The 83678-nt window shown below is 49.0% G+C and carries 74 protein-coding genes, 1 other RNA gene and 1 riboswitch; of the genes, 43 read left to right on the top strand and 32 right to left on the bottom strand.

The window, feature by feature from the left end:
• Window positions 1-632 precede the first annotated feature (632 nt).
• Entirely contained in the window at window positions 633-1085 is a 453-nt protein-coding gene (locus tag ACO6UY_RS10820; protein ID WP_422489907.1) for a pilin, read from the top strand.
• A gap of 344 nt (window positions 1086-1429) precedes the next feature.
• On the opposite strand, the gene ACO6UY_RS10815 is transcribed toward ACO6UY_RS10820, so the two are convergent.
• Entirely contained in the window at window positions 1430-1702 is a 273-nt protein-coding gene (locus tag ACO6UY_RS10815; protein WP_422460306.1) for a hypothetical protein, read from the bottom strand.
• A gap of 458 nt (window positions 1703-2160) precedes the next feature.
• Here ACO6UY_RS10815 and ACO6UY_RS10810 point away from each other — a divergent pair, with 458 nt between their 5' ends.
• Window positions 2161-2901: a DsbA family protein gene (locus tag ACO6UY_RS10810; protein WP_422489904.1), complete on the top strand. Its 741-nt coding sequence runs from the start codon at window positions 2161-2163 to the stop codon at window positions 2899-2901.
• A gap of 350 nt (window positions 2902-3251) precedes the next feature.
• Here ACO6UY_RS10810 and ACO6UY_RS10805 read toward each other — a convergent pair whose 3' ends face one another.
• Together ACO6UY_RS10805 and ACO6UY_RS10800 are read right to left on the bottom strand one after the other, a co-directional pair.
• Window positions 3252-3683: a hypothetical protein gene (locus tag ACO6UY_RS10805; RefSeq protein ID WP_422489902.1), complete on the bottom strand. Its 432-nt coding sequence runs from the start codon at window positions 3681-3683 to the stop codon at window positions 3252-3254.
• Between the two features lie 589 nt (window positions 3684-4272).
• A complete protein-coding gene (locus tag ACO6UY_RS10800; protein ID WP_422489900.1) occupies window positions 4273-5988 on the bottom strand; it encodes an AMP-binding protein in 1716 nt (571 codons plus the stop codon).
• A gap of 223 nt (window positions 5989-6211) precedes the next feature.
• Here ACO6UY_RS10800 and ACO6UY_RS10795 point away from each other — a divergent pair, with 223 nt between their 5' ends.
• Window positions 6212-6385 (top strand): hypothetical protein, encoded by a 174-nt coding sequence (locus tag ACO6UY_RS10795; protein ID WP_422489898.1) that lies wholly within the window; start codon window positions 6212-6214, stop codon window positions 6383-6385.
• Between the two features lie 11 nt (window positions 6386-6396).
• Here ACO6UY_RS10795 and ACO6UY_RS10790 read toward each other — a convergent pair whose 3' ends face one another.
• The 3 genes from ACO6UY_RS10790 to ACO6UY_RS10780 all read right to left on the bottom strand — a co-directional run bounded on the left by ACO6UY_RS10790 (window position 6397) and on the right by ACO6UY_RS10780 (window position 8585).
• Window positions 6397-6702: a GIY-YIG nuclease family protein gene (locus ACO6UY_RS10790; protein ID WP_422489896.1), complete on the bottom strand. Its 306-nt coding sequence runs from the start codon at window positions 6700-6702 to the stop codon at window positions 6397-6399.
• Window positions 6703-6806: 104 nt separating this feature from the next.
• Window positions 6807-8015: an aromatic amino acid transport family protein gene (locus ACO6UY_RS10785; protein ID WP_422489894.1), complete on the bottom strand. Its 1209-nt coding sequence runs from the start codon at window positions 8013-8015 to the stop codon at window positions 6807-6809.
• 237 nt (window positions 8016-8252) lie between these two features.
• On the bottom strand, window positions 8253-8585 hold the full coding sequence (locus ACO6UY_RS10780; protein WP_101745038.1) for a PBPRA1643 family SWIM/SEC-C metal-binding motif protein: 333 nt from the start codon (window positions 8583-8585) through the stop codon (window positions 8253-8255).
• A gap of 198 nt (window positions 8586-8783) precedes the next feature.
• Here ACO6UY_RS10780 and ACO6UY_RS10775 point away from each other — a divergent pair, with 198 nt between their 5' ends.
• On the top strand, window positions 8784-9176 hold the full coding sequence (locus tag ACO6UY_RS10775; protein ID WP_422489892.1) for an acyl-CoA thioesterase: 393 nt from the start codon (window positions 8784-8786) through the stop codon (window positions 9174-9176).
• 48 nt (window positions 9177-9224) lie between these two features.
• Here ACO6UY_RS10775 and ACO6UY_RS10770 read toward each other — a convergent pair whose 3' ends face one another.
• Window positions 9225-9956 carry an META domain-containing protein gene (locus ACO6UY_RS10770; protein ID WP_422489890.1) on the bottom strand — a complete coding sequence of 244 codons (732 nt, stop codon included), beginning with the start codon at window positions 9954-9956 and terminating at the stop codon, window positions 9225-9227.
• A gap of 302 nt (window positions 9957-10258) precedes the next feature.
• Between ACO6UY_RS10770 and trhA the strand changes: the two genes are divergently transcribed.
• Both trhA and ACO6UY_RS10760 read left to right on the top strand, forming a co-directional pair.
• On the top strand, window positions 10259-10969 hold the full coding sequence (trhA, locus tag ACO6UY_RS10765) for a PAQR family membrane homeostasis protein TrhA (protein WP_422489888.1): 711 nt from the start codon (window positions 10259-10261) through the stop codon (window positions 10967-10969).
• Window positions 10970-11332: 363 nt separating this feature from the next.
• On the top strand, window positions 11333-12421 hold the full coding sequence (locus ACO6UY_RS10760) for a cysteine peptidase family C39 domain-containing protein (protein ID WP_422489886.1): 1089 nt from the start codon (window positions 11333-11335) through the stop codon (window positions 12419-12421).
• A gap of 58 nt (window positions 12422-12479) precedes the next feature.
• Here ACO6UY_RS10760 and ACO6UY_RS10755 read toward each other — a convergent pair whose 3' ends face one another.
• The 5 genes from ACO6UY_RS10755 to moaA form a co-directional block, all read right to left on the bottom strand.
• Window positions 12480-14279, bottom strand: a complete 1800-nt coding sequence (locus ACO6UY_RS10755) for a DEAD/DEAH box helicase (protein WP_422489885.1) — start codon at window positions 14277-14279, stop codon at window positions 12480-12482.
• Window positions 14280-14873: 594 nt separating this feature from the next.
• Window positions 14874-15845, bottom strand: coding sequence for an aldo/keto reductase (locus ACO6UY_RS10750; protein WP_422489883.1), 972 nt, complete (start codon window positions 15843-15845; stop codon window positions 14874-14876).
• 60 nt (window positions 15846-15905) lie between these two features.
• Window positions 15906-17075, bottom strand: a complete 1170-nt coding sequence (locus tag ACO6UY_RS10745; RefSeq protein WP_422489881.1) for a hypothetical protein — start codon at window positions 17073-17075, stop codon at window positions 15906-15908.
• 159 nt (window positions 17076-17234) lie between these two features.
• Window positions 17235-18161, bottom strand: coding sequence for a hypothetical protein (locus tag ACO6UY_RS10740; protein ID WP_422460326.1), 927 nt, complete (start codon window positions 18159-18161; stop codon window positions 17235-17237).
• 360 nt (window positions 18162-18521) lie between these two features.
• The gene (gene moaA / locus ACO6UY_RS10735; RefSeq protein ID WP_422489879.1) at window positions 18522-19514 is read right to left on the bottom strand and encodes a GTP 3',8-cyclase MoaA; all 993 of its coding nucleotides are present in this window, start codon (window positions 19512-19514) and stop codon (window positions 18522-18524) included.
• Window positions 19503-19650, bottom strand: a riboswitch (molybdenum cofactor riboswitch). It overlaps the preceding gene by 12 nt.
• A 228-nt stretch (window positions 19651-19878) precedes the next feature.
• Here moaA and mobB point away from each other — a divergent pair.
• From mobB to ACO6UY_RS10670, 13 genes are all read left to right on the top strand, one after another.
• The gene (mobB, locus tag ACO6UY_RS10730; protein ID WP_422489877.1) at window positions 19879-20421 is read left to right on the top strand and encodes a molybdopterin-guanine dinucleotide biosynthesis protein B; all 543 of its coding nucleotides are present in this window, start codon (window positions 19879-19881) and stop codon (window positions 20419-20421) included.
• Between the two features lie 71 nt (window positions 20422-20492).
• Window positions 20493-21731 carry a molybdopterin molybdotransferase MoeA gene (gene moeA / locus ACO6UY_RS10725; protein ID WP_422489875.1) on the top strand — a complete coding sequence of 413 codons (1239 nt, stop codon included), beginning with the start codon at window positions 20493-20495 and terminating at the stop codon, window positions 21729-21731.
• Window positions 21732-22098: 367 nt separating this feature from the next.
• Complete coding sequence (locus tag ACO6UY_RS10720; protein ID WP_422460334.1) at window positions 22099-23853, top strand: hypothetical protein; 1755 nt, start codon at window positions 22099-22101, stop codon at window positions 23851-23853.
• A 271-nt stretch (window positions 23854-24124) separates the two neighbouring features.
• On the top strand, window positions 24125-25297 hold the full coding sequence (locus ACO6UY_RS10715) for a Na/Pi symporter (protein ID WP_422489873.1): 1173 nt from the start codon (window positions 24125-24127) through the stop codon (window positions 25295-25297).
• A 414-nt stretch (window positions 25298-25711) separates the two neighbouring features.
• On the top strand, window positions 25712-27208 hold the full coding sequence (locus tag ACO6UY_RS10710) for a hypothetical protein (RefSeq protein WP_422489872.1): 1497 nt from the start codon (window positions 25712-25714) through the stop codon (window positions 27206-27208).
• Between the two features lie 148 nt (window positions 27209-27356).
• Window positions 27357-28820: a hypothetical protein gene (locus tag ACO6UY_RS10705; protein ID WP_422489870.1), complete on the top strand. Its 1464-nt coding sequence runs from the start codon at window positions 27357-27359 to the stop codon at window positions 28818-28820.
• A gap of 149 nt (window positions 28821-28969) precedes the next feature.
• Window positions 28970-30436, top strand: a complete 1467-nt coding sequence (locus tag ACO6UY_RS10700) for a hypothetical protein (RefSeq protein WP_422489869.1) — start codon at window positions 28970-28972, stop codon at window positions 30434-30436.
• Between the two features lie 206 nt (window positions 30437-30642).
• Window positions 30643-32154 carry a hypothetical protein gene (locus ACO6UY_RS10695; protein ID WP_422450055.1) on the top strand — a complete coding sequence of 504 codons (1512 nt, stop codon included), beginning with the start codon at window positions 30643-30645 and terminating at the stop codon, window positions 32152-32154.
• A 67-nt stretch (window positions 32155-32221) separates the two neighbouring features.
• The gene (locus ACO6UY_RS10690; protein WP_422450054.1) at window positions 32222-33532 is read left to right on the top strand and encodes an ATP-binding protein; all 1311 of its coding nucleotides are present in this window, start codon (window positions 32222-32224) and stop codon (window positions 33530-33532) included.
• Window positions 33486-34097 (top strand): response regulator transcription factor, encoded by a 612-nt coding sequence (locus ACO6UY_RS10685; RefSeq protein ID WP_269675553.1) that lies wholly within the window; start codon window positions 33486-33488, stop codon window positions 34095-34097. The genes ACO6UY_RS10690 and ACO6UY_RS10685 overlap by 47 nt, the downstream gene beginning before the upstream one ends.
• Before the next feature lie 155 nt (window positions 34098-34252).
• Window positions 34253-34936, top strand: a complete 684-nt coding sequence (locus ACO6UY_RS10680) for a TVP38/TMEM64 family protein (protein WP_422450053.1) — start codon at window positions 34253-34255, stop codon at window positions 34934-34936.
• A complete protein-coding gene (locus ACO6UY_RS10675; RefSeq protein ID WP_422450052.1) occupies window positions 34929-35456 on the top strand; it encodes an NYN domain-containing protein in 528 nt (175 codons plus the stop codon). Before ACO6UY_RS10680 ends, ACO6UY_RS10675 begins: the two co-directional genes overlap by 8 nt.
• A 320-nt stretch (window positions 35457-35776) precedes the next feature.
• Window positions 35777-35986, top strand: a complete 210-nt coding sequence (locus ACO6UY_RS10670) for a cold-shock protein (RefSeq protein WP_101745061.1) — start codon at window positions 35777-35779, stop codon at window positions 35984-35986.
• A gap of 231 nt (window positions 35987-36217) precedes the next feature.
• Here the strand turns inward: ACO6UY_RS10670 and modC are convergent, their stop codons facing one another.
• The 8 genes from modC to ACO6UY_RS10630 all read right to left on the bottom strand — a co-directional run bounded on the left by modC (window position 36218) and on the right by ACO6UY_RS10630 (window position 41289).
• The gene (gene modC, locus ACO6UY_RS10665) at window positions 36218-37291 is read right to left on the bottom strand and encodes a molybdenum ABC transporter ATP-binding protein (RefSeq protein WP_422450051.1); all 1074 of its coding nucleotides are present in this window, start codon (window positions 37289-37291) and stop codon (window positions 36218-36220) included.
• Window positions 37291-37983, bottom strand: coding sequence for a molybdate ABC transporter permease subunit (gene modB / locus ACO6UY_RS10660; RefSeq protein ID WP_422450050.1), 693 nt, complete (start codon window positions 37981-37983; stop codon window positions 37291-37293). The genes modC and modB overlap by 1 nt, the downstream gene beginning before the upstream one ends.
• Window positions 37984-38778 (bottom strand): molybdate ABC transporter substrate-binding protein, encoded by a 795-nt coding sequence (modA, locus tag ACO6UY_RS10655; protein ID WP_422450049.1) that lies wholly within the window; start codon window positions 38776-38778, stop codon window positions 37984-37986.
• A 29-nt stretch (window positions 38779-38807) separates the two neighbouring features.
• Window positions 38808-39251, bottom strand: coding sequence for a molybdopterin synthase catalytic subunit MoaE (moaE, locus tag ACO6UY_RS10650; RefSeq protein ID WP_422450048.1), 444 nt, complete (start codon window positions 39249-39251; stop codon window positions 38808-38810).
• A gap of 48 nt (window positions 39252-39299) precedes the next feature.
• The gene (locus ACO6UY_RS10645) at window positions 39300-39551 is read right to left on the bottom strand and encodes a MoaD/ThiS family protein (protein WP_269676508.1); all 252 of its coding nucleotides are present in this window, start codon (window positions 39549-39551) and stop codon (window positions 39300-39302) included.
• The gene (gene moaC, locus ACO6UY_RS10640) at window positions 39548-40072 is read right to left on the bottom strand and encodes a cyclic pyranopterin monophosphate synthase MoaC (protein ID WP_422450047.1); all 525 of its coding nucleotides are present in this window, start codon (window positions 40070-40072) and stop codon (window positions 39548-39550) included. The genes ACO6UY_RS10645 and moaC overlap by 4 nt, the downstream gene beginning before the upstream one ends.
• 2 nt (window positions 40073-40074) lie before the next feature.
• Window positions 40075-40611: a molybdenum cofactor biosynthesis protein B gene (gene moaB, locus ACO6UY_RS10635; protein WP_269675561.1), complete on the bottom strand. Its 537-nt coding sequence runs from the start codon at window positions 40609-40611 to the stop codon at window positions 40075-40077.
• A gap of 75 nt (window positions 40612-40686) precedes the next feature.
• Window positions 40687-41289 (bottom strand): molybdenum cofactor guanylyltransferase, encoded by a 603-nt coding sequence (locus ACO6UY_RS10630; protein ID WP_422489867.1) that lies wholly within the window; start codon window positions 41287-41289, stop codon window positions 40687-40689.
• Window positions 41290-41491: 202 nt separating this feature from the next.
• Here ACO6UY_RS10630 and ACO6UY_RS10625 point away from each other — a divergent pair, with 202 nt between their 5' ends.
• Window positions 41492-42250, top strand: a complete 759-nt coding sequence (locus ACO6UY_RS10625) for an HpcH/HpaI aldolase family protein (RefSeq protein ID WP_422450045.1) — start codon at window positions 41492-41494, stop codon at window positions 42248-42250.
• 24 nt (window positions 42251-42274) lie between these two features.
• Here ACO6UY_RS10625 and ACO6UY_RS10620 read toward each other — a convergent pair whose 3' ends face one another.
• Entirely contained in the window at window positions 42275-42730 is a 456-nt protein-coding gene (locus ACO6UY_RS10620; RefSeq protein ID WP_422489865.1) for a YcgN family cysteine cluster protein, read from the bottom strand.
• Window positions 42731-43091: 361 nt separating this feature from the next.
• Here ACO6UY_RS10620 and ACO6UY_RS10615 point away from each other — a divergent pair, with 361 nt between their 5' ends.
• Window positions 43092-45227 (top strand): hypothetical protein, encoded by a 2136-nt coding sequence (locus ACO6UY_RS10615; RefSeq protein WP_422489863.1) that lies wholly within the window; start codon window positions 43092-43094, stop codon window positions 45225-45227.
• A 287-nt stretch (window positions 45228-45514) separates the two neighbouring features.
• On the opposite strand, the gene ACO6UY_RS10610 is transcribed toward ACO6UY_RS10615, so the two are convergent.
• Window positions 45515-46474: a transposase gene (locus ACO6UY_RS10610; protein ID WP_422450042.1), complete on the bottom strand. Its 960-nt coding sequence runs from the start codon at window positions 46472-46474 to the stop codon at window positions 45515-45517.
• Window positions 46475-46637: 163 nt separating this feature from the next.
• Entirely contained in the window at window positions 46638-46892 is a 255-nt protein-coding gene (locus ACO6UY_RS10605; RefSeq protein ID WP_101745073.1) for a hypothetical protein, read from the bottom strand.
• Window positions 46893-47341: 449 nt separating this feature from the next.
• Here ACO6UY_RS10605 and ACO6UY_RS10600 point away from each other — a divergent pair, with 449 nt between their 5' ends.
• Window positions 47342-48202, top strand: a complete 861-nt coding sequence (locus ACO6UY_RS10600) for a BsuBI/PstI family type II restriction endonuclease (RefSeq protein WP_422489861.1) — start codon at window positions 47342-47344, stop codon at window positions 48200-48202.
• An 8-nt stretch (window positions 48203-48210) separates the two neighbouring features.
• Here ACO6UY_RS10600 and ACO6UY_RS10595 read toward each other — a convergent pair whose 3' ends face one another.
• Window positions 48211-49851: an Eco57I restriction-modification methylase domain-containing protein gene (locus tag ACO6UY_RS10595; RefSeq protein WP_422489859.1), complete on the bottom strand. Its 1641-nt coding sequence runs from the start codon at window positions 49849-49851 to the stop codon at window positions 48211-48213.
• A gap of 267 nt (window positions 49852-50118) precedes the next feature.
• Here ACO6UY_RS10595 and ACO6UY_RS10590 point away from each other — a divergent pair, with 267 nt between their 5' ends.
• The 4 genes from ACO6UY_RS10590 to ACO6UY_RS10575 all read left to right on the top strand — a co-directional run bounded on the left by ACO6UY_RS10590 (window position 50119) and on the right by ACO6UY_RS10575 (window position 54618).
• The gene (locus tag ACO6UY_RS10590) at window positions 50119-52401 is read left to right on the top strand and encodes a hypothetical protein (RefSeq protein ID WP_422450039.1); all 2283 of its coding nucleotides are present in this window, start codon (window positions 50119-50121) and stop codon (window positions 52399-52401) included.
• A 167-nt stretch (window positions 52402-52568) separates the two neighbouring features.
• Complete coding sequence (locus ACO6UY_RS10585) at window positions 52569-53264, top strand: hypothetical protein (protein ID WP_422450038.1); 696 nt, start codon at window positions 52569-52571, stop codon at window positions 53262-53264.
• A gap of 623 nt (window positions 53265-53887) precedes the next feature.
• A complete protein-coding gene (locus ACO6UY_RS10580; RefSeq protein WP_422450037.1) occupies window positions 53888-54184 on the top strand; it encodes a hypothetical protein in 297 nt (98 codons plus the stop codon).
• Between the two features lie 50 nt (window positions 54185-54234).
• The gene (locus tag ACO6UY_RS10575; RefSeq protein WP_422450036.1) at window positions 54235-54618 is read left to right on the top strand and encodes a hypothetical protein; all 384 of its coding nucleotides are present in this window, start codon (window positions 54235-54237) and stop codon (window positions 54616-54618) included.
• A gap of 270 nt (window positions 54619-54888) precedes the next feature.
• Here ACO6UY_RS10575 and ssrA read toward each other — a convergent pair.
• Window positions 54889-55273: a transfer-messenger RNA gene (gene ssrA / locus ACO6UY_RS10570) on the bottom strand.
• A 417-nt stretch (window positions 55274-55690) separates the two neighbouring features.
• Between ssrA and ACO6UY_RS10565 the strand changes: the two genes are divergently transcribed.
• The 4 genes from ACO6UY_RS10565 (at window position 55691) to ACO6UY_RS10550 (ending at window position 58839) form a co-directional block, all read left to right on the top strand.
• Window positions 55691-56749, top strand: coding sequence for an aldose epimerase family protein (locus ACO6UY_RS10565; RefSeq protein WP_422450035.1), 1059 nt, complete (start codon window positions 55691-55693; stop codon window positions 56747-56749).
• A gap of 140 nt (window positions 56750-56889) precedes the next feature.
• Window positions 56890-57240, top strand: a complete 351-nt coding sequence (locus ACO6UY_RS10560; RefSeq protein ID WP_422450034.1) for a hypothetical protein — start codon at window positions 56890-56892, stop codon at window positions 57238-57240.
• Complete coding sequence (locus ACO6UY_RS10555; RefSeq protein WP_422450033.1) at window positions 57240-58091, top strand: DUF692 domain-containing protein; 852 nt, start codon at window positions 57240-57242, stop codon at window positions 58089-58091. Before ACO6UY_RS10560 ends, ACO6UY_RS10555 begins: the two co-directional genes overlap by 1 nt.
• Entirely contained in the window at window positions 58084-58839 is a 756-nt protein-coding gene (locus ACO6UY_RS10550) for a DNA-binding domain-containing protein (protein ID WP_422489857.1), read from the top strand. Before ACO6UY_RS10555 ends, ACO6UY_RS10550 begins: the two co-directional genes overlap by 8 nt.
• Before the next feature lie 247 nt (window positions 58840-59086).
• On the opposite strand, the gene ACO6UY_RS10545 is transcribed toward ACO6UY_RS10550, so the two are convergent.
• Window positions 59087-59332: a zf-HC2 domain-containing protein gene (locus ACO6UY_RS10545; RefSeq protein WP_422450031.1), complete on the bottom strand. Its 246-nt coding sequence runs from the start codon at window positions 59330-59332 to the stop codon at window positions 59087-59089.
• Window positions 59326-59922: an RNA polymerase sigma factor gene (locus ACO6UY_RS10540; protein WP_422450030.1), complete on the bottom strand. Its 597-nt coding sequence runs from the start codon at window positions 59920-59922 to the stop codon at window positions 59326-59328. Before ACO6UY_RS10540 ends, ACO6UY_RS10545 begins: the two co-directional genes overlap by 7 nt.
• 102 nt (window positions 59923-60024) lie before the next feature.
• Between ACO6UY_RS10540 and ACO6UY_RS10535 the strand changes: the two genes are divergently transcribed.
• Entirely contained in the window at window positions 60025-60618 is a 594-nt protein-coding gene (locus ACO6UY_RS10535; RefSeq protein WP_422450029.1) for a DoxX family protein, read from the top strand.
• A gap of 42 nt (window positions 60619-60660) precedes the next feature.
• Here ACO6UY_RS10535 and ACO6UY_RS10530 read toward each other — a convergent pair whose 3' ends face one another.
• Window positions 60661-61056 carry an acyl-CoA thioesterase gene (locus tag ACO6UY_RS10530; RefSeq protein ID WP_422450028.1) on the bottom strand — a complete coding sequence of 132 codons (396 nt, stop codon included), beginning with the start codon at window positions 61054-61056 and terminating at the stop codon, window positions 60661-60663.
• A gap of 228 nt (window positions 61057-61284) precedes the next feature.
• Here ACO6UY_RS10530 and ACO6UY_RS10525 point away from each other — a divergent pair, with 228 nt between their 5' ends.
• The gene (locus ACO6UY_RS10525) at window positions 61285-63429 is read left to right on the top strand and encodes a MutS-related protein (protein ID WP_422489855.1); all 2145 of its coding nucleotides are present in this window, start codon (window positions 61285-61287) and stop codon (window positions 63427-63429) included.
• Here ACO6UY_RS10525 and ACO6UY_RS10520 read toward each other — a convergent pair.
• Together ACO6UY_RS10520 and ACO6UY_RS10515 are read right to left on the bottom strand one after the other, a co-directional pair.
• Window positions 63319-64905, bottom strand: a complete 1587-nt coding sequence (locus tag ACO6UY_RS10520; protein ID WP_422450026.1) for an ATP-binding protein — start codon at window positions 64903-64905, stop codon at window positions 63319-63321. The genes ACO6UY_RS10525 and ACO6UY_RS10520 overlap by 111 nt on opposite strands.
• Before the next feature lie 28 nt (window positions 64906-64933).
• Entirely contained in the window at window positions 64934-65650 is a 717-nt protein-coding gene (locus ACO6UY_RS10515; protein WP_422450025.1) for a winged helix-turn-helix domain-containing protein, read from the bottom strand.
• An 817-nt stretch (window positions 65651-66467) separates the two neighbouring features.
• Here ACO6UY_RS10515 and nrdA point away from each other — a divergent pair.
• The 11 genes from nrdA to ACO6UY_RS10460 all read left to right on the top strand — a co-directional run bounded on the left by nrdA (window position 66468) and on the right by ACO6UY_RS10460 (window position 81234).
• Window positions 66468-68738 (top strand): class 1a ribonucleoside-diphosphate reductase subunit alpha, encoded by a 2271-nt coding sequence (gene nrdA / locus ACO6UY_RS10510; protein WP_422450024.1) that lies wholly within the window; start codon window positions 66468-66470, stop codon window positions 68736-68738.
• 309 nt (window positions 68739-69047) lie between these two features.
• Window positions 69048-70178, top strand: a complete 1131-nt coding sequence (gene nrdB, locus ACO6UY_RS10505; protein ID WP_422450023.1) for a class Ia ribonucleoside-diphosphate reductase subunit beta — start codon at window positions 69048-69050, stop codon at window positions 70176-70178.
• A gap of 91 nt (window positions 70179-70269) precedes the next feature.
• Complete coding sequence (gene yfaE, locus ACO6UY_RS10500; RefSeq protein ID WP_422489853.1) at window positions 70270-70554, top strand: class I ribonucleotide reductase maintenance protein YfaE; 285 nt, start codon at window positions 70270-70272, stop codon at window positions 70552-70554.
• 131 nt (window positions 70555-70685) lie between these two features.
• A complete protein-coding gene (locus tag ACO6UY_RS10495; protein ID WP_422489851.1) occupies window positions 70686-71843 on the top strand; it encodes a hypothetical protein in 1158 nt (385 codons plus the stop codon).
• A gap of 362 nt (window positions 71844-72205) precedes the next feature.
• Window positions 72206-73138, top strand: coding sequence for an aspartate carbamoyltransferase (pyrB, locus tag ACO6UY_RS10490; RefSeq protein ID WP_422460383.1), 933 nt, complete (start codon window positions 72206-72208; stop codon window positions 73136-73138).
• 10 nt (window positions 73139-73148) lie between these two features.
• Window positions 73149-73607, top strand: a complete 459-nt coding sequence (pyrI, locus tag ACO6UY_RS10485) for an aspartate carbamoyltransferase regulatory subunit (RefSeq protein WP_101747838.1) — start codon at window positions 73149-73151, stop codon at window positions 73605-73607.
• A gap of 159 nt (window positions 73608-73766) precedes the next feature.
• Complete coding sequence (locus ACO6UY_RS10480; protein WP_422450020.1) at window positions 73767-74078, top strand: hypothetical protein; 312 nt, start codon at window positions 73767-73769, stop codon at window positions 74076-74078.
• A gap of 345 nt (window positions 74079-74423) precedes the next feature.
• Window positions 74424-75830: an ATP-dependent RNA helicase RhlB gene (rhlB, locus tag ACO6UY_RS10475; protein WP_422450019.1), complete on the top strand. Its 1407-nt coding sequence runs from the start codon at window positions 74424-74426 to the stop codon at window positions 75828-75830.
• Window positions 75831-76100: 270 nt separating this feature from the next.
• Window positions 76101-77504, top strand: a complete 1404-nt coding sequence (locus tag ACO6UY_RS10470) for a PhoH family protein (protein WP_422460387.1) — start codon at window positions 76101-76103, stop codon at window positions 77502-77504.
• Window positions 77505-77706: 202 nt separating this feature from the next.
• Entirely contained in the window at window positions 77707-78495 is a 789-nt protein-coding gene (yaaA, locus tag ACO6UY_RS10465) for a peroxide stress protein YaaA (protein ID WP_422450017.1), read from the top strand.
• Between the two features lie 90 nt (window positions 78496-78585).
• Window positions 78586-81234 (top strand): hypothetical protein, encoded by a 2649-nt coding sequence (locus tag ACO6UY_RS10460; protein WP_422489849.1) that lies wholly within the window; start codon window positions 78586-78588, stop codon window positions 81232-81234.
• 601 nt (window positions 81235-81835) lie between these two features.
• On the opposite strand, the gene ACO6UY_RS10455 is transcribed toward ACO6UY_RS10460, so the two are convergent.
• Both ACO6UY_RS10455 and ACO6UY_RS10450 read right to left on the bottom strand, forming a co-directional pair.
• A complete protein-coding gene (locus tag ACO6UY_RS10455; protein WP_422489847.1) occupies window positions 81836-82924 on the bottom strand; it encodes a PQQ-binding-like beta-propeller repeat protein in 1089 nt (362 codons plus the stop codon).
• An 11-nt stretch (window positions 82925-82935) separates the two neighbouring features.
• The coding region (locus tag ACO6UY_RS10450; RefSeq protein ID WP_422489845.1) for a hypothetical protein at window positions 82936-83678 on the bottom strand (743 nt) is incomplete at its 5' end.

Here is an 83678-nt window from a genome sequence, read left to right as displayed (position 1 = left end):
GGGTGATTGGCACAGTCTTTATTCAGGGCATGGAGCTTACGCCCTTCGACTCCGCTCAGGACGAACGGAGTTTGGGCGTCATTGATCGAGAGAACCCATCAAATGCATTGGAACCGTGTAACCGTGCATTATTTCAATGTGTTTGATGTGTCCAATCTCCGTTCACCCTGAGCGGAGTCGAAGGGTGATTGGCACAGTATTTATTCAGGGCATGGAGCTTACGCCCTTCGACTCCGCTCAGGACGAACGGAGTTTGGGCGTCATTGATCGAGAGAACCCATCAAATACATTGGAACCGTGTAACCGTGCATTATTTCAATGCGTTTGATGTGTACAATCTCCGTTCACCCTGAGCGGAGTTAGGGGGGATTGGTGCAAGTGTCGGCTCGCAAGGAGAGAGAACCACAAAAGCCGCGTTTAGCAAATCTCTGGTTTTAGTGTTGTGACACATTTCAAACCATGTTACTTTTTTCGTGTTCTGCGGGGCTATATAAATGATAACCATAAGCTCTTAGTGGAATACACACTTAGAAAGGACGATGTACCCAGGGTAGGGTGGTTAAAAGACGCATGTCTTGTAAGAAGATGCATGCTAAAAAAACTATAAATGATGTTCCCGGGGGACAGAAAAAATGAAAAAACAACAGGGTTTTACGCTGATTGAATTGATGATCGTTGTTGCGATCATTGGTATTTTGGCGGCTGTGGCTATTCCGCAGTATCAAAATTACACAAGAGGTGCGACTGCCACTTCTGCTATTGCGGAAGCTGCTGCCTATCGAACAGCTATTGCAATTTGTTCTCAGACAAATAGCGGTCGACTGGATAACTGTGATGCAGGAAGCGCAGGGATCCCTGTTGTTGCTGGCCAGGTAACTGGCGTAGCAGATGGTGTTATCACTGTAAATGCTGGTGATTTCACTGGTGATGGAAATAATGACAACGTTACTTTAACACCGAACACAGTCGGTGGTGTTATGCAGTGGGCAATTGAGGGCGTTAATGGTTCAAATTGTGGTAACTTTATTGATGGCTGCCAAGATGCGGCTGCTCAACAGCAGGGTGGTCAACAGCAGGGTGGTTAAGGCAAAAATGGTCAATTCATGATCTCTTTCCCACGCTCCGGTGTGGGAATGCATACCCGCTAAATGACCTTACCAAGAAGCTCCCACCGATGAAAAACTCCTCAACAAAATCAGAATCAACTACGAAACAACACACTTAAGTGTCTGCTTCAATCGTTCCCATGCTCTGCATGGAAATGCATACGAAAGCTAGCAGATATTCTTGTAGAAGACAGTTGGCAGGGAGCTTGGACAGGCATTCCCACGGAGCCCCGTGGGAACAAGGTCATAACCTAAACGCTGGCCTAAAACACCAAGAAATCATTTTCACTCAGCACCTCAAGCCTTTGCGATTCAACAAAAACTCAAGCATTCGGATCAACAATCACATGAGCGCCCTTTTCCGCCGCCATCTTACGGCAGGCTTTATAGTCACGGTCACTGGTGATATAAAAAGTCGGAGCAATATTGACAGTAAGGTCCGGAGCCATGCCACGTCCACCAGATTGTCTTTCGGCATTGACCTGGCCCATTGAGTAACAGACCATACCTTCTTTCTGAAGATCTTCCGCTTTATCAGCAGCCTGAACAGCACCGGCCAATAACATTCCCGCTACAGCAACAGCAATTACTTTCATTGTTTCAGTCCTTTACGTGTTTTTTTAAGGAACTGTTGTTATCGGCCCCGGCAGCGATCATTTAGCCGCTTAATGGGTTTTTCTGGCAAATGCCTGAAAAGCCAATACAACACCTGAAATGAAGTATATTTGGCTTCTCCAATCTCACTGGCTGATACCGATAATCTGTTCTTTCGGGTACTCCAGCGGTCTTGACGCTACGCTCTCAAGCGGTCTCTTTAAGCTATCCCTATAAAAACCATACGCAGGTTGGACCCAATGTACTTTGATCTTGATCAAGTTTTTCCGGAGTCCCGGCTTTTTTGATCAGCAAAGGCAGTGCTTAATAAATAAGCAGAATAAAAATAGCAATATTTACAAGATTATTGCCTTAACCAATGGTGACTGCATTCCATTACCGCCCGTCAAACCGGTAAGATGGTGAAACACACTCCTGATCATTACATTGGACGTTAACCATGAAAAAGCTGCTGGCCATTGCCGCTACCGCACTAATCCTGCCAATCAGCAGTCAGGCCGCACCGCTGGACCGGGAACAGCAACAACAGGTCAAAGAGCTGGTGCGTGAAGCCCTGATGGAAAACCCTGAAATTTTTCTCGATGTTGTCAATGAGTTGAAAAAACGGGAAGAGTTAGCCAAATCACAGGCGCAAAACTCGGTGCTTACCAGCAATATGGCCGAGCTTTTTCACAGTGATGATCCCTTTGCCGGTTCCTCAACCCCCAAACTGACCATTGCCTACTTTGGTGATGTGAACTGTGGATTTTGCAAACGGCAGGACCCGGTTCTGGAAGTGCTGGTCAACAGTTACCCTGACCTGAAAATTATCTATAAAGACATGCCCATCCTCGGGCCAAGTTCAAGAGAGGCGGCGGCGCTCTTATTAGCAGCCAGGGCTGAAGGTAATGACGCCTATCTGGCGCTGCATAAAGCATTGATGTCTCATCGTGCCCGGCATGACTCGGCTTCCATTGCCAGCATTGTCAGAAAACAGGGGCTGGATGTGGAGGCACTGAAAACCGCCGTAGTAGATGATAAAGAGATTAACAAACAACTGGACCGTAATATCATGCTGGCCCAGAGACTGGGCATTACCGGTACTCCGGCTCTGGTGTTTCCCGATGAGGTGGTCAGGGGGTTTAACCAGGAAAATGTTCTGAAGGAGATGATTGATAAAAGGCTCAGTCAAATCAAATAGGCAGGCGTGAAAGCAACAAAGGCGTGAACTCCGGCTCACTAAGTAGTTGGCCAAATGGAATCGTATATTTCTGGCTAAGTGGGCAGTTACTATGCAAGGCGCAACGTAGGGAGCATAGCCGTAGCTATGTGACCGGAGTTGCAACGCCGCAGAGTGACTGTCCAATTAGTCAGAAATATATGATTTCATTTGGTTAACTACTTATTGTGCCAGGCACCCTTCGACTCCGCTCAGGATGAACGGAGATCAGGGTGAATGGCAATCAGGATGAACGGAGATCGTATTCCAAACCGGCAGGTTAATTAAAGACTGTTCCTGCCAAGCTCTTTAATAAGCAAGGGTTTAAACCATCAGATTTCAGAAACGATACAGGCCTTGCGATCTTTACCGGTACGCTCAAGATAGTCTGAGAAATCCGCAGGAATACGCCCGGTTGTTGCCCCTTCCCAATCCACTGATGAACCATCAACGGCTTCGTAGCGAAACAAATAACGCTGGCGTGTTTTTCCTTTACGACCACCGCTGCTTTTCTCTTCTGACAGGTCTTTGATATCACCCAGGGAGAGACCAAGCTCTTTTATCTGTTTAACCACCGCATCCAGTGCCTCTTTTTTGCGGGCCTGCTCCTCTTCCACCTCCATTTGAGCCATCACTTTTTCTTCGTAAATGGCTTCAATGCGACCGATGACGCGCTGAAGGTCTTCAGCGTGCATATCGTGAAAGAGCTTGCGCACCTGAACTTTAGACTTCAGAACACCGAGAGCTTCATCAAAAATATTCATGGTTTGAACCAATCTGGTAAATCAAAGGATCCATTAAACGCAGGGTTTAAAATTGGTAAAAAACTTAACATTGACAATTCTGCCTGTAAATAGACAAAAACCCGTGCATAGCTGGTAAAAAAGTTGATAAAAAAATGAGCATATTTTCCCATTACCTCGCAAAAATGTGTTTTCAGACATCGTTATGCGTAAGTAGTTAACCAACTACTTAACAGCCAATTACATTACGACGGAGCCATAAGTCATAAGGGATAATACGAAGAATCAGGTTCCTCATCACATGGTTTGGAGAGTCAGTAAAGGTTAACAGTTAAGGTAGAAATCAGCAGCATGAAACAGGAAAGATTAATTAAAGCCAGAATACTGATCAATCATTTACTCACATTTCAGGAAAAAATAAAAAGTGGCCGCTTGCTTATTTCATGAAAGCCTAGTTACTGAGTTTAATTCATATTCAAAAATACGCCAAAAAACCGGAACCCTGGCTGAAACTGAATCAATGGATTGAAGCAATAAGTTTCAAGCATATTAAAAGTCAGTTTAATTACAAAGCCCCGGAACGTAACGGGGCTTTGCTGATGCGATAAAATCAGGAAGCCGCTTCGTGCTTCTTCATTTCTTCGGCGCGAAGATCTTTCCGCAGAATTTTACCCACTGGCGTCATTGGCAGAACATCCCTGAATTCAACCTGCTTTGGCACTTTATACGCGGTCAGGTTCAGTCGGCAGTACTCCTTGACCTCTTCCGCCGTTAAGCTTTTGTCCTGTGGAATAATAAAGAGTTTGACAGCCTCGCCGGTTTTCTTATCGGGTACACCAATAACGGCACAGTTTTGCACTTTATCGTGCTTGGAAACCACATCTTCCACTTCGTTGGGGTACACGTTAAAGCCTGAGACCAGCACCATGTCCTTAACCCGGTCGACGATTTGCACATAACCCTGTTCATCGATAATGGCCACATCTCCGGTTTTAAACCAGCCTTCGCTGTCAATCACTTCTGCCGTGGCTTCCGGGCGCCGCCAATAACCTTTCATCACCTGCGGGCCTTTGACACAGAGTTCCCCACGCTCTCCCAATGGCAGCTCATTGCCCTGATCGTCAATGGTCTTCAGCGCCGTGCCGGACATTGGCAAGCCGACAGTGCCCAGTTTGGAGTAACTGCCTGCGGGGTTCAGGGATACCACGGGTGAGGTTTCAGAGAGGCCATAACCCTCGGAAATCGAACATCCCGTGATAGTTTGCCAGCGGTTGGCAACCGCCGCCTGCAAGGCAGTACCACCGGACATGGTTAACTTCAGTTCACAAAAGTCCAGGTCTTTAAACTCCGGGTGATTCATCAAGCCAACAAACAGTGTGTTCAGGCCGATGAAGATATTCACCCTGTGGGGCTTCAGGGACTTGACGAACGTATCCATATCCCGTGGGTTGGCGATCAAGATGCTGTGTCCACCCTGATGGAAGAACGCCATCAGATGCACGGTGAACGCGTAGATATGATAAAGAGGCAGGGGCGCAACTGCGGTATTACCATCAGGCCTTGCCACTGGGACACCATTATCATCGGTCTGGGACAACACATTGACCGTCTGCATTACATTACTGACCAGGCTACGTTGAGTCAGCATAGCGCCTTTGGCCACGCCGGTGGTGCCACCGGTATACTGTAACACCGCCACATCATCAGGGTTGGCCGGTAGCGGCTTACTGTACCGGGATTTTTCCCCAAGCTTCATGGCCTGATTGAAACTCAGCGCCTGTGGCAGCTGGTAAGAGGGAACCATCTTCTTAACATGTTTTACGGCAAGATTAATCAGTGATCGCTTGGGCCAGGGCAGCAGGTCGGCCAGCTCAGTGACAATCAGGTGCTTGATGGGCGTATCCTGAATGATTTCCTCCACCAGGTGGCCAACCACATTGAGGCAGACCAGCGCCTTGGCTCCTGAGTCGGTAAACTGATGCTTCATCTCCCGGGCGGTGTAGAGCGGGTTGGTATTGACAATAACCAGGCCAGCCTTGATTGCGCCATAAACGACAACGGGGTACTGAATAAGGTTCGGCAACTGAATAGCGATACTGTCACCGGGCTTCAGTGTCGTATGGTTCTGGAGATAAGCAGCAAACCGGGTGCTTAGCTGATCGATTTCGTTGTAGGTAACCGTTTTGCCCATGCTGGTATAGGCTGGCCGGTCGCCGTATTGATGGACTGCATGTTCAATGACTTCGCCCAGGTTTTTGAACTTTTCAAGATCAATTTGGTCTGCAATACCGGGGGCGCGCTTGCCATCCCAAAAACTGGCTTCCATGAACACCTCATACTTATTTTTTGTTGTTATCGGAAGGCGATGAAACAGTTATTTCCCTGGCCTGCTTTTTATGAGGCAGGTGTCTTACAAAAATCCTTTTTGCTTCATCTATTTCTGAGGATCATACTATCTAAACGTTCAACCTTGAACCCAAAATGATAATTTATGCTTCTTTTTGCGCTAAAAAGCTTTCGGGGCAGTTCATCATTTCGATGCGTTTGAGGTGTACAATCTTGCTCACCCTGAGCGCCCTTCGGCTCAGCTCAGGATGAACGGACAAAGGGTGATTGGCACAGTCTTTATTCAGGGTATGGTGTTTACGCCCTTCGACTCCGCTCAGGACGAACGGAGTCTGGGCGTCATTGATAGAGGGAACCCTGCAAACTCATCGAAATGATGTACCAGGGGTCAGCGATGGGTATTAAGCAATTTCCCGGCCCAGAGAGCACAGCAATTTTCCGGTGAGGCGAGCAAACTCAGCTTTTGTGGGCGAGTCAGCTTTTTGATGGCCGCTTCCCGTCGGCTGGCCGAAGAACGGTCATGATTACCTTCCAGGTAGACCAACTGCTGTGGCTTTCGCCCCCTGAAATACCTGGCTCCCCCGGCCGTACCGCAATGTTGACGCCAGCGCCGTTCAATATCCGTGGTGATGCCGGTATAAAGGCTGCTATCACTGGCAAGAATTATGTAAACCGACCAACATCCATCCGACATTCTTTGCTCTTCCTGAACGATTCCAAGTTGCTTTTTGATCCAATTGACCACGGCAGGAATTGTTCGGGGCCACTGAAATAGTGAGTCTATTCTCAGAAAGCCTTTTAGCCAATAGAAGGTAACACACCACTGATCACCCCAAACTGGGCAACAATCACCAAAAGTCCAACAATGATGGCAATGGCCAGCGCCGGAATACCGCCAGCCACTTGATAGGGTTCTTCCATATGGAGCTTACGAACCTTCCAGACCAGGGCCACGGGAATAAATACCGCCAGAATCACCAGGGCCACAGCGGCGTAACCCAGGGCAGTGACAAAACTCCCCGGCATAAAAATAGCCGCCAGCAGCGGAATCAATAGCGTGAGCGTGATGGTTTCGATACGCCCCAAAATACCATGGGAACGACCAAACACTTCGGCCAGATAGTCAAATAACCCAAGAGCCACCCCCAGGAAGGACGTGCCCAGGGCAAAGGCAGCAAAGGCACTGATCATATAATCAAAACCGGACGCACCGGAATGGCGGCCTATGGCATCCATCAGCGATGTTACACCATCCGGACGGTGTGCCATGGTCACCACCACCGTAGCAGAAACCACACCAATCACCACCGCCATCCAGATCACATAAATGCTGAACGGAAGGGCGCTGCCACCGATCAGGGCATAGCGAAACCGCCGGGGTTTTCCCTGCACATACTGAACCACGGTGGGTACCGCACAGTGATAGCCAAATGAGGTGTACAACACCGGCAGCGCCGCGAATAAAATGCCAGGGGTGCTGTTCTCCAGCCCAAGATTACTCAAACTGACCTCGGGCAACAGTGACACCACGATATACAGCAGCAGGGCCAGCATCAGTGCGAACATCACCCGGTTGACCACATCAACCACCCGGGTACCGGTCACCACCAGAATGGCAACCAGCACCACCACCACCGTTGCCGTGATGCGAAAAGGCAGATGAATCCCCTCTTTGGCCAGCAGGCTGCCCAGCACGTTGGCACCACCGGAAATGTAAGCTGCACACAGGGAATAATAGAGAAACAGCATGGCGACCACGGCAATACCCTGGCCAACCGGCCCCATCAAACGCCCCATAACGCCATGCAGATTCTCTGCTTCCGGGCAGGCCCGGCAGGCCTCGGCAATCAACAGACCGCCGTAGGTTGATAACCCCCACATCAAAAACATCAGGAATACGCCCCAGCCCAGACCGGTCAGTGCGGACACCAGCGGTAATGCCAGCATGCCTGCACCAATGGAAGTACCGGCGACCAGAAGGCTGCTACCCAACGTCTGACTTTTCATATTCGGTCCACCTGTTTGATAAAACAAAAGCCACTAAAAGTGGCTTTTGAAAGTGGGAAACTTATATAAAATAGATCGACAACATGGCTCTATAAATAACCTGTCAGTACTAATAATGGACTGAATTAGAATTTTTTCTACTTATCAGGTGTTTTGCCAGCAATCTGAAGGGAGTTTGACCCTGGGCCTATAGAGTTTTTTGCCTGCTCGCAGTAAACCCTTAATAGACCCTGGCTATCAGGCGCAGCACTTTTTATATTTTTTCCCGCTACCACAAGGGCAAGGATCATTCCGGCCCGGCACTTTTTCCAGTACCGTGGTTTTGGGCGTATCCTTCAACAATTGCAGGGCAGAGGTATCCTCTGCGGCTTCTTCATCCACGTGAATCTGGCAAAACCAGCCATTCTCCAGAAACTCTTGTTCCAGCTCAGCCCGGCGCTCTTCGGTCTGCACAGTAAGAACGGCAGGGTTCTTTTCTGTTCCGAGACGGGCTTGTTTTTTACCGTCGAAAACCCGGTAGGCCTGTTTATCGTCAATTTGAAGATTGGTCTGGGTATAAAATTTGCCCATTTGATCACCTGTTAAGCTGGAAAATGTTGACCTCTCGGAACGAGAGCAAAAGGGAAATGCAAAACCGGAGCAGTTTACTGGAAGTGCCCGTCATTAGCCACCGACCAATTCTTTCCGGCATGAGAATTGCCTTATTAATGTCATATAAATTATTCACAATAAATCTGTTGTCATAATAATCAGGCAAGGAGCATCAGAATGAAGTATTTTTCACGCCGCGCGGTAAAACCCGGCGACCTCAACCCTGCATACCGACTGTTTGGTGGCACACTGCTGGCCTGGATTGATGAGGAAGCCGCTATTTATGCTGCCTGCAAAATGGGGCCTGGCAAGTTGCTGGTGACCAAATATATGTCAGAAATCGACTTTGTCAGCTCCGCCGCCTGCGGTGATATTCTGGAGTTCGGTATTGAAGTGGTCAGTACCGGTAAGACCTCACTGACCATCTGTTGTGTGGTACGCAATAAGGTCACCCGACAGGTGATTATCGTCGTTGATCGTATTGTGTTTGTCTGTGTTGATGAAATGGGCAATCCGACTCCGCACCGTATCAGGGCAGAGAAGGAGTCAGAAGTGCCGGAAATGGCTTGATGCCGTGAAGTGCGCACCTTAACAGGGCGCACTTTACCCACAAACAATTCAGTGATTTGCCGGAGCAGTCTTAAGCTGAACAGAGGGCTTCACCGCAGTGGCAAACATCACCTGACCATTCTGGATCACTTCTGCCAACAGCTCATAGTTGCTGCCCGGTTTCACCAGTTCAGGTGCATAGTGGACCACATAATCCACTACATCCACCGCCCTGCCTACCCGGATTCGCTCAATGCCAATGATGCCAGCCGGGTCATCGGGCATGGCGCTATCTTGCAGAACCACAATAATTTCAGAGCCCGGTGCAAAAGTGCCTTCACTGGCAGTAATCTGACCGCTGACATTGGCTGATTCGGTCACGTAGGTCAGTTCCTGGTCACCGCTTGCGCTGTTCAATACCAGTCCATGTTCTTTTATGGTGATATTGTCCAGTTTTGGGAACATTGCCAGATACTCTGCTTCACTGGTCATCAATGGTGGCGGGCAGGCCATTCGGTTGCTCCCCATTGAGGTAAAGTGAATTTTATGGCTGGCAACCTGGTAGTTGCCAAAGTAGCGGTTACAGGGTGCCTGGCCACCAATGCGTCCATCCAGGGCAGTGGCAGGGCGAAGCTCCATGGTGACTCTCGGGCCCGATGCCGGCTGACCGTTCATTGTCGTCAATACCCAGGTTTTGTTCTCAACCAACCGGGGCTCAACACTGGTCAGCTTGTGGGAGCTGCACCCGAACAGGGCAGCACCTGCAACCAAAACAATACAAGAGTGGATCAACCTTTTCATGTCATACTCCAGCAACGGGAATAAAGATAAACTTGCAGGCTGTCGGACTTAAGCGTGGGTGGTAAGTCTGAGTTCAAGAGACTCCTGCGGGACAGCCATCAGCGATAACCTGTAGAGGGTGACTGCCTGGGGCAGATGACCTTGGCAAAAATACCCTTTGATCAGCCAGCAAAGCAGAAACTGATAGTGTTAAAGTAGTCGATCATCGGGTATTGCCGCCATTCTAATTTTCCACCCGAACCTGGCTGGACTACATTCAGGATGGCCTGATAATTCCCATGCATCAGGGCATAAGATTCAGTATGATCAGCACACTGGCACCCATTAAAAACCGCTTTATGGCTCCGAAATCTACCGCAGGAAACCAATTGATCAACCGTGGCTACAGCCTGGCTGAAGAGATTGCCAACAGTATTACTCACGGTCTGGGGGCTCTGCTCAGTGTCGCCGGTCTGACGCTACTGGTCACCTATGCCGCCCATCAGGCTGATGTCTGGCGGGTGGTCAGTTTCAGCATCTACGGCAGCACCCTGATTCTGCTGTTTCTGGCCTCTACGCTTTACCACAGTTTTCAACATCCAAAAACCAAGCGCGTCTTCAAGATACTGGATCACTGCTCCATCTATCTGCTGATTGCCGGAACCTATACGCCTTTTCTTCTGGTTAGCATGAGAAGTGTGACTGGCTGGATTCTTTTTGCTGTCATCTGGACCCTGGCCGCATTGGGCATTATCTTCAAGGCGGTGTTTGGGTCCAGGTACAAAAAACTGTCGTTAACCACGTACATTCTGATGGGCTGGCTGGTTCTGGCGGCCTCCAATGAGCTGGCAGAGAACTTATCAACCAATGGCATATACTGGCTGGTTGCCGGTGGCTTGCTTTATACCGTTGGCGTGATCTTTTATTTATGGAAAAAGCTGCCTTTCAATCACGCAATCTGGCATCTCTTTGTATTAGGTGGGTCGGCCTGTCACTTCTTTTCGGTTTTATTCCATGTATTACCGCCAGCCTGAAGAAAAATAATTTTTTTTTCAGCTTCTCTGGAAACTATTTGGCGATTACTCAATCAAAACCATCACATCATTTCGATGAGTTAGATGTGTACAATCTCCGTTCACCCTGAGCGTCCTTAAACTCCACTCAGGGTGAACGGAGTCTGGAGGTCAACTGGAGGTCAAGCAGGAGACTGTCAATTGCATCGAAACCGTGTACTGGTAATAAAGCACTTTTGAAGATACTGGTTTATGATCCCCTTGAATGAGCCCTCATCCGGCTATGCTGCTCCGAAAACAGACATCGCTCTAAAAGACGAAGTTATTTCTCCATGTGAGCAAACAGCAGATTCCAGTGGTCATCTGGTCAAACAGGTTCCACCAATGTCTTCTACCTTGAAACAAGGTACGTCATTGCCCGCCATTGGCCGAAAACCATTTCATGAAAAAGCAAGGCTACACAATGTCAGGCTTCCCATTATTCAAATTAACGCCAGTGAGCTGTCAGGCAAGCCAGCCTCACAAATGCCGGAACTGACATCACCTGGTCGGCGTACGCCGCTTAATTCACCCTATGGCAAGGTGAGTAACCCCTTTTATGATCCAACGCCGGAACTTATGGCCACACTGCTGAAACTGGCTGGCATTCCCTCTTCTGCTTACCAGAGACAATACCCAACAGTATCCACTTTTGACACCGTTTGTGAGGGCGACGATACCGCGCATGAACAAATCAAAAAGACGGTTGAAGATATTATTGCCTCCTATAAGTTACTTGAGGACAGAGGCTTTAAAAAATATCTGGCAGCGGCAAGCCTGAAGGAGGAAATGTTTAATAAAAATCATTTTATGTGGAATAGACCGGGCTCTCTTCTGGAAATTGTTGTCCAGTATACTTTCCGGTTTAACCCTGTTCTCAAAAATATATCGTTTTCCGGAGCGCATGGTTATGTGCTCACATATCTTGACCACGAAATCCTAACAGTGCATCAACCGATAAGAACAGAACATATTCAGGAGTCTGAGAAGTTCAAACCGATTGAAGTCAAATACACCTGCAATGGCCGCCCCATCATTCAACAACAGGCAACCAGAGGCTGTACTTACGCTGCCGCAGCAATGCTGTTACATCAACATCACCGCACCTTTTCGATCAGTGCCTTAAAGACAACCAACCTTGGCGATGACAGGCTGATACGTCGAGCATTATCTACAGCCGGTCTGACCCCGATTAAAACCCGGTGTTCAAATCTTGAAAAACTGGCCAATGCGGTTAGCAAGCGTGGGTCTGCAATAGTCTCCGTAGGCAGATGCAAATCGGGAGGGCACGTCATTATTGTTGATGCGGTTACAGACACATCTGTTCTTATTCGAGACCCATACCACGGTTGGGAAATCGAGATCAGCCGGGGAGCTTTTGAGAATTCCTGGGTAAGGGACGCCATTCAGGTGAAACAGCTGATAGAGAACTGATAAATTCCCGGTTTCAAGAGGTCCGGGCTATTGGAAAAACCAATAGCCCGAAATGCTATCAACGATTGCCGTTATTATCGCGACGTGGACGACGATCGCCACCACGGCCACCGTCACGACGGGCACCGCCTTCACGACGACCACCTTCGTGGCGACCACGGCCACCATCGCGTCGGCCACGGCGTTCTGTTTGAGGCTCGTCACCGGTCCACAGTTTCAACGCCATTGGCCGGTTTCGAATCCTGGCACCTTTCAGGGCTTCAATAACGCTCTTGTCCATCCCTTCTGGCAGATAGACTGACGAGCAGCTATCAAACAGTCGGATATGGCCAATACTCTGTCCGGAAATTTTGCCTTCATTGGCAATGGCACCCACCAGGTCCCCCGGGTTGATGCCCTGGTCACGACCCAGTTCGACACGGTAACGGACCATGCCATCATTGTTGCGTTCACGGCCACGCTCACCACGTCTTTCGCCATCACGACGTCTTTCGCCACGATCACGGCCTTCACGACGGGGCTGCTCCGGTTCTTTGGCATCCGGGAACGGGCGTTCTTTCTGGGCCATAAAGCAGAGCGCTGCCGCCATATCTTCATAGCTCAGGGCATTTTCCTGCTCAAGCTCGGCAACAATCTCACGGAATACATCCAGCTCTTCGCCCATGTCCATCGCTTTGACGACATCTTCCTTGAACTGACGGATACGAATATCACGCACGTCACTCATGGAAGGCAAACGCATGGTATCAATAAGCTGTCGTGTAGCACTTTCGATGGCACGAAGCATCCTGCGCTCACGATGGGTAGCAAACAGGATCGCAGTGCCCTGACGGCCAGCACGTCCGGTACGACCAATACGGTGAACGTAGGCTTCTGTATCGTACGGGATATCGTAGTTCACTACGTGGCTCATACGCTCAACATCCAGGCCCCTGGCCGCTACGTCGGTAGCAATCAGAATATCCAGGGATTTTTTCTTGAGACGATCCACCACTTTCTCACGCAGTGCCTGACTCATATCGCCATTCAGCGCCGCCGCAGCGAAACCACGGGCTTCCAGTTTTTCCGCCAGTTCAACCGTGGCGGTTTTGGTGCGCACGAAAATGATCATGGCATCAAATGATTCCACTTCCAGAATCCGTGTCAGGGCATCCAGCTTGTGGAAACCGCTGACCATGCAGACCTTCTGGGTAATGGTGTCAACCGTCGCCGTTTTGGCTTTGATCTCCACCGTAGCAGGCTCTTTTAAGTGAGTATCTGCAATTTTGCGAATCTGGTAAGGCATGGTGGCAGAGAACAGGGCCACCTGACGGTCAGCGGGCGTCTGCTCCATGATCCATTCGATGTCATCCACGAAGCCCATGCGCAGCATTTCATCCGCTTCATCCAGAACCACGGTTTTCAGGCTATCCAGCTTCAGGCTTTCACGACGCAGGTGGTCCATGACCCGGCCCGGCGTGCCCACAATCACATGGGCTCCACGCTGAAGGCTGCGCAACTGGCCGCGCATATCCTGGCCACCGTAAACGGGCAGCACATGGAATCCTTTCATGTGACGGGCGTAGCGTTGAAAGGCTTCTGCCACCTGTATTGCCAGCTCACGGGTCGGCGTTAAGACCAGAACCTGCGGATCGCGCTGCTTCAAATCAATGGCTGACAGCAATGGCAATGCAAATGCGGCTGTTTTACCGGTACCGGTCTGCGCCAGACCCAGAAGGTCACGACCTTCCAGCAGGTGAGGGATACTTTGTGCCTGGATGGGTGACGGGCTCTCATAGCCGACATCCTGAACAGCCTTGATTACCGCTTCCGACAGGGGCAGGTCCGCAAAAGTCATTGCGTTGTTGGTATCAGTCATTTGATACTCCGTAAATTCATTCTTTGCCATAAAAATGCCGCCATTTTGCTGTCAAAAGCTGTCAGGGTCAGACGGCATTTGATCGTCCGGTAAACCGGCTCCCTGGTGCTGGCGACGTTTGGAGCAAACAGAAATAGGATGGCAGTACACTTTTCCGACGCTGTTCCAGTAGCATTCGGAAAATTTGCAGCCATGGACTTCCTGGTGCCGCTATCCGGAACGCCCCTCTGATCGAATACAGAAAGACGTTACCGAATCGCCTGTGAGGTCCACGACTGCGTTTGGAGAGGCTTGATGAACAAGCTTGGCCTGCATTGGCAGAGGATAATAAGATCTATTGATCTTCCAGTGGCTGAGCTCTTGATTGCCATAGACTTTCAAAAGAGCAGACAGTTTACTTGTCAGCCGGATTAAATGCAGGAAACGAAGTGCCAGGACTTCCCAACAAACCCCTGTGTCCATAAGAAGGACTGCACATGGGGATAGAAAAAGGTCTGCTAGTCTAGCGTGTTTTTTAGACAGTGAATACTGTTTTTATCCCTGAATGAACTAGGGGATTATCACATCCAGGGATATTACCCCAATCGTTTCAGGCTACGGCAGCGCCCGGCCCCGGGCACTCACATACAATTGATACCACTGCTCACGACTTAACTGGACATTCTCAGCCTCGCTACAGGCCCTGATACGCTGGGCATTTGTTGTACCAATCACCGGCTGGATACCTGCGGGGTGGCGCATCAGCCAGGCCAGCACAATAGCCTCTCTGGAAACACCCAGCTGCTCTGCAAACGTTTTGACCAGCCCAGCCGTTTTCTGAATAGACTCAGGCTCACCATGAGTATCTTTCCCGGTGAACACACCGTTGCTCAGGCAGCCCCAGGCCTGCAGCTGAATATTGTGGCCGCGACAATATTCAACAGTGCCCGGGGTAAAGCTGACCGCCTGCCCTTCCGGGTGATTGAACAGCACACCTTCATCCAGCCAGTCCAGATGGGCCAGGCTCATCTGCAACTGGTTGACCACAATAGGTTGATCAAGGAATGACTGAAGGTATTTGATCTGGTGGCCATTCATATTGGACACGCCAAAATGCTTGACCTTGCCATCTTTGTGCAGCTGATGAAATGCCCCGGCAACCTCCTCTGGCTGCATCAGCGGATCCGGTCTGTGCAGCAGCAGAAGGTCCAGATAGTCGGTGTTTAAACGGGCAAGACTCTTTTCCACACTGTGCAGAATCCAATCCCGGGAGAAGTCGTAGCGATTGGGAATGCTCCCTTCGGCGAAGCGAATGCCGCACTTGCCTTGCAGGAATACCTTCTCCCTCAGCTCCGGCCGATCACCCAGCACGCCACCAAATACCTGCTCAGCCTTACCAAAGGTATAGATATCGGCGTGGTCAAAGCAGTTGATGCCGCTCTCCAGGGCACTATCGAGAAACTGGTGCGCCTGCATCATATGATCTTTTGAAACCGGGTTATTATCCCAGCCTCCACCCAACCCCATACAGCCGGCGGCGATTCTGCTGGCTTCAGGTAGGAAAATAGTCAGGGGAATTTGATTCATAAGACTCCAACCCAATCTGGTTACTTATTATATGGTGCAGACATATTAACATTGATTCACTCAAAGGTACTTTACCATTTCATAAGTCAGTACTGCGTGGCTATTGCCGGAAAATTCCTTGGCAAATACCCGCCCGGGATCCAGCTCACCATGATGAAGCGACTTAATAAATTCTGACATACGAGCCCCTTTCGGGATAACCGGATCATCACGATGGTTCAGTGATACGATGTAAACCTTACGATCGATCAGTTTACGCATAGGGGCTTCAGCATCCAGATTCCCACCTACCAGCCACCCCAGAAAATTGGCAAGTCGGGGCCGGTCTGGCATGACAACTCTTGGCGCTGTGGTAAACGAGTCATGGGACAGTAACTCGACCCTTGAATCATCCTGCCCTCCCCTGGCTTCAAGGTGTCTGGCAAGCGAGACGGTTGCCACACCTCCGCCCAGAGAAGTCCCAGCGACGTAGACATACTCAAAATTTTCCAACGCATAGCCCAGGGCAGCAGCACCATCCTGAACAACGGTTTCATAGGTTGAGAAAGGCAGATAACCCGACAACCCATCGCTCTGGTTTAACCCCGTCCCCCTATAGTCATAAAGAATGACCGGGCATTTTTTTTCTGACTGTATTCGTCCGGGTGCTGACCCCGGATGAAGACAACCTCTACCCAGCAGCTGTGAAAGAACCATACCATTTGGATTGTGATAAAGAATGCATTGACTATTATTCGGGTCCCAGTCGGGAGGATAACAAATCACACCCTGCAATATGCCCGAATCATGTTTAATCGGGAGCGGCTCAAACCAAAAGCCATGGGTATTGTTTGCCTCACAGGCTTCCTTAACAATCTCACGACTTTCCTGTAAGCCCGGAAATTTCGCCAGACACGGGAACCTGTCAGGAAAAGTCTTGCCAAGCCATGGAAACACTTGTGATCGCACCAGGGCAATACCAACAACCTTGGCAACCCCCAGCCGGTTTTCAATCATCCAATGAAAAGGCGTCAGGACAACCGCAGATCTTGATAAAATTGAATAGCAGGTTCCGGGGACAGAACAAATAAGATCCTTAGCCCGGGATAAATAACTATCAGGCTCGACGGATTCAGCAGAACGAGCCCCCATGCACGACTTTTGGTCATTATCAGGGCATGCTTCCTTCGTCCGACTCCTTAACCAGGGTGATTCATAAGCGTATCGATCAGCAATAGTTCCGTAAGTCATTACAGCCTCTTTATTCTAATTCTGAGTATCGATTCAGAAAAATCATTGTTGCAGTTAGAAGACAGAAAAGCGGCCATGCCCTGCCAGGCCAACTTAAAACGTTGAATATCCCGTCACTCCCGGAAGATGAAAAAAAGATAATTCAAGGTCGAAAAGCCGTTACCTTAGTAGCACTTCAAAAGCAACATCAACTGAACTTTTCTTTTCCAGACGAAACTGTTTCAGTTCTTCTAACGTGTAGCCGAAATCACTACAGCCAACGGGCAGTCTGTCCGTTTGTTGACCATGATCAATAAAGGCAGCAATATGTCTAAAAGAAGAGCGTTCAAGTATTTTCGGATCACCTTCAGCAACGTATTTCCTGAGCACTATCAACTGTGCTGGGGGCATTGCTTCCTTGGTTCTCATTCCTTTTGCAAGAAATTTCTGAAATGATTTCGATGATAGGGGAACCAGAACTCTTGCGGAAAAGGCATCAATTCGGGCTGATATAGCATCAGCCGAACCCAATCCAATACTTTTTTTACTTAACTTTCTATCTGCAGTTAACTGAACTATCGTGCAGTCAGCGCCCTCGGAATCCACCTTGCCCACTACTTTTACAATATCGTTCTTTATCAGAAAATCCAGGCATCCTTTGTTTCCTTCAAGGTCCTTGATCAGCACCAATTTTTTTATATGTTGATCTTCATTAAAATCAGGATCGGTATAGCTGCGTACCAGCTGAGAATAACTGGAAAATCGTATTGAGCACTGCATAAACCTTTCGCCATTTTCCAGCTTTAATCTAAGGCCGCAAGAACCATCACGATGGGTAAATTGCTTAGGTAGCACCTTGTAAGTTTTACCATCAGTAGCGCACACATAGTCGTAGGTAGTCGGCCTGGCAGGAATACTGGCCGATCTGTCAGTGATGTTAACCGGGTTTGGTGTGCTGCCTGCTCCTGGCGGATCATCAGGAATACTCATGCGGCTGAGTGAGGCTTGCAGATCCGCTACTCTGCTGTCATCACTTGACCCGGGATTGAGAGGAGTTGTCTGTGGATGTACCGGAAGCTGATCGGAAGAACTCGTTATTGGATTCATGTTAAAGCACCCATCACTAAGTTGCTGCGTGGAGCAAGTTAGTCGGGTTTCATTAAAATAAGTTCCCTCTACACGTTATGTTCGACCTTAATTCAATAAATTGATTTGGTAGTGTACTGGTCATCGTTTCGATGAGTTTGATGTGTACAATCTCCGCTCAGGGCGAACGGAGTCAGGGTGCCATTGATAGAGAGAATCCATCAAATGCATTGAAACCGTGTACCATCTCCGTTCATCCTGAGCGGAGTCGAAGGGTGTTTGGCACGATCTATCATAGGCCGGAGTTTGCGCCCTTCGACAGGCTCAGGACGAACGGAGTGCGGAGGCACGACACCCCATCAGACTCATTGAAACCGTGTACTAGCCTCCCATCTGAGAAAGGTTATCCGTGCCGCCGGTCCAGCCCTGCTCAAGGAAATGACTGTCGTCTTTAAGCTGCAGGGAATCACGAATTCGAGCCACCAGCACTTCCTGCTGATCATCGCTGTGCAGAAGGTCTCTCAGATCAATGCCGGACTCAGCAAACAGACAAAGCTGGAGCTGCCCCAGACTGGTCACCCTCAGTCGATTACAGTCGTTACAGAAGTCCTTGCTGTAAGGCATAATCAAGCCAACCGTACCTTCATAATCACTGTGGCAATACTCCTGGGCAGGCCCGGCGTCGGCCAGACGCATTTTTCTTACCCAGCCGCGCGCCAGGAGCAGTTCCTGAATCTGTTTTCCGGGGAAGTGGTGCTTCTGGAAAAAATCCTGATTGTTCCCGGTTTGCATCAACTCGATAAAACGAAAAGAGACGGGATAATCCCGGATCCAGCCAAGAAAGGCATCAAGTTCATCATCATTAATGCCTTTCATCGCCACCGCATTCACCTTGATAGATGGCAGACCATGGTCAAATGCGTGTCGAATACCGGCCAGAATTTCCCGCAGCCGGTTGTGGCCGGTAATCAGCTCAAAGGCCCGGGGGTCAAGACTGTCGACACTGACATTGATGGCATCAATACCCGCATCCAGCCAGTCCATAACCCGCTGATCCATTTTGTAGCCGTTGGTGGTCATGGCCAGCTTTTTTATGCCGGGGACCTGCTTGATGGTTCTGACAATGTCGGAAAAGTCCTGACGTAAGGTAGGCTCCCCCCCGGTCAGACGAATTTTTTCCACACCGACCGCAGCAAAAGCCGTTACCAGACGACGTATTTCGTCAATGGTCAGTGCTTCACTGTGATGATGGTCAAGGCAGCCGTCAGGCAAACAGTAATTGCAACGAAAATTGCACAGGTCTGTGACTGACAGTCGCAAGTAAGGGAATTTCCGTCCCTGACGGTCCTGCAGCTCTGGTAAATTAGAATGCATAGAACACCTTTCCAATCGCGGGAGGCTGCAAAGTTTCTTTTACAGCCCTGGCAGCCAGTGATACGCACTCTGGCTGCGGCTTCCAGTCCATAGGATCATACCCATTAGGTACCGAAGCTCGGCGCTCGCTTGTTAATTCAGTTTAATCACTACGTTAAACAACCTCATTTGACTGTTAAAAAAAAATTCCCGGGAGATCGTTTTATCAACAGCCCAGTGAATCCTACCTGCTTATTTCTCGAAAAACCATGCTATCAGGTACTATTGTTTTATTGGATTACCCGGTAAACCTACCGCCCATGGGCCCCTTTTGATTGATGAAATATCCGGACGAGCAGGTTGCAAAAAACGAAAGATGTCTTCTATGATGATACCCCCAAAGATCAGTGCCTCCATCCCGGTTATTGGTATCGCCGCCTTTAGCGGTACCGGTAAAACCACGCTTATCGAGAAACTACTGCTACTGTTAGCAGGCCAGGGACTTCGAACCGGTGTGGTCAAAGCCACGCATCACAGGATAGAACCCGACCCACCGGGAAAAGACAGTTACCGTTTACGCCATGCCGGTGCCAGTCAACTGGTGTTGAGCATGCCTGGTCGATCCCTTTGCTATACCGAGTACCCGAATGGATATGAACGACAGCTGCAGGAGCAACTGCAACTTCTCAATCAGGATCAGCTGGATTTAATCCTGGTGGAAGGTTTTCGTGAGGCTCCCATCGCTAAAATCGAGCTTCATCGCAGTGATTATGACAAGCCCTTCCTGTTTACTGAGGACCCCCATATCATAGCCATCGCCTGGGATGGCAATCCCGGCATCAACCTTCCTGGTCATCTGGAAGAACTGGATATCAACAGCCCAGAACATATTGCCAGCTTTATTGAAAAATATTGTCATGAAAAATAGCTTGCATCACCACCTGGCATAACAGAGAGTTAATTTTTTCCACCCGCTTTGGTCAATGAACGAGGGCAATCATGAGCGACTGCTGTGCCACTGATGGATTAATAAGGCTGGAAGCAGCACTGGCAACACTGATCAGCAGTGTAAAGCCAGTATCCGTAACCGAGACCGTTGCCCTGGAAGACAGCCTTGGCAGGGTACTCGCAGAGCCTATCGTATCGCCTATCAATGTGCCTTCCCATGACAACTCGGCCATGGATGGTTATGCCCTGGCGCTAAAGGATTTGCACAACCGTGATACTTTACCCCTGGCAGGCCAGTCCCTGGCCGGTCACCCTTTTTCCGGGGAGATTCCCGCCGGACATTGTATCCGGATTATGACCGGGGCCAGCCTTCCAGCAGGTGCCGATGTGGTGGTCATGCAGGAGCAGACTGAAACCACAGAACAAGGTATTCGATTTCTGCGGAAACCGAACCAGCCCGGTAACAATATCCGAACAGCGGGGGAAGATATTCCGGAAGGCACCCGGGTATTTACACCGGGCCGGAGAGTTCGCCCTCAGGATATCGGGCTGCTGGCCTCGCTGGGTATTGCCAATGTCACGGTCTACCGGAAAGTCAAAGTTGCGGTATTTTCCACAGGTGATGAATTAAAGCTGCCCGGTGAGCCACTGAAACAGGGTAATATTTACGACAGTAATCGTTTTGTTATCAAGGCCATGCTGAAAAAAATGGCCGTCGACATCATCGACCTTGGCAGAATTCCTGATGATAAAGCGGCGTTAAGAGAAGCCTTTCTGCAAGCCGATCAGGAAGCTGACGCAGTAATCAGCTCCGGTGGCGTCTCTGTCGGCGATGCGGATTACACCAAAGACATTCTTGATGAGCTGGGAGAAACCGGCTTCTGGAAACTGGCCATCAAACCGGGCAAGCCGTTTGCCTTTGGACAGCTCCCGAACAGTGTCTTCTTTGGCCTGCCCGGTAACCCGGTATCGGCTACCGTCACCTTCCAGCAGCTGGCCGCGCCAGCATTACGCCATATGATGCACCAGCAACCGGAACCAAAAGTGGAGCTTACACTGGCGACGGAAACCCCGCTCAGAAAGCGCCCGGGACGCCGGGATTTCCAGAGGGCAAAGCTGGTTTACCGGGAATCCGGTGAACTGCAGGTTATGTCAACCGGTCATCAGGGGTCTGGAGTTCTCAGTACCATGAGTCATTCTGACTGCTATATCGTACTGGCGGAAGAAGACGGTGATAAACCAGCGGGTGAGCTGGTGAATGTGCAGCTGTTTGATGACCTGCTGAAATAAACCAGTACATGGTTTCAACGAGTTTGACGTGTACAGTCTCCGTTCACCCTGAGCGTCCTTCGGCTCCGCTCAGGATGCACGGACGAAGGGTGCTTGGCACGATCTATCAGAGTCCGGAGTTTCCGCCCTTCGACAGGCTCAGGACGAACGGAGTGCGGGGGCACGACAACCCGTCAAACTCATTGAAACCATGTCCTAGCTGCACTAGCCACTATAAGAATAGCCTGCTCGTTTATTCGCGAGGCTATTCCCATTTCCCTTCTAATTTAAACTAACGTTTATCCTTCACTTGATGACCACCGATGTGGAACTTAATCTCGAATATCGGGTCAATTTTATATGCTTCCGTAAAAGAACTGGTGGAAACGTGGATAACGCCCATTTCAAGGCCCCTCTCTCCAGAGAGTACTACAGACAGGCCGCCAAGGGCTGTATTCATCAACATAACAGCAGTGGCCATCTTCAGCAGCACACCGGAGAGGTTAACACAAGTCCCGGCAGGGGGGCTGACAATATCGGGAGCCATGTACCAGCCAACCGGATGTCCGGATACCTTGGGTTTAGCTTACAGCCAAGCCACGCTTCTGACTGTTACGTCAGGCAAACGCCGCCGGGCCAGAGATTACCTGCCCCCGTCGTAAATACTTCACGCACATTGACCACCCATCCCGCCCATCCAAAACTACCTCCTCCGCCTGCCAGCAAAACGGATCTGCCAGCACCGCCACCAACCGAAACTCTCCATAATCACCCGGAGGCGGAGGTTCGACAGAGTGCATTTACCGTCAGGTCAATTTATCAGCGGGTCATACCTTACAGTGACCGGTATATCCCTGACCAGCGCCTCAGAGCAGAGATTCACAGTGATTTTCTGGCCCTGGAGGACTGGATTCTTAACCCATGGGTCGACGATCAGTTATTGTTTGATGTCAGCCGGACCGGTCAACAATGGAAGCATGATGAAACTCTGGTCAATTGGGCAATGAAAGAAACACTCTGGGCTGAACTTGATGATGGTCCAGTGCATCCGGTCGTCACCGCGAAAATAAACCTTAAATCCAGGGAAGTCGGCAGGCTCAGGGAAACCAGCGATCTGCCGGATGCCGCGTTTGCACAGCTTGAAAAGTGTCGTGAATTACAGCAACTCCAACAGCGTAAAGCCGAGAATTCAGGGCGGTTCGGGAAGGATCTGGAGCTGACACCGCTGGTGGGTAAAGAACTCAGGAAACTGACAGAATCCGAAAGACTGGATAAGCTGTTGCCCCACGCTATTTTGCAGGGGTATACCAGAACTGCACAATGGTGCCTGGAAAACGGGGCAAATATCAAAACAGCGATGACAACGTTGCGCCAGCTGAAATCCCGGTCAGATCCCAATCAGCCCGGCAACATAACAGAACACCTGACCACCACAGCAACCGCCCCATCAATCAACAGGAGATCCCAGGGCATCGGCTCGTTCAGCAACGATATCAATACAACATTGCTGGAGGTTATTGCTGAGACTCATATCGATATGGCCATTCAGGCAGACTGGCTGCTGGCCAATGGGGCAAGCCTGACACCCGAAGCCTCCGCTGCGCTGCTCAACCAGGCTCTGAATACCTCCCTTTACTGCGGGTATCTTGCCAACGCCCGATGGCTGATTGATCAGGGAGCCAATCTGCAAGCCCAGCATCAATTTGAGCAGGCCATGAGCCATTATAATACCCGGGTAGCCCAATGGCTGATGGATAATCACCAGGCCAAACAGAACCCCGGTAAAGCCACCTCGGCATTGCTCAGTTATTTTGATGGCTATCTTTCCCGGGAAGAAGTGGTGGAGCCCATCTACACCCACCAGCCAATAGACTGGTTATTAGAGGTGGGAGGCGCATCCCTTGAGGAATTGCGACCATTTGCGCCACGTATCCTGGAGAGAGCATTGGAGTTCAGTGATCCCTATATCGCAGGATGGCTGTTAAAACACCAGCTCACCACCTTCAAGTCCCAACCGGAAAAACCGCAAGAACTGTTGGATAAAGAGATCGTCAGAGCCAGGGAAAAACCGAAAGAAGACAGAAAATATATGATCGACTTTTTGCAAAAACAGGTCGATCAAGAGAGCGCTTCAGACTGTTAAGTAGTTGGCCAAATGGAATCGTATATTTCTGGCTAAGTGGGCAGTTACTATGCAAGGCACAATGAAGGGAGCATAGCCGTAGCTATGTGACCGGAGTTGTAACGCAGCAGAGTGACTGACCACTTAGTCAGAAAATAGGATTTCATTTGGTTAACTACTTAGCCCCCGAAAAAGAAAATCTGCTGATTGTTTGTGAAGAAGTTGTCATAAAACTGTAATAAAGACTCGATACTTTTAGCATCAACTTTATATGCACCGGGGTGCACTCTCTATGTCTGAAATGACATCTGCTTCTTCACAGGGCGCTGATTTCGAAACCATGACCACGCGACATTACGGTCGTATCTGGCTGCGCGTTGTTCTATGGATTTACGCTCTGCTGGTAGCTGTTAGTGTCATCGGCTCCGGCTTTAAAATGGCGGTGGGTGGTAGTGAAGCCGCAGCACAGCTGTTCAGCTTTGCCAACAATGCCGTTATGGGTCTGCTGGCGGGCACACTGGCGACAGCGCTCGTACAATCTTCCAGTACAGTCACCTCTGTTATTGTCGGCCTGGTCGCTGGCGGCCTGCCGGTTCACCTGGCCATCCCGATGATTATGGGTGCCAACATCGGCACAACCATCACCAACACCATCGTAAGTCTTGGTCATATTCGCTGCCATAAAGAGTTCAAGCAGGCGTTTGCCGCCTCTACCGTTCATGACTTCTTTAACTGGCTGGCGGTTCTCATTCTTCTGCCTCTGGAGCTGTTCACAGGCGTTTTGAGCAAGCTTTCTGTATCGGTAGCCAGCATGCTGGTTGGCGGTCAGAATATGTCAATGAAAGGCCTGAATTTTATTGACCCGTTAACCTCTCCGGCTGAAGACATTGTCAAAGGTTTTGTATCGGTACTGCCGGACAGCACACTGGCAGGTATCGCCATGATTGGTATCGGTATTGTCCTGATCTTTTTCTCGGTGGTTCGTCTGGGCAAGCTGCTCAAAAAGGTCATGGTGGGTAAAGCCAAAGATGCCCTGCACAAGTCCATTGGCCGGGGTCCGATCAGCGGCATTCTGTCCGGTATGACCATGACCGTGATGGTTCAGTCGTCCTCAACCACCACCAGCCTGATGGTTCCAATGGTGGCCAATGGTCTGTTTACTGTACGACAGATGTACCCTTTCACCCTGGGTGCCAATATCGGTACAACCATTACCGCCCTGCTGGCTGCCACGGCAATTACCGGTCCTGCGGCCCTGCCGGCACTAACCATCGCCATGGTGCATTTCTTCTTTAACCTCTGTGCGGTTGTGGTTATTTACGGCATCAAGTGGCTGAGAGAGATCCCGCTGTATATGGCTGACAAACTGTCTGATCTGGCAGCCAGAAACAGAATGTATGCGTTTGCCTATCTGTTCATCGCCTTCTTCATTCTGCCAGGTGTCCTTATTTTCCTGACAGCGTGATCGGCAAGATTCCTCCTGCAAAAAAACCTGCTGTGCCTTGGCTGCACAGCAGGTTTTTTTTTTGCAGGCTTAACCCCATGAAACAGAACGTAGTGTACGGGTATTAACGCTTTTATGCACCAGCCCGGATATTTCATAAACTGCCCCGAATATCGCGAAGGACTTTGTCGCTCTAAGGGATTTTGTGAAGGAGCGCCGTACCGGGGAGTACGGTCGACTGAGCAAAACTCCCTTAGAGTGGCAAAGGACAAGCGAGATCGGGAGCACGTTTATGAAATATCCGGGCTAGACTACGGGTCGCCTTTTTGGACAAGAACTATTTGACGATGGCCGTCCAGGAAGACGGATAACAGGACAGCCTCCCGGGGAAACTCCTGTCAAGTTTCAACAAAATAGCAACAGATGGGGATGAAAATGAATATCAACCTGTTTGCCAATGGCACCACTTTTGGCGTGCCCTACAGTGTCCCTCCTGAGAGGTTTACGGAGGGTCAAGGGTGTAGGGAGAAACTGCATGACAGAAGTCGTCTTATTAAATCGATTCCGGTGCCAGACAAAACAGCCTACTTTGCCAATCCGTTTATGCCCATGCCTTGTGGCGAAACAAGGAATTCAATTGGAGATTTTGATTTTGAGCGTATGCTCAAAATGGTCGACACAGAAATGATCCACCTCAATCCGGATCTCCGATTTATGCCCGCTGAGATTTTTAGCCGCTGTGAAGCAATCCCCCTGAAAATACTGGCGGACAGGAAGGTTGCTGTCGTGGTTAGTGACAATAAATACCAAACGCTCGGAGAGGTTGGTGAGCAGAACAGGCGTCAATCGTTTTATTATTATTCCAATACGCCCAGGCATCCTGAATTATGTGATGAACGTATAGCTGAATTGGCAAAACCTGGATTTTTCCTTATGCCCTGGGAGGGGGAAAGAATGAGTACATTTAAATTATTGAGGAAAGAAAGCCAGCCTGTTTTCAATATCAATTTTAGCGGCACTTTCGGTGAATCACTTCATTGCTTCGACCTGTTAATCTCAGACGAGCAGCTCCCTGAATACAAACATTTAGTCGGCCATGATTTATTGCAGTACCCCATCATCGAAACTGGTCAGATTTCCCAGGCAGCTTATGTCTCTTCCGTTTATTCACCGACGAACAAAAATCACCTGTTTCTCATCAGGCCTGCTGATACCAAACTACCCATGCTGCAAGGGACTGAGCTTATCGAAACGAAGTATCAGGCAATGATTGATCGGGCCGTTAACGCTGGCCAACCAACAAGTATTAAAAATGAGGGGGTGGTCAAATCGTTACGGGAAGCGGAGTTTTTTATGGCTCCTTACCAAGAGTCTATAAGGTTTTGTCAATCGGCCATCGAGACGTTGAATGCCTACCCGCAAGAGCACCCCAATCTCTCTGTTGCCATTAATAAAGCAATCTGTCGATTGGCATTCTCCGAACAATACATGACTGATTGTGCGGGCCTGGTCAGGCAAGCCATTGTGTATGATGAACTGATGCAGCTTGAAAATACCAGTACGATGGAAGAACTGAAAATTAAACAGGAAGAAATCAGTAAGCAGTTTATCCATAAGGAGGTGGAATGGCATAAGAAAGCGGTGCAGGAAGAAATCCTTTCGGGAAAAGACTCGTATTTCCCAATGATCAACATGCATTCGCTCATCATGACGTCACTCGGTGACCTGTTAATGGAAATGGGTTATCGCAACTCACCGGGCGAAAACGCATTGAGAGACAAAATCGTTGCTCGGAAAGCAGAGGCAGAAACTCTTTGTGCCCAGACAGATGAGCTGCTTTCTGATCGGAAGACCCTTCATTCATTAAAGCTAAAGAGTATTTGGGTTTCCATTGAGAGCGCAGATGCAGAGGATGACGTTGAAAATCCCTGACCCTACAGACTCTGGATAAAGGAGCGGATTGCGTTTTTGGACAAGAACTATTTAACGATAGCCAGTGTCCAAGGCGACGGAAAACAGAACAGCCTCCCGGGAAAACTCCTGTCAAGTCTCAACATAAATAGCAGAGATGGGGATGAAAATGAATATCAACCTGTTTGCCAATGGCACCACTTTTGGCGTGCCCTATACCTGTAGCAGACCTCATCACAATTTTACGGAGGGTGAAGGGCATAGGAAGATACGGTTTGACCGAAGTCGTCTTATTAAATCGATTCCGGTGCCAGTCAAAACAGCCTACTTTGCCTATTTATCTGGATATTATGATTTTGTGAGTAGGCCCAATGTGGTAGTCACAGAAATGATCCGCCTCAATCCGGATCTCCGATTTATGCCCGCTGAGATTTTTAGCCGCTGTGAAGCAATCCCCCTGGAAATACTGGCGAACAGGAAGGTTGCTGTCGTGGTTAGTGACAATAAATACCAAACGCTCGGAGAGGTTGGTGAGCAGAACAGGCGTCAATCATTTTATCATTCCAATACGCCCAGGCATCCTGAATTATCTGATGAACGTATAGCTGAATTAGCAAAACTTGGATTTTTCCTTGTGCCCGGGGATTATGTGAATGGAGAATTTAGTAGAGAAAGACATCCCGTTTTCAATATCAATGGTATTGACGATTTCAGTGTAAGTTCTCATTGCTTCGACCTGTTAATCTCAGACGAGCAGCTCCCTGAATACAAATATCCTGAATACAAACATTTAGTCGGCGATTTATTGCAGTACCCCATCATCGAAACTGGCCAGGTTTCCCAGGCAGCTTATGTCTCTTCCGTTTATTCACCGACGAACGATAATCACCTGTTTCTCATCAGGCCTGCTGATACCAAACTACCCATGCTGCAAGGGAGTGAGCTTATCGAAACGAAGTATCAGGCAATGATTGATCGGGCCGTTAACGCTGGCCAACCAACAAGTATTAAAAATGAGGGGGTGGTCAAATCGTTACGGGAAGCGGAGTTTTTTATGGCTCCTTACCAAAAGTCTATAAGGTTTTGTCAATCGGCCATCGAGACGTTGAATGCCTACCCGCAAGAGCACCCCAATCTCTCTGTTGCCATTAATAAAGCAATCTGTCGATTGGCATTCTCCGAACAATACATGACTGATTGTGCGGGCCTGGTCAGGCAAGCCATTGTGTATGATGAACTGATGCAGCTTGAAAATACCAGTACCATGGAAGAACTGAAAATTAAACAGGAAGAAATCAGTCAGCAGTTTATCCATAAGGAGGTGGAATGGCATAAGACAGCGGTGCAGGAAGAAATCCTTTCGGGAAAAGACTCGTATTTCCCAATGATCAACATGCATTCGCTCATCATGACGTCACTCGGTGACCTGTTAATGGAAATGGGTTATCGCAACTCACCGGGCGAAAACGCATTGAGAGACAAAATCGTTGATCGGAAAGCAGAGGCAGAAACTCTTTGTGCCCAGACAGATGAGCTGCTTTCTGATCGGAAGACCCTTCATTCATTAAAGCTTAAGAGTATTTGGGTTTCCATTGAGAGCACAGATGCAGAGGATGACGTTAAAAATCCCTGACCCTACAGATTCTGGATAAAGGAGCGGATTGCGTTTTTGGACAAGAACTATTTAACGATAGCCAGTGTCCAAGACGACGGAAAACAGAACAGCCTCCCGGGAAAACTCCTGTCAAGTCTCAACATAAATAGCAACAGATGGGGATGAAAATGAATATCAACCTGCTTCCCAATGGCACCACTTTTGGCGTGACCTATAGCATACCTCATGACAATTTTACGGAGGGTGAAGGGCATAGGGAGAAACTGCATGACCGAAGTCATCTTATTAAATTGATGCGGGTGCCAGTCAAAACAGCCTACTTTGCCATTCCGTTTATACCCAGGCCTTATGGCAAGGCAAGGTATTTATTTGGAGATTTTGATTTTGAGTACATGCTCAAAAAAAAGGTAGACATAGAAATGATCCGCCTCAATCCGGATCTCCGATTTATGCCCGCTGAGATTTTTAGCCGCTGTGCAACAATCCCCCTGAAAATACTGGCGAACAGGAAGGTTGCTGTCTTGGTTAGTGACCATAAATACCAAACGCTCGGAGAGGTTGGTGAGCAGAGCAGGCGTCAATCGTTTTATCATTCCAATACGCCCAGGCATCCTGAATTATCTGATGAACGTATAGCTGAATTAGCAAAACTTGGATTTTTCCTTGTGCCCGGGGATGATTTGAGTGGAGCATTTAGTAGAGAAAGCCATCCCGTTTTCAATATCAATGATATTGATGGTTTCAGTGAAAAATATCATTGTTTCGACCAGTTAATCTCAGGCGAGCAGCTTCCTGAATACAAACATTTAGTCGGCCATGATTTATTGCAGCACCCTATCATCGAAACTGGCCAGGTTGCCCAGGCTGCTTATGTCTCTTCCGTTTATTCACCGACGAACGATAATCACCTGCTTCTCATCAGGCCTGCTGATACCAAACTACCGATGCTGCAAGGGACTGAGCTTATCGAAACGAAGTATAAGGCAATAATTACCCGGATAACGATTGATCTGGCTAATAACGTTGGTCAACCAACACCTCTTAAAAATGAGGAGGTGTTGATCAAATTGTTACGGGAAGCGAAGTTTTTTATGGTTCCTTACCAGGAGTCTATACTCTTTTGTCAATCGGCCATCGAGACGTTGAATGCCTACCCGCAAGAGCACCCCGATCTCTCTGTTGCCATTAATAGAGCAATCAGTCGATTGGCATTCTCCGAACAATACATGACTGATTGTGCGGGCCTGGTCAGGCAAGCCATTGTGTATGATGAACTGATGCAGCTTGAAAATACCAGTACGATGGAAGAACTGAAAATCAAACAGGAAGAAATCAGTAAGCAGTTTATCCATAAGGAGATGGAATGGCATAAGAAAGCGGCGCAGGAAAAAATCCTTTCGGGAAAAGACTCTTTTTTCCAAATGATCAACATGCATTTGCTCATCATGACATCACTCAGTGACCTGTTAATGGAAATGGGTTATCGCAACTCACCAGGCGAAAACGCATTGCGAGACAAAATCGTTGCTCAGAAAGCAGAGGCAAAAACTATTTGTACCCAGACAGATGAGCTGCTTTCTGATCGGAAGGCCATTCATTCATTAAAGCTAAAGAGTATTTCGGTTTCCCTTTGAGAGCACAGATGCTGAGGATGACGTTGAAAATCCCTGACCCTACAGATTCTGGATAAAGGAGCGAGCCAGGAGGCTGACCGAGAATTGCGTTTTTGGACAAGAACTATTTAACGATAACCAGTGTCTAAGAAGACGGAAAACAGGACAGCCTCCCGGGAAAACTCCTGTCAAGTCTCAACATACAATAGCAACAGATGGAAATGAAAATGAATGTCAGCCTGTTTGCCAATTGCACCACTTTTGGCAAGCCCTTTAGCATACCTGATGACAATTTTACGGAGGGTCAAGCGCACAGGGAGAAACCGCATGACCGAGATCATGTTATTAAATTGTTTCAGGTGCCAGTCAAAGCAGCCTACTTTGCCATTCCGTTTATACCCAGTTATTCTTATTATTATGGTGACGAGTATTTATTTAGAGGTTTTGATTATAAGCGCGTGCTCAAAACGATAGACACGGAAATAGTTCGCCTCAATCCGAATATTCGATTTATGCCCGCTGAGTTTTTTAACCGCTGTGAAACAATCTCCCTGAAAACACTGGCGAAAAGCAGGGTTGCTGTCTTGGTTAGTGACAATAAATACCAAACGCTTGGAGAGGTTGGTGAGCAGAACAGGCGTCAATCGTTTTATCATTTCAATACGTCTAGGCATCCTCAATTATCTGATGAACGTATAGCTGAATTAGCAAAATCTGGATTTTTCCTTATGCCCGGGGATGATATGAATGGATCATTGAGCAAGAAAAGCCAGCCCCTTTACAATATCAATGATTTTAACAATTTAACTGTATCATATTATGGCTTCGACCTGTCAATCTCAGACGAGCAGCTCCTTGAATACAAAGATTATGTCGGCCATGATTTATTGCAGCACCCTATCATCGAAACTGGCCAGGTTCCCCAGGCAGCTTATGTCTCTTCCGTTTATGCACCTTCACCGACGAACGATGATGACCTGCTTCTCATCAGACCTGCTGATACCGAACTACCCATCCTGCAAGGGACTGAGCTTATCGAAACGAAGTATGAGGCAATAATTTCTCAGATAAGGAAGGATCAGAGAGATAACGATGACTCCCCAGAAAGCATTGAAAATGAGGAGATGTTGAACAAATCGTTACGGGAAGCGAAGTTTTTTTTGGCTCCTTACCAGAAGTCTATATGGTTTTGTCAATCGGTCATCAAGACGTTGAATGCCTGCTCGCAAAAGTACCCCAATCTCTCTGTTGCCATTAATAAAGCAATCAGTCGCTTGGCATTCTCTGAACAATACATGACTGATTGTGCGGGCCTGGTCAGGCAATCCATTGCGTATGATGAACTGATGCAGCTTGAAAATACCAGTACTATGGAAGAACTGAAAATTAAACAGGAAGAAATCAGTAAGCAGTTTATCCATAAGGAGATGGAATGGCATAAGAAAGCGGTGCAGGAAGAAATCCTTTCGGGAAAAGACTCTTATTTCCCAATGATCAACATGCATTCGCTCATCGTGACGTCACTCGGTGACCTGTTAATGGAAATGGGTTATCGCAACTCTGAGGGTGAAAACGCATTGCGAGACAAAATCGTTGCTCAGAAAGCAGAGGCAGAAACTCTTTGCACCCAGACAGATGAGCTGCTTTGTGATCGGAAGACCATTCATTCATTAAAGCTAAAGAGTATTTCGGTTTCCATTGAGAGCACAGATGCAGAGGATGACGTGGAAAATCCCTGACCGGGATAAAAAAACCAATTTTCGAGTCTAAGGGTATTCAATATGATTTCATTTGATTAACTACTTAATGACGACGAACACAATACCCAACCTCTCGATTGGTGCAGAAAACCTCAAGCGCCTGTGCTGGCTCCGTGGAACCCTGATTGCGGTTGAGGGTATGGCCTTTTTCCTGGCCAGCCGCCATTTTGACATCCAGATCACCGGCCTTGTTCTGGCCGGTTTCATCGCCTTGCTGATGATTATTGGTACTATCATTCGGTTACATGCGATCAAAAGCCATGTCTGCGATCAGGAGTTCTTTGTTCAACTGCTGCTGGACCTTCTCTCCCAGAGTACGCTGTTATTCTTTAGTGGTGGTTATACCAACCCACTGGTATCGACCTATTTGATCACTGTCTGTATCGGCGCTGCACTGCTGCCGGGCAAATACAGCTGGGGCGTGACATTCACTGCAACGCTGCTCTATACCCTGCTGATGAAATGGTACGTTCCATCCGGCCCTGGTTCGATGCTTCACTTGCCAGAACAGCAGCTGATGATCGACATTCATTTGCTTGGCATGTGGCTAACGTTTGTGCTGAGTGCCTTTCTGATCAATTACTTTGTCGAACTGATGGCCTCAGCCCTGAGAAAACAGCAAAGGGATATAGCCATCAGCAGAGAACGTCAACTGAGAGATGAAAGCATTCTTGCCATTGCCCTTCAGGCAGCGGGTGCAGCCCATGAACTGGGAACGCCACTCACCACAATGGCCATTGTGCTCAGGGATCTGCAGGAGGAATACCAGGGCAGCGCACTGGCTGAGCGCTTGATATTTCTCCGGGATCAGATCGATGAATGCAAGAAAAGGCTGCAACAGTTGGTATCGGAAAGCCAATATAAAGGTATTGAGAGTATCGATAGCCAGGATTTTCTGACTAAAGTCATCCAAAAATGGCAGCTGATCAGACCTGAATCCGAGCTTTGTTACAACGCCGCTCAATGGCCTGTTTCAGTATCTATTCCCTGTGATCTGACACTGTATCAGGCAATCACGTCATTACTTGATAATGCAGAAGATGCCAGCCCGGGCCAGGTGTCACTGCACGTGATGCAGAACCGCCAAAACCTGACCCTGCAGATTCTGGATAAAGGTGCGGGCTTCCCGCAATGCAGACCCAAAAAAAGCTCAGCCCCTATAAAAGAAGGGAACCCAACCACCTTATCAAGGACGCCTTATAGCTTAAAAGAAGATGGCCTCGGGATTGGTTTGCTACTCAGCCAGGCCAGTATTGAACGGCTGGGAGGTCTGATACAGATGCGCCCCCTGACCTGCGGGGGAAGCTTGATTGAAGTCCAACTCCCCATCCTCAGCCAACCAGAACAGGAACCGTAAAGCGACGATGAACCCCGGAAAAGCTCTGGAGTTATCGACTATCTTGATTGCCGATGATGACCAGATCCTGTTACACACCCTTGCCACCTCTCTCAGAAAAAGGGGGTTCAACCCCATTACGGCAGACACCATTAGTAAGGCGACCACCCTGCAACAACAACACCGCCCGGCCAGTGCGGTTGTTGATCTGAAAATCGGCAGTGAGAGTGGCCTCCGGCTTATTTCACTGTTACGCAACGTCAATCCAGATATTGAGATCATCGTACTAACCGGGTATGCCAGCATTGCCACCGCAGTCAGCGCCATCAAACTTGGGGCTAAAGACTATCTCTGCAAGCCGGTCGATACCTTGCAGATACTCTCGGCACTCAATATCAGCCAGCGGCCTCATGAACCCGGCCCTGTCATCCCGGAAACAAGAATGCCGGTTTACCAGCTGGAATGGGAGTATCTGCAAAAAGTCCTTCTGGAGCACAATGGCAATATCTCTGCCGCCGCCCGAAGCCTGGGCATGCACCGCAGGACACTGCAGCGAAAACTCAACAAACGATCAGGCTCTCGCTGAAATTATCCACGCATTATTGCCTCTTCTCTGTCGTAGCCATTATGCTTGTGGGTTTTACAGGCAGCGGCCAGTCTTTTCCAGTGAATTGCTTATTGTTTCGTAGCGCTTTCTTGCGAGGCTCTTTTTTCAGAAAGAATCGTCAGATACTCTCACTGATGGGCCTGCTCAGTATTACCTCCCTCTTTGGCAGCACCCTGGTCACCACACTGTCGATCACCTGGCAGGACATGCTTTCCACGCTATCCATCAGCCAGTGGGCCTGGCTCTTTTCAGCCAGCGCCCTGACCATGGCGCTGGCCCTGACACCGTCTACGCTGATTGCCCTGATCAGTGGCTATTTTCTGGGGTGGACAGCACTTTTCTATATCCTGATTTCCTACCCGGCAGCGTCTGTCCTCGGTTATCTGGTCGGGAAATCACTGGATCATGGGAAGCTGATGCGAACACTCCCGCCGAACTCCCGAATACATCTGATGCTTGAGGAGCTGAAACATCATCAGTGGCCGCTGGTCGTTCTGACCCGGATTTCCCCGGTGCTGCCCTTTTCATTAATGAACCTGGTGTTACCCGCGATTGGTATCCGCCTTCCTGCATTCCTGATCGCTGGCTTTATTGGCATGTTACCCAGAACGCTGTTTGCCCTTTGGGCAGGCATGCAGGCAAGAGACCTGATCTCTTTACTGAACAACCCGACGCAAGGTAATCTGTCCGTTATCGTCGTGGTGATAGCATCGATTCTTTCCATTGGCGGACTGCTTTATCTTGCCCAGAAAGCATCAGCCACCATCATCATAAGACAGGCGGCAAACAAACGCGGGGAGACCAGAACCTATGACTGAAAAGCATGTTGCGCTGTTTGTTGATGTGCAGAACATCTATTACACCACCCGACAGTTCTATAACAGTCACTTTGATTACAACGCATTCTGGGCACTCGTCAGTAAAGACAGAAAGATCACCAAGGCCATCGCCTACGCGATTGATCGCGGAGATCCAAAACAGCGGCAATTCCAGGACATTCTTCGAGCCATTGGCTTTGAAGTAAAGCTGAAACCCTATATTCAAAGAAGCGATGGCACCTCAAAGGGGGACTGGGATGTCGGGATAACACTGGATGTTATGAGCTGGGCACCCGAGGTCGATACCATTGCCCTCGCTTCCGGTGATGGTGACTTTGACCTGCTATTGCAAAAGGTGCAGCAGGATTTTGGTCGGCAAACTGAGGTCTACAGTGTTGAGGCGCTGACAGCATCTTCCCTGATTCAATCGTCCAGTCACTTTATTCCAATTACCCATGACCTGTTACTGCCAATCAAGAGTGCGAAAAACAGTCAACAAAAAGTAACAAACACTATATAAATCAAAGCATTAATTTCTTATCCAAGCGGCTCTTCCAACCCCTGATTTGTGGTTAAAATTCCTCCGATAATTTGTTTTTCACAAACTTGATAAAATCTTTGACATCCCTTCGGACAGCTATTAGAGTTCCTATTGGCCATTATTGAGAAGAACGAAAAATCGTTTTACTTTTTGAGTACTTCCTGATCGTCACACCACTTCTTAGTTTAAGTTATGCTGCTTTGATTGCTTTACTCTTAAATAGATATATGAAGATGTGACTACACATTGGCTTAACGCGTGTACAACGCATTTTTATAGAAATATTCAGGAGACATTGCATGTCTAAATCGACCGGAACGGTAAAGTGGTTCAGTGAAGAGAAAGGCTTTGGCTTTATCGCTCAGGATAACGGCGGTCCAGACGTTTTCGTTCACTTCCGTGCCATCATTGGTGACGGTTTCAAAACTCTCGCTGAAGGTCAGGCTGTGACCTTTGACGTTGAGCAGGGCCAGAAAGGTCTTCAGGCTGCCAACGTAGAGAAAGTATAAGCTTTTCCTTTTTCGGGAAAACAGAAAAAGAGCACCATCAGGTGCTCTTTTTTTATAGGTAATCCAGCCCTCTTGAGAAAATCAAACCAGTAGCACTGCACAGCCCATTGGTAGAAAAAAGTTCCAAAACGACAAAAGAAAAACAAAATGGGAGCGTTTTACTTTTTCTACTTGAAACCTTTGTCAAAAGTTAGCACATGCTTCCATTCAAAACCTCTCCTTCGTTGAGTATTAGATAACATCCAGACAGGAGCCTTTAAAATGGGCAAAAACACGTTGCCCCACCGACAAATTCAATAACCCCAGCGCTCTTCTGGTGACCAGCGCCAGCAATGTCTGCCCTTCCGCCGCCATAAACAGCATGACATTTTTGGAATCCAGTTCCTGAATAGCCTGAATCGTTGTTGCCACTCGATTCTGAACACTTGTGCAGTGGATATCTTCCACCACAATACTGACTTCCTGAGCCGGCAATATCACTCTCAGGCCGGTTCCCGGCAGTGCTGAAACCTGATTGACCAGCAATTTCTGGTCACCCAATAACAGCTCAGTGAAACCATATTCCTGATCGTGGCTGCCCACCTGTACTTCCAGAATCGACAGTGCACAGTCATCCCGGGTTAATAAAGAACCTGGCCGACTGAGTAATTGACGACACTCGCCCCGGGATACAACCTGCCCCTGATCAATAAGCAGCAGTTTATCAGCCAGCCGTGCCACCTCTTCACGGGCATGACTCACCATAACAACCGGTATGCCAAAGTGCTGATGGATATTTCTCAAACAGGGAAGAATGCTTGTTTTTGATGACCAGTCCAGTGACGCCAGCGGTTCATCCATTAATAGAAGACGGGGTGCACTTAATAAGGTGCGGGCAATAGCCACACGCTGTTTCTCACCGCCAGACAGTTTATCAACCGTACGCCCCAGTAGATGCACAATATCGAGCTGCTCAACCACCTCGGATAATGACGGCATGGCAACATTGGCTCTGGCCCGCTGCAAGGCAAACCGGAGGTTTTCCATAACGTCCAGATGGGGAAACAGCCTGGCTTCCTGAAATATATAGCCAATGCCCCGTTGCTCCGGCGGAACCCACATTCCCTGTTCCGAGTCCTGCCAGATTTCATCATTAAACTGAAGCCGCCCCCTGGCATGACTTTCCAAACCCGCGATGGTTCTCAGCAAAGAGGTTTTACCACACCCGGAACGCCCCATCATGGCCCAGGTGTTATCGGTATCCAGTGACTCATCAACACTAAGAACAAAGCGGTCCCGGGGCAGCTGAATATCAATTCTTAGCATTAATAACGACCAGGGTGTGATTGGAGGGGTAATTGAGCCACGGGCTGACGATCAAGGCTGTAAAGGGTAACCAGCAGAATCATGGCAAACACCATCAGTCCCGCGGCAATCTGGTGCGCTTCGGTAAACTGCTGTGATTCCACGGCATCGAACAGGGCAATGGACAGCACCTGTGTCTCTCCGGGAATATTGCCGCCAATCATCAGCACCACACCAAACTCCCCAACGGTATGGGCAAACCCCATGCAGGCCGCCAGAATCATCGCCCGGCGGGTACAGGGCAGTACCACATTAAAGAAACGGTCCATGCGCCCGGCCCCCATCATGGCTGCCGCCTCAAGCAGACCTTTATCAAGTTGTTCAAACGCCCGTTGTAAAGGCTGCACGACAAAGGGCATTGAGCAGATAACAGAAGCGATCACTAGCCCGGTAAAACTGAACGCCACGGTGGTGCCGGTCAGGGACAGCCAGAGCTGCCCGGGAGCGTAATTTGGTGAGCAAAGCAACAGTATATAAAAGCCAAGGACGGTGGGCGGTAATACCATTGGCAGCCCCACCAGGGCTTCCAACAGGGGCCTTAGCCGACTCTGCATATTGGCCAGCCCCCAGGCCATGGGAATCGCCAGCAGCATCAGAATCACGGTGGTAATGGTGGCCAGTTTCAGCGTGACCCAGACAGCAGTGAGCAGCATTCAGAGCGCTTCCCTTCGATTTTCGGACGTTGTTTTATCGGCCATTGTCGTTGATACAGGGAAGTACCCCTGTCTGGCAATGGTGCGCTGGGCAGATGGTGACAAAATAAACGCCACAAATGCCCTGGCCGCCTCAGGTTGCCTGGTGCGCTTTAAGATAACCAGATCCTGCTGAATCGGATCATACAACGTTGCAGGAATCGAAAAAATATGACCATCGTGGTCTACCAGCTGCGCTTTCGCCACCAGCCCAGCGGGAATATTACCGCTGGCCACAAACTGCCAGGCCTGCTGGACACTGGCCCCCTGAACCAGACGGGTGCGGAACGAGGACCAGAAACCCAGCTTTTCCAGCACCTGCTGTGCCGCCAGACCATAAGGTGCCGTTGCCGGATTGGCAATGGCCAGGCGTCCCTGATAAACCGCCAGATCCTCCAGGGTCATGATTTTCCCTTCTTTAGCGGAAAACCCGGGGCTCCATAGCACCAGTACTCCCAGGGCATAAGGGTGTCGACTGGCCTTTAGCGTCAGTCCTTTTTGTTCCAGCAGCTTCGGTCTGAGGCTATCTGCTGACAGAAAGATATCGAAAGGCGCACCGTGGGTAATCTGGTTATACAGCACACCGGTCGAGGCCGAGGAGATCAACAACCGGTGCCCGGTGTCTGCCTCAAATGCCTTTGCCAAAACGTCCAGCGATGGTTTGAAGTTTGCTGCAACGGCCACTTTCAGTTCTTCTGCGTAGACCAACACCCCCAGGCAAGAGAGCAAGAATGCTAAAAATACTGTTCTTAACATGAAGCAGGTGTTCTTTATGAGTTCGAAGGTTAAAGCCAGCGATCTGCCGCTGCCCGGTCAGACTCACGCTCATCCACCCAGCGATCCCCTTCCGGTGTCGTCTCTTTCTTCCAGAACGGCGCACGGGTTTTCAGGTAATCCATAATAAACTCACAGGCTGCAAACGCTTCTTTGCGATGGGCGCTGGCGACACCCACAAAAACAATTCGGTCCCCGGGGTACATCTGACCAATGCGATGGATAACCCGGACAGTTTGAAGCTCCCAACGTGCCATGGCCTCATCGATAATTTCCTGCAGGGCTTTTTCCGTCATCCCCGGATAATGTTCCAGAAACAGGCCTCCCACCTTATCCCCAAGGTTCATATCGCGAACCGTACCGGTAAAAGTGACAATCGCTCCTGATGACTTATTCCCTTCCAGACGTTTATATTCCAGACCGGGGCTAAAGTCTTCTGTTTGAATGGCAATCAAGGTTCTGATCCTGTTTGTTTTGGCACCACTTTTCACCACAAATAAAAATCACCCGCCGGTCACCGGAGGAAAAAAGGCGACCTCATCACCTGACTGCAATGTGACATCCTGGCGAGTCATGGTCTGATTGATGGCAACCAGAGTACGCTCACTCATCATGACTTCACGCCAGCCTTCACCTTGGTCCGCCAACTGACTTTTTAATGCGGACAGCAAGGGAGCATACTCCCCTTCTTCCAAGGTCAACTGTTCGCAGTTCAGCTTTTCCCGAAAACTGGCAAAGAAACGTACTGTAATCATGCTGCACCACCTGTCGCTGAACCATGAATATAGTGACCACTGCGACCACCACCCTTTTCCAGCACACGAATGCCTTCAATATGCATCTCTTTATCCACTGCCTTGCACATATCATAGATCGTCAGGGCAGCAACCGATGCCGCTGTCAGCGCTTCAATCTCAACGCCGGTTTTGCCATTCAAACGACAACAGGTTTCAATTCGAATGCAGGCTTCACCATTCACTGAAGCCGCGTCTTCAAGCTGAAACTCAACACCGATAAAGTTCAGCATCAACGGGTGGCAAAGCGGCACCAGCTGGCTGCACTGTTTAGCCGCCTGAATGCCGGCAATTCTGGCCACGGCAAGTACGTCCCCTTTTTTAAGGCCGTTGTCTTTTACCAGCGCCAGTGTCTCAGGTGCCATGTAGATATAACCTTCGGCCCTGGCTTCACGGCGTGTGATGTCTTTTTCACCAACATCAACCATGCTGGCCTTACCATCACTATCAATATGGCTGAGGGCACTATTGGCAGACGACATGATTACCCTGCCTTTTTTAATTGTTCAACAAAGTTACACGGACGATGCTGGCTGTTCAGCTGATCCCTGATAATGCCTTCCCAGGCGGTCTTACAGGCATTATTGGAGCCGGGCATAACAAAAATAACGGTGCCGTTGGCCATGCCCGCCACGGTACGGGACTGGATGGTGGAGGTTTTGATCTGATCATAGGAAAGCTGGCGGAACAGCTCGCCATAACCATCAATCTGCTTGTCAAAAACAGGCAACAGCGCTTCTGGTGTGCTGTCTCTGCCAGAGAAACCGGTACCGCCTGTGACCAGCACGGCCTGCACACAGTCTGGGGACCCTGCATCACTGGCAATCCAGCGGGATACGACTTCGCGAATCTTGTAGATATCGTCTTTTACAATGGCCTTGTCAACAAGTTTGTGACCAGCGGCGGTCAGGCTATCAACCAGTAAGTGACCAGATGTGTCGTTTTCTTCGGTACGGGTGTCGGACACCGTCAACACGGCAATATTTACAGGAATAAACTCATCAAACTGATTATGAGCCATGGCTATTCTCGCTCCAGTCTATTTTCAATCGTATTCAGGGGTGCTCATGACCAGGTGTGCAATATGGACGACATCTTACGTCTGAACAACCGCCTTATTAACCAGATTATGCCAGTCTTCTGGCGTATTGACGTTGACAAAAAGGTCTGCCATGGATGACGGCAGCGCCAGGGTCTGTCCATCTGAAAGCTGATGCAAACGCCACAGGGCATAGTCCTTCGGATTATCACTGGTTATGGCACGCTCAACGGCTTGCCGCAATGTTGAAGTGACCGGCAATATCATCGGCAGATTAAAACCCGCAAAACAGCACGCCTGCTGTTGATCGCCAAGTGTCCGGATCGCATCGGCAGGAACCAGTGGCATATCCACAGGAATCACCAGCAGCCGGTCGCCATCCTGCAGTCGCTGTAAAGCCGCATGAATGCCGCTGAGCGGGCCTCTTCCGGGAACCACATCGGCAATAACAGAGTCATCCGGGGCAAAACCGGACCCACTGATCAGAACCTGATCAATCCCGGCCCCAGCCAGCAGAGCAGCTATATGTTGGTAAAGCGGTTTGCCACACCAGTTCAGCCGTGACTTATCCTGCCCCATACGGGAGGAACGACCACCAGCCAGAACCAGGCCGTAGAGTGTGCCATGGGCTGTCATTCGATCACAGACTCTTTGTGCCAATATTCAATTTAACCCGGAGATGGTCCGGAAATAGCGTCCGTCAGAACGCCCCTGTCTCCGGACAGACAAACGGCTAGTGTAAGGTTTTCCACCCCGCTGACAAGCCTTGAGATCAATTATCATACAGAAAAGCCGCCGCTTAACCCGTTCGTCCGTTGGCTATACTGTTTTGACCACAGCAAATAGATAACAATGATCAACAATGAGAAAGAATCAGGTACTGAGCCTTTTCCAGCAGAACCAGACAGCCATCAACTGCTGGCTTATCCATCCAAGCCCAATGACGGCGGAGCTGATTGCCCACCAGGGTTTTGACTCAATAACCATCGATATGCAGCACGGCATGATTGGCTTTGAATCAGCCCTGGCCATGTTGCAAGCCATATCCACCACCCCGGTGACTCCGCTGGTCAGGGTTCCCTGGCTTGATCCGGGCATCATTATGAAGATGCTGGATGCCGGTGCTTATGGCGTTATCTGCCCAATGATTGAAACCGCAGAGCAGACCCGGGAGTTTGTCGCCACCTGCCGTTACCCCGGCAAAGGCAACCGCAGCTTTGGCCCCAGCAGGGCGATGATCTATGCAGGCAGTGATTACCCGGAAAAAGCAGAAGAGACCATTTTGCCCATGGTCATGATAGAGACCCGTCAGGCTCTGGATAACCTGGATGATATCCTCAGCACCGAAGGACTGGGAGCCATCTATATTGGCCCCTTTGACCTGTCCTACGCCCTGGGCTGTCAGCCCCAACCTGACCACTATGAGGCTCCCGTTATGGAGGCCATCGAACATATCCTTGCCTGCAGCAAAAAACATAATGTTCCCGCAGCCATTCATTGCATGGGGCCACAGTTCGCTGATCGTATGCGAAAAAAAGGGTTCAGCCTGGTCACCGCTGGCTGTGACGCTGACTTCGTCCGCGCGGGTGCCACACACACCATCCAATCACTGAGGCCGTAATCTGAAAGTCGTTCAGAAACCGCCTTATTTCACCCTGATAATATAATCAAACCAGTCCGAAGGGGCCGGAACATCTTCTTCTGAAGCGATGTCCCTGCCCTTGATGGAGAAACCGGATTCATGGACAGAGTCCGAGCTTCCGGTTTTCAGAGGATGCCATTGTGGCAGGTCATAACCATGGTAGAGCAGATGATAAGCGCAGCTGTCCGGCAGCCATGGCAAATGCTCATGCAGGGTTTTCGGGGTAAACTTGATGCAGTCATCCACATACTTGCGACGGTGTTTATAATGCCTGCAGCGGCAGGTCTCCAGATCCAGCAGCCGACAGGCTACCGCCGTTGTGTGAATCTCATCCGAATCCGCATCAATAATCTTATTGAGGCAGCAGCGACCACAGCCATCACAGAGCGACTCCCACTCTTCGGGCGTCATCTCGGTTAACGATTTTACCTGCCAGAATGCAGGTTCCTGCTCACTCATCAAACACCTGAACACGATATAACATTGGATTTAACTGAGCATACTACCCCTTCAAAAGATGGCAATACGCGAGTTCACGGTTCAGTAATTATCGCACGTTATAACCATCGATAATGGGCTGAAGGTCATCGACACTGCTTCGCTGAATTCTGGTTTGCTTCAAATTGGCGATTTATCCCTCCTCCTCTAATCTGTTCGGCAGATGGGATGCGTTGAGATGAATAACAGAATATCGTCGTTTGACTGTTGTTTTCATTGCTTTTTTTATACTCGTGATGCCGTCTAAAGTCGTGCATTAGTCTTTTGTTATTAAAAGCAATCACAATGATTATGATTTTCCTCATGAATCTGGAGAAAGAGTATGCAAACACCAACCGAAAAGAATTATGCTGCAGTAACATACCCGGGCAACGTTTTCAGTACATCTCCCGAGCAGGAGAACACTGGGACGGGTAATACCGGGCAGTTAAATGGTTTGAGTGTCATTGTTCGCTCTGCCGTCATTCCTTTTTTTCAGTCGCTCTCTCCTGATTACCAGCAGCCTTCAGCCAATAATAATGAATCAGTGCCGTATGATTCAAAGCCAGTTGCACTACCCAGCCAATCAATGCTGAATGATATCTGCCAGGGTGCTGGATTAGTCGCTCAACTGGCGGGAGCCTGGGTTCCGCAAGTGAAAGTGTTGGCTGATGTGGCTTCTAAATTATGTTTCGCTGGTAATTTTGCCGGTAAAGCCATTGACTACATGCAAGAAAAAGATGCTGTAAAGGGAGAGCTTTCCGGGCAAAAATGTACCGGTGAGAAGCGCCGACCGATCGCCCAAAGTAGTATGACCCGGGAAGTGCTCACCGCTGCTGCCATGGTCACTATGGGGCAGATACCCGTTTCTGCTGCTACACCTCCACCGAGCAATGCAACGGATCGCCCGATTCCGGTACCAAACCGGGAAACATTGGAACAAATTGGCCAAAATGACAGTTACCCGTTATCGGGTCATTATGTCCAGACTCAGGATATCAACTGCGATGTCACCATTGGCAGTGAAGATCAGCCGTTTTATGGGGATTACGATGGCGGATGCCATAAGATCACTGGTCAGAGACATTGTTTATTTGGCAAGGTTGCAAAGCATGGTGTTGTCCGTGATCTGCGCATGGAGCAGGCCCATGTTGAGAGTAATGATAAATACAGTTCCGTAGTCGTCTGTAAAATGGGCGAAGGAAGCCGTCTGGAAAACCTGCTGATAGAACATTCCAGCGTTTTGACTAACAAGGATGGCGAGCGTGGCGCAGCATCGATGACTCATGCAGGTGTGATAACAAGCCACCAGCAGGAGAATAGCTATATTGAGCAAGTTGGGGTCAATAATTGCTCAGTGACCAGTACTGGTAAATCTGGAGCTGTTGGTATTGTCAGTGGTAGGGCTGAAGGAGATATACAACATGTGACTGTAAACAACAGTCGGGTCAAAACAAATCGTGACCACTCCCGCGCCGGCATTGGTGCCGGAATCGTTGAGGGCCGAATTAACCATCTTACCGTTCTGGACAGTCAGGTTGAAACGGATGCGACTGATAGTTTCGCCGGCATTGGTGGGGGAATAATATATGACGGGGGCAAACTGGAAAAGTTGACCGCTGTGAACAGTTTAGTGAAGACCGAAGGAGTTTTTTCAGATGCTGGTATCGGTGCTGGTGAATGTAAATCTGGTGGACTGCTAGCAGGAACAACAGCAATAGCATGTAATGTAACGACCCTGGGAGATGGCGCGGAAGCCGCCATTGGTGTGGGTGAAACTCGATGTGAGGTTCTTGATACCAGGGCCATTGACTGTTTCGTCAATACCTCCGGAGATTACGCTGATGCTGCCATTGGGACCGGTTATTTTAATGGGGGAAAAACAGAGGACATTATTGCGGTGAGAGGCGGCATTACTGCCAGAGGTAAATATGCAGAAAGAGGTATTGCTGCTGGATCGATGGATCAATTCATCTATTCTACCAGTCACCCCTCTGTTATTAAAATGACAAACAGTGTTCAGGCAGTGAACGTCACTGTAAACGGCAGGTTGCAAAATGTCGGCAATGTGTCCCAGTCCTCTTTAGATCAGTTGTGTGATATTGCTGATCAACGATTTGTGACCAATGATTGTCGGGTAATTAATCAGCCTTCAAAAGGTTACGGGAACTGTACAGCAACGGATTTGCTGTTTGCACCCTCCTCCCTGCCAAGTTCAAGTGCTCCATCGACGCTGAATACCGGACTGGTGAATTATACCGGAGCCTCAACAGCATTAACCTCCCTGGTAACAGGAGTCCAGGCAGGAACAACCCTAAGCACTGGGGCCATTGTCGGGATTTCTATAGGGGTGGCGGCTGCTCTGGGTCTCGGTGCTTTATTCGCCTGGCGTTATTACACCCATCGTCAGGTTGATTCGGATGTTGTGACCATGAGCGTACTGAGAAATATGCAGATTGAAGAGCCGAATGATGATTAATCATTCATTAGCCTGACAAGGAAGAAAAGGAGAAGAAAAGGACACCCGGAGAAGAAAAGGACACCCAAAGATTTTGAAGGGAAGAAAAGGACACCCAAAGATTTTAAAGCCAGGATAATCAAATATTTCGTTCGCTAATTGCGGAAATGAAAGTCACAGTCAAGGAAGAGAAAAGCAATCAGAACTCAGAAATGTTCACTTATGAGCTGCCAGAGTCTATAGCGTAGTGAAGGACAGGGGCTGAAGTCAGAGTTTTTTTCAGCTTCAACAATATGGCGGACGGAAAGTTAGCCTGCAAATAGCAAAGCGCTGGTACTCTGACCATGTATCCAGGACTTTCCCATTTTTTCAGCATAACTTTTCAGTGATGCCAGCGTACCAACGGCCCGATAGAAACGGTTATTCCACTGCATGGTTTTAAACCACTCATCCGGCGGAATATCAAAAAACTTAAGTATTGAGGGAATGTTGTCGTTTAAACAACCTCGCTTACCTTGACGAACAATTCCTCCCGACCAGTCAACCAGTTCAAAATAACTACTGAGTGCATAAGGCAATGCATGGTCAGGGTTTTGTCCTGGCTCTTTGAAGGGCTTCAATTTGGCAGGTTGCTTTTTGCCGGATGGAGCTGAGTAGTATTTCGTCCGTTTGCTGATAGAAGTGTATTCAGAGGTCTCTGGCGATTTCGCCATTTTGGCTCGAACAGGGTTTAAATCAACATAGGCCATACAAGTCAGCAGAGCCGCATCGTCGAGCAGCGCCTGGCTTTTGTAACGTCCTTCCCAGAACCTTCCCTTACAGTTATCCTCTTTATTGGCTTTTCTGGCCAGATGTTCGTTGAGGCATCTCATAAACCAGCCGATATCCATCAAACGACAACGATATTCTTCAGCAAACTCATCCACCCGTAGCTTGTCTGCCTCGCGCAATTGTTCGCCAGAGAGAAATCGTTGGACCAGCATCGGGCCTGAAAATAGGGAAGACCAACGAGTGAGAATCTCATTGGTAGACCAGCTCCTGGCCTGTTTACGGTTGATGTAAAGCACGATGTGGTAATGATTGGACATGACCGCATAAGCACAAACTTCCAATGCAAAGATTGACGATAGCTGTTGAATTCGGTCTTCCCCCCATAGGCGACGGTGTTCGCAGTCCTTGCCGGAAAACGAATCTTTACCACAGAGAAAGGCTTGACGAACGCAGCGAGCCATGCAGTGGTAATAAGGTGTACAGGCTGGGTCTATCAAGTTTTTCCGAGCAGTCGTCATGACTTTAGTAGCGATCTTTAAGTTTTTGATGCTTAAAAAGTAGTCGAGATGTCTGAATGATCAAGAAAAATGTGGATGTCTTATTTTTCTCAGTGAAGAGACTCTGGCGGCTGTGACCATCAGGCTGTAAAAGTAACCGCTTTCACGCCTCCGCCAGTAACGCCCGCCACTCAACCAACTTCTCTTCCAAATCAGCAATATGCGCCTCCAGCCCAGCCAGTTCCTCTTCACCAATGTGCAACCGGTCACGAACATCATGGTGCCGCTTCACCCGCCGTTGCAGAACCGACAGTTCCTCTTCAGCCACCATCACCCGCACTGCCATGGACGGGATAGACGAGTAACTGATCTTGCCCTGGTTGTTTCGTGGCACCTGTGCCAGATGGATACGATCCATAGCAACGTCTCCTTTGATATTACTTCTGCTGAGCGCAGCAGACGACTAGAAGACAATGGTACTAAGTTCAGAAACGGTATCCCATCCCCAATATGGGAAAAATGGGATTATCCTTGGCTGAGCACCCCGGATAATCGCAAGCATTGATACGTTGCAATGCGAGTATTTTACAAAAACACGGAACCAGGCGGCTCAGATAAGCAATTGAGTCGAATTATTGTGTAAATTAGTCAGAAGTATTCCGTTGTATATTCCTTTCTAATAGATCGATAAAATTCGCGCACATGTGCCAAAAGGTTGAAGTAATCATGGGCGTAGTCGACGATGCTATTGCACTGAGAAACAAACTGATTTCTGAAGAAGGGACCGCAGTACCCGAAGAGTTTTCCGGAATATCAAAGACGAAAATTGCTGAAGTACTTCAGAAAATTGACCGAAAAACACCAGACATGGTGGATGCTGTTTTTGCTCTCCTGGATACCCGCTCCAACTGGTTCAGTAAGGCACCCATTGGTACAGCATTCAAAGATGGCGCAGCTACAGCTCACGTTGGAGCACATATTGGTATCTTACAAAGAGGCCAGAATACTAAGCTTGATCGTGAAGGAAGGGATTACTGGCTGAAACCTCTTTGGGAGATAGGCGCTATTGAGAAGGTAACTCTGGAAAGTAAAACACGACAGTTTATTAATGGGCATGTGAAGGCCAAGTCACCTAACTCAGCCTATCGGCTGGCAGACAACTTTATTCAAATCCTAAATGCTCCCGATGGTCAGTGGCAGCCAATGTTCGATGCATGGATCAGGGAAGATGCTATTAAAGAGCGCCTTTCATTGCAGGCAGAATTGGCAGAAAGAGCCCGAAAACTGGTCGATAATAGTCACAGTAACCTGATCAGTGCCAGCCATGAAATTTATGCACCTCGTTTTCTACCTGGATATCAGGTGGTTTATATTGATGACGGGGATGGTGATCGCATTACCAACGCACAAAAAGAAAAATTAATAGAAGCAGGGCTGAACCTGACCTTGGCGGATGCAATGCCCGATGTCCTACTTTGGAACCCGGCTACTGATTGTCTTTGGGTCATTGAAGCCGTGACCAGCGATGGCGAGGTAGATCTGCATAAGAAGGCTAGTCTAACCGCCTTTGCAGAAAAGCATGGAAAAGCAGGCATTGGCTTTACCACCACCTATCCCACTTGGAGAAAGGCGGCGGAGCGACAGAGCCGATTGAAAAACCTTGCTGATGGTACTTGGTTGTGGATTCAGGAGGACCCATCAAGAAATATTCATATTTTGCAAGCGTGATCCGCTGTCTATAAAATAGCCGACACCAGACGATTGATCTCCTCCTGAGATGGCAGCGAGCTTCCTTTTGCTCCATGCCCTAAAGCTTGCAACTGCTCTATTGTGGGGTAACGCAAGTTTCTCAGGTCTGTGGCGTTGACCTGGGTGTGCCCGTTAAACTGCCGAAAATATTGATCAACAATGGTGCTATTCAAAAACAGCCACAAGCCCCTGGCAAGATCCTGCGGCAACGGTTTTCCCAAGGCATGAAAATAGTTGGTTTTATTCTCAAAGCCTACAACGTCTACGTCAGCAACAGACGGTTCATAGAGGGAGGCAACAATCCGGCGTTTTTCTTCTTTTGCTGTCAGTCGTTTGGTCAATATATAAGTGCCGTTGGGAACCATCAGTTTGGCGGTTTCACTGTTGTTAAGCAGGGCATTCGGTTTTTTTACATTGCTTATTGGCCATACGATAGAACCATTTTTTAAATGCATGGGATAAATCAGTGGCACAGTCTGCGCTTCGGGCTCCATTCTCAGGTTATCCCTGGTCCTGAAATCAACCACTTTTCCGGTGCTGACATCAAGACCCAAATCAGACAATGAGCACGGCAAACCGCCCACCTTAACGGCGATATCGGCTTCCTGCTCTGAGGTCACAATATGGATAAAACGGTCTGGATTATCTGAATTAACCACTTCATGGAAAGGGGTGATTCGAATAATCGGGTTTGGGTCTTCAGCACAACTGCTGGATGAAATTTCCACATCCCCCTGTGGCTCCCCCTTTACCAGGTGGAAAATCACATTTTCCTGCAGGACTTTGTCGCCTTTAAACGCTTTCGTACGGCTGTTGAATACCCGGATTTTCTTCAGTGCAGTATCCTCTAACAGGATATCCCTGAATCCTTTAAAGTACGGGCCATTGCAGAAACTGCGCGGGGTAATGGCCACCAGTTCACCACCAGGCTCAAGAAGTTTGATGGCAAGTGCAACAAAGGCGGAATAGAGGTTGCCGGTTTCGATGCCTACCTGCTGGAGTAACTTTCGATGGCGGCTTTTACTGCCGATCTTGAAATAAGGTGGATTAAGAATCGCCTTGTTGTAACGAATTATAGGGGTTGCATCGACATAAATCGCCTGCAATTGATTGACAGCACTCTCAATAAAATCGGCCGGGATAATATTACTGTGCCACTGAATCTTTTGCTCCCCTGCAACCTCGGCAAACAGAGCCATGCTATTGTGCAAGTTATTAATCAGAACCTTGTCGGTTTCGTAGGCGGTAGCAGTAATTTTATTGACATCGCCTTCCTGAACCACTCTTTGCAAAAAAGCAGCGGTCAGGGAGCCAACACCAGCCCCTGCGTCCAGCAATGAGATATCGCCGCTGAGATTATCAAACATGGACGCCAACAGCTCAGCTGTTGGAGCGGGTGTCATATACTGACCTTGCTCGCTCCGTTTGGCTTGATCAAGTTTCAAGGCGGCTTGTTGCCGAATGTCATCAATAATGTGTAACAAGTCCCTGAAGTCTCCACGCTTTGCTGGTTGTAATGAATCTGACAGGCTAATCGGTGCATCTGCGTTTACCAGAAAACCCAGACTGTATAAAAAAACAGTTAAAACATAATGGCAAAGCTGGCCGGAAGCAACCGGGATTTTCATTATTTAAATCATTTATTGCTTCGATAGAGGGTTGATTCTAGCGGTTTATTATATAAGTAGTTTTGAGAATTGCCCCCTGCGGAGAGATAATAGGTACTATTATCCCAAATAAACCGTCATTTAAACGCATCCAAAGGAGTATAAAATAACTTTTTTATTCAGTAATTTATAAATTAATGATGAATTCCCTGAGCTGAAATTGAATTTTTTGGACTCACAAAACTCCAACTTTAATTAACTCAAGTTATTTAAGTCAGGGATTATCAAGTGGATACTAATAACCAGCTCTTTCTATACAAACTGGACACACATTCTTCTGCTGCCCGCCGTGGCAGTGACTCTGCCCATACAGAGCAACAGACTTGCCACCGGGGAGATAAAGATCCAGGCCAACCATTTAATTTCAGTAAGAGTTTTGCGTCCACCCGGAAAAGCCTCGACAAGTACAACCCCCAGGTTGTCAGCAAAGTACACACTTTTCTCCCGAGGCGGGCTGACAAGGCTTCCTGCCTGGAACATGAAAAACTGTTCGGCATGATGATGCCAGAGATGGAAAAACCAGCACCCAAAAAGAAGAGGAAAGAGCCGGAAAGGCCTAAAGAGCTGGAAAGGCCTAAAGAACCGGCAAGGCCTAAAGAGCCGGAAAGGCCTAAAGAGCCACCTTCCCGGAAGCAAGCCGATGAGATTGAAATTTCAGACTCAGAGCTGGATGAACTGTTCGATGAAGATATAGCACTCCCTTTTATTCCTGAATTACCTGATCAGGGTTATCAGACGTTTGAAATTAAACTTTCCCAGAATTTGAGAAAAATCAGAGAGGGGAAGGGACAAAAAGCCATTTTGGAATTAAAAGAGCTATTTACTTTCAGGGCTCACGACTTTGTCTCTCCCGATAAGGAAAAAGCAGCACATCATTTTACTGAGTTCGTACGACGCGTGTATCAGCTCGACAGACAAATGCCAGCAGGAATGAAAGCAAAGGGCGAAATCATCAAGCATGCGATCGAACAAATGACCGAGAAATTGGGCATGCTGATGGACGACGTCAGAACTGCCTGCATATCGGAAGCCTTCAGTAACCCCACGTTTAAAGATGCTCTGGAGAAGGTTGAATCGGATACCGATAAATCCCTTCTTCGCAGGTTACAGACACTTTCCGCTTTTAACTTCATGAGCAATGAAGTAAACGCACTGGTAAGAGACTCTGGAGTTTCTATCCCTTCTGCTCCAGAGAGCAGAGACCCGGGCTCTGATTCTGGTGTCAATGAGCCAGACTCAAATAATGATGGCCAAAAAGAGTCAGAAGTGGAAAGAAAGCGCCGCGAAGCCATAGATAAGGAAATGGAGGAGGTAGACAGAACACTTGAAGAGGGGTGGAAATTCCTTGAACAGTCCAAAAAGAACAAAGAAGAAGAGACAAAGCCAGCGCCAGTGAGGTCGAAACCATCTACTCCACAGCCCGCAGCAAAACCTGTCACCAGCAAACCAGCTGTTGCCAGGGAAACAGCAAAGCCTGTCACTGTCACCAAAACCTACCCATCAATCGCCGACATCCGCAAGCTTAAGGGGGATATGGCTATTGCAGATGCGGTGCTGAAGTTTGTAGAAAACTGTCAAAGCGAGCCTGAAAGAAAAGAGCTGGATCAATTTCTGGAAGAGCGCTGTGCAGAAAAATCAAAAGCCATTGTCAGTGATCTTAACCGGGTCAAACAGCAGGCCATGAAACCCAGCGAATGTGTCCACAAGTTTTCACAAACCGTAGGCTACCGCCAGATTGCCGAAAAGATTGCTCCACCCTCGGCAAGAAAACTCTCTGAAATAGCAGACAATAAAAAAGTGCCTGGCAACGGGGGCAATATTGATGGAACAATGCTGCACCTGCTGAAACAATCAGTGGTCTTTCCAAAAAGCTGGGATGTCAAAGGGGATCCGGCAAAATGGACTCGCGGGGAATTTTTGGCTGAGTTTGACAAAGGAGCCTCCAGACACTCAGAGAGTCAGCGCCAATGTGTCCGGAAATACGCCGATGATATATTACGACTCTTTAAGCTGAAGCAATATCCATTCGGCTGGGGATATGACCAGGAGCGCAAAGCATCTCCTGCTGATCAGGAGTTCGAGCTTATGGCCAAGGCGATGTACGACGATTTCATTGGCAGGCCCTTATTTGATTACAGAGACTGCAAGCGGCTGGAACTATTCACAGCTCAGCAAAGACACACATTTCTGGAGACACTTTTTGGCTCAGACGTTATATCCACACTGAAACAGATCGTTGAAGGAGCCGGGACAAACACAAAACGACCAACCACCAGCGTTGAAAGGGCCAGGGCCGAGCACATCAAAAGCATGGTCATTGCCTTGTTCCATGACAAACCGACAGGTGGCTATTATCTTGTGGTTGGCAGAAGTGATCAGAGGCAGGCCTTCCCTGTAAAGGTGAGAAATCCACTGGCTCTTGACTGCTTTAATCAGGAAAAAGGGAGTAACTGCATATATAAGGCAATGGGGTTACCTGCGATTTCGGACAACTGGAATGCTGTCAGATAAGTGAGTCAAATCTGCTGGCTGAAATAAAACAGTTTGTGAGGGAATGGTTAAGAGGGAACAGGGAATTGGACTATTAACTGTGTAGCAGCCAGGAAATTTCCGTAAATGGAACTTTTTTGTAAACTTAGGATCAAAAATATAGGTAAATAAAATTTAATGACGATCTTATGCTAACCAATATTTCAAATAATCCAACAGAATTATTGCCCAAAGCTCTACCGCAATCAGCAAACTCAACAGAAGACCAACAGCGACAACCTGGCAATTTCAACTATTTGCCAGTTGAGGCGATTCAACCTAACGCAAATGAACTGGCTCAGCCTGACGAACTCCAACTGGAGCAGACATGCCATAATACCAACAAATCTATTGATCAAAGGGCTATCGAAGATTTACAGCGTCCAATTCAATTCAAGAATATGGAAGCAATAGCAAATCCTGATAAATATAAGAATTTTATATCAATTTACAACTCAGGCATATTTGAACATTCTTATACACGTTATGAATATGACCACCGCTCAGGGCTTAATTATGAGCCAAAGCAAGTAAATATAAAAAATCTCTATGCAATTATGAATCTGAGTAACACAACCCTTAAATACAGTGATAAAGTATACCCTTTGCTCACAGGGTTATTTGAAAATGGGCATGTATTTCTTATGGCACCTCGTAAAGCCTGTAATATTGTAGAAGATCCAAATAATCCCAACAATGTTTTATTTAAAGGAGATCCATCTGGTTTAAGAGTTGATGCCATTTATTCGGGGAGGACTTTTCAGGAAGTAGAGAATCTAATAAAGACAGTTCATGATAACACTCCACTATCAAACCACATCTCTCATATTCTTGAGCATGAATAGTAAGGCGCTCTGAAGCGCCTGCACCACTTTCATAAACTGGGACAGCCCACTGTCAGTGATGCCGCTGTCTCTCAACACCTCAAATTCCAAAAACTTGGATTCATATAGTTTTAGTCCTAGATTTATACATCCCACTTTCACCACCAAAATAACGTAATCATTTGATTTTGAAGCATATATTCTATTCGAATATATGGTTGGCACGATTTTTAATCGTTTAAAATCAAAATGTTACCAAGGGGTGGTGAAGGTCGGATACATACTTCTTTTGACCATAAAAATGCGATTCCATCGAAGCTGTTTCTAAAAGAGGGGTAAGGAGGCATAACAAATCAATATATCTGATGCACATCTCATATACGGAACGATTGTTCTGTTAACGCCATAATTCGCCATTCTGCCTGACTATTCGCTTTGAGCTGTCTTGCACAGGCAAGATTAAGGCTTATAAAAAAATACGCTGGATTGAACTTTACTTCTGTCAGCGTGGTCAATATTTGTTTAGTCAAATAATCCTAAAAAATTCGATTAGAGGTTCATAAATGCTAACGCTCTCTACTGCCAATAATTCCGTGGCAACTATACCACCACGGAATTCGGAGACTCTTACAATATTTTCACAGTTGAGTAAGGTTGGATTAAAAGCCAATCTCTCAGTTCAAGCTGGATTTGTTACCGCCTTTGCCTGTGATGAAATTCGCCGGAAGCATGAATTGCCTGCCAGGAATTTTGCTTTCGATAACCTGCCTCATGGTCAACGTCTTGAATACATTAAACTCAACGATTTTGGCATTACTGTCCAGGATGTGTTAATCCCGATAGTCATATTTTCTGCCAGTGGTGGCCTGACTGATTTGTATAACCTTGGTACGTCCATAGCTAAATCCATATACAACCGGACATGCAGCTACTTTGCCTGATCTCACAGATAAAAAAATCAATAATTTGTCATTTCAATCGAGGTTATACCGTGGGACCTGTCAACAACTCTGCAATTTCAGCCAATCTGCAAATGCCTCCTGCATTATCACCAATATCATCAGCTGAATTGATTAAAAAAGGCATCTTCTCAGTGTGTACTGGAGTGGCAACCGTCGCTATTTGCAATCAGATCAATGCTTTTTACAGTTCACCCGCCGAGAATTATTTTGCCAAGCGTACGACTCCCGAAGCATACCTTAAGTATCTGGAACTCAAGCAAGATGATTCAATAATTGATGAACAATCACTTGTATTGTCTTTAGTTGTTTTTGGTGCCAGTGTTGGCCATTACAAAATGTACGAAATTGGCAAATATCTACACGACAGGGCATGCAGGTTTTATGATGCTGCAATTCGACAATTGTCTCAGTAATGTTCTCAATATCCACCGTGCCATAGGGGTTGTCGCTGTGGTCGGCTCCGACGCTGAATACCCAGCACTTTCTGTCTGGAAGCTTCATGCCATTGAAATATTGGTTCTCATGAATCACCAGTGTATAAATTATTTCTATTTGTGTGTATTGAGCCAATCCGACTCACTTCAAAAAAATCCGGTTGGACACTTTCTGAACGATTAGACAAAACTACCTTCTGGTCAACCATAAAAAAACCTCGTAGATGAATAACCTACGAGGTTTATATGTGGTGGAGGCGGCGGGACTTGAACCCGCGTCCGCCAGCTCTCAGCCTTTGGCTCTACATGCTTAGATCCACCTTTAGTTTTTACACCGTAGCGACCCAGTGGTCGGGGTTCTTCAGTGCGATTCTCACAGGTTTTAACCCGTCAGCCAGAGACCTGCTGATCGTGGCGAGCCCGCTTACGATGACAGTCTGAATACCGGCCAGCAGACGAGCCGGTTAGACTGGAAGCTTCGTAGTGTTAAGTACGATTAAGCAGCGGCTGCTGCAGCTTCAAAGTTGCTATCATTGGCAACTAATAGGTTTGTAGTGTTTTGATTAACGAGAACCACTACGCCCTCGGCATGCACCTCAGGGTTCAATACCGTCGTCGAATCCGAATCGCCCCCAGAGTTAATAGTTATAGAGCATAGAGGCCGATGTCGCAATGGCTGGAGAACATCAGTGGCTACATTACGCTGTTCACGCCATGACGCACCAATGCGATCCGGTGGTGCAACAGGCCGGGCCATAATCGTATCTCCCCTGCCCGATGGTGTAGTCATTACCAAGCAGCACTGGCATACGATCAGCGGTTACAAAATGTGCTAAAAATACCCACGGGCATGACGTCCATCAGTGAATTGATATACAAGCCTTGGATACTATAGCTATCTTTGGTGATAACGCTGACTGCGAGAATTTTTCTTTACCTACCAGGGATGTTCACAATTTTCCATGTGAACACTCCTCAGACCTCACTCCACTTTCTCTGCAAGTTGGGTTATGAAAGTTGGCGATTTGTTTTCCAGGGCAATGGCGTATTTATGAAGATTTTTCAGGAAGTGTTTGGAGCCACTCGCTCCGGTAAACCGGTGTATGCCTTCCGGCTCTGTAACCAGCAAGGCATGGAAGTCACCATCCTGACAATGGGCGGTATTATCCAGAGCATTCGTGTGCCGGATAAAGCAGGCAATATGGGCGAAGTCACCCTGGGCTGTGATTCGGTGGCGGATTACGAGCGGTCCAGTGCTTATTTTGGTGCCATTGTTGGCCGTTATGCCAACCGTATCGCCAGGGGAGAATTTGAACTTGAGGGTGAACCGTTTCAGCTGGCCTGCAACAATGCACCAAATCACCTGCATGGTGGCAAGGTTGGGTTTGATCATCACCTGTGGCGGGCAGAGTCCCAGACCAGTGACGACATAAGCACACTGTCCCTTAACTATGAATCAGAAGATGGTGAAGAGGGTTATCCCGGTAACCTGAGTGTCAACGTGATCTACACCCTGAATAACCAGAATGAGCTGGGTATTGAGTATCGGGCAACGACGGACGCCCCCACCGTGGTTAACCTGACCAACCACGCTTATTTCAACCTTAATGGCAGTGACGACTGTCTCAGCCACCGGCTGCTGCTGCACTGCCGCCAGTTCACCCCAACGGATGAAACGTCCATTCCATACGGTGAGATTGAGCCAGTCATTAACACCCCCATGGATTTCACCACTATGAAGCCTATTGGTCAGGATATCGCCCAAGACTTTGTTCAGCTGAAGCAGGCCAGGGGATACGATCATAACTGGGTTATCTGGACGGAGAGGGGGAATGATCGCGCTCTGACACCTGTCGCCCGAGTAGAAGAACCAGACAGTGGTCGTACCCTGGAGGTACTTACCACTCAACCGGGAGTGCAGTTCTATACCGGCAACTATCTGGCAGGTGAGCCTGCACGGGGTGGCAGCCAATATGGTATGCGGGCAGGTTTCTGCCTGGAGACCCAGCATTTTCCGGACTCCCCCAACAGGCTGGAGTTTCCTTCAACCCGGCTGAATCCCGGTGAAACCTATCAGGAAAAAACTATTTTCCGCTTTGGCCTTTTATAAAGGCCCTTTCAGGCCGGAACCACCGGCCTGAAATTATTTTTCCATTTTTTTTCAACGAATCTGTAACATCCCACCGACTTTCCCGTTGTATTGATAAGTCCGCACTTTGCGGTCGGTTAAAAAACGACAGGAGAGTCACCATGACAACAAAAACCAACAAACTGACCAACCTGGTTGCTGCCACTCTGGTTTCCGCTGCATCCGTCACCGTCAGTGCCGATATGACCGGCTCCATCAGCTCTTTGAGCCAGGGCTATGAGGGCATTGTGCTGGCGGAAAAACAGGTGGATGAGGGCAAATGTGGTGAAGGCAAATGTGGTGCATCTTCGGCATCGGCCAAAGCGGACGAAGGGAAGTGTGGTGAGGGCAAATGCGGTGGCGACAGTGCCATGAAAGCGGGCGAAGGCAAATGCGGTGAAGGCAAGTGCGGCGAATCAGCCAGCAAGGATGAAGAAGGCAAATGCGGCGAAGGCAAGTGCGGAGCCGCCTGATGAAGCCTGTTCCTTCACTCAGCGGTGCAGGCCTTGGCCTGCGCCGGGAGCATCTTCAGAGCCTGGCCAAAAAGGTGCCCTCCTCTGTTCAGTTTCTGGAGGTTGCTCCGGAAAACTGGATTAAAGCGCCGCAACAGAGACGCGAGCTGCTGGAGCAGATTCTCGATCAGACACCGCTGGTTTGCCACGGTCTCTCCCTGTCACTGGGTGGTCCGACACCGCTGGATATGAATCTGCTGCGCGATATCAGGGCATTTCTACAGGCGCATCAGGTAGTTCGTTACACCGAACACCTGAGTTACTGCTCTGACCAGGGGCATCTCTATGACCTGATGCCTATTCCCTTTACCAAAGCGGCTTCACATTACGTGGCGGACCGGATAAAACAGACCCAGGACTTTCTGGGTGAGCCCATTGCGGTGGAGAACGTCTCTTACTACTGCGCTCCCGGGCAACAGATGCCGGAAATTGAGTTTATTCATCGGGTTCTGGAACTGGCGGATTGTGAGCTGCTGCTGGATATCAACAATATTTTTGTCAACAGCGTCAATCATGGTTATGACGCAGATACGTTTCTGAGGCAGTTGCCCACTGAGCGTATCAGCTACGGCCATATTGCCGGTCATTATGTTGAGCAGCCGGACCTTATTATCGACAGTCATGGCGCACCAGTTCGCGATGATGTCTGGCAGCTGCTTGGCAAAGCTTACCAATACCACGGCGTTTTCCCAACGCTACTGGAGCGGGACTTTAATATTCCGCCACTGGATAAACTGGTTGAAGAGCTCGATTCCATACACCGGATTCAGCACTCTGTGATGCATCAGCAGAAGGAGTACGCCTGTGGATGATTTCCAGATAGTTCAACAGCAGTTTACCGAGGCTATACGTCATCAGACTGATAATCCATTTGAGCAGATAAAGCCGGAACGCTTTGCCGTTTACTCCCGGCTGATCCGAAACAATATATCTAACTTTGTCAGCCAAGGCTTCCCGGTGTTGAAAAAGTTATTGCCGGAGGAGGCGTTCAATCATCTGGTGGATCGCTTTATTGCCGATCACCCTGCCAGCTCCCCCTACTTTATTGATATCTCCGGGGAGTTTCTGGCCTGGCTTAATACTAATCCAGTGACTGATAAGTCCCACACTCTGCCACCGTTCCTCCGGGAACTGGCCCACTATGAATGGCTGGAAACCCTGTTGCTGGGCAATGAACAGGACGAACCAGCCGCCACAGCAATCGCGGTTTTTTCAGACTGTGAAGATGCACTGATATGGTCGGTTAATGCCGTGGCCGCCGCCTACCAATACCCTGTCCATAAAATCAGCCGTGACTTTCAACCACAGGCCGCTCCCGAACAACCAACCCTGCTGATTCTTTACCGTCAGGAAAATGAAACGCGGTTTCTGACGGTGGATGCACTGGCCTGGCAGCTTTTTCAAACTGCCTCCACCCTTGATCAGCCGGTGAACCAGGAGCAGCTTATCAAGCAGACATTGCAACACCTGACGGTGGCCGAGCGAACCCGGGTCAAGCCTTATGCTGAGCAGGCATTGATGCGTTTTTATCAACTGGGTTTGATTGTGGGAAGGCTTTAAAGCAAGAATAATATTCGACAGTTATGACTAAAAAACCCAGGGGCACTCTACCCCTGGGAGCCTGACCGAGAATAGCGCCCGTAGCGAGGATGGCAGAAAATTGAGGATAAAAATTCGGTTTTGTGAGGTGAATAGCGGGGCTATTTGCCGAACAAAAGCGGATTTTAGACCAATTTGCTGCCACCGCACGACTGCATGGATGCAGGAGCTAGGGCAACGCAGGAGAGCAGTTGCCGCGTAGGGCAGTCTATTCTCGGTCAGGCTCCCAGGGTGAACCGTTAATTTTATCCATGACCGACTTCACTTCATCATCAGACGCCGGTTCACTGACGGAGTGCTCTGCCAGCTTTTTAATGGCGGCAAACTGTTTGAGAAAACGTCGGCAATGGTGGCACATGATCAAATGCATTCGCATACTCAGACGCTGTCGCCAGTTCAGCTCGTCATCCTGAAGCTGACCCGCCATTTGCTCGATATCCCGACATTTCAACATCGGCCTGTCTCCTGAAACTGTTCAATACCGGAATACAGCGTTGCCCGCGCCCGGTGCAGCAGAACCCTGACATTGGCTGCGGACTCACCGATAAAACCGGAAATATCATCCAGTGACATCTGGCTGAAATCTTTCAAGCCAAACACCAGACGCTGCTTCTCCGGCAACATGGTGATCTTATGGTTCAGGCAGTCCATCAGTTCCCGTTTATCCAATAGCGCCCCCGGCCCATCGATGTGCCAGTTGGAAGGCGGCTGTTGCCAATGGCCATCTTCTTTAAAACGATGGGCCAGCGGCGCTTCTTCCGGAGCATCGGACAGCAGCTCACGTTTCTGCCGACGATAGCGGGAACGGGCTTCATTGGCGGTAATGGTCAGCAACCATCCCTTGAAACTGCCTCTGGGCTGCCATTGAGGCAGTTTCTGATGCACCGTCAACCAGGCTTCCTGGACAATCTCATCGGCATCACTTTCGCCCACAATCGGCAGGGCAACGAAGCGCATCAAGCGATAGTAATGCTTCACCAGCACTGTAAACGCCTGCTGATCACCATTTTGTGCCTGTTTTATTATTAACGCTTCATCGTCCATATCGTTACAAACCCGGAATGAAAAAATAACCTGCACACTGTAACAATCCCACGGCTGAAACGTTGAGTGAATAACTCAATAAGAACATCCAGGGAATCAGCCATGAATAAGATCCTGTCACTCTACCAAAAAACAGCAGGTTACCTCCATCACGCTGATGGGCTTCCGTTGCTGGCCCTGCGCCTGTACCTTGCCCCCATCTTCTGGATTGCCGGCACCAACAAACTGGCGCACTTTGACGATATTGTGATGTGGTTTGAGCATGGACTGGCCCTCCCCTTCCCCTGGCTGATGGCAGCACTGGCGACCTGGACAGAGATTATCGGCGCTGTGCTGCTGGTGGCCGGCCTGGGCATTCGGTTGATTTCAGTCCCATTGATCATCACTATGCTGGTGGCTATTTTCGCGGTGCACTGGCCCCATGGCTGGCAGGCCATTGCTGACCCGGGCAGCTTTGCTGCCAATGAACACGCCGCTGAAGCAACCCAAAGACTGAATGGGTTTCTGGGCTGGCTGAAGTCAAACCATCCCGGCCGCTACCACTATATTACCGAGTTTGGCAAGCCGGTGATTCTGAACAATGGCATTGAGTTTGCCGCCACCTACCTGGTGATGTTGCTGGTGCTGGTTTTCCAGGGAGCCGGACGTTATGTCAGTCTGGATTATTTTGCCGGAAGGAAACTGCTGAACAAATAACGATCAGAAACGTCAGACAAGCGCTGACGTTTTTATCCTTTGTCATGCCAGTGGAAATACCCGGTCAATGTCTTCTGATAGAAAAGGCCGCCCTTTAGCGTTCACTGATGTACCAATAACCAGCGCATCGATGGCCAGCCTGTTATCCCGTTTCCGGAAGATTTTCTGTTTAAAACCAAATTTCAGTTTGGAAAGTCGCACGGGTTCTACTTCTACATAAAATTCATCCCCAGGTACCAGCGACATTTTGTAATCCATCTCACTTCTCAGCACCACCAGATGAATTTTCTCTGCAGCCAGACTGGCAAAGTCGATAGCGTTAGCGTGCAGAAACTCATGCCGTGCATGCTCCAGATAATTGAAATAGACACTGTTGTTGACGATTCCCTGCAGGTCGCACTCATAGTCGCGAACCTTCATCTCCAGACGGAATGACATGCTTTACTCTCTCGATCAATCGCTTGAAATGGATCACATCATCAGTGTATGGCGAGACTATGGCTTCTCATCTATTTTTACACAAGCTTAAGGGGATATGAGTTGCTCAATTGACAATAAATCCGCTCATTGGCCTAAAAAACCGGGATTGTAACCCTGATTACCCAAAGGCCTCTGATGTGCAACATGAAATGTTAAACAATAAAAACTGTCCATCGAAAATACCCAATGAAATCAAGAGCCACTGATTATTTAATATTCCTGTTAATCACATCCATTAGCGCAAGTCTTAATGCTGACGCAGGCATGGAGATCACCAACACTTATCAGCTGATACATGATCACCTGGCAAAAATCCACTCCGCAGATAAATACAAAAACGCCATAAACTCGCGTAACCAGAAACAGGAGTTACCTGAAATTCTTCTGTCCCCGGGAGAAAGACGCAGCATTCTTTTGCAAAATTTTTCCCGTACTCATAAAACGGGCAACGAGATAATGACCCATCATGCCGTTAAAGACCTGCATATTCTCAGTGGCACCGTACAAAACCCCGGACATAGCCTGCTCGGCAATTTAGGCTCTCCGATGACGGTCGCGGGTGAAATTATGTTGGCCAACCTGCTGATATCCCCAATTACGGATATAGAGGTTCTTGAAAAACGCCAAAACGCACTTCAATACTTGCTGGATCACCCCAAAGTCATCTTTCAGATTGAGGAGCAACTGATCCGCTATGCCGCGGATGAAGATGGACTCATTGCCCTGCTCGACCCTTCTGATGCCGTGAACAGCCCCCATTTTGATGAGATTGATTACCAGACATACATTCCGGGGCTCACCTCCGATGCCTTCTATGAAGAGATTGCCCGCCGATTAAACGACATCATTAGTGTTATGAGTGCATTGAATGTACCTATCGGCCTGATCGGGTCGACGCTGCTTGGCAAGTTTGACTCGCAATACGGGATTATTCATGGGCTTCTCAATTCAGCCATCAACCTGCCAGCCAATATGAACCTGGCCATCTCTGAAATGCACGATCACTTTCAGGGGCTTCCACCACCGGTCAAAATTTTCACCTTCGGTAGCTTTGCGGTACTGCAAATGATCGCCATTTATCAATCATACTGGCTCTTTCAGGATAATCGGGCCGCTTACACGTTTGTCATGGAGCGCAGCCGCAGACCCGGAAGAGCATTGGCCAGCGCCAGAGAACTAAAGCAACTGGCCCGGCATCACCCGGCCCTTGAGGATATTCTGGACCATGACAGCGGCTTCCTGAAATTTCGCAATTCCACCCAGATTCAGGAGATAGCCACACTGTTAAACGATGCGCCAGAGAAAACACCCGACACACTCACCTATCTGGTAACCAACATGGGACGCTACAAAAGAAGCCTGATGCTGCTGCGCCGAAACCACATCCCACTGATCAGGATTATGCAGGCCACCGGTGAGATTGATGCCTGGCTGACCGTTGCCAAGCTGCTGCGGTCGTCTTCTTACCGGGAAAATAATCCGTTGTGCTTTGCACAATATCAAGTATCAGCACAACCGGGTATCGAGCTTCAGGGCTTCTGGAACCCTCTGCTCTCCCCTGCCATTGCGGTTTCCAATGACCTTGCCGCCAACCACGCCATAGCACCGACCAATATCATTATTACCGGGCCGAATGCTGCAGGAAAATCCAATGCCATGATTGCTGCTGCACTCAACGTCATTATGGCGCAGACACTGGGTATATCTCCGGCTGCGTCCTTTAAACTGACACCATTTTCCTTTATTCATACCGTCATTGAGCCTGAAATGATTACTGGCGTTTCCAGTTTCAGCGCAGAATCAAAACGCGCTATCAAGCTGCTGGAGGCATTACGCGCATTGGAGACTGGTCAGTTCAGCATTGCTTTTCTGGATGAAATTTTCAGCAATACCAGCCCTGAAGAAGGGGAGATCGGTGCACTCACCTATATAAAATCGATTGGCGATTTACCCGGGACGATCAGCATTTCTTCTACCCACTATGCCCGGCTGGCCTCACTGGCTGATCAGTTCCCGGACAGGTTTCAAAATCTTCATGTCAGCGCTGAGATCAACAGTGAAGGCCGCCTGCACTATGATTATGTCCTGAAACCCGGCTTCTCAACCCAGAACGTTGCCTTCCATATTCTCAAAGAGGAAGGCGTCCAGGAGGACTTTCTTGAAATTCTTCAAGATCTTCTTGATGTTCCCGGGGAGACGTTCCCGGAAACATCAGAAACTTTAATGCCTCTGCTTCCTGGGCCAGACCAGACTGAACCGGGCTCCCCCCAGGGGACTGTGGCTGACCAGCGCCCGCCCCCCATGCCAGTACATAATCCGCCGGACGATTGAGAGCCCCAGACCATAGCCTCCTGACTTGCGTGTTCTGCTGTCGTCCAGTCGGGAAAAAGCAGAAAATACCCGTTCCCACTGCTCTTCCGGAATCCCGGCCCCGTCATCATCCACATCAATACGACAAGTGTCCTGGGTGGATGAAAAACGCACCTGAACTTTACTGTCCGCATAGCGACAGGCATTGCCTACCAGGTTCTGTATCGCCCGATGAATATAGCGCCGGTCAATTTCGACAAACCGCCTCGGGTTTAACACATTGCAGGGAATATGCTCGATCTCAACCCGGTTCTGTAATCTGAGATGCTCGCCAACCACCTGGGCCACTACTTTATCAACGTCATGACGTTTCAAACGGAGGGTCGGGGTTCCCTGCTCCAGGTTGGCATAGGTCAGAAACTCATCCACCAGATGATCCAGTTCCTGGATATCCTGGTCCATGCCCTCCAGCTGGGCCTCCCGCGCTTCCTGTGTTCTGGCATCGGCAATCAAATCCAGGCCAAAGCGCAACCTTGCTACGGGGGTTCTTAATTCATGGGATACGCCATGAATCATCTCTTTTTGCAGACTCAGCAGACGCTGAATATGGTCGGCCATGGCATTAAACGCCATGGCCAGGCGACCAATGGAATCCGCCCCGCCAACATTAACCCGTACTTCAAAGTCTCCCCGGCTAAAGCGTGTCGCCGCTCTTTCCAGTTTTCGCAGCCGCTTCTCCATTCCCCTGACCAGGATATAGATGGCAAGGCTCAGAGAGATCAAGACGAACAGCCCCAGGGTCAGGATCAGTTTAAAAGGATAAGGGTTCAGTAATTTCAATGGACCAAGATGGAGTATCTGATCACTGTCCTTCATCTGGGCATAGAGCTGGAGCGATTCATCTCTGATGTTCAACACAGTCACAATACTGCCCTGCTGCAACTGGGTGTTTTGCAGGGGCGTTAACGACGTAGCGGAGTGAACAATGGACACAGGAAAGCTCAGCGATTCTCCGGATCGCTGAGCCAATACCGTCACTCGCTCATCCGCAGAGTAATGGCTGAGCAGGTGTCTGAGAAAAACAATGGTACCACTTGCCATTTGTTCAGATATCTCCGCCACCCGTCCCTGCAACAACCACCGGTCATCAATCAAGGCGGTAATAACTGCGGCCTTTTCCGTCAGCATCTGAACATCAATCCCCCCTAAAGAGAGCTGCTCAATCTCTTTAGGTGTGAAGTCGGATCGCTCCAAAGGCAACATTGAAAAAGGAATCGACAGTTTATGTCCCCACTCTCCCAGCCACTTATGCCGCTGCTCTTCTGGCATGGCGGCCAGTACTTCAGAGACGAGACGGAAGGTCCCTCGGGCCATATCTTCCCGGTACTCGGCCAATCGAACACCATTGACAATAGTGACCACTATGCCAGACAGCACTGAGACCAGAACCAGGGAAAACAGCAGGCCGCCATAGATACGAAGAAAAATACTGCTCATGACGCTATGCCAGCAACTTACTCATTTGTCACATGCTCTTCACAAAAAGATACCCTTTACTGCGCACCGTCTTGATCAGACGAGGGTGCATCGGGTCGTCGCCAATTTTGGGGCGAATGCGTGAAACCCTGACATCGATGGAACGGTCCTGACCGTCGTATTCAATCCCGCGCAACTGGGCAAAGATCTCTTCCCGGCTCAACACCCGGCCAGCATTTGAACAGAGCAGCCAGAGCAGATCAAATTCAGCGCTGGTGAGGTCGACGCTCTGGTCATCCAGCCAGGCCTCACGCATGGAGTTATCAACCACCAGCGCGCCAAAGCGAAGGCTATTCTGCACTTCCGGCTCGTCTTCTAACGGTGCCGAGCCCCTTCTCAGCAGGGCTCTTATACGGGCAAGCAATACTCTTGGACGGACCGGTTTGGCAACATAATCATCCGCACCCATTTCCAGCCCCAGCACTTCGTCAAGGTCATCGGTGCGGGCAGTCAGCATCAGTATCTGACCATGATACTGGCCTCGCACCCGGCGACAGATGGACACCCCATCTTCCCCCGGCAGCATCAGATCCAGTACCACCAGATCGGGGCGCTCACTCAAAATACGTTCAACGGCCTTACCACCATCACCTTCCACCGACACCTGAAGGCCATTATTTTCAAGATACTCACGGGTCAGGGTTGCCAGACGCTCATCATCCTCAACAATCAGGATGCGACCCGTTTCTGCATTATCCAAAGCCATTGTTTTACACCCCAGGGTTTAAGAGACGAAATATTGAAAGCGGCAAAAAACCGGCACTTCACTGGCAATCTGATGGTTTATGGGCCGTAGATGTTACACTACCGACGATCGAACGTCCTCCCCGGAACCGGAGCAGGCCCAAACATTTCTGAATCAACATCCGGAAGCCAGAGTATTCATGATTTTTTTCTCCGAAGCGGACTCAGAATATTTTTTTATTTTGACAAAATCCCATCTTGAGCTTGCAAACTTCTCGTTCTGTCTGAAAAAGTTACCCGGGAGTTAGTGGGCACCAACACCGAAAGAAATCCACATCTTATCCACAGCACCCCCCTGGTTTTATCGGCTTGAATTTCTCCCGACTGCGCATTATCTTGTGTAGATAAACGGCCGCTACACTATATATGGTACCCCTCGCTGCTGAGTAACACATTGCCGCCCGAGCAACCCGGCATACCGGAAATGCCTCAGGCAACAGTCCAGCCAAACAGCGGATTTACTGTTGGCAGCAGCACATAACGGAAGAGCGGACGGTAATCAGGGAAGAATGCTTATACAGATTGTCAGCTGCGCGGCCTCGCGGTTCCGCCGCTACAGCCTGTCTCGCAGAGGCGGGGATCTGACTCATCAGGTATATCCCGGACAGATTCATAGTCTCACAGCCACCGCAGTGTACAGTGGCTGGCGATAAGACAGTGATGGACAGCACGTGCAGTAATACTGTCTGCTGGTCTGACCGGGCCATGAAGCGTGCTGCAAGGTCATTGATAGCCGCGCTTGATCAAGCGTGTTCATTGAATACACAGGTAAGGGCTGAATGAATAAAAATATCCTGGTCACCAAGCGTGACGGAGATAAGGAACAACTGGATCTTGAGAAGATCCATAAAGTGATTACATGGGCAGCCGAGGGCCTGGACAACGTCTCCGTTTCTGAAGTTGAACTTAAGTCTCACATACAGTTCTACGATGGCATCAAGACCACGGATATCCATGAAACACTGATCAAATCCGCTGCCGACCTGATTTCGGCCCAGGCTCCGGACTATCAGTATCTGGCTGCCCGCCTGGCCATCTTCCACCTGCGGAAAAAGGCCTACGGCCAGTTTGAACCGCCCGGACTGTATAGCCATGTGGTCAAACTGGTGGAGATGAAGAAGTATGACCAGCACCTCCTGACGGACTACAGTGAAGCTGAGTTTGATCAGATGGAACGCTTTATTGATCACCGCCGGGATATGAACTTCAGCTATGCAGCGGTCAAGCAACTTGAGGGCAAATACCTGGTGCAGAACCGGGTAACCGGCGAGTACTACGAGAGCCCCCAGATTCTGTACATGCTCATTGGTGCCTGCCTGTTTGCACAATACCCGAAAGAGACTCGCCTGGATTTCATTGAGCGTTTCTACCATGCGGTGTCCACCTTCAGACTCTCTCTGCCCACCCCGATCATGTCCGGGGTACGTACACCTACCCGTCAGTTCAGCTCTTGCGTACTGATTGAATGCGGGGACTCACTGGACTCCATCAATGCCACGTCCAGCGCTATTGTTAAATACGTCAGCCAGCGGGCGGGGATTGGTATCAACGCCGGTAATATTCGCGCCCTGGGCAGCCCGATCCGTGGGGGAGAAGCCTTCCATACCGGCTGTATCCCTTTCTACAAGCACTTCCAGACGGCCGTAAAATCGTGCTCTCAAGGTGGTGTTCGCGGTGGCGCAGCGACCCTCTTCTACCCGATCTGGCACCTGGAAGTTGAAAACCTGCTGGTTCTGAAAAACAACCGGGGGGTGGATGATAACCGCGTTCGCCACCTGGACTATGGCGTGCAGTTTAACAAGCTGATGTACCAGCGCCTGATCGAAGGCGGTAATATCACCCTCTTTTCACCCAGCGATGTGCCGGGACTGTATGATGCGTTCTTTGCTGACCAGGAAGCGTTTGAAAGGCTCTACAAGCAATATGAGCAGGACAGCAGCATCCGTAAGACCACGCTGAAGGCGATTGAACTCTTTTCACTGTTTGCCTCCGAGCGGGCCAGTACCGGGCGAATCTACCTGCAAAACGTCGATCACTGCAATACCCACAGCCCATTTGATCCGGCAGTGGCCCCGGTTCGCCAGAGTAACCTGTGCCTGGAAATTGCCCTGCCCACCAAACCTCTGGATCATATCCATGACGAAGAGGGCGAGATTGCCCTGTGCACCCTGGCCGCATTTAACCTGGGAGCCCTGAAGGATCTGGCAGAACTGGAAGAGTTGTCAGAACTGATTGTGCGTGCCCTCGACAGCCTGCTGGACTACCAGGACTACCCGGTTGCTGCGGCTTACAACTCAACCATGGGACGGCGTCCCCTGGGTGTCGGGGTGATTAACTTCGCCAACTACCTGGCCAAAAACAATGTCCGGTATTCGGATGGCTCCGCCAATGGCCTGACCCACCGCACCTTTGAAGCCATTCAATACTACCTGTTGAAAGCGTCAAACAAGCTGGCCAGAGAGAAAGGCACCTGCTCCAAATTCAATGAGACCACGTATGCCAAGGGTATCTTACCTATCGATACCTACAAACGTGACCTTGATACGGTTTGTGAAGAGTCCCTGCATCTTGACTGGGAAAGCTTGCGTGAGGAGATCAAGTCGTTCGGCCTGCGCAACTCAACACTGACCGCCCTGATGCCATCCGAGACATCATCCCAGATCAGTAACGCCACCAACGGTATTGAGCCGCCCCGGGGCTTTGTCAGCGTTAAGGCCAGCAAAGATGGCATTCTCAAGCAGGTTGTTCCTGATTTCGTCGAGCTTAAGGATCGTTATGAACTGCTCTGGAACATCCCGAACAACGATGGCTACCTTCAGCTGGTTGCCATCATGCAGAAGTTTGTCGACCAGACGATCTCAGCCAACACCAACTATGATCCCGGTCTCTTTGAAGGCGGCAAAGTTCCGATGAAGCTGCTGCTGAAAGACCTGCTGACCGCTTACAAACTGGGCGTAAAAACACTGTATTACCACAATACCCGTGATGGTGCCGCTGACGCTCAGAATGACATGGATGATGACTGCGCAGGGGGGGCCTGCAAAATCTGATGAACATCCCTTGTCAGAACTATTGATCAATAGCGAACAGCAATCCTGTCTATAGCGCAAATGCTTATAGATAAATAACGCGGTTCGCATCACTCTAGGAGCCTGTCGGACTTAAGACTGTCCTACTGCGGTTGCGATAAATTGGTCTAAAAATTCCTGCTTCTTCGTCAAATAGCCCCGCTATTCTCCTCAGAAGCAGAAATTTTTATCCTCAATTTCTCGCAATCCTCGCTACGGACCCTTAAGTCCGACAGGCTCCCAGGCCAGCAAACCATACGCGGAAACCACTGAATTGGGGCAAATCGAACAATGACATACACCACATTTAACCGGGAACACTTCAATGCTACTCAGGAGCCCATGTTCTTTGGCCGTAATGTCAATGTATCCCGTTATGATGTCCAGAAATACCCGATCTTTGAGAAGCTGATTGAGAAGCAGCTCTCCTTTTTCTGGCGTCCTGAGGAGGTGGACCTCTCAACCGATCGCCGTGACTTTGCTGCGCTTCCCGATCATGAAAGGCACATCTTTCTCAGCAACCTGAAATACCAGACCCTACTGGACTCGGTGCAGGGCCGCTCACCGAACGTTGCCCTGCTGCCTATTGTTTCCCTGCCGGAACTGGAAACCTGGATCGAAACCTGGGCCTTCAGTGAGACCATCCACTCCCGTTCCTATACCCATATTATCCGCAATATCGTCACCGAACCGGCCCGTATCTTCGACGATATCGTGACCAATGAGGCGATTACCAAACGCGCCAGGGACATCACCCGCTACTACGACGCCCTGATCGAAGGTGTCAGCCTTTACCATCAGCTGGGTGAAGGTAAACACACCGTTAACGGCGAAGAAATCAACATCAGCATTACCGACCTGAAGCGCAGGCTCTACCTCACTGTGGTGTCTGTGAACGTATTGGAAGCGATCCGTTTTTACGTCAGTTTTGCCTGCAGCTTTGCCTTTGCCGAGCGCTCCACAATGGAGGGCAATGCCAAAATCATCAAATTGATCGCCCGCGATGAAGCTCTTCACCTGACCGGCACCCAGCATATCCTGCAACTGCTGGCCGATGGCAAAGATGACCCGGAAATGGCAGTGATTGCCCGTGAGCTGAAAGACCAGGCCAGGCAGATTTTTATCGACGCGGCAGAACAGGAAAAAGACTGGGCAGACTACCTGTTCCGTGATGGCTCCATGATTGGCCTGAACCGGGACATTCTTGGCCAGTACGTTGAATACATCACCAACCAGCGGATGGTTGCCGTCGGCTTTGAACCGGCGTTTGCCATCAAACAGAACCCTCTGCCCTGGATGAACAGCTGGCTTAACAGCGACAACGTTCAGGTTGCGCCTCAGGAGGTGGAGGTCAGCTCCTACCTGGTTGGACAAATAGACAGCGAAGTGCAGTCCGAAGATTTCAGCAACTTTTCGCTATAAGTCCTGCATTAAAAAACAGTGTAAGCAGTTCCGATACCCAACGTCCCATAGCCAGGCCTGTTTCAAGCCTGGCTGATACAGGCGAAACACCATGGTTCATATTGTTAAGATTCTTGAAGGCTTCAGCTTTATTCCCCGCAAAGAGCTGACGCTTCTGGAAGCCCTTGAGCAGGAAAACGTCGACATGGAGTATCAATGCCGTGAAGGGTTTTGTGGCAGCTGCCAGGTCACCCTTGTTGATGGTGAAGTCACCTATACCACCGACCCCATCGCCTTTATTCCGGAAGGAAAAATACTGACCTGCTGCTGCCAGCTGAACAGTGACGTCACCATTGAAATCCCGGGCGGGTGCAAAATGAAGAAACACAACTTGTAAGCCTGTTATTCCACCCTCATCAGCGGATCAGGCGCTTTGATTAATCCCCTCACACCTTTAAATTTGAACGTTAGCCTCTTTTTCTGGTCATAGTTATTAACCTCTGGTTTTATATTGGTCAGGAAAGCCCCATGCACCCTAACTCTATACGCCTAATCATTGCAGTCCCCTTACTGCTGAGCATTCTCAGTTTGTTCGCTATTGCTGACGCCACGCCACAGGCGTCTGGCATCACCGCTGAATGGACTGCGCCGCCACCCGCCAATTCCGGCATGGAGCCTGAACAAACGCCCGAATCCAATGAAAACGATCAACAGCAAACCGTTCAAAAAAGAACCGTAGACTACCGGGCCACCACTGAACTGCTATTGGAGCGTTACCCCTATGCCTTGATGAGCTATTTTTCCGAAATGGACGCAATCCTGACCTCCGATGATCCGGAAAAACAGATATTTGCTATTTTCAGGCTCTCTTACCTGGGCTCCAGACAGTTTCTATTCGTGGCGGACCCGGAAGCCATCCCTGAGCAATGGCAGCCCCATTTTACCAGCACCGCCGAGGAGAAACGAAAATCTGGCCAGACCCGCCACCAGATAATCGGCCAGGTCACTATCCCGGACTCGAACATCAAGGTCAGGGTATTTAAACTGACTGAAGACCCTTCATCCAACGCCCAGACCAAGAGCAAGATCGTTCTGGCCCTGGCCGGTGAAAAGTCCGATGAGGCTGTCCAATGCCTGGTTACCCAATCAAAACCCGCTCACCCCGGCAGCTCTCCCTGCTCTCTTGCGGTAAAACAGCTGCAGGATATCAGCGATCTCGCTGATTCCCTGAAAGATATGTATCCGGACCATTCAGTGGAGATAACCGGTTACTCCTTCAGCGGCGCTATTGCCCAGGCCGCCATGTCAATATCCGAGACCATTGAGCAAGCCTACATTTTCAACAGCTACGGTATTCACCCAAGCTGGTTGGCAGGTATGCCCGACAGCCGATTGGCCAGAATTCATCACTCCTATGTTGAAGGCAGCTTTCTTCATGGACAGGACTATAATCCGCTCAGCCGATATTCCCGATGGAAACTGCCGCCGAACAAGGTGGTGGTTGCCGGGATGAAGATTCCTTCCAGCGGGCTTGAACCCAACATACGACATATCTACCAGCTGAACCATCATGACAGCTGGCTGGACACCTTTTATAACTTTGTCACCAGCATCTGGATCTTACACTCCAAAGAGTCGGTTCTAAGGGCATTTGAGGCAAGTTTAAAGCTTGATCTCCCCTGGTAATTTCTTCAGACAAGAGCGTGAGCGGGACTGGCCAGTCTCCGGTCAGGCCGCCGCCCCTGGCCAGAACACTGAAATCCCTTGACCAACGACAGTTGAAGTGTAAAATGCCATACAATTTGTCAACCGGACTGCTTTTACCCAACAAAGAAGCTGACTGATTGACCAAAAAGAGTTAACCTGAACGACACTCACCCGGGATAAGGTTTCGATGACACTGCACATGAACCGTCAGTCAATCAAAAGAACAAGCAGAATCCTTATTACTGGTGCTAACCACTTTATCTGTATTGCAAAATAAAGCCCCTTGATCCAGGGGCTTTTTTTTGACTTGAAAATGACCAAAGGCGACAGGTATTACCCCCATGGGAAACAGGTTCTTTAACAGGAACATTATCTCCATAGCCGACCTTACCCGGGAAGATATGGAACAGATTCTTGCAGTGGCAGCTGAACTCAAACACACGCCACGCCCCGGTCTATTGCAGGGCAAAGTGATTGCCAGCTGTTTTTTTGAGGCATCCACCCGCACACGCCTCTCGTTTGAAACAGCCGTTCAGAGGTTAGGCGGCACCCTGATTGGTTTTGCTGACGGTGGCAACACCTCTGCCAAAAAAGGGGAAACCCTCGCGGACTCCATCAAAATCATCAGCTCCTATACCGATGCGGTGGTGATGCGCCACCCTCAGGAAGGTGCTGCCCGGCTGGCCTCGGAATTCTCCAGTGTCCCCATTATCAATGGCGGCGACGGCTCCAACCAGCACCCAACCCAAACCCTGCTGGACCTGTTTAGTATTCGCGAGTGCCAGGGTCGACTGGATAACCTGAAAGTCACCTTTGTCGGTGACCTGAAATATGGCCGGACGGTGCACTCCCTGGCCCAGGCCCTGACCCACTTTAACGCAGAATTTAATTTTATTGCCCCGGATGCACTGGCAATGCCGGACTACCTCCTGCAGGAACTGGATGAAAAAGGCATTCGGTGGCGTCGGGCGGAAAGCATCGAAGAAGTGGTTACCGATACAGATATCATCTACATGACCCGGGTTCAGAAAGAGCGATTCGATGAAACCGAGTATAAGCACATCGCCTCAAACTATGTACTGACCAATGAAACCCTGAAACAGGCACCCGCACACCTGAAAGTACTGCACCCGTTGCCAAGGGTTGATGAGATAGCCGTTGAAGTCGATCAAACCCCCCATGCCTATTACTTTGAACAGGCCCGAAACGGGGTATTTGCCCGTCAGGCGCTGTTGGCCCTGATTCTCAATGAATCCTTTGATGACCAGATGTGAGGAATGATCGATGAGTAACAAACTTCAGGTTGAAGCCATCTGCCAGGGCACTGTCATCGACCATATTCCGGCGGGACAGGGGGTAAAAATCCTTGACCGTCTTCATCTGCTGAACAGTGAAGCACGTATTACCGTGGGCTTTAATTTGCCCAGTAAAGCCCGGGGCTTCAAAGATATTATAAAAGTCGAGGGACGGATGTTTACCGAACAGGAGGCCAATGAACTGGCACTGTTCGCACCCAGCGCAACCATCAACGTGATTGATGATTACCGGGTGGTGGATAAGTTCACCATGGCCATTCCGAAAACGCTGAGAGCCGCGTTTGCCTGCCCCAACTCTAACTGCATTACGCATAATGAACCGGTGGCAAGCTATTTCTACCTGCGTCAGAAAAGTCATGATATCCAGCTGAAGTGCCACTATTGCGAAAAATCCTTCAGCAAGGAAATTGTGGCAGAACTCAGATAACGGCAAGAGGGCGTTCAATGGCAGATAAAGAGCGCCTTCTATTTCCGGCCTGATCAAACAACTGATTGAAATAAAAAATAAAATCCTTCCTTTCCCACCAATGTCTAACTTCCAGACACGGCATCTCTACCTATTATTAAATTTTCAGCCAGATGGTGGGTGACAACTATGAGTTCTTGTCCAATATCTAATTTTATCGGTAATCGCTGCATGCCAGACCCTGTAAGAGCGGAGTCTGTTGGGGAAAAGAACCAGAAATTTGCTGAAGAAGCCAGCTTTTTCACCGCCTTGTTCAAAAATCTCACGGTACGACCAGTGCCTGATCCTGGCTTGATGATGGTTCTTAACAAGCAGTGGCTGGAAAGGAAAAAAAGAAAAGTGTCCAAAAAAGGCAAGTCTGAACAATTGTGGCTGGGCAAGCGGGCGGATGATGAGCCATCTGGCGAGTGGGGAAAATTCGAGGACGATTGACCAGACCGTGTTAACTGCACGGCATCCCATTTAGCCGTCGCCGGATTTGCCTGGTGGAAAGACACTATTTCCATGATTCGCGCGAATCCGTACAGTTCGTTTGATTTGTCCATTAAATCGGCGCGATAATACGCCATGTCATTTACCGTGAAGATCCTCTCAAGGTTGCTCTCACGCTATACCATACCCACTCCCACCGTAAAGTGGGCATGGTATTAACCAGCTAACTTCTTCCTCGCCCATCTCTGCGACGATCAGGATAAAGATTGTATCCTTATAGCTGGCTCACCCGGCTGCCAATTGGTAAAGCCATTGTTCAGGACTGAAAGGAACGAGATTAAGGCATTGAGTGGTTTTCTAGGATTTTTTAAGAAAAGCAGCGCGAGTAAAGACGCTTCCCCTGAAAAAGGGAAGAAAGCGCTTTCCGGCAGCAAAAAACAGGCTGCGCATTCCAGAAACAACGTCAAATCATCAAAGCGTCCGAAGCGGACAAGCAGCAGAAAGTCAGACCGTCCTGCCCGGGCTCAGGAAAGCTGGAGTATTGATCAGTTCCAGGTAGCGCCTGACCCTGAAAAGACCCGCTTTCATGATTTTGCCCTGCCCGGCGAACTGATGCATGCGATTGCTGACCAGGGCTTCAAGTACTGCACACCAATTCAGGCAGAGGTGCTGGGCAGCACTCTGGCGGGTCGGGATGCGATCGGCAAGGCTCAGACGGGAACCGGTAAAACGGCAGCATTTCTGATCAGCACGATCAAGCAGCTGATTGACACCCCGGCACCGGATACCCGCTACCTGGGCGAGCCACGCGCGGTCATTATCGCCCCTACACGGGAGCTGGCGTTGCAGATCGGTAAGGACGCTGAAGCCCTGACCCAATACCTGCCGCTGCACGTTGTCACCGTGGTGGGTGGTATGGATTATGAGAAACAGCGTAAACGTATCGGCGAAAATTATGTGGATATTCTCGTTGCCACGCCCGGGCGCCTGCTGGACTACTGTGAGCGTAAAGACCTGTTTCTGGACCTGGTTGAAGTCATGGTGATCGACGAAGCAGACCGCATGCTGGACATGGGCTTTATCCCGCAGGTACGGCGTATTATCCGCATGACGCCAAGACCGGGAGACCGTCAGACGCTGCTATTCTCGGCAACATTCACAGATGATGTATTAAGGCTTGGAGAACAGTGGACCTGGAACCCGGTAAAGGTTGAGATTGAGCCTGACAGTGTGGCCACCGACACGGTGGAGCAAAAGGTTTACATTCTCTCATCGGAACAGAAGTTTCCCCTGCTGGTAAACCTGATTAACCATCACCAGCTGGAAAAAGTCATTGTTTTCACCAATCGCAGGGACCAAACCCGCAAGCTGACCGAACAGCTGCAAAAGGTTGGGATCAGGGCAGACCAAATCTCCGGCGAAGTTCCCCAGAACAAGCGCCTCAGGACTCTGGAAGATTTCCGCTCCGGAAAAATTTCAGTACTGGTGGCTACCGATGTTGCTGGCCGGGGCATCCACATTGACGGAATCAGCCATGTGATCAACTACAACCTGCCTGAAGACCCTGATGACTACGTCCACAGGATTGGCAGAACCGGGAGAGCGGGGGCGAGCGGAACCAGCATCAGCTTTGCCTGTGAAGATGATTCGTTCCTGATTCCGGATCTTGAAGCGCTGCTCGGGGATAAACTGAAGAAGGACTACCCACCGGAACAGCTTCTTGTTGATCCCCGAAACACTAAGCACCGATAAGCTAATAGAGCAGGCGAATGCTAACGATTCGCCTGCTGACATGGGAGAGAACAGTAATAATCAAAAGAAATATCGATCAAAAAAACAGTAAAATTTTTATAAAAAAATACGATATATCCTTTCAAGCATAAGAGTAAAACACATTCACTTAAACCCTTTAGGAGGAGAAAAAAATTTTTTTATTCTTCATCGAAATTTAGCCTTGCCGGATTAACGCTTTTCGATAAGAATCAAATATGAGTAACCCAAAAACAGACAAGGGAGCTGCCTATGGGACATGCCCTGGAAACCAGGCCAGAAAACTCACCCATCACAACCACCTACATACTGGACAGTAACGTCCTGATTCACGACCCTAACTCTATCCTCAACTTTGAAGAACATCAGGTAATCATTCCCATCACCGTTCTGGAAGAACTGGACAAACTCAAGAACGGCAAACAAACCATAGCCGCCGACTGTCGTCAGGCCATACGACTGATTGATAATATTCTGGGTACTGCAACACCTGCGGAGATAGAGCAGGGAGTCCCTATCCAGAGAAGCCACAGCAAGGAAACATCCGGCACACTCTCCATCATGATGAGTCATGCCGACGATAAAATCACCACACTCCCCAGCAGTAATAACGACAACCAGATAATTAACGACATCTGTCAGTATCAGAAAGCCCATCCGGACCGGCAGTTCATACTGGTCACCAAAGACATAAATATGCGCCTCAAAGCCCGGGGCTGCGGTATTCTTACCGAAGACTATCACAGTGACCAGCTGGTCAGTGATATTGGCTTACTGACCAAAGGTTATATCCATTATGAAGGCAACTTCTGGGACCGGGTCAATGAAGTAAAAACAGTACAGCTTGATGGTAAAACCATTCACACCCTGGATAAAAGTGAGTTTGCCGAAGAGTTGTATCTCAACAAGTTCCTTTTAGACGACCAGGGGTTTGTAGCAAAAGTCATTGACCTATCGGACGACCAGGTCAGTCTTCAGCACTACAGCAGAGAAAGCCTGATGCATCAGGAAGCCTGGGGGTTGAGACCCTTGAATATCAACCAGGCCATGGCCCTGAATCTGCTGCTTGATCCGGATGTGCATCTGGTGAATCTCAATGGTGCCGCCGGTTCTGGCAAGACCATTCTGGCCCTGGCAGCCGCCATTGAAATGACCATTGCCACGAAACAATACCGGAGAATTATTGCCACCCGTTCCACCCGGGGATTGGATGAAGATATTGGCTTCCTGCCAGGTACCGAGGCTGAAAAAATGGAACCCTGGCTGGGCGCTATAACCGATAACCTGGAAGCGCTGCACAATGATGACGAATCCACCAACAGCAGTGTGGAGTACATACTCGACCGGGTACCGCTGCATTTCAAATCCCTGAACTACATCCGTGGCAGGAGTTTCCAGCAGAGTCTGATCATCATTGATGAATGTCAGAATCTGACTCCCCACCAGATCAAAACCATCATCACCCGCGCCGGTGTCGGCAGTAAAGTGATCTGCCTTGGCAACCTGGCCCAGATCGACACCCCTTATCTGGCCGCCACCAGCTCCGGCTTAACCTATATGACTGAGCGCCTGAAGCATTTCCCCAATGGAGGTTCAATGCAGCTTCAGGGTGTACCAAGGTCACCACTGGCAGCGTACGCTGAAACCCATCTGTAGCTCATTCCTCTTCACGACAAAGCCCCGGATCGCCGGGGCTTTCTATTTATTAACAAATTGATCACACTCCTGCTTCTTAAAGTGATAGCCATTATCAATGGACATGATAGGTCTTATTAACCCATTCAACCCTATTAAAGAAACGCTCCCTGCTCTACTATTGTCATCATTATCTTAAGCTTGAAAAATCAGGGAGAGTTGAATGCTGCTCGTTATTTCTCCAGCGAAAACCCTGGACTATGACACACCACCCACAACAAGAAAATTCACTCAGCCAGACTTTCTTGACCAGTCCGCCCTACTGATTGAAGAGCTCCTTGAATTAAGCCCGGCAGCGATTGGCAGCCTGATGAGCATCAGTGATAAGCTGTCCCAGCTCAATGCCGCCCGTTTCCAGGCATGGTCAACACCGTTCAGTCCGGATAATGCCAAGCAGGCGGTACTGGCCTTCAAGGGGGATGTATACACCGGTCTCGACGCAGAAACACTGAGTGAAAAGCAGCTGTCATTTACCCAGAAACACCTGCGAATTCTCTCTGGCCTTTATGGCCTGCTTCGCCCGCTGGATTTAATGCAGGCTTACCGTCTGGAAATGGGCACGCGATTTGCCAATCAGCGGGGGAAAGACCTTTACCAGTTCTGGGGAAGCAGGATTACAGAGCAGCTGAACAACGAGCTGGCCAGTCAGAAGAGCCAGGTACTGGTCAACCTCGCGTCCAATGAATATTACAAGTCTGTTCAGCCAAAGCAGATTAATGGCCAGATTATTACGCCGGTATTTAAAGACTGGAAGAACGGTCAATATAAAATCATCAGTTTCTACGCCAAAAAAGCCCGGGGCCTGATGTGTCGCTATATTATCGACCATAATATTGATCAGCCAGAAAAAATGAAAAGTTTTAACTATGAAGGTTATGCCTTTAATGAGGCCATGTCCTCGGATAAAGAGTGGGTTTTCACCCGGGAAGGGGACAGGGCAGAAAATAAATAAAAACGCCGGTCAGCTAAATAAAGCTGACCGGTAACAATTTCCTCCTGCTGCCGATATCACTAACAATATTACCGGCCAGCCTACTTAATTATGTTCAAACTACCCAGAAACCCACTTTGTCACCAAGCGCCAGGAGTCGGGGGTTCAGGCCCTGTCCACACCAATTATGAGCCAACGCCAAAAGAGGCTGAGGCACCGGTTGGTAGCCATAGAGGCAGGAAAATTGAAAATGCCGATACCACAAGCTACTTGGCGGAACAGAAAAGCGTGGTAACCGGTGCAGACAGTCCATCGCCGCTAAAAACAGAAGCGACCCAGGTACCCGCTCATCACACGACGGGTTTAAAAGAGAATAAACCGGATAGCCAGGCTGCAAAACTTTTGCAGCAACGGACTGATTTACTGCAACGGGCAGACAGTGTTCTTGGTGCCATTAACGCCAGGAAAGTCGTCGGTATTTCGCTGGAAGCGCTGGAAAAAGCTCAAGCTAATAGCCCTGAGCAGGTGCTGGCAATGCTCAGGAGTATGGAGTTCCCGGCTGGCCTTAGCGTTAAAATCACCCTTAAGTCTCAGTCCGAAAAACCACTGAGCCTGATACCCCCGGGCGATGAATTGGAGAACCAGAAGAATCTTGACCAGTTAATGGAAAAAACCGTAGAGGCCCTTAAGCGTCAGCAGCATACCAATACAGAAGCAAGTGTCAGTGAAGCCGAAGAAATAAGACAGTCCCTCGTGCGCAACGATAACGAGATTGCGGGCAGGGAAACCCTGGGCCAGGGTGAAGGCGCACAGGCGTTTGACAAGCTCAGTAACAGAAAGTGTGCAATCACCGTTCATCATCGAAACCCCGTTGAGAAAAGCTATGTCGAGACCAGGCACCATGATACAAGCGCCCGGCCAGCAACAGAGGAAAGTTCGGCTATCACTGCCAGAGAAGATTCTCCGGGTATTGAGAAAGGTAATGGTCACCCTGAAGAGCAAGACTTAACCACAACAACTTCTTCCGGTGCACAGAAGCCAGCTGCCCCCATAGTCACCGATTCACCTGTAAACACTCAGCCTCCACCTCCGGTTTATCCCGTACCACTGCCTTTAGTGAGTTCGCAAACCGTCGTTCCACCTCCGCATGAAGAGGCCGAACCGGCTTTACCAAAGAGTGAACAGCAGGCTACTGACGCAGTCGCGCAAAGCTCTCCACTTATTCAGGAGACAGAACAAGAAAGCACTCCCGCAGCTGAACATACAGAGAGTATGCCAACAGAAGAAGACCTCGCTGTCACCGAGCCCGTTTCAGCTCTGAAAAAGCAAACTGGCACCGTACCAGACAGCGCAGAAAGTCCGCAGGAAACAGCGCCCATTGATAGCCTCTCCCCCTTGCCAGAAACCATGACAGCACCATCCCTCGCCCGGGAAGAAATCCGGGAAACAGCCTCTATCCCGGCAGAGCAATCCGACGTTCAGCCAACAATGACGCTGCAACAGGCAGAGCCGTCAACTGACCCGAAAACGGAACAGACGGCCAAATCGCAAGCCCGACAGCCAGAAAAACAAGAGAACTTGCATGCAGCACTGCTCAGAGAGCTAAAAAATAGACAAAGGGAACTAAAATCAACAAACCCAAACCAGCCAATCGAAGGCAATAGCACTCAAACCAGTGACAGACTTTCACCCAATGACGATACGGCAAACACACCAAAAGCCTCTCGGCCCGGGAGTCACCCCGAACTCATGGCGGAATTGACCAAAAAACTGGCCGACAGAAGACCCAAAACACCGGAAGAAGTTGACACTCTGGATAGCAATGTTGCCAGGAAATGGGCTCAGACGGCGGAGAGATTGGAAAATAGCCACCTTCCCTTTATCGATGAACTGATGGAAAAAGTAGCGGCAAGAAAGAGCGCTATGGAAGAAACAGCTCAGCCCTCCCAGTCGGGACTATCATCCAACGGTTACAAGCCTGCTGAAACAACGGTTTCCTTTCCACCGTTCCCTGCGGCGGATGAGTTACCGGCCGGGCAGAGAAGCTCTTCTCAGACGAATAGCAAGGCAACCAATAACATTGCCGTACCAAAGGGCGAAACGAAAAACACATCATCCGGTAACAAGACGTTTAACGATGCCCGGTTTAAAGCAGAGTTGGAAGCCGCCGTGGCAAAGATGCTGAGAAGAAGTTCAGATACCATGGATGCTGACGACATCACAGACTCGTCCGTATCTGATGACCAGCTCCCGGAGGATGTAACCGCTGACCTGAACAACATAAATGCCGCCCTCTCTCCAGAAGAACCGGGAGAAACCGCTCAGCCAATTTTGAACAATGATGCCACAACGCCATTGGCTCCCGCTGCACCACCAGTACCTCCACCAATATCCCAGGAAATATTGTCCGCCAGGACCAGGAAGGCTCCGGCATCAACCAGCACTGCTCAGGCCAATAGCCCGGACAACGCAAACAAAACGGAATCAGGTAACGGAGCTAAAAGCAAGCCATCAAACCAGGGCTTCTTTGGCAGTGAGACATTCAAAAAAGCTCTGGAAAACGCTGCTACCGCCATGGATAACAAGCGTCAGAGCAGCGACAAGGATATTGAGCAACAAATCCAGGAGGCAAAAAAAGAGGCAAAGGAAAAAGCAGAGCAGGCACCCAACCCCAATGATCTGTTTGCTTCTCTGAGAAAGAGATTGTTTCCAATCATGCAAGCCAATAATGGTAAAGACAAAGAAGACGATTTTAACTAAGCACCACACATTCCGGTGAGTTCAATGTAACCTGGCTGACTGGTAATGTCGCCTTTAGGCGATAACGTTCCCGTATCTGTCATGCCTGCGGGGTTCTTTGAGCTTTATGATCATGAAAATGCAGTTATAACCCAATGGCACTGACTTAAGGTCTCAGCCCTTGATGATTCAAGGCTTACTCGGAAAGAAGCGACTGGGTAAGGGATTTTCCACCCATCAAAACATTAACCTTGTTCATGCGACAGGTGGCCAGTGACACCAAATCATTAATATGTTGGACATCATAGGACAGCATATTGTTGGAAATCGACCCGGTCGGTCGAAGCCATGGGCCGTTAAGAAACAGCCAAAACCGCATAAAAGGCTCCAGCATTCAAGGTCGCAGGCACGCAGACTCAAGAAATACCAAGGGAAGTGAGCTTAAGTCAGTGCCATTGGTATATATACGTCGATGACAGCGGGTGGCTGCACATCGGGGCCAAAAAAGGCGGGCGCTTGGGTCAGGTGGATTTCAGGTTCTTACATCTTGAACCGTTATAGTGGTCGCCTTCACACCACATTTACATGGCTCTGCTCTCTTTACTTAATTTCGATCACTCATCTACTCAACCCACTCATACACATGGAAACGCTCGTTGTCGTCTGTGACCAACATGCGGTTGCCGTATATCTGGGGCTCAGAGAAACGTTGACTGGTTAGCTCTTCCAGAACCTGAGCATATTCAACACACTGGCTATTAATATTGAAGCGACCAATCACCCGGTTGTCTGCCTTGAAGTACAGTATGCCGTTATCCAGAGTCTTTAAGTGTGGTGATACCGTGCCTACTTCCAAGCCTTCATATTCACCAGACACTTCCTTTTGGGACAGCAACTTTCCAGCGACCGGATCAATGCACTCATAAAAATACTCTTTCTCACCGAAGGCTTTACTGGCACTGGAAAAATTATGAAGCAGTCCAGTTTTCGGTTCTTTGAAAAAAAACAATGATCGATGCGAAATCTCCCAAAGGCGCTCTCCAGTATCTGGGTTTAGCCCCCACATAAAACGTAACCGGCGATCACGCCTGCCCCGTTGCTTGATTTTTTTCTCCAGGGATACAGAAAGTACACTGTCGTATACACGGATAGGCTCGTTGGCAGTTTTGACACCTTCAGGTAAGTCGATGTGCCAGAGGGTTTCGCCTGTGTCAGGGTTTAGGCGATATAATTTATTATTTTCCTTACCCCCGTAAAACACGCCCTCTTCGGATTTTTCCTTATAACCTAATACAAGAGATGGGTCAAACTCCCACAAACTTTGGCCTGTTTCTAAATCGAAATATCGAATAATACTTGAACTTTTAGGACCTGTAGATAACGCTACATCGGTAGAACAAAATAATCGATTATCAGGTAAAACCCAACAATCTTCCATCTCACTGTCAAACTGCGCACTCAGCATGCCATTGTCAAAGCGATAGATCATCTCTCCTCGCTCCTTTTTTGCTATAAGAAAGAGTTGGCCATCTACAATCTGTTGAATATGTGCTTTTTCTTCAATATCGGACTGGTACTTCAGATTAAATGTAAATCCATCAAGGACCATAAGGTTTCTGCTATCGTCAATATAATGGATGTCACCATTATGTACTTTTGGATACCGGATGACGCTTACGGGTTTGTCAGATTGAAATTGATGTTTCCACATAGCCACCTCCGCTAAATGATTTTAAAAATGTCATCAAAGTTTGCTGTAAGTTTATTGAAAAGAACTTCTCGATCAGAAATTTTCTCGAACTTATTGAAGTCAATGCTTGAGGTATCCAACTTTTTCAACTCCGCCAGCAGCTGCTGCCTATCCTCACCCGTAAACACCTTTTTCCCCAGCGCCTTTCCTTCAAAATGCCACCGAATCTGATCAAGACTGCTCACATCTCCATTGACAAGGTCCCGGGTAAATTGCTTAACAAAATCACCCGGAGGTAGCTTTCCGATCGTCTTGAATTCATAGAAGGTTGTATAATCATCAGCGTCGGTCACTTTAATATCAATCCGCCCACTGCCACTGTTCACCGGCACTTCAAACTCCAGCAGTGCATCACGGAAATCATCCCGCTTGTTACTGATTCCCCGCAGCACCCAACCAGCACCGACGCTGATGTTACCACCACCATGATTAAGGTCGCCAATCAATCGATCGATATTTTTGAAAGCTGTGCCATTACTGACCAGATCGTTAAGGCCATCTACTACTTGTTTGGTGGCTTCAGTTCTGGCACCTCCCTTCTGGTAGGATTTCAGCAGCTTACCTAATTGTACCTCCGTGATCCCTGCCTTGTTCAGCAATGCTTTCTTTTTTAATAAGCTGGCGACGCTTTCCAGCGTATCAAGATCTTTGGATAGCTGTGGAAAGTCATGATCATCCAGGAAGTTCCATGCTGTCGCCAATTCAGGTTTATTGA

This window comes from Endozoicomonas sp. ALE010 (assembly GCF_049310165.1).
Lineage (GTDB): Bacteria > Pseudomonadota > Gammaproteobacteria > Pseudomonadales > Endozoicomonadaceae > Endozoicomonas.
This window is presented reverse-complemented; position numbering and strand designations above follow the sequence as displayed.

Bases quoted from the DNA above. Each gene is read 5' to 3' on its own strand.
- ACO6UY_RS10820 (WP_422489907.1), top strand. From the start codon at position 633: ATGAAAAAACAACAGGGTTTTACGCTGATTGAATTGATGATCGTTGTT.
- ACO6UY_RS10815 (WP_422460306.1), bottom strand. From the start codon at position 1,702: ATGAAAGTAATTGCTGTTGCTGTAGCGGGAATGTTATTGGCCGGTGCT.
- ACO6UY_RS10810 (WP_422489904.1), top strand. From the start codon at position 2,161: ATGAAAAAGCTGCTGGCCATTGCCGCTACCGCACTAATCCTGCCAATC.
- ACO6UY_RS10805 (WP_422489902.1), bottom strand. From the start codon at position 3,683: ATGAATATTTTTGATGAAGCTCTCGGTGTTCTGAAGTCTAAAGTTCAG.
- ACO6UY_RS10800 (WP_422489900.1), bottom strand. From the start codon at position 5,988: ATGGAAGCCAGTTTTTGGGATGGCAAGCGCGCCCCCGGTATTGCAGAC.
- ACO6UY_RS10790 (WP_422489896.1), bottom strand. From the start codon at position 6,702: ATGTCGGATGGATGTTGGTCGGTTTACATAATTCTTGCCAGTGATAGC.
- ACO6UY_RS10785 (WP_422489894.1), bottom strand. From the start codon at position 8,015: ATGAAAAGTCAGACGTTGGGTAGCAGCCTTCTGGTCGCCGGTACTTCC.
- ACO6UY_RS10780 (WP_101745038.1), bottom strand. From the start codon at position 8,585: ATGGGCAAATTTTATACCCAGACCAATCTTCAAATTGACGATAAACAG.
- ACO6UY_RS10775 (WP_422489892.1), top strand. From the start codon at position 8,784: ATGAAGTATTTTTCACGCCGCGCGGTAAAACCCGGCGACCTCAACCCT.
- ACO6UY_RS10770 (WP_422489890.1), bottom strand. From the start codon at position 9,956: ATGAAAAGGTTGATCCACTCTTGTATTGTTTTGGTTGCAGGTGCTGCC.
- trhA (WP_422489888.1), top strand. From the start codon at position 10,259: ATGATCAGCACACTGGCACCCATTAAAAACCGCTTTATGGCTCCGAAA.
- ACO6UY_RS10760 (WP_422489886.1), top strand. From the start codon at position 11,333: ATGTCTTCTACCTTGAAACAAGGTACGTCATTGCCCGCCATTGGCCGA.
- ACO6UY_RS10755 (WP_422489885.1), bottom strand. From the start codon at position 14,279: ATGACTGATACCAACAACGCAATGACTTTTGCGGACCTGCCCCTGTCG.
- ACO6UY_RS10750 (WP_422489883.1), bottom strand. From the start codon at position 15,845: ATGAATCAAATTCCCCTGACTATTTTCCTACCTGAAGCCAGCAGAATC.
- ACO6UY_RS10745 (WP_422489881.1), bottom strand. From the start codon at position 17,075: ATGACTTACGGAACTATTGCTGATCGATACGCTTATGAATCACCCTGG.
- ACO6UY_RS10740 (WP_422460326.1), bottom strand. From the start codon at position 18,161: ATGAATCCAATAACGAGTTCTTCCGATCAGCTTCCGGTACATCCACAG.
- moaA (WP_422489879.1), bottom strand. From the start codon at position 19,514: ATGCATTCTAATTTACCAGAGCTGCAGGACCGTCAGGGACGGAAATTC.
- mobB (WP_422489877.1), top strand. From the start codon at position 19,879: ATGATGATACCCCCAAAGATCAGTGCCTCCATCCCGGTTATTGGTATC.
- moeA (WP_422489875.1), top strand. From the start codon at position 20,493: ATGAGCGACTGCTGTGCCACTGATGGATTAATAAGGCTGGAAGCAGCA.
- ACO6UY_RS10715 (WP_422489873.1), top strand. From the start codon at position 24,125: ATGTCTGAAATGACATCTGCTTCTTCACAGGGCGCTGATTTCGAAACC.
- ACO6UY_RS10710 (WP_422489872.1), top strand. From the start codon at position 25,712: ATGAATATCAACCTGTTTGCCAATGGCACCACTTTTGGCGTGCCCTAC.
- ACO6UY_RS10705 (WP_422489870.1), top strand. From the start codon at position 27,357: ATGAATATCAACCTGTTTGCCAATGGCACCACTTTTGGCGTGCCCTAT.
- ACO6UY_RS10700 (WP_422489869.1), top strand. From the start codon at position 28,970: ATGAATATCAACCTGCTTCCCAATGGCACCACTTTTGGCGTGACCTAT.
- ACO6UY_RS10695 (WP_422450055.1), top strand. From the start codon at position 30,643: ATGAATGTCAGCCTGTTTGCCAATTGCACCACTTTTGGCAAGCCCTTT.
- ACO6UY_RS10690 (WP_422450054.1), top strand. From the start codon at position 32,222: ATGACGACGAACACAATACCCAACCTCTCGATTGGTGCAGAAAACCTC.
- ACO6UY_RS10680 (WP_422450053.1), top strand. From the start codon at position 34,253: ATGGGCCTGCTCAGTATTACCTCCCTCTTTGGCAGCACCCTGGTCACC.
- ACO6UY_RS10675 (WP_422450052.1), top strand. From the start codon at position 34,929: ATGACTGAAAAGCATGTTGCGCTGTTTGTTGATGTGCAGAACATCTAT.
- ACO6UY_RS10670 (WP_101745061.1), top strand. From the start codon at position 35,777: ATGTCTAAATCGACCGGAACGGTAAAGTGGTTCAGTGAAGAGAAAGGC.
- modC (WP_422450051.1), bottom strand. From the start codon at position 37,291: ATGCTAAGAATTGATATTCAGCTGCCCCGGGACCGCTTTGTTCTTAGT.
- modB (WP_422450050.1), bottom strand. From the start codon at position 37,983: ATGCTGCTCACTGCTGTCTGGGTCACGCTGAAACTGGCCACCATTACC.
- modA (WP_422450049.1), bottom strand. From the start codon at position 38,778: ATGTTAAGAACAGTATTTTTAGCATTCTTGCTCTCTTGCCTGGGGGTG.
- ACO6UY_RS10645 (WP_269676508.1), bottom strand. From the start codon at position 39,551: ATGATTACAGTACGTTTCTTTGCCAGTTTTCGGGAAAAGCTGAACTGC.
- moaC (WP_422450047.1), bottom strand. From the start codon at position 40,072: ATGTCGTCTGCCAATAGTGCCCTCAGCCATATTGATAGTGATGGTAAG.
- moaB (WP_269675561.1), bottom strand. From the start codon at position 40,611: ATGGCTCATAATCAGTTTGATGAGTTTATTCCTGTAAATATTGCCGTG.
- ACO6UY_RS10625 (WP_422450045.1), top strand. From the start codon at position 41,492: ATGAGAAAGAATCAGGTACTGAGCCTTTTCCAGCAGAACCAGACAGCC.
- ACO6UY_RS10620 (WP_422489865.1), bottom strand. From the start codon at position 42,730: ATGAGTGAGCAGGAACCTGCATTCTGGCAGGTAAAATCGTTAACCGAG.
- ACO6UY_RS10615 (WP_422489863.1), top strand. From the start codon at position 43,092: ATGCAAACACCAACCGAAAAGAATTATGCTGCAGTAACATACCCGGGC.
- ACO6UY_RS10605 (WP_101745073.1), bottom strand. From the start codon at position 46,892: ATGGATCGTATCCATCTGGCACAGGTGCCACGAAACAACCAGGGCAAG.
- ACO6UY_RS10600 (WP_422489861.1), top strand. From the start codon at position 47,342: ATGGTGGATGCTGTTTTTGCTCTCCTGGATACCCGCTCCAACTGGTTC.
- ACO6UY_RS10595 (WP_422489859.1), bottom strand. From the start codon at position 49,851: ATGAAAATCCCGGTTGCTTCCGGCCAGCTTTGCCATTATGTTTTAACT.
- ACO6UY_RS10585 (WP_422450038.1), top strand. From the start codon at position 52,569: ATGCTAACCAATATTTCAAATAATCCAACAGAATTATTGCCCAAAGCT.
- ACO6UY_RS10565 (WP_422450035.1), top strand. From the start codon at position 55,691: ATGAAGATTTTTCAGGAAGTGTTTGGAGCCACTCGCTCCGGTAAACCG.
- ACO6UY_RS10560 (WP_422450034.1), top strand. From the start codon at position 56,890: ATGACAACAAAAACCAACAAACTGACCAACCTGGTTGCTGCCACTCTG.
- ACO6UY_RS10555 (WP_422450033.1), top strand. From the start codon at position 57,240: ATGAAGCCTGTTCCTTCACTCAGCGGTGCAGGCCTTGGCCTGCGCCGG.
- ACO6UY_RS10545 (WP_422450031.1), bottom strand. From the start codon at position 59,332: ATGTTGAAATGTCGGGATATCGAGCAAATGGCGGGTCAGCTTCAGGAT.
- ACO6UY_RS10540 (WP_422450030.1), bottom strand. From the start codon at position 59,922: ATGGACGATGAAGCGTTAATAATAAAACAGGCACAAAATGGTGATCAG.
- ACO6UY_RS10535 (WP_422450029.1), top strand. From the start codon at position 60,025: ATGAATAAGATCCTGTCACTCTACCAAAAAACAGCAGGTTACCTCCAT.
- ACO6UY_RS10530 (WP_422450028.1), bottom strand. From the start codon at position 61,056: ATGTCATTCCGTCTGGAGATGAAGGTTCGCGACTATGAGTGCGACCTG.
- ACO6UY_RS10525 (WP_422489855.1), top strand. From the start codon at position 61,285: ATGAAATCAAGAGCCACTGATTATTTAATATTCCTGTTAATCACATCC.
- ACO6UY_RS10520 (WP_422450026.1), bottom strand. From the start codon at position 64,905: ATGAGCAGTATTTTTCTTCGTATCTATGGCGGCCTGCTGTTTTCCCTG.
- ACO6UY_RS10515 (WP_422450025.1), bottom strand. From the start codon at position 65,650: ATGGCTTTGGATAATGCAGAAACGGGTCGCATCCTGATTGTTGAGGAT.
- nrdA (WP_422450024.1), top strand. From the start codon at position 66,468: ATGAATAAAAATATCCTGGTCACCAAGCGTGACGGAGATAAGGAACAA.
- nrdB (WP_422450023.1), top strand. From the start codon at position 69,048: ATGACATACACCACATTTAACCGGGAACACTTCAATGCTACTCAGGAG.
- yfaE (WP_422489853.1), top strand. From the start codon at position 70,270: ATGGTTCATATTGTTAAGATTCTTGAAGGCTTCAGCTTTATTCCCCGC.
- ACO6UY_RS10495 (WP_422489851.1), top strand. From the start codon at position 70,686: ATGCACCCTAACTCTATACGCCTAATCATTGCAGTCCCCTTACTGCTG.
- pyrB (WP_422460383.1), top strand. From the start codon at position 72,206: ATGGGAAACAGGTTCTTTAACAGGAACATTATCTCCATAGCCGACCTT.
- pyrI (WP_101747838.1), top strand. From the start codon at position 73,149: ATGAGTAACAAACTTCAGGTTGAAGCCATCTGCCAGGGCACTGTCATC.
- ACO6UY_RS10470 (WP_422460387.1), top strand. From the start codon at position 76,101: ATGGGACATGCCCTGGAAACCAGGCCAGAAAACTCACCCATCACAACC.
- yaaA (WP_422450017.1), top strand. From the start codon at position 77,707: ATGCTGCTCGTTATTTCTCCAGCGAAAACCCTGGACTATGACACACCA.
- ACO6UY_RS10460 (WP_422489849.1), top strand. From the start codon at position 78,586: ATGTTCAAACTACCCAGAAACCCACTTTGTCACCAAGCGCCAGGAGTC.
- ACO6UY_RS10455 (WP_422489847.1), bottom strand. From the start codon at position 82,924: ATGTGGAAACATCAATTTCAATCTGACAAACCCGTAAGCGTCATCCGG.